The organism is Mobiluncus mulieris (genome assembly GCF_014204735.1).
Lineage (GTDB): Bacteria > Actinomycetota > Actinomycetes > Actinomycetales > Actinomycetaceae > Mobiluncus > Mobiluncus mulieris.
The window spans coordinates 2018501-2133843 of sequence record NZ_JACHMA010000001.1 but is presented as its reverse complement, the minus strand read 5'-3'; the positions used below and the strand labels follow the sequence as shown (position 1 = coordinate 2133843).

At 57.0% G+C, this 115343-nt stretch carries 99 protein-coding genes and 1 tRNA gene (1 of these 100 cut by a window edge); 69 read left to right on the top strand and 31 right to left on the bottom strand.

Going from position 1 to position 115343, the window contains the following annotated elements; all coding sequences use genetic code 11:
* Window positions 1-27: 27 nt before the first annotated feature.
* From F4555_RS09425 to F4555_RS09385, 9 genes are all read left to right on the top strand, one after another.
* The gene (locus F4555_RS09425) at window positions 28-630 is read left to right on the top strand and encodes a peroxiredoxin (protein ID WP_004013638.1); all 603 of its coding nucleotides are present in this window, start codon (window positions 28-30) and stop codon (window positions 628-630) included.
* A 75-nt stretch (window positions 631-705) separates the two neighbouring features.
* Complete coding sequence (gdhA, locus tag F4555_RS09420; RefSeq protein ID WP_004013639.1) at window positions 706-2043, top strand: NADP-specific glutamate dehydrogenase; 1338 nt, start codon at window positions 706-708, stop codon at window positions 2041-2043.
* 545 nt (window positions 2044-2588) lie between these two features.
* Window positions 2589-3638, top strand: coding sequence for an autoinducer 2 ABC transporter substrate-binding protein (locus F4555_RS09415; RefSeq protein WP_004013640.1), 1050 nt, complete (start codon window positions 2589-2591; stop codon window positions 3636-3638).
* 17 nt (window positions 3639-3655) lie between these two features.
* Window positions 3656-5164: a sugar ABC transporter ATP-binding protein gene (locus F4555_RS09410; RefSeq protein WP_004013641.1), complete on the top strand. Its 1509-nt coding sequence runs from the start codon at window positions 3656-3658 to the stop codon at window positions 5162-5164.
* Window positions 5161-6249, top strand: coding sequence for an ABC transporter permease (locus tag F4555_RS09405; protein ID WP_004013643.1), 1089 nt, complete (start codon window positions 5161-5163; stop codon window positions 6247-6249). The genes F4555_RS09410 and F4555_RS09405 overlap by 4 nt, the downstream gene beginning before the upstream one ends.
* Window positions 6250-6253: 4 nt before the next feature.
* On the top strand, window positions 6254-7285 hold the full coding sequence (locus F4555_RS09400) for an ABC transporter permease (RefSeq protein WP_004013644.1): 1032 nt from the start codon (window positions 6254-6256) through the stop codon (window positions 7283-7285).
* Window positions 7282-7848 carry an RpiB/LacA/LacB family sugar-phosphate isomerase gene (locus F4555_RS09395; protein ID WP_004013646.1) on the top strand — a complete coding sequence of 189 codons (567 nt, stop codon included), beginning with the start codon at window positions 7282-7284 and terminating at the stop codon, window positions 7846-7848. The genes F4555_RS09400 and F4555_RS09395 overlap by 4 nt, the downstream gene beginning before the upstream one ends.
* Window positions 7849-8019: 171 nt before the next feature.
* Window positions 8020-9018, top strand: coding sequence for a LacI family DNA-binding transcriptional regulator (locus F4555_RS09390; protein WP_115325707.1), 999 nt, complete (start codon window positions 8020-8022; stop codon window positions 9016-9018).
* A gap of 13 nt (window positions 9019-9031) precedes the next feature.
* A complete protein-coding gene (locus F4555_RS09385; RefSeq protein WP_004013648.1) occupies window positions 9032-10003 on the top strand; it encodes a ribokinase in 972 nt (323 codons plus the stop codon).
* On the opposite strand, the gene F4555_RS09380 is transcribed toward F4555_RS09385, so the two are convergent.
* From F4555_RS09380 to F4555_RS09365, 4 genes are all read right to left on the bottom strand, one after another.
* Complete coding sequence (locus F4555_RS09380; RefSeq protein ID WP_115325708.1) at window positions 9998-12289, bottom strand: N-acetylmuramoyl-L-alanine amidase; 2292 nt, start codon at window positions 12287-12289, stop codon at window positions 9998-10000. The two genes, F4555_RS09385 and F4555_RS09380, sit on opposite strands and share 6 nt — an antisense overlap.
* Before the next feature lie 93 nt (window positions 12290-12382).
* Window positions 12383-13873, bottom strand: coding sequence for a variant leucine-rich repeat-containing protein (locus F4555_RS09375; RefSeq protein WP_115325709.1), 1491 nt, complete (start codon window positions 13871-13873; stop codon window positions 12383-12385).
* Window positions 13874-14039: 166 nt separating this feature from the next.
* Window positions 14040-14876 carry an anaerobic ribonucleoside-triphosphate reductase activating protein gene (locus F4555_RS09370; RefSeq protein ID WP_115325710.1) on the bottom strand — a complete coding sequence of 279 codons (837 nt, stop codon included), beginning with the start codon at window positions 14874-14876 and terminating at the stop codon, window positions 14040-14042.
* 321 nt (window positions 14877-15197) lie between these two features.
* Entirely contained in the window at window positions 15198-17102 is a 1905-nt protein-coding gene (locus F4555_RS09365) for a ribonucleoside triphosphate reductase (protein WP_255312919.1), read from the bottom strand.
* A 601-nt stretch (window positions 17103-17703) separates the two neighbouring features.
* Here F4555_RS09365 and F4555_RS09360 point away from each other — a divergent pair.
* A complete protein-coding gene (locus F4555_RS09360; RefSeq protein ID WP_115325711.1) occupies window positions 17704-19062 on the top strand; it encodes a pyridoxal phosphate-dependent aminotransferase in 1359 nt (452 codons plus the stop codon).
* 115 nt (window positions 19063-19177) lie between these two features.
* Here the strand turns inward: F4555_RS09360 and F4555_RS09355 are convergent, their stop codons facing one another.
* Entirely contained in the window at window positions 19178-20140 is a 963-nt protein-coding gene (locus tag F4555_RS09355) for a phosphatase PAP2 family protein (RefSeq protein ID WP_004014075.1), read from the bottom strand.
* Between the two features lie 195 nt (window positions 20141-20335).
* On the opposite strand from F4555_RS09355, the gene F4555_RS09350 reads away from it, so the two are divergent.
* From F4555_RS09350 to F4555_RS09320, 7 genes are all read left to right on the top strand, one after another.
* Window positions 20336-22411, top strand: a complete 2076-nt coding sequence (locus F4555_RS09350) for an ABC transporter ATP-binding protein (RefSeq protein WP_115325712.1) — start codon at window positions 20336-20338, stop codon at window positions 22409-22411.
* A complete protein-coding gene (locus F4555_RS09345; protein ID WP_115325713.1) occupies window positions 22408-24429 on the top strand; it encodes an ABC transporter ATP-binding protein in 2022 nt (673 codons plus the stop codon). Before F4555_RS09350 ends, F4555_RS09345 begins: the two co-directional genes overlap by 4 nt.
* A 753-nt stretch (window positions 24430-25182) precedes the next feature.
* Window positions 25183-26271: a Fic family protein gene (locus F4555_RS09340; protein WP_115325714.1), complete on the top strand. Its 1089-nt coding sequence runs from the start codon at window positions 25183-25185 to the stop codon at window positions 26269-26271.
* A gap of 566 nt (window positions 26272-26837) precedes the next feature.
* Window positions 26838-27263 (top strand): AAA family ATPase, encoded by a 426-nt coding sequence (locus tag F4555_RS09335; RefSeq protein WP_260400001.1) that lies wholly within the window; start codon window positions 26838-26840, stop codon window positions 27261-27263.
* Between the two features lie 436 nt (window positions 27264-27699).
* Window positions 27700-28080: a PadR family transcriptional regulator gene (locus F4555_RS09330; RefSeq protein ID WP_115325716.1), complete on the top strand. Its 381-nt coding sequence runs from the start codon at window positions 27700-27702 to the stop codon at window positions 28078-28080.
* The gene (locus tag F4555_RS09325; RefSeq protein WP_115325717.1) at window positions 28077-28604 is read left to right on the top strand and encodes a hypothetical protein; all 528 of its coding nucleotides are present in this window, start codon (window positions 28077-28079) and stop codon (window positions 28602-28604) included. Before F4555_RS09330 ends, F4555_RS09325 begins: the two co-directional genes overlap by 4 nt.
* Window positions 28605-28973: 369 nt before the next feature.
* Window positions 28974-30113 carry a DUF4300 family protein gene (locus F4555_RS09320; RefSeq protein WP_115325718.1) on the top strand — a complete coding sequence of 380 codons (1140 nt, stop codon included), beginning with the start codon at window positions 28974-28976 and terminating at the stop codon, window positions 30111-30113.
* A gap of 71 nt (window positions 30114-30184) precedes the next feature.
* Here F4555_RS09320 and F4555_RS09315 read toward each other — a convergent pair whose 3' ends face one another.
* Window positions 30185-31519, bottom strand: a complete 1335-nt coding sequence (locus F4555_RS09315; RefSeq protein ID WP_115325719.1) for an MFS transporter — start codon at window positions 31517-31519, stop codon at window positions 30185-30187.
* Window positions 31520-31523: 4 nt separating this feature from the next.
* Window positions 31524-34532 (bottom strand): type I DNA topoisomerase, encoded by a 3009-nt coding sequence (topA, locus tag F4555_RS09310; RefSeq protein ID WP_115325720.1) that lies wholly within the window; start codon window positions 34530-34532, stop codon window positions 31524-31526.
* Window positions 34533-34776: 244 nt separating this feature from the next.
* On the opposite strand from topA, the gene F4555_RS09305 reads away from it, so the two are divergent.
* The 7 genes from F4555_RS09305 to F4555_RS09275 all read left to right on the top strand — a co-directional run bounded on the left by F4555_RS09305 (window position 34777) and on the right by F4555_RS09275 (window position 44457).
* Window positions 34777-36528: a DUF8696 domain-containing protein gene (locus tag F4555_RS09305; RefSeq protein WP_050773750.1), complete on the top strand. Its 1752-nt coding sequence runs from the start codon at window positions 34777-34779 to the stop codon at window positions 36526-36528.
* A 258-nt stretch (window positions 36529-36786) separates the two neighbouring features.
* Window positions 36787-37182 (top strand): hypothetical protein, encoded by a 396-nt coding sequence (locus F4555_RS09300; protein ID WP_004014095.1) that lies wholly within the window; start codon window positions 36787-36789, stop codon window positions 37180-37182.
* A gap of 253 nt (window positions 37183-37435) precedes the next feature.
* Window positions 37436-37762: a DUF2283 domain-containing protein gene (locus F4555_RS09295; RefSeq protein WP_244854213.1), complete on the top strand. Its 327-nt coding sequence runs from the start codon at window positions 37436-37438 to the stop codon at window positions 37760-37762.
* A gap of 209 nt (window positions 37763-37971) precedes the next feature.
* Window positions 37972-39348: an AAA family ATPase gene (locus F4555_RS09290; RefSeq protein WP_115325721.1), complete on the top strand. Its 1377-nt coding sequence runs from the start codon at window positions 37972-37974 to the stop codon at window positions 39346-39348.
* Window positions 39341-40015, top strand: a complete 675-nt coding sequence (locus tag F4555_RS09285; protein ID WP_115325722.1) for an RloB family protein — start codon at window positions 39341-39343, stop codon at window positions 40013-40015. The genes F4555_RS09290 and F4555_RS09285 overlap by 8 nt, the downstream gene beginning before the upstream one ends.
* A gap of 22 nt (window positions 40016-40037) precedes the next feature.
* Window positions 40038-40178: a hypothetical protein gene (locus tag F4555_RS09280; RefSeq protein ID WP_169762337.1), complete on the top strand. Its 141-nt coding sequence runs from the start codon at window positions 40038-40040 to the stop codon at window positions 40176-40178.
* Between the two features lie 205 nt (window positions 40179-40383).
* Entirely contained in the window at window positions 40384-44457 is a 4074-nt protein-coding gene (locus F4555_RS09275; RefSeq protein WP_115325723.1) for a cell wall-binding repeat-containing protein, read from the top strand.
* Between the two features lie 62 nt (window positions 44458-44519).
* Here F4555_RS09275 and F4555_RS09270 read toward each other — a convergent pair whose 3' ends face one another.
* The 4 genes from F4555_RS09270 to F4555_RS09255 form a co-directional block, all read right to left on the bottom strand.
* Window positions 44520-45005: a hypothetical protein gene (locus F4555_RS09270; protein ID WP_115325724.1), complete on the bottom strand. Its 486-nt coding sequence runs from the start codon at window positions 45003-45005 to the stop codon at window positions 44520-44522.
* Between the two features lie 126 nt (window positions 45006-45131).
* Window positions 45132-46820: an ABC-three component system protein gene (locus F4555_RS09265; protein WP_115325725.1), complete on the bottom strand. Its 1689-nt coding sequence runs from the start codon at window positions 46818-46820 to the stop codon at window positions 45132-45134.
* Window positions 46807-47061 carry an ABC-three component system middle component 6 gene (locus tag F4555_RS09260; protein ID WP_170315179.1) on the bottom strand — a complete coding sequence of 85 codons (255 nt, stop codon included), beginning with the start codon at window positions 47059-47061 and terminating at the stop codon, window positions 46807-46809. Before F4555_RS09260 ends, F4555_RS09265 begins: the two co-directional genes overlap by 14 nt.
* Window positions 47045-47899 carry an ABC-three component system protein gene (locus tag F4555_RS09255; RefSeq protein WP_248613783.1) on the bottom strand — a complete coding sequence of 285 codons (855 nt, stop codon included), beginning with the start codon at window positions 47897-47899 and terminating at the stop codon, window positions 47045-47047. Before F4555_RS09255 ends, F4555_RS09260 begins: the two co-directional genes overlap by 17 nt.
* A 988-nt stretch (window positions 47900-48887) precedes the next feature.
* On the opposite strand from F4555_RS09255, the gene F4555_RS09250 reads away from it, so the two are divergent.
* Together F4555_RS09250 and F4555_RS09245 are read left to right on the top strand one after the other, a co-directional pair.
* On the top strand, window positions 48888-50261 hold the full coding sequence (locus F4555_RS09250) for a PfkB family carbohydrate kinase (RefSeq protein WP_115325727.1): 1374 nt from the start codon (window positions 48888-48890) through the stop codon (window positions 50259-50261).
* Window positions 50262-50664: 403 nt separating this feature from the next.
* The gene (locus F4555_RS09245) at window positions 50665-51705 is read left to right on the top strand and encodes a sulfite exporter TauE/SafE family protein (protein ID WP_115325728.1); all 1041 of its coding nucleotides are present in this window, start codon (window positions 50665-50667) and stop codon (window positions 51703-51705) included.
* Window positions 51706-52037: 332 nt separating this feature from the next.
* Here the strand turns inward: F4555_RS09245 and F4555_RS09240 are convergent, their stop codons facing one another.
* The 3 genes from F4555_RS09240 to F4555_RS09230 form a co-directional block, all read right to left on the bottom strand.
* On the bottom strand, window positions 52038-53879 hold the full coding sequence (locus F4555_RS09240) for a phosphoenolpyruvate carboxykinase (GTP) (RefSeq protein ID WP_115325729.1): 1842 nt from the start codon (window positions 53877-53879) through the stop codon (window positions 52038-52040).
* Window positions 53880-53957: 78 nt separating this feature from the next.
* On the bottom strand, window positions 53958-54104 hold the full coding sequence (locus F4555_RS09235) for a hypothetical protein (protein ID WP_160151200.1): 147 nt from the start codon (window positions 54102-54104) through the stop codon (window positions 53958-53960).
* Window positions 54105-54236: 132 nt separating this feature from the next.
* Entirely contained in the window at window positions 54237-55523 is a 1287-nt protein-coding gene (locus F4555_RS09230) for an adenylosuccinate synthase (RefSeq protein ID WP_004013688.1), read from the bottom strand.
* Between the two features lie 221 nt (window positions 55524-55744).
* Between F4555_RS09230 and F4555_RS09225 the strand changes: the two genes are divergently transcribed.
* The gene (locus F4555_RS09225) at window positions 55745-55885 is read left to right on the top strand and encodes a cutinase (protein ID WP_244854218.1); all 141 of its coding nucleotides are present in this window, start codon (window positions 55745-55747) and stop codon (window positions 55883-55885) included.
* Window positions 55886-55923: 38 nt separating this feature from the next.
* Here F4555_RS09225 and F4555_RS09220 read toward each other — a convergent pair whose 3' ends face one another.
* The 9 genes from F4555_RS09220 to F4555_RS09180 form a co-directional block, all read right to left on the bottom strand.
* Window positions 55924-57315 carry a PhoH family protein gene (locus F4555_RS09220; RefSeq protein WP_115325730.1) on the bottom strand — a complete coding sequence of 464 codons (1392 nt, stop codon included), beginning with the start codon at window positions 57313-57315 and terminating at the stop codon, window positions 55924-55926.
* A 65-nt stretch (window positions 57316-57380) separates the two neighbouring features.
* Complete coding sequence (locus F4555_RS09215; protein WP_004013691.1) at window positions 57381-57869, bottom strand: hypothetical protein; 489 nt, start codon at window positions 57867-57869, stop codon at window positions 57381-57383.
* Window positions 57866-58225 carry a response regulator gene (locus F4555_RS09210; RefSeq protein WP_004013692.1) on the bottom strand — a complete coding sequence of 120 codons (360 nt, stop codon included), beginning with the start codon at window positions 58223-58225 and terminating at the stop codon, window positions 57866-57868. The genes F4555_RS09215 and F4555_RS09210 overlap by 4 nt, the downstream gene beginning before the upstream one ends.
* Window positions 58226-58237: 12 nt before the next feature.
* Window positions 58238-58699 (bottom strand): chemotaxis protein CheX, encoded by a 462-nt coding sequence (locus F4555_RS09205; protein WP_004013693.1) that lies wholly within the window; start codon window positions 58697-58699, stop codon window positions 58238-58240.
* A gap of 115 nt (window positions 58700-58814) precedes the next feature.
* The gene (locus tag F4555_RS09200) at window positions 58815-59189 is read right to left on the bottom strand and encodes a response regulator (RefSeq protein ID WP_004016053.1); all 375 of its coding nucleotides are present in this window, start codon (window positions 59187-59189) and stop codon (window positions 58815-58817) included.
* Window positions 59186-60010, bottom strand: a complete 825-nt coding sequence (locus F4555_RS09195; RefSeq protein WP_115325731.1) for a CheR family methyltransferase — start codon at window positions 60008-60010, stop codon at window positions 59186-59188. The genes F4555_RS09200 and F4555_RS09195 overlap by 4 nt, the downstream gene beginning before the upstream one ends.
* On the bottom strand, window positions 60007-61134 hold the full coding sequence (locus F4555_RS09190; RefSeq protein ID WP_004013696.1) for a protein-glutamate methylesterase/protein-glutamine glutaminase: 1128 nt from the start codon (window positions 61132-61134) through the stop codon (window positions 60007-60009). The genes F4555_RS09195 and F4555_RS09190 overlap by 4 nt, the downstream gene beginning before the upstream one ends.
* Window positions 61135-61269: 135 nt before the next feature.
* Entirely contained in the window at window positions 61270-61734 is a 465-nt protein-coding gene (locus tag F4555_RS09185) for a chemotaxis protein CheW (RefSeq protein ID WP_115325732.1), read from the bottom strand.
* A 6-nt stretch (window positions 61735-61740) separates the two neighbouring features.
* The gene (locus F4555_RS09180; RefSeq protein ID WP_103758724.1) at window positions 61741-64173 is read right to left on the bottom strand and encodes a chemotaxis protein CheW; all 2433 of its coding nucleotides are present in this window, start codon (window positions 64171-64173) and stop codon (window positions 61741-61743) included.
* 261 nt (window positions 64174-64434) lie between these two features.
* Between F4555_RS09180 and csrA the strand changes: the two genes are divergently transcribed.
* Entirely contained in the window at window positions 64435-64926 is a 492-nt protein-coding gene (gene csrA, locus F4555_RS09175; protein WP_255312845.1) for a carbon storage regulator CsrA, read from the top strand.
* Between the two features lie 264 nt (window positions 64927-65190).
* On the opposite strand, the gene fliW is transcribed toward csrA, so the two are convergent.
* The 4 genes from fliW to F4555_RS09155 all read right to left on the bottom strand — a co-directional run bounded on the left by fliW (window position 65191) and on the right by F4555_RS09155 (window position 70389).
* Window positions 65191-65637, bottom strand: a complete 447-nt coding sequence (gene fliW / locus F4555_RS09170) for a flagellar assembly protein FliW (RefSeq protein ID WP_004013701.1) — start codon at window positions 65635-65637, stop codon at window positions 65191-65193.
* A 28-nt stretch (window positions 65638-65665) separates the two neighbouring features.
* Window positions 65666-66676, bottom strand: coding sequence for a flagellin N-terminal helical domain-containing protein (locus F4555_RS09165; protein WP_004014113.1), 1011 nt, complete (start codon window positions 66674-66676; stop codon window positions 65666-65668).
* Between the two features lie 5 nt (window positions 66677-66681).
* A complete protein-coding gene (locus F4555_RS09160) occupies window positions 66682-69726 on the bottom strand; it encodes a FlgK family flagellar hook-associated protein (protein WP_114989775.1) in 3045 nt (1014 codons plus the stop codon).
* Between the two features lie 180 nt (window positions 69727-69906).
* Window positions 69907-70389, bottom strand: a complete 483-nt coding sequence (locus F4555_RS09155; protein WP_114989774.1) for a flagellar protein FlgN — start codon at window positions 70387-70389, stop codon at window positions 69907-69909.
* 169 nt (window positions 70390-70558) lie between these two features.
* On the opposite strand from F4555_RS09155, the gene F4555_RS09150 reads away from it, so the two are divergent.
* The 35 genes from F4555_RS09150 to F4555_RS08985 all read left to right on the top strand — a co-directional run bounded on the left by F4555_RS09150 (window position 70559) and on the right by F4555_RS08985 (window position 105661).
* Entirely contained in the window at window positions 70559-71920 is a 1362-nt protein-coding gene (locus tag F4555_RS09150; RefSeq protein ID WP_114989773.1) for a sigma-70 family RNA polymerase sigma factor, read from the top strand.
* A gap of 166 nt (window positions 71921-72086) precedes the next feature.
* A complete protein-coding gene (gene fliD / locus F4555_RS09145) occupies window positions 72087-73799 on the top strand; it encodes a flagellar filament capping protein FliD (protein ID WP_115325733.1) in 1713 nt (570 codons plus the stop codon).
* 97 nt (window positions 73800-73896) lie between these two features.
* Window positions 73897-74343, top strand: a complete 447-nt coding sequence (fliS, locus tag F4555_RS09140) for a flagellar export chaperone FliS (protein ID WP_004014114.1) — start codon at window positions 73897-73899, stop codon at window positions 74341-74343.
* Window positions 74333-74638 carry a hypothetical protein gene (locus tag F4555_RS09135; RefSeq protein ID WP_004572182.1) on the top strand — a complete coding sequence of 102 codons (306 nt, stop codon included), beginning with the start codon at window positions 74333-74335 and terminating at the stop codon, window positions 74636-74638. The genes fliS and F4555_RS09135 overlap by 11 nt, the downstream gene beginning before the upstream one ends.
* Window positions 74639-75213: 575 nt before the next feature.
* Window positions 75214-75534, top strand: coding sequence for a flagellar basal body rod protein FlgB (locus F4555_RS09130; RefSeq protein WP_004013709.1), 321 nt, complete (start codon window positions 75214-75216; stop codon window positions 75532-75534).
* Window positions 75531-75929: a flagellar basal body rod protein FlgC gene (gene flgC, locus F4555_RS09125; RefSeq protein ID WP_004013710.1), complete on the top strand. Its 399-nt coding sequence runs from the start codon at window positions 75531-75533 to the stop codon at window positions 75927-75929. The genes F4555_RS09130 and flgC overlap by 4 nt, the downstream gene beginning before the upstream one ends.
* A gap of 6 nt (window positions 75930-75935) precedes the next feature.
* Window positions 75936-76364, top strand: a complete 429-nt coding sequence (fliE, locus tag F4555_RS09120; RefSeq protein ID WP_004016062.1) for a flagellar hook-basal body complex protein FliE — start codon at window positions 75936-75938, stop codon at window positions 76362-76364.
* Entirely contained in the window at window positions 76364-77974 is a 1611-nt protein-coding gene (gene fliF, locus F4555_RS09115) for a flagellar basal-body MS-ring/collar protein FliF (protein ID WP_004572133.1), read from the top strand. The genes fliE and fliF overlap by 1 nt, the downstream gene beginning before the upstream one ends.
* 2 nt (window positions 77975-77976) lie before the next feature.
* Entirely contained in the window at window positions 77977-79005 is a 1029-nt protein-coding gene (fliG, locus tag F4555_RS09110) for a flagellar motor switch protein FliG (RefSeq protein WP_115325734.1), read from the top strand.
* Window positions 79002-79697 (top strand): FliH/SctL family protein, encoded by a 696-nt coding sequence (locus F4555_RS09105; protein WP_255312846.1) that lies wholly within the window; start codon window positions 79002-79004, stop codon window positions 79695-79697. The genes fliG and F4555_RS09105 overlap by 4 nt, the downstream gene beginning before the upstream one ends.
* 6 nt (window positions 79698-79703) lie before the next feature.
* A complete protein-coding gene (locus F4555_RS09100; RefSeq protein ID WP_004013715.1) occupies window positions 79704-81029 on the top strand; it encodes a FliI/YscN family ATPase in 1326 nt (441 codons plus the stop codon).
* A gap of 10 nt (window positions 81030-81039) precedes the next feature.
* Complete coding sequence (locus F4555_RS09095) at window positions 81040-81519, top strand: flagellar export protein FliJ (protein ID WP_115325735.1); 480 nt, start codon at window positions 81040-81042, stop codon at window positions 81517-81519.
* Window positions 81516-82541, top strand: coding sequence for a C40 family peptidase (locus F4555_RS09090; protein ID WP_115325736.1), 1026 nt, complete (start codon window positions 81516-81518; stop codon window positions 82539-82541). Before F4555_RS09095 ends, F4555_RS09090 begins: the two co-directional genes overlap by 4 nt.
* Window positions 82542-82544: 3 nt before the next feature.
* A complete protein-coding gene (locus F4555_RS09085) occupies window positions 82545-84266 on the top strand; it encodes a flagellar hook-length control protein FliK (protein WP_115325737.1) in 1722 nt (573 codons plus the stop codon).
* A gap of 110 nt (window positions 84267-84376) precedes the next feature.
* Window positions 84377-85357 (top strand): flagellar hook capping FlgD N-terminal domain-containing protein, encoded by a 981-nt coding sequence (locus tag F4555_RS11470; RefSeq protein WP_221413454.1) that lies wholly within the window; start codon window positions 84377-84379, stop codon window positions 85355-85357.
* Between the two features lie 35 nt (window positions 85358-85392).
* Complete coding sequence (locus F4555_RS09075; RefSeq protein ID WP_115325738.1) at window positions 85393-86811, top strand: flagellar hook protein FlgE; 1419 nt, start codon at window positions 85393-85395, stop codon at window positions 86809-86811.
* A gap of 141 nt (window positions 86812-86952) precedes the next feature.
* Window positions 86953-87225 (top strand): flagellar FlbD family protein, encoded by a 273-nt coding sequence (locus F4555_RS09070; protein ID WP_115325739.1) that lies wholly within the window; start codon window positions 86953-86955, stop codon window positions 87223-87225.
* 3 nt (window positions 87226-87228) lie between these two features.
* Complete coding sequence (locus F4555_RS09065; protein ID WP_115325740.1) at window positions 87229-88008, top strand: motility protein A; 780 nt, start codon at window positions 87229-87231, stop codon at window positions 88006-88008.
* 90 nt (window positions 88009-88098) lie between these two features.
* Entirely contained in the window at window positions 88099-89076 is a 978-nt protein-coding gene (locus F4555_RS09060) for an OmpA/MotB family protein (protein WP_115325741.1), read from the top strand.
* 79 nt (window positions 89077-89155) lie between these two features.
* A complete protein-coding gene (locus F4555_RS09055; protein ID WP_115325742.1) occupies window positions 89156-89740 on the top strand; it encodes a flagellar basal body-associated FliL family protein in 585 nt (194 codons plus the stop codon).
* An 89-nt stretch (window positions 89741-89829) separates the two neighbouring features.
* Window positions 89830-90753, top strand: coding sequence for a flagellar motor switch protein FliM (locus F4555_RS09050; RefSeq protein ID WP_115325743.1), 924 nt, complete (start codon window positions 89830-89832; stop codon window positions 90751-90753).
* On the top strand, window positions 90750-91496 hold the full coding sequence (gene fliN / locus F4555_RS09045) for a flagellar motor switch protein FliN (RefSeq protein WP_004572184.1): 747 nt from the start codon (window positions 90750-90752) through the stop codon (window positions 91494-91496). The genes F4555_RS09050 and fliN overlap by 4 nt, the downstream gene beginning before the upstream one ends.
* Window positions 91497-91505: 9 nt before the next feature.
* Window positions 91506-91640: a hypothetical protein gene (locus F4555_RS11360; protein ID WP_260399999.1), complete on the top strand. Its 135-nt coding sequence runs from the start codon at window positions 91506-91508 to the stop codon at window positions 91638-91640.
* A gap of 12 nt (window positions 91641-91652) precedes the next feature.
* On the top strand, window positions 91653-92336 hold the full coding sequence (locus F4555_RS09040) for a flagellar biosynthetic protein FliO (RefSeq protein WP_115325744.1): 684 nt from the start codon (window positions 91653-91655) through the stop codon (window positions 92334-92336).
* Window positions 92333-93931 carry a flagellar type III secretion system pore protein FliP gene (gene fliP / locus F4555_RS09035; RefSeq protein WP_115325745.1) on the top strand — a complete coding sequence of 533 codons (1599 nt, stop codon included), beginning with the start codon at window positions 92333-92335 and terminating at the stop codon, window positions 93929-93931. The genes F4555_RS09040 and fliP overlap by 4 nt, the downstream gene beginning before the upstream one ends.
* 11 nt (window positions 93932-93942) lie before the next feature.
* Entirely contained in the window at window positions 93943-94215 is a 273-nt protein-coding gene (locus F4555_RS09030) for a flagellar biosynthetic protein FliQ (RefSeq protein ID WP_004013731.1), read from the top strand.
* Window positions 94216-94225: 10 nt separating this feature from the next.
* On the top strand, window positions 94226-94975 hold the full coding sequence (locus F4555_RS09025) for a flagellar biosynthetic protein FliR (RefSeq protein WP_255312848.1): 750 nt from the start codon (window positions 94226-94228) through the stop codon (window positions 94973-94975).
* Window positions 94972-96093 carry an EscU/YscU/HrcU family type III secretion system export apparatus switch protein gene (locus F4555_RS09020; RefSeq protein WP_115325747.1) on the top strand — a complete coding sequence of 374 codons (1122 nt, stop codon included), beginning with the start codon at window positions 94972-94974 and terminating at the stop codon, window positions 96091-96093. Before F4555_RS09025 ends, F4555_RS09020 begins: the two co-directional genes overlap by 4 nt.
* A 137-nt stretch (window positions 96094-96230) precedes the next feature.
* The gene (flhA, locus tag F4555_RS09015; RefSeq protein WP_004013734.1) at window positions 96231-98318 is read left to right on the top strand and encodes a flagellar biosynthesis protein FlhA; all 2088 of its coding nucleotides are present in this window, start codon (window positions 96231-96233) and stop codon (window positions 98316-98318) included.
* A complete protein-coding gene (locus tag F4555_RS09010; protein WP_004014133.1) occupies window positions 98293-99642 on the top strand; it encodes a hypothetical protein in 1350 nt (449 codons plus the stop codon). The genes flhA and F4555_RS09010 overlap by 26 nt, the downstream gene beginning before the upstream one ends.
* A 201-nt stretch (window positions 99643-99843) precedes the next feature.
* Window positions 99844-101370 carry a phosphoribosylamine--glycine ligase gene (locus F4555_RS09005; RefSeq protein WP_115325748.1) on the top strand — a complete coding sequence of 509 codons (1527 nt, stop codon included), beginning with the start codon at window positions 99844-99846 and terminating at the stop codon, window positions 101368-101370.
* A 167-nt stretch (window positions 101371-101537) separates the two neighbouring features.
* Window positions 101538-102278, top strand: coding sequence for a dTMP kinase (tmk, locus tag F4555_RS09000; RefSeq protein ID WP_115325749.1), 741 nt, complete (start codon window positions 101538-101540; stop codon window positions 102276-102278).
* Entirely contained in the window at window positions 102275-103687 is a 1413-nt protein-coding gene (locus F4555_RS08995) for a DNA polymerase III subunit delta' (protein WP_255312849.1), read from the top strand. Before tmk ends, F4555_RS08995 begins: the two co-directional genes overlap by 4 nt.
* A 32-nt stretch (window positions 103688-103719) precedes the next feature.
* The gene (locus tag F4555_RS08990) at window positions 103720-105294 is read left to right on the top strand and encodes an alpha/beta hydrolase (RefSeq protein WP_115325751.1); all 1575 of its coding nucleotides are present in this window, start codon (window positions 103720-103722) and stop codon (window positions 105292-105294) included.
* A 291-nt stretch (window positions 105295-105585) separates the two neighbouring features.
* Window positions 105586-105661 (top strand) — tRNA-Thr (locus tag F4555_RS08985).
* Between the two features lie 258 nt (window positions 105662-105919).
* On the opposite strand, the gene F4555_RS08980 is transcribed toward F4555_RS08985, so the two are convergent.
* Together F4555_RS08980 and F4555_RS08975 are read right to left on the bottom strand one after the other, a co-directional pair.
* Window positions 105920-106816 carry a DUF4862 family protein gene (locus tag F4555_RS08980; protein WP_115325752.1) on the bottom strand — a complete coding sequence of 299 codons (897 nt, stop codon included), beginning with the start codon at window positions 106814-106816 and terminating at the stop codon, window positions 105920-105922.
* A 212-nt stretch (window positions 106817-107028) separates the two neighbouring features.
* Entirely contained in the window at window positions 107029-107769 is a 741-nt protein-coding gene (locus F4555_RS08975; protein ID WP_004014149.1) for a FadR/GntR family transcriptional regulator, read from the bottom strand.
* A 118-nt stretch (window positions 107770-107887) separates the two neighbouring features.
* On the opposite strand from F4555_RS08975, the gene F4555_RS08970 reads away from it, so the two are divergent.
* The 6 genes from F4555_RS08970 (at window position 107888) to F4555_RS08945 (ending at window position 113879) form a co-directional block, all read left to right on the top strand.
* Window positions 107888-109222, top strand: a complete 1335-nt coding sequence (locus F4555_RS08970) for an ABC transporter substrate-binding protein (RefSeq protein WP_115325753.1) — start codon at window positions 107888-107890, stop codon at window positions 109220-109222.
* A gap of 6 nt (window positions 109223-109228) precedes the next feature.
* Entirely contained in the window at window positions 109229-110179 is a 951-nt protein-coding gene (locus tag F4555_RS08965; protein WP_004014151.1) for a carbohydrate ABC transporter permease, read from the top strand.
* A 1-nt stretch (window position 110180) separates the two neighbouring features.
* On the top strand, window positions 110181-111053 hold the full coding sequence (locus F4555_RS08960; RefSeq protein ID WP_115325754.1) for a carbohydrate ABC transporter permease: 873 nt from the start codon (window positions 110181-110183) through the stop codon (window positions 111051-111053).
* Between the two features lie 138 nt (window positions 111054-111191).
* Window positions 111192-112298: a Gfo/Idh/MocA family protein gene (locus F4555_RS08955; protein WP_103758709.1), complete on the top strand. Its 1107-nt coding sequence runs from the start codon at window positions 111192-111194 to the stop codon at window positions 112296-112298.
* 245 nt (window positions 112299-112543) lie between these two features.
* A complete protein-coding gene (locus tag F4555_RS08950) occupies window positions 112544-113113 on the top strand; it encodes an NADPH-dependent FMN reductase (RefSeq protein ID WP_004016076.1) in 570 nt (189 codons plus the stop codon).
* A gap of 430 nt (window positions 113114-113543) precedes the next feature.
* A complete protein-coding gene (locus F4555_RS08945) occupies window positions 113544-113879 on the top strand; it encodes a histone-like nucleoid-structuring protein Lsr2 (RefSeq protein ID WP_004013749.1) in 336 nt (111 codons plus the stop codon).
* 142 nt (window positions 113880-114021) lie between these two features.
* On the opposite strand, the gene ispF is transcribed toward F4555_RS08945, so the two are convergent.
* Complete coding sequence (gene ispF / locus F4555_RS08940; protein WP_004014156.1) at window positions 114022-114606, bottom strand: 2-C-methyl-D-erythritol 2,4-cyclodiphosphate synthase; 585 nt, start codon at window positions 114604-114606, stop codon at window positions 114022-114024.
* 199 nt (window positions 114607-114805) lie between these two features.
* Window positions 114806-115343: the 3' portion of a hypothetical protein gene (locus tag F4555_RS08935; protein ID WP_115325756.1), read on the bottom strand. Its footprint extends 146 nt past the window's final position; the window shows 538 of its 684 coding nt (coding positions 147-684); its start codon lies off the right edge, out of view; its stop codon occupies window positions 114806-114808.

Sequence of the window (115343 nt, the reverse complement as noted above, 5' to 3'; positions counted from 1 at the left end):
CGTAGGTGTATTTAGGAGGAGCTAGATATGGCAGTGCTGACAGTCGGAGATGACTTTCCGCAGTATGATTTCCAGGCTGTTGTGGGCGGTGTGCTTGCAGATTTACCGGTGAACCGGGAAGAGGACTATTTCTGTCGAGTCAGCTCTGCCGATGTCAAGAAAGACCAGTGGCGCCTGGTGGTGATGTGGCCCAAGGATTTTACCTTTGTGTGTCCCACCGAACTGGCTGGAATCGCGGAAATCTATGACGAACTGAAGAAACGTAACTGTGAGGTAGTCGCGGTGAACACCGACTCGGAATACGTCCACCTGGCGTGGCGTTCCAAGGATGAATTGTTGCGCAGCATTCCCTTCCCCTTGGCTACCGATCCGAAACATGATTTCTTGAAGACTGTTGGGGTGCTGAACGTCGAGGGCGTGTGCGACCGGGCGTCATTCCTGGTCGATCCGAACAACAAGATTCAGTTCGTATGCGTCGACGCGGACTCGGTGGGGCGTAACGCCAAGGAACTGTTGCGTCAGCTTGATGCTTTGCAATCCGGGGGGTTGACTTCTTGCGGATGGCATCCTGGCGAACCAACCTTGGATGTGTTCAAGGCGGCTACGAATCTGGTTTCTTTGAATCTGTAGCGGGTATTTTTAGCCTTACCTGTGGGGATGGTAAATTAACGTTGTCCTAAAAGATTTAACTAAAGGAGCGTTAAAGTGCATCCTAAACTAGAGAAAGTATTGTCAGAAACCGCCGCTCGCAATCCGGGAGAACCTGAGTTTTTGCAGGCTTTGACCGAGGTTATGGAATCCCTCGATCCCATTATTGAGCGGCATCCCGAGTATGCCGATTACGGGTTACTGGAGCGCCTGACCGAACCAGAACGCCAGATTATTTTCCGCGTGCCCTGGGTTAATGACCGGGGCGAGGTCATGGTGAACCGAGGCTACCGGGTGGAGTTTAATTCCGCCTTGGGGCCGTACAAGGGCGGCTTGCGCTTCCACAAGTCGGTGAACCGTAACATTATCAAGTTCCTGGGATTTGAACAGATTTTCAAGAACGCCTTGACTAACCAGGGTATTGGCGGCGGCAAGGGCGGCTCGGATTTTGACCCGCACGGTAAATCCGACAATGAGGTGATGCTGTTTTGTCAGTCCTTTATGACCGAGTTGTATCGCCACATTGGGGAGCGCACTGACGTGCCGGCTGGGGATATCGGCGTGGGAGGGCGCGAAATCGGGTATCTTTTCGGCCAATACAAGCGCCTGACTGGGGTGCATGAAGCCGGGGTCTTGACTGGGAAAGGCCTGGGGTGGGGTGGTTCGCTGGTGCGAACTGAGGCCACCGGGTACGGCCAAGTCATGTTCGCTCAGTTTATGGCCGAGGATCGTGGCGAGTCGTTGGAGGGTCGCACGTGTGCGGTTTCCGGATCGGGCAATGTGGCGATTTACGCCATTGAGAAGGCACAGCAGATGGGTGCCAAGCCGGTGACCTGCTCTGATTCTAATGGGTGGGTTTATGATCCAGAGGGGATTGACCTGGATTTGCTTAAAGAGATTAAAGAGGTCAAACGTGGTCGCGTGCGCGATTACGCCGCCGCGCGTCCGTCCGCTGAATATCACGATTCGGGCAATGTCTGGGTGGTGCCGGTGGATGTGGCGCTGCCGGCTGCTACCCAAAATGAAGTCAGTGCCGATGATGCCCGCGAACTGTTGAAGAACGGTGTCAAGATTGTGGCCGAAGGCGCGAATATGCCCTGTGTGCCCGAGGCTATCGAATTGTTCCAGGAGGCCAAGTGCGCCTATGCGCCAGGTAAGGCCGCGAATGCCGGTGGTGTGGGGGTTTCCGCGCTGGAAATGCAGCAAAACGCGTCGCGCGACAAGTGGAGCTTCGAATACACCGAGGGTAAGTTGCGTGACATGATGAAGTCGATTCACGACGATTGCTTGGAGACCGCTGAAGAATACGGTAAACCTGGCGATTACGTGTATGGGGCGAATATCACCGGTTTCCGCCGGGTTGCCGATGCGATGCTGGCGCACGGGGTCGTCTGATTCTAGCTATCTAGCGCCGAATTGCTTTGGCTCGCGGTGTACACGTGCGAGGCAAAGGGAAAGTTTCCCCATAGCGATGTGCGATTTTATTTTCGCACATCGCTGTGGGCGGCAAATATGGAAAACCTGAATCTGTCTATGGAGGGAATGCGGCAGGCCATCAACGATTCCCAAACCACCATAGCCTCGGCAGTAGAACAGCGAATTGCCGCCACCAACGAAATGTCGGCAGTGGTAAGGTGTCGCAGGCGACACCCAGGGGATTGCGCAATCCATTGTCAGCGTCTCAGACAGTGCCCGCGAAAGTGCCACGGAGGCACGAGTCAGCCTGGATGTCGGTCAGGACGTAGCGCAATCCTCGCAGAGTCGCAGTGCGCTGAGAGTACCGTATCACCAGTAGTTTTTAGCCTTGTGTGGGCTTAGTGAACGAAAATTCTAGATTTATTTTTGAAATTCCTTGTACGCCGCGACTCGCTGTGGTAGCCTTGGTTGCACGCAAACGTTTGCGTAACTTTTAGTATCTGATTGACCAAAGGAGACAATCGATGAAGCGAAGTGGCTTTTTGAAGAGAATGATAGCTATCCCTGTTATGGCAGCCCTAGCCTGCGGCTCCGCGCTTCTAACGGGTTGTGAAAGCGGCAAGAGTACCAGTGCCGACGGCAAAAAAAGCGACAAGGTTCGGATTGCAATCGTACCCAAAGACGCAACGAATCCCTGGTTCGTTCGGATGGAAGAAGGCGTCAAGAAGTACGCCGCTGACAGCGGTCTTGACGTGTTCCAAAGGGGACCGGCTGCCACTGATGCCACGCAACAGGCTCAGGTTATCCGTGACCTAATTGCGCAAAAGGTTAGTGCCATTGGGGTAGTGCCAGTAGACCCGGGTGCCTTGGAGCCAGTCCTCAAAGAGGCTCGGGATGCCGGTATTGTGGTGATTACTCACGAAGGCGCTTCACAGAAGAACACCCAGTACGATATTGAAGCCTTTAGTAATGAAGCCTATGGCGGGTTTATTATGGACAACCTGGCTGATGGGATGGGACAGGAAGGTGTATACACCACCATGGTGGGTCACATTACGAACGCCTCGCATAACGAGTGGGCTGACAGTGGGGTTAAACACCAGAAAGAAAAGTACCCCAAGATGAAACTGCTAGAAGCGCAACCTCGGGTCGAATCCGGTGATACCGCCGAAGGTGCTTACCAGGCAGCCAAGGAAGTCCTCAAGGCTCACCCTGAGGTTCGCGGTATTTTCGGCACTTCCTCCTTTGATGCCCCCGGGGTGGCTCGCGCCATCGAAGAAATGGGTCTCAAAGGCAAGGTATTCACTTCCGGAACTGGGATGCCTCAAGCCAATAAGGAAATCCTCAAGAACGGTACCGTACACGCTTTGACCCTGTGGGATCCAGCAGATGCCGGCTACGCTATGGCCGCTCTGGCTAAGAAAGTCCTTGACGGTGAAAAAATCAGTGAAGGCTTGGATTTGGGTGTTAAAGGCTACGAAAATATGAAGTTCAACAAAGACAACGACAAGGTTCTTGAGGGTAAGGGCTGGATAGCTATCACCTCTGATAACGTTGACGACTTCAACTTCTAGATAGGTTGTGAGACGGAATGAGCGATGTAGTCCTGGCAGTGCGTGGGGTGACCAAAGAATTTTCGGGTGTGAAAGCGCTTGATGATGTGAATCTCGAGATTCGCGCCGGTGAAATTCATTGTCTAGCTGGCGAGAATGGTTGCGGTAAATCTACCTTAATTAAGGTTATATCCGGCGTACACAAGCCAGATAAAGGGGAAATTAGGATAGGTGACCAGACCTTTAAGGCACTGCAACCCGCCGAAGCCATCAAAGCTGGCATCCAGGTTATCTACCAGGATTTTTCGGTGTTTCCGAATCTGACCGTAATGGAAAACCTTGCGATATCAAGTGAGGTCGCTAATCGACGGAAACTAGTAAATTGGAAGAGGTTTAGAAAACTCGCCCAGGAAGCTATTCATAAAATCAACTTCGAAGTAGATTTGGATGCATATCTAGGCGATTTGTCAGTAGCTGATAAACAACTAGTCGCTATCTGCCGAGCGCTCCTGCAGGATGCCAAAGTCCTGATTATGGATGAACCTACAACTGCGTTGACCAACCGTGAGGTTGAAGCATTGTTCCAGGTGATTCGCACCCTGCAGGCGCGCGGCATAGCGATTCTTTTCGTCAGTCACAAGCTGGACGAGGTATTCGAAATCAGTGAACGGTTTACGATTTTACGTAACGGGAAGCTGATTGTAACCGCTAATCCCGCAGAGTTGACTCGAGCCAAGTTTGCCAACTATATGACCGGTCATGACGTAGATGAATCCCGCTTTGAACAGCCTGAAAAACTCGGTGAGGAATTGCTGAAGTTAGAAAACTTCGGCCTCGAGGGTGCTTTCAGTGAGGTGAATCTTTCTTTACATCGGGGCGAAGTGCTGGGGATTACCGGCCTATTAGGTTCAGGTCGAAGAGAATTGGCACTCTCTATGTTTGGAGTGTTTCCTGCGACTTCTGGGGAAAGTCGGATAGCGGGAAAGCCCGTCAAGATAGATTCCATTTCCCAGGCCATGAAATACAAGATTGCCTATGTTCCCGAAGATCGCCTCACAGAAGGACTGATGCTGCAGCAGTCCATTGCCGATAACATCGTCATTTCCACTATTGACGATTTAACCCACTGGGGTTGGCTCAATGGCTCGAGCATCAAAGACGCAGTTACAAGTTCGGTAGAATCACTTAAAATTGCCACTAACAACCCTTACAATCCGGTGAGTACACTCTCCGGGGGCAATCAACAGCGTGTGGTGCTCGCGAAGTGGCTGAGAACCAAGCCCGATATTCTGATTTTGAACGGTCCTACAGTTGGCGTGGACATTGGATCCAAACAAGAAATTCATTCCACCTTGCTAGCCCTGGCTCGCCAAGGCATGGGGGTAATCGTTATTTCTGACGATATCCCGGAGCTCATGCAAATCTCGCGACGAATCTTGTTGCTGCGCGAGGGCAAAATCGCGGGTGAAGTCGATCCCAGTACAACCACCGAGCAGGAAGTCTCCGCCATGGTTACCGGTAAAAACCTGACAGAGGTAGAAAAATGACAGAAAATCCTGATAAGACAACCTCAACACAGACACTAGCTGAGTCCAACATCGAGAAACCTAAAAATTCGACACCAACAATGCTGCGACGTGTTCTTCATGCCAATGAATTCTATCTATTCTTAGTGCTCTTAGGTGTCAGCCTGCTAATCCAGGCGCGCAGCGGACAGTTTTTCACCATCAATAACCTCTTAGACCTGGCCAACGCGATGATAGTACCGGGACTGTTTGCCATCGGAGCCCACATGGTGTTGGTCTCTGGGGGTATCGATGTCTCTTTCCCTGCTCTAGGTTCTCTGGCGGTTTATGCCGTGGCTCGCTTCATGGTAGACATAGATTTCCGCGGCCCCTTCCTGGTTGTCTTGCTGATTATCATGGCAGTCGGGGCTTTACTGGGGGCTTTCAATGGCCTGTTCACCTCGCAGCTAGCAGCCCCAACCTTAATTATTACTTTAGGGACGATGAACGTATTCGCCGGAATAATGCAAGGTGCCCTTGGCGCGGTGCAAATCAGTCGACTGCCTGAACCAATTGATAAATTCGGCAGAGCCGTCCTGCTTCGGGTTGAGAATGTTCACCAAGGCACTCAATCCATCCTGCCGGCAACCTTCATTTTCTTTGTTATCGTCCTGGTTTTGATTGGCTTCGTGATGAAATATACGATGTTTGGGCGAGCCCTGTACGCCATGGGCGGCGATGAACAGGCCGCTATCCGGGTGGGATTCCGCGTCAAATGGATTAAATTTTGGCTCTATGTCATCGTCGGAGTCATAGCGGCTATAGCCGGTCTCATGTCCGTCAGTGTTACCCACCAGATGAATCCCACCGACTTGTTGGGTATGGAAATGATGGTGATAGCTGCAGTGGTGCTTGGGGGCACTGCCATCACCGGGGGTAAAGGTTCCTTGCTGGGCGTGGTGATGGGAACCATGTTGATTGCCATTATTCAAACCAACATGATTATGGCCGGCATTCCAACTACCGGTAAACGCTTCGTCTTGGGTCTGATGATTATTATCGGCACTGGAATTTCAGCCGTGCAGTTAACCCGGAGCCGGAAGCGGCAACGTTTGACAGCAGAGTGAGGTAATGATGACTACTACGATTAGTAAAACCGCCCCGAAAGCCAAGTTACGCCGGGTTCCTATCGAGCCGCAGGTTTCGAGGCTCCTTTGGACCCTCATTGCACTGACGGTGGTACTCCTGATAGTAAGAACCGATGCTTTCACCAGCCTTAACACCTGGGTTTCAATCGGTGTGCAATTTCCTGAATTTGGCATCATGGCCTTGGGCGTGCTGGTAACCATGGTAACTGGCGGGATTGATTTGTCTATTGTCGGCATAGCCAACCTCAGCGGTATCGCGGCGGTGATTACGATGCGATCCTTAGAAGCTCAGGGACAAAACCCGGCGGTAACGATTCTTACTGCGATAGTTGTGGCTTTGGCGGTTGGATTCGCCACCGGTATATTAAATGGTCTGCTCGTTGCTTATGTGCGAATTCCCGCTATTCTGGTAACCTTGGGCACCTTGGAATTATTCAGCGGTATTGGCATTATGACTACCGGTGGCAAGGCACTGAGCGGCTTGCCGGAAGCCTACAGCGAGGTTATCGGAGCTCGGCTCGGTGGAATCATCCCCATGCAGTTAGTGATATTCGTCGTGGTGGCTGTTATTGTAGGGTTGCTTTTGCACCGCAACTCTTACGGTTTGAAACTGTTCACGATTGGCACCAATCCGACCGCCGCTAAATTCAGCGGTTTGCATTCCGTAAAACTGCTGGTGGTTTGCTATGCCATCTCGGGGTTATGTGGTGCGACTGCCGGGCTGGTCATGCTGGCCAACTATAACTCGGCCAAGCCAGATTACGGTTTGAGTTACACCCTGATGACGATTCTGATTGTGGTTCTTGGAGGTGTAGACCCCTATGGAGGCAGAGGCAATATCTGGGGGGTATTGCTAGCTATCGTAATCCTGCAAATCTTAGCTTCAGGATTAAATACTTTTCCCAATATCAGTAACTTCTATCGCCCCTTCATTTTCGGCGCGGTATTGCTATTCGTGATTTGGACCAGTGAAAAATCCCTATTTAGATTCAAGAAAAGAGGTATATCGAAATGATAAAGACTATAGCAAACAAGCAAGTTGTGGTTGGTGCCGATTTTGCCGGCTTTGAACTTAAGGAAGCCGTCAAAAAGCACCTGATCGCTCGCGGATGGGAAGTGACCGACCTTACCCCTGTCAAGGCTGAAAGTGGTATGTACCATCGGGTTGGCTTCGCCCTGGGCTCCAAAATCGCCGAAGGCGAATTTGAGCGGGCTCTGGCATTCTGTGGAACAGGTATGGGCATCCACGTGGCAGCCAGTAAGGTTCCCCACGTGCACGCAGCTGTAGCTGAATCGGTTCGAGCCGCGAGACGGGCAGCTGCGGCTAACGGCTGTAATCTGTTGGCTATGGGGGGATTCTGGATTGGTCACCGCTTAGGTATGGCCATGGCTGATGCCTTTCTAGAAAGCCATCTTGGTAGCGGCTACGAGGACTGGGAAGGATTTTTGGAATACCATCAAATCGGTTTCAATGAATGTGAACACTTTGACTACGAGGCCTATAAAGCAAATGGATTCCAAGTGGTAAATCCTGCTACGGCTGTTTTAGGATCTGAACCGGAGGGTCTGGCCTATTAATATAATAAATTCCAAATATATTAATATTCTGCACTTCCGTATGTAAACGAGCCCCATAAGTCTATTGCAACAAACTGGGGATTGTATCGACTCGGTTAGTGGTTACACCCGTGTCTAAACGTGTGTTACCATATAATTCAGTGTAGACTTTAGAAATGCGAGAGGATAGCGATGGCAACCACAATCCGCGAGATTGCCAAAGAACTAGGGGTTAATATCTCTACAGTGTCGCGCAGCCTCAACAACTCGCCCAGCGTCTCGGCGCAAACCCGCGACAAAGTACTCGAAGCCGCGCGGCGTTTGGGATACCGCCGTGATGCCCGTGCCACCGCGCTGCGCACCGGGAAAAGCGGGATTATCGGCGTGGTCGTCGGCGATATTGTCAACCCCTTTTTCGCTCAACTAGCCGACAGCATCGAGAAGAAAGCCCAAGACCTCGACTTGCGCCTCATGATTGGAAACGGCGGGGAAGACCCCCACCAACAAGAACAAGTCGTTGGCACCATGATGGAACATCAGATAGACGGACTGCTGCTGACCCCGGCAGGCACCCCGACAAACACCTTGCGGAACTATGTCAAAGAAATCCCTACCGTGGCCATCGACCGCAGCCTGGCGGGAGCGAACGTGGACACCGTCCTGTCCGAAGACTCCCCGGCGGTAGACGAACTAATGAAGCACGTCACCCGCCAAGGCTACCGTTCGGCGGTGGTGATATCCGGACCGGCAACCACCAGCACCGGCCTGAACCGGGAACGCCTGCTGAGCCAGAGCCTGCGCGATATCGGCGTGAAAACCCGCACTTACCGCACCACCTATCACGAAGAATCCGGTGCCGAGGCCATCGCACAAGCCCTGCGGGAAAACACCCCCGACATTGTGCTGTGCGCCTCGGCGGTGATTACCCTGGGTGTTATCGCGGGTCTGCACCGTCACGGCCTGCGAGTCGGCGAAGATGTTGCCATCGCGACCTTCGACAAGGTTCCTTGGCTGGTCACCACGATGCCCTCCATCGCCGTCATCGACACCAAGATTGACGAAATGGCGGATATCGCGATGCGGATTTTACGCCAGCGAATCGGTGGGAATCTCGACAGACCCCTCATGAAAACCGTTACCTCCCAACTGTTACTACCCGCCGAACCCGGCGCCCCCCACGGCACGCCCTAAACGGAGCAACCTAATGACAGACATCCAAAACCAAAAAACCACTGCCCGTGAAGTATTAGCCGCGCTGGGACACGGCGAACGGGTCGCGGTAGTCGGATCCATCAACGCCGACCTGACCGTGGAAACCGAACAGCTGCCCTGTCCCGGGGAAACCGTTGTCGGCGGGCCGTTGGAAACCCTGCCTGGCGGCAAATCCGCCAACCAGGCCGTGACCTGTGCCCTGCTGGGAACCGCCACCAGTTTCATCGGAGCCCTAGGTGACGATGCCCACGGCGACCTGCTCTATCAGTCCCTGCGCCGCGCCGGAGTGGACACCGCCGGGGTCAGCCGCGTCAACCAGCCCAGCGGATCCACCCTGATTACCGTCGACTCGCACGGGGAAAACACTATTGTCTATTCGGCGGGCGCCAATGCCACGCTCAATGCCGCCAGTGTCGCGGCGCAAACCGAGATTATCCGAGGGGCACAGGTATTGGGGCTGTGCCTGGAATCCCCCCTGGAGGCGGTGGCGGCCGCAGCCACTATCGCCCGCGAGGCCGGGGTGACGATGGCGCTGAATTTCTCGCCCATTACCAAGGTTCCCGATTCCCTGTTGCGCCTGGTGGACGTGTTGATAGTCAATGAACACGAGCTGGCGGTGTTGGCTGGCCGCCCGCTGGATTCCGGTGACGCGGCGGGGTTGCGGGCGGCTTTGAGCGATTTGGGTTTTGAGCGTGCCGTGTTGACCTTGGGGGCGGATGGTGCCCTGGTGCTGGAGGGTGGCGAGTTCGTGTCCGTCCCGCCTTTCGCGGTCGCGGCGGTGGACACCACCGGTTGCGGGGATGCGTTTATGGGGTCCCTGTTGGCGGCGGTCGCGGCGGGGGAACCGCTTTCACGAGGTGCTTGCCTGGCTAGCGCCGTAGCCGGGGTGGCGGCGCTGCGAAAAGGGGCGCAGGCCTCGTATCGGAATGCCCGCGAAGTGCGGGAATTCCTGGATTTTTCATGAACCCGGGGCGGCTGGGGTGGCTGGGGTTGTTGGAGCCGCCGGGTTTGCCGGGGTACTGCCGGCCGGAGTGCCGCTAGCCCCACCGCCGGACGAGGTGCTGCCAGTTCCCGTACTGCCGGCCGGGGTACTGCTGGTCGGAGTGCTGCCAGTTCCCGTGCTGCCGGCCGGGGTACTGCCGGCTGGGGTGCCGCCAGTTCCCGTGCTGCTGGCCGGAGTCCCGCCGGCCGCCCCACCGCCGGCGTTTGCCCCGGGGCGTGCTTCCCGCGCCCAGGCCGCCAGCCCGTTAAACATGGCGGTGGCGAATCTTTCCCGCCCGTTCTCGGTTTTCATCAAGGAGGCATCGGCCGGATTGCGCATCTCGCCCAACTCCAGCATCACGGCGGGAACCTCGGCAAAATTCAGGGTCGCCAAGTCGGAGCGTTTCCACAAGCCGCCCGCAATCGGCCCGGTGTTTTGCGGGGTGAAACCACTGTCCTTTAGCGCTCCCACCAGCGCTGCCGCCAGCTTCGACGAAGGTTCCTTTTGCGATTCATGCAAAGGCGGGTCGGAAATCATCGCGAAGAATCCGTGAACCGAGGTGTTCGCGGTGCCGTTGGCATGAATCGAAACCATCGCATCCGCCCCGACTTTTTGCGCGAAAGCTCCCCGCTCGTTCACGCAAGGCCCCACCCCCACATCCGAATCACGCGTCAACAACACCGTTGCCCCGGCCGCCTCCAGTTTCGTTTTCAACAAGCCCGCGACTTTCCAGTTGAACTCGTGTTCGGTAAAACCGTCGTCCGTGGCGGTTCCCGTCGTGTTGCATGCCCGCTGTCCGCCACGTCCGTCGTCGACGTTTTGTCCAATTTGTTGCCAGGCGGCGGCGTTGCCTCCGTTGTGTCCGGGGTCTAGCACGATTTTCATTCCGCTTAAGCCACTGGCGGTGTCTTTCGGGGAATCGTCGCCGGAGCCTTTGTCTTTGTTACTGACCGAATCGGGATTCTCGGTGCTGGGTTCCACAGTAGAACTGGGGGTGGCGGGGACGGTGACGGTTGGAGTCGGAGTGGGGTTGAGGTTCATGCCGACTCCCACGCCGATACCGACGCTGATCAGGGACAGTAATACTGCGGCGGCTATCATCGCGACGGGGGACAGCCCGTCGCCGCCAGAGCGCCGGTCGGGTGGTGGCGGGGTGGAGCCGTTGTCGTCGACGCGCCGAAAGCGCAGTTTCGTCGGTCCTTCCGGGGTGGCAGCGGAGATACTTTTCCACCCGGATGGTGCGGGGTTGGCGCCCGCACCCGGGGCGGTGGTGTTGTCGAAAAAGTCGCGGGAATTCGCGGCGGTGTCACCATCGTTGGTTTCGTTCGCGGCGCGGATGGTGGGTTTCGTGGGGTTTCGGGGTTCATGAGGTGCCATCGCATAACCGAGCGCGTCACTGGAATCCCCCCGGGCTGAATCTGGGGTGGGCTGGCTGGCACTGGCGAACCCACCGGCAGCGCCAGCCGCACCCGGCTGGGGCGCGAAAGCATCATTTCCAGGGAATGCCGAGCCTAGGCCTTGGGTCCAGTTGTGGTTTGGCTCCTGGTTATTCTTCATGTCTTCCCATCCCGAGACCAGTTTTTGCCACCCTTCGGAGTGGGTGTCTGGCGCCGGTGTGGCGCGGTTCGGGCGTCTCGCCTCGCCTCGCGTGCCTTCTTCCAGGCTGGCGCCGTAAGCCAGGCCGTTGCCCGAGTCGAAGCCGATGTCTAGAGGGCGGCGTTTGTTTCCGGTTTCATGAGGTGCCATCCCCGCCCCACCGTTTTTCCGCAAATCCCCGCTATTTGGTTTCAGGGAGCCCGCCGACCCGGCCGAACGCCACGCTTCAGGCTGGTTTTCGACTGGGATTCCAGAGAAATCGCCGGGGGAGGCGTTGGCACCTCGTGAAGTGGCGCCTAATGAACCCGAGGAATCCGCGCGCCGCGACACCCCCGCCGCGAAACCGTCCCCGAAACTGCCTGGCGCATCCGGACCGTCCGAGTTCAACATGTTTTGGGCATTGGCAATCAGCGCGGCGATACCGGGATTATCCCCGTATGGCAAGGTCGGAAGGCGTTCCGCCGTGGCTTGATCGGCCGCTTCGTTCGCGGCGTTGAACTCTTGGAAGAAACTAGCCGCGCGGGCACCGGTGGAAGAGGGCGGCAGGCCGTGGGGGCGCGGGTCGGCGGGGCGCGGCGTGACCTGTCCGAGCTGCGCGGACTTGGCGGGAGGCGCGGCGGGATAATCCTGGGTCGGTTCCCAGGTGTCGAAATCCTCTCCCCACTTCGGCATCTGTCCTATTTCCTTACTGCGGTATTCATGAGGCGCGAGCCGGGCTGGCGGCTGGGCATCACATCGAGGCGGTTTTTATCGGGTAACACGACCCTAGTGTTGTACCGATTGGTACATTTGACGGGCGAGTTGGAAACCTGCACCGGTGTAGATATTCCAACACTCGGTGTAGTCATATAGCGAGGTGCATACGAAATCACCCAGGTTCACGGACTGGTTGTAGTCCGGAACCACGCCGCCAGGGGAATACTGTTCCTTCATTTGGCAAGAGATTTCAGGATTCCCATCCTGTATGGTTACCACGGCGGAAGTCTGGGAGTCACAATTCCCGATTTGGGCTTCGTGATCCTTGACGGCGCAGGTCAGGGTATTCCCGGAAGCGGAACAGGTCGTGTTGCCGGTTTTCGTTGTGAAAGTGGTGGCTGACTGGGCGCCGGCGGGTGCGGGGAAGCGGACTTCGCGTTCCTTGGGTTTCTGGCTTTTATCGTCTTTATCTTTGTTCGCGTCCTTGTCTTTGTCCCCGTCCTTCGCCTTGGCGGGAGCTTCATCGGTGGTCTGGGTAGTGGTGGTTTCCTTGGGTGCGGCGGTCTCGGATGTGGTTCCCAGGAAGGTCATAAGCACCACTACCGCCAGTCCAACCACTGCCGCCAGCAACACGGCAAAGATTACCCACAAAACCGTGTTGGATTTAGATTTCTGGGCGGCCGCAGCGGGCATGGCCATCACTGGAACAGAACCGGCGGTGGGATAGGTGGGATACGCACCGGGAGCACCGGGAGCGTATCCGGCGGGAGCGGGGTACGCCGGTGGAGCCCCAGCCGGAGTGCCAGGGGCGACGTAGGTTCCGGGGACACCTGGAGTTCCCGGGGCATAGGAGCCAGTGGAATTAGCGACGTATCCGGCGGGAGTATTGGGGGAGGCGGGGCTTGCTGTGGGGGTGGGGACTTCGAGGTTCGTGGGATAGTAACCGGCGGTTTCGCCACCCGCTGTTGCGAGGGGCGCTGCGGTTGCGCTGGCATCGGGGTAATTTGGGGTGCCGGTTTCGGCCGTCGCGGCGGTACCCGCAGCGGCGGTGGATTCTGTATCACGGGGTGGATTTCCCGCGTGATCTGAATCTTGCGCCGGTAAAATGGTGGTAGCATCCGGGTGGTTGTCCGGTGTTGCGCCAGCCGTGTACCCGCCCAGAATCGAGGTTCTTTGCGGGGCGGACTGGGTGTTGGGTTCCTCGGGCATTGGGGAGCCTGAATCCGGGGTTTCAGAATCAGGGGATGGCGCAACGGGGTTGTGTGGCGTGTCCGGCGTTTCCCCTGAAACTAGTGGTGCATCATTGGAAAGAGTCGTCTCTGCGGATGGCACCTCATGAATGGGAAACACTGAAAGGGAGGGCGACATGGCTTCGCGTTCCTGCAGCGCGGCGGTGACGGCCGGCTCGTTCTTTGAAGCCAGCCATGCGAGCAGTTCGGGATAGGCAGCGGGGTTCTTGGCAATGAGCGGGCGCAAGTCAGGATCGGTGGCCAGTTGCTGCAACTCGGTGGCGGGGGTCGTGGGATCTGAAGCTCGTTTTTTCTGATTCATATCACTCATGGAAGTCCTTTCCGTTGCCCATTATTCCACATATCGGCGTGGCGGCGCGGATTTTCTGGTTATGGACACATAACCACCTTATTGAGAAACCTTGACATCGAGACAAGCCTGTGACCTGGGGATTTATCCGGGGCGCAATTATATCATATGGCTTATGTATTCGCAACTAAACTCCGCGATAGGTAAAGTGTTGGAATCCCAGGGATTTCACACGGCTCGCGGCGGCGGTCAAGTCAGCGGCAAAATCGCGCGCCCCAGGCAACTCGTAGCGACTGGCGAACTCTGGACGAGTCCCGTCGGGGCGCGCCTGTTGCACCGCCAGGGTCTGTACCCCGCGTTGCCGTAAAGCCTCCGCGAGTGGTACCAGAGTTTCAGGATTGGTATCATCAAGGTCGTGACCAGGGGAAACCGTGATACGCACCTCGTAATTAGCCAGCGTCCCCTCCTGGTATGCCCCCACCACCATGTCGAGGGACTCCCAGGCACTTTGCCCGGCTTTATTCAGGGGTGGTATCGACAGACGCAGCTTAGCGGTGGACGCGCTTGATTTGGTGGGGGTCGCGGTCGCTGGTTGCGTCTGTCCCAATCCCACCACTTGCGGGTAGTTTTGCGGCAGCGCCTTAATATCCAGGCCAATCCAATCCACCAGGTTTTGCGCCAGCAAAGCCGCCAGCCGACGCGGATACGCCCCACCGGTATGCAACCCCACCTGGAAACCGAGCTGTTTGGCGCGCCGCGCGGCCTCCAGCAAGGCGGGCTGGCGGGTGGGCTCCCCGCCGGAAAACACCACCCCATCCAACAGACCCGCGCGGCGTTCCAGCAGGCTCCACAACTCGGATTCGGGAACCTGGGCGGGGGCTTTCGGGTCAATAATCGCGAAATTCTGGCAGTAACCACAATTCCACGGGCAACCCTGGAGAAAAACGACAGCGGCGAGTTTCCCCGGCCAATCCACCGTGGAAAACGGGGTTAAACCCGCGATAACAAGGCCGGTATCTGACACGGTCGCTTCCTTACTGTTGTTGGAATTAGGGATTTAGCGGCGAGAGGGTGTGGCGTGGCCGGAGCCACGCCACACCCGGTGTGGGTTGGTTGGGTCGGCCTCGAGGCCGACCCAACCAACCCACAAAAAGGCTCTATCTCTAAGCTCAGGATTGCGCTGACAGAGTCAGCGCCAACCCTATTTGGGGTGGGTTTTCGACGCTAAGCCTGGTGGGGGGGTGCGGCGGTTACGTCGCGCCCCCCCACCAGAATGCCGAGAGGCAACTCATGAATCCAAAACCGAAACACCCGAAACGTGGCGCAGCGAACTAAACCAGGCGAACTAAACCAGCGCCGGCTCGCCCGAGGTCTTTTCCAACAGGTGCGAGTGTAACTCGCCGTGGGTCGCGGCCGCGGACTCGCTGAAACTGACGCGCTCGGCGTACTCGCCCTTCTTGCCAATGTTAAAGGACTGTACCGGGCGGAAATACCCCATCACCCGCGTCCACACCTCGCATTCCTGGTGTTCCCCGGCGGCCTCGCACTGCGGGCAAGTGAAGTGCTCGCCCGAGAGATACCCGTGGGACGGGCAAATCGAGAACGTTGGGGTAATCGTGATATAGGGCGTGCGCCAGGTAGTCAGGGAACGTTTCACGAGTTGCTTGCACGCCTGGGCGCTGGAAACCGCCTCGCCCATGTACAGGTGCAACACGGTGCCGCCGGTGTACTTGGTTTGCAGCTCCTCTTGCAGTTCCTCGGCCAAGAACGGGTCGTTGGTGAAACCGACCGGCAACTGGGAAGAATTCGTGTAATACGGGTTGTCCTTGGTGCCGGCCTGGATGATTTTATCGCCGAAGCGTTTACGGTCAGCCTTGGCCAAACGATAGGTCGTGCCCTCGGCCGGGGTGGCCTCCAGGTTGTACATGTGCCCGGTGGCTTCCTGGAGTTCCACCATCTGGTCGCGCACCCCGTCCAGAATCCGCATGGCCATTTCGTGTCCGCGCGGGTCGGTGATGTCATAAGCATCATCGGTGAAATTGCGAATCATCTCGTTCATACCGTTGACGCCGATGGTCGAAAAATGATTGTCCAAGGTTCCCAGATAGCGTTTAGTGTAGGGGAACAAGCCGTGATCCATATGGTATTGGATGATTTCACGTTTGGCCTCTAAGGTCTGCGAACCCAGGGCAACCAGCTCGCGCAGACGCTTAACCAAGCCGGCTTCGTCGCCCTTGTACAGGTATCCCAGCCGAGCCAGGTTAATGGTCACCACGCCGATGGAACCGGTTTGCTCGGCCGAACCGAACAGGCCATTGCCGCGCTTGACCAGCTCGCGCAGATCCAGCTGCAGGCGGCAGCACATAGAGCGAATCTGGCCGGGGTCGAGCTCCGAGTTAATGAAATTCTGGAAATACGGCAGGCCGTATTTCGCGGTCATCGTGAACAGCAAATCCGCGTTGGGGGAATCCCAGTCGAAATCCTTGGTCATGTTATAGGTCGGAATCGGGAAAGTGAACACGCGCCCATTCGCGTCCCCGGCGGTCATGACCTCCATGTAGGCGCGGTTGATAATGTCCATCTCCGCCTGGAGGTCGCCGTAAGCGAAATCGCACACGTCCCCGCCAATGAAAGGCACTTCGTCCTTGAGATCATCGGGGCAGGTCCAGTCGAAGGTCAGGTTCGTAAACGGGCACTGTGATCCCCACCGGCTGGGCACGTTCAGGTTGTAAATCAGTTCTTGCATCTGTTGTTTGACTTCCTCGTAGGTCATGTTGTCCAGGCGCACGAAGGGAGCCATGTAAGTGTCGAAGGAGCTAAATGCCTGGGCACCAGCCCATTCGTTTTGCAGCGTGCCCAGGAAGTTCACAATCTGGCCGCAGGCGGAGGAGAAATGTTTCGGCGGGTTTGAGGCGATTGCCCCGGTAACCCCGTTGAAGCCCTGTTGTAACAGTTGTTTCAGCGACCAGCCCGCGCAATACCCGCTAAACATGTCCAGGTCGTGGATGTGGAAGTCGCCGTCACGGTGTGCTTCGCCGGCCTCGGGGCTGTAAACATTGTCCAACCAGTAGTTGGCCACCATCTTGCCGGCCGCGTTCAGAATCAACCCGCCGACCGAATACCCCTGGTTGGCGTTGGCATTCACTCGCCAGTCCGCACGATCCAAGTATTCGTCCACGGTTTCAATCGGGTCAATCAGGTGACGTTCAGCGCCGTCCTTTGCTTGCTTCATAGGTTCTCTCTCCATAATTTTTTCTTTTCTCTGCGCTCTCTGACTTAGAGCATCGGGTTACTACTCTAGGCGAGTTTGACAGAAAATCAACTACATCTTGGGTGTGTTTTCAATTAGACCACAATATATAGTGGTTGGAAGGTGGTAGGGATGCGCGCTCATGAGGTGCCACCTGGGATTTGAAGCGGCATGTGAAAATTGTCACACGCGACCCCCTCGGCGTGTCTCGCGGCACCGCGCGTCGTGCCGCTGCGGTGGCTCGTGGATGCGCGCTAGCGGGACGGGAAGGGGGAGCACCCCCTCAACTTTTGCTTACGCAAAAGTTTCACCCCCCAGTCCCGCTGCGCTGCGCATTCCACTGCGCCACCTTCGCTTACTCTAGCGTCGGCGCAGGGAGTAAGACACGCCGGGGAGCCAAATGTTTGCTGGATAGCGGCGGGCCGGGATTTTGGGCGTATGTCCGGATGGTGAGCGGTGAAAACCGGGGTTACGGGATGCAGTCGGGGCTCGTAACTTTGGAGGATGGCAGAAATTAGTGAGAATTTTTGCGATTTGGGGCGATTTTTTTACGGCAAAATCAATCTTTTCACTAGTTTTTGCCAGGGTTTAGGATGAAGGGGTGAAGTTTTCGAAGCGGACGGAACTCGGGGCTCCCAATGCGGTGACCAAGGCTGAACGCGCAGCGGCGGCGCGCGGGCAACACCTGGTGCGCCTGGCCGATTCCAACCCGACCCGCCACGGGCTGGGGCGCCCGGATTTGCCGGTATATCAGGCCACGCCACGTGGCCCCCTGGCGACTCGTGAACTCCTAGCCGACTTCCTGACCCGCCGCGACAACCGCGAGGTCGACCCCGAGCGCCTGTACCTGTTAAGCTCCACGTCACAGGGGTATTCGTGGCTGATGAAACTGTTTTGCGACCCCGGCGACACGGTGTTGGCGCCAACCCCCGGATATCCCCTGGTGGCGGAAATCGCCCGCCTCGAGTCCGCGCGGGTCGCCCCCTATCCGCTGGAATGGGTGGGCCGCTGGGAGCTGAATCTCGCGGATTTCGCTGCGCCCGTTCACGAGGCGCCATCCGAAGTAAACGCGCCGACCCCAGATTCTCGGCTGGGTGCTGGTCAAGGTGTGGATGCGACTCGCGGTGCTCGTGCCACCGACTCAGACCAGCCTAGTCCGCAGTCTCGGCTCGCCGCGATTGTGGCGATAAACCCCAATAACCCCACCGGGTCATATGTCCATGATTTCGAGCGTGAAGCCCTCGTGGCCTACGCCGCCACCCAGGACATACCCCTGATTGCCGACGAGGTCTTTTTCGACTATTGGCTGGATGCCGGGCTGGCACCTCGTGAACCCGCCGCGAAACCGTTACCGGCGGGTGACGCGGCCCCACCGCGAATAGCACCTGATGAACCCCCGGCGACCTGCGCCAACCCGCGCCGCCTGGCCGGCGAAACCCGCGTGCTGACCTTCGCACTGGATGGGATGTCGAAAAACCTCGCGGCGCCCGGCGCGAAAGTCGCGTGGATTGAGGTTTCCGGGCCAGAGGATTTGGTGGCGGCGGCCCAGGCGCGCCTGGATTGGATTGCCGACGCCTACCTGCCGTTTTCCGACGTGTTGGCCGCGCGGCTGCCTCAGTGGCTCGCGGAGGTTTCGGCGCAAACCGCGCGGGTGCGGGGACGCTGCCAGGAAAACCTGGCGGCCTTGCGGGAACTGGTGGCGGGGGAACCTACGGGAACGGTGACGGTGCTCGCCCCGGAGGGCGGGTGGAATGCGCTGCTGCGGTTCCCGGCGGTGGTGGACGAGGATTCATTAGTCGCCAGCCTGATTTCCAGGCACGGCATCACGGTGCAACCCGGGTATTTCTTTGATATGCCTTTTCCGGGCGTGGTTTCGGTGTCGCTGCTGCTAGAACCCGAAGCCTTCGCCCCTGCCGTCGGCGTGCTCCTTTCTGAACTCGCAACAGCCGCTACCGCCTGACCTAGGGGGTAGCGGTGGTGGCGCGAACCTTAAACCTACCCTTAACCTACCTAACCAAGGTGTAAGGTTCGGTTTAGGGTTGGGTTTAGGGTTCGGTTTAGGGTTGGGTTAAGGTTCATGAGGCGCGAGCCTGGGTGTTGACAATCGCTAGAATCAAGCCGCTCAGCCCCACAATCAGCGCGGTGGATGCCCCGGTCGCGAGCCACCCGAAATCCCCCGCGGCCAATCCGCGCAACGCTGGCTCCCCCAGGGGAGTCGCGCCGACGCGAACCCAGGCCAACGCCAGCATCCCGATACCACCTAATGCAGCCACCGCCGAACCCACCAGCATAACCCGATGCAGATGCCCGAAACGCCGCCCGACCCGCTCGCGCGGCGCCAACAGCACCCCCCAAATCCCCGCTACCAAAAATGCCACCAGCACATCCGACAAGCGGTGCCACTCGTTCAACATTACCGAAACCCCGACAAAACTGGCGGTCGCCCAGCCTAAAAACGCGGCCATCGAGCGCGCCCGCAGCGGCGCGACCAGCATAATCCCCAGGGCGGCACTCATCGCCACGGTGGAATGCCCGCTGGGCAGCGAATTCGCGAGCCCGGCATAATCAACCCCCAGGTCAGGGCGGTGCAACACCCAGTGCTTCAACACCTGGGTGCTCAGATTCGCCCCCGCCACCAGCAGGGCGACTCGTGCCCCCAACTGCCAGCGACGGCGCAACAACGCCACCAGGAACACAGCGACGGTCAGCGCCACCAGGGCTTTCATAGAAATCGAGTCGAGTGCCATCGCATCCGCCCCGCGAAACAGGTGCTTGCCGCGCGACAGGGCAAAACGGGTCGCGCCGTCCAGGTTTTGGCCGCGCACGGTGGCGAGTGCCACGCGGGCGGTGGTGGTGGCGAGAGCAGCGAAGGCGAGTGCAAAAGCGACTCGCCAGACCCGGTTGCGGGTTTGGGTGGCGTAGCGGGTCAGGTTGGTGGGTCGCAATCGTCGGGTCACCCAGTTCATGAGGTGCTGGCCGGGGCGGCGCATGTCGCCGGGATTGCCGCCCGGTGTTGACCCCTGGTTTGCGTTGCTCACGTTTAAAGCTTAGCCTCCCTGCCGGCTGGGCGAGGTGCAGTGTAGTCCAGGTAAAGCATAGGGGCAGTTGCCCGGAGCTGAATCTCGGAGCTGAGCCACAGCCGGGGAATAAAGCTACCTGGTGGCTTAGGATATCCTAAATTTTGCGCTATGCTAAGAGGGTCTGAAATTAGAACGACGTTCTAGGAATGGATTATGACGACTGAAACTACTGAAACCGCTGAAACCGAATCTTCGGAACCAAACCTCCTGTTCGACGACGATGCGACCATAACGCCGGTCGATACGGATGCGGCCAAACATCACTCCGGGCAAGCCGCCTTGAAAAAAATCACTCGTCCCGTAGCCGGTACCATGCTGGCGGCGCGGGTTTTAGCGGCCATCTCCGGGGTGCTCGCGGTCGCGCCCTATGTGGCGTTGGTGCACCTGGGAGCTTTGCTGCTTACGGCCTTCCAGACCCACACTCCGGTCGATTCTGGGCAAGTCTGGTTTATCCTCGGGCTGCTGATTGACGCCTATCTGGCGCGAGTGGGCATCTATATGCTGGCACTCGCAATGACACACTTCGCGGATGTGCGTCTAAGCCGCCACATTCAAACACAACTGTTGGATCGCATCGCCCATGCGCCCCTGTCTTGGTTTACGGCCACGAACTCCGGGAAAGTCCGCAAAGCCGTCCAAGATGACACCAAACAGTTGCACATGCTGGTTGCCCACGCCCCGGTAGAGGTCACCTCGGCGGTGGTAATGCCGCTGAGCCTGCTGGTTTATGCCTTTATTATCGACTGGCGCCTGGGGCTGCTGTCCATCGCGACGCTGCCGGTTTTCGCCTTGTTGTATTGGGTTATGATGCGCGACATGGGGCCGAAAACCGCGGAAATGGACACCAAGCTGGGCAATGTGGGTGCCACCATGGTTGAATTCGTCACCGGCCTGGCGGTGGTCAAGGCTTTCGGGCGGGTCGGCCACGCCCACTCGCGCTACGCTAAGGCCGCCAAGGAATTCGCGGACTTTTATGTCGGGTGGTGTAAACCCCTGTTGACGGGTAACGCGGTGGCGCTTTCGGTGGTTTCGATTGCGGTGTTGCTGTTTGTGAACCTGTGTGGGGGGTGGCTGCTGGTGCAAGCCGGGTATGTCAGCGCCGTGGACGTGTTGGCCACGACCCTGATTGCCCTGTTGGTGCCCTATTCGCTGCAGGTACTCTCGATGGGTACTTGGGTTTATCAAATCGCGGGGGCGGCCGCGTTGCGTTTGCAAGACACGCTGGACACGCCGGTGTTGCCCGAGGTTGGTTCCCCGATTCATGAGGGGCTGGCCGGGGTGGCGGGCGAAACCACCATGGCGGGCACGTCCAAGTCCCAGAAATCTGTCAACCACGTCAATGATATATCGCTTGCTGGCCAGTCTAAACCCCGGTTTACGACCCCGCGAATCCCAAGGTCTTTCGAAGTCGCTTTTCGGGATGTATCCTTTAGCTACGGCGAGGTTTTGGCCGTGGACAACGTCAGCCTGGAACTGCAACCCGGCACGGTAACCGCGCTGGTAGGACCCTCGGGTTCCGGAAAATCCACCTTGGCGACCCTGCTGGCACGCTTCGCTGACCCGGATTCCGGGGCGGTCACTATCGGCGGGGTTGACCTGCGCGAAATCCCCAGCCGGGAGCTCTATCGGTTGGTGTCCTTCGTATTACAAGACCCGCAACTGTTGCGCGACACGATTGCCCACAATATCGCACTCGGATTTAGCGGTATCGGCGCAGATAATAAGCCTGTTTCCTTAAATGATATCCGCGCGGCAGCCCGGGCGGCGCAAATCGATGACTACATCCAGAGTCTGCCCAAGGGCTACGACACCGTCATCGGGGTGGACACGAACCTGTCGGGTGGCCAGGCACAACGCATCGCCATTGCCCGCGCCATCTTGGCCGATACCCCTATTTTGGTCATGGATGAGGCCACCGCCATGTCCGACCCGGATTGCGAAGCCGAAATCCAAGCCGCGCTGTCTAACCTGGCGCGCGGGCGCACCGTGTTGGCGGTGGCGCATCGCCCCGCCTCAATTCTCGGCGCGGCGCAAATCGCAGTTATGGATCACGGCCGATTGGTGGCCTGCGGGACGCACACACAGCTACTAGCGACTCATGAACCCCACTACCAGAAAATCCTGCAGTTGGCCGGCTACCACGAGGACGACGGGGTGTATGAGGCGCCAGCCGCCATCCCGACCGCAACCGAAAGACCCGCCACCCCGAGTGAAGGGAGCCACGCATGAACCCGCAAAACCCAAACACCCAGACCAACACGACCAGCGCGGCCGACCCGACCAGCGCGACCAGTGCCGCGAAACCGTCAACCACGTCTACCGCTAACCCCAAAGAAACCAAGAAAAATACGCTGTCTTCTGCCTATCAGTTTTACCGGCGCACCATATCCGAACGCGGCTTGCCCTACGTGAACCAGTCACGAAACCTGGCCATAGCCAAGGGTGTCTTTCAAGGTGTTGCCCTGGTGCTGCTGCTGCCGGCTGCGACCGCGCTGGCCAAAGCCCAGCCCGTCTGGGGCTTGGGAATCACCGGCTGGCTGGTAGTATTCGCAATCGTTGCCGTGGCGGGAGCCATCCTGGACTACGTCATGTCCATGAAAGTCTTTTACGCCGCCCTCGATTTCATCCAGTCGGTACACCGGATTATCGGCGATAAAATCGCGCGTATCCCGCTGGGGTGGTTCCGCCCGGGCACCGCCGGACGGTTTTCGCGGCTGGTGTCCAACGAACTGATGCAACTGGGCGAGATTATGGCGCATCAACTGTGGCAGATGGGCACCTCGGTGGCATCCCTGCTGACCATCCTGGTCGGCGCGTTCTTCTGGGATTGGCGCCTGGGGCTGACACTGCTGGTGGCGATTCCCGTGTATTGGGGACTGGCACGAGCCTCGCAGTATTGCAAGCAACGCGGGGACAGAGCGGCCAAACCCGCCGAAGTTGAACTGGCCAACCGGCTAGTCGAATTCGCCACCTGCCAAGGCACACTGCGAGCCGCCGGAGTCGGGGCTGACTTCGAGCTGTTGCAACTCGCGGTAGCGGAAAACGAGCGACAGGGGCGCAAAAACCTGTGGTGGTCGCTGTTGGCGAACCTGATTACCGGGGCTTTCGCCCAAATCGTGTTGGTAGCGATGATAGTAATCGCCGGGTCGCTGGCCATCGGCGGCGTGATGGAACCGGTAGAAACCGTGGCGTTCATCGGTATTTCCCTGCGATTCGTGACGTTTATCGAAGACATCGGCACTTCGATTATCGGCATCGAGGATCGCCGCCACCTCTTGACTGAAACCCAAGAGATTCTGGATGCTCCCGAACTGCCCGAACCCGGCGGGGAATCCGCCGGTTGTGCCGCCACCAATAAGCCTGAAATCCCTGGTAATAAGCCTGTTTCTGGTTCCGTCCGGGTTCATGAGGCGCCAGCTGGAAACCCCGCCGTTGTTTCCCCATCCCCCGAACCGAGCAGTGCCAGTGAAAGCGCCACAATAACCCCCGGCCAGGAAACCGGGGCTATCGAGCTGCAACATGTTACCTTCGGATACGATGCGGACAGCCCCGTATTGCAAGACGTATCGTTTAGTGTTCCCGCCGGGACTATGTGTGCGCTGGTGGGGCCTTCGGGTTCCGGGAAAACCACGATTTCCCGCTTGATTGCACGTTTCTGGGAGGTAAACCAAGGCTCGGTAAAGGTCGGTGGCCTGGATGTACGCGAACAATCCACCGAGCACCTCATGAAACAGCTATCCTTGGTATTCCAAGACGTTTACCTGTTCGACGACACGCTAGAAGCCAATATCCTGGTCGGGAATCCGGGGGCGACTCATGAAGAAGTCGAGCGTGCCGCGCGCCTGGCGGGCGTAACCGAAATCGTGGCGCGGCTGCCCGAAGGCTACACCACCCGCGTCGGTGAAGGCGGGCGGGCGCTCAGCGGTGGGGAACGCCAGCGGGTTTCGGTGGCCAGGGCGCTGCTGAAACAAGCCCCGATAGTGCTCTTGGACGAGGCGACCTCCGCCTTGGATGCAGAGAATGAAGCCAATATTGTTGCGGCCATGGAAGAGTTGCGCCGTCACGCCACGTTGTTGGTTATTGCACACAAGATGGAAACCATCGCTGGTGCCGACCAGGTCGTCGTGCTGGGCGAGGACGGGCGCGTCGAGGCCGTGGGGACGCATCAAGAGCTGCTGGCACGGCCCGGAACCTACCAGCGGTATTGGCGGCAACGCGAGCAGGCCTCCGGCTGGAGGTTAGCGTGAAAACCTGCTGCGCTGCGGCGTGTTTTTAACTATTTGTTGCGCTTGACTGCTTGGGGTGCGCGCACGAGAGGCGAAGGGGGAAGTATCCCCCACGTTCTGCACTTTCGTGCAGAACGTTCCCCCTCAGCCTCTCGTTTGCGTCGCACCCCTGGCGCAGTCTGTGCGCTGTGACTGCGGCGTTATGCAACTTCGTTGCACGCCGCAGCAGCGCGACGCGACGGTTAACACGTGGGGATGCGGGCTGGGGATTTTGCGCGTAAGTTTGGGATTTGGGCTGGGGAAACCGTGGTTTTTATGCTTTTTGTGTCGCACCCCTGGCGCGCTGTCGCAGCCTCGCGTTGGCGTGGCGTCCCCGCTGGCACTGCCTGGTAAGCGCCGCAGCGCGACGCGACGGTTTTCACGGGGGGATGCGGGCAGTGGGATTCTGGGCGTAAATTTCGATGGTGTCGGTTGAATTTGGGGATGCGGCTAGGGATTTGGGCAAGCACCTCATGAACCTAACACTTAACTTCACACCCGACATAACACCTAGGGAAGCTAAGTGTTATGTTCGGGGGAAGTTCCGCTGAAGCCCAAAAAGCTTAGACACTCCGACTTTTCCTTGGAATACCAGGCGAAAACCCGATTTTTAGACACGCTTTTATAGCTTTAACCTCTGTATTATGTGTAAAGCGGTTTTACACGTTGCCGGGATGTGTAAAAAAATCCTCGATTTCTTTACACATCCTCGGTTAATGACGGTAAACTAGGCGTATGTGTGTTGACCCTGGGAAGCCCTACCAAGATTTGCCGCCGCTCCCCCCGGCAATAAACCTGCTTAGTTCCAGGATTGTGCGCCAAACTATCGCGGCTTCGCGGGCGCTGGCCACCGCTAACGCCGCCGCTAAGCGTCTGCCGAATCCGAGTATCTTGATACATGCCATTCCCCTGCTGGAAGCCCGCGCGTCTAGCGAAATTGAAAACATCGTGACCACCAATGACGAGCTGTTCCGTGCCGCCAGCAACATCGCCAACCCCACCCCAGCAACGCGGGAAGCCCTGAACTATCGCGAGGCGCTCTATGCCGGGCTGCAATCGATTCAAAGCCGCCCCCTCTCCATAAACACCGCGAAACTCGTGTGCTCCAAGGTAACCGGGACTACCACTGATATCCGTGCGCACAGCGGAACTTATATCGGCAACCCCGTCACCCACGAGCGGATTTACACGCCACCGGAAGGCAAACAGACGCTGCTGAGTCACCTTTCGCGGTGGGAGGAGTTTTTGCATGAGGCGCAATCTGAAATAGACCCGTTGATAAAGATGGCATTGTTGCATTATCAGTTTGAAGCCATCCACCCTTTCCGCGACGGCAACGGGCGCACCGGCAGAATCCTGAATGTGCTATATCTGGTACACAGCGGCTTGCTGGAACACCCGATAACGTACCTATCTGGGTACATTGTGGAACACAAAGATGAATATTACCGGCGGCTTAATGGTGTCACCCAGGACGGGGATTGGGGGTCTTGGGTCAAGTTTATGCTCGAGGCAGTGGAACAGACTTCCCGGTGGACTGATGCCCGGGTTATCCGGATTTATGGGCTGATGGAACAAAGTGTGCAGTCTCTGGACGGAACTGGCTTTCCGGCACGAGACCTGGCGTATTTGCTGTTTACCCAGCCCTATCTGCGGTATGCGGATTTGATGGAAACCATGGGGATTTCCCGACCTACCGCCGCGAAATGGGCGACCGCCATGGTAGAGATGGGGCTGGTGGTGCGTGAAAAAGTGGGCAGACACGTCATTTTGATTAATCACAAATACTTAGAAGAGCTGTTCAACACTCCTTTGCCGCAGTGAAAGATTTTGCGGCTACCCGCGATGTGTAAAACGCTTTTACACGTTGTCGGGACGTGTAAAAAAATCCGTGATTTCTTTACACATGCTCGGTGTTGTGTTCTCGAACTTGTTTGGGGCAGTCGGCAGATAGCCCCGAGGCTCGGGATTTCCCGTCACCTCGCATGGGTTTGATAGAAGCGAGGACGTCGGAAGGATTCAAACCAGGCCACTTCAAGATGCAGGTAAGCGAATCATCGTTGGATTCCGCCAGTAGTGGCGGAATCCAACCATGTAGCCCGGAACCCGAGCCAGCACCTCATGAACCCAACACTTAACTTCACACCCGACATAACACCTGGGGAAGTTAAGTGTTATGTAAGTGTTATGTTCGGGGGGAAGTTCCTAATTCGACGAGAGTGCGGCGATGTTGGCACAGAAATATGACGCTATTTACCGGGGTGAAATCCTGCCAACTCCCGGGGTGAAACATTGTCATTTGCCGGGGCAAAACCTTGGTTACCTGTGGTTATATCTTGTAATCTAGGTATAAGGATATGCTGGTTTTCGACTTTGCGGGGGTGCTTTTTATGCAAGCCTACAGACCACGTCTGGTGGATGCGGAACTACAGTTTCGTCTGGAAGCTAAGGGTGCCGTTTTGGTGGAAGGCTCGAAGTGGTGTGGGAAAACCACCACGGCGTTGCAGCAGGCAGGCAGCGTTTTGCGGGTTGATGACTCCGCACAACTTGACCAGTATCGCAGCCTGGCACAGTTGAATCCCGCACGTCTGCTCCAGGGTCAAACCCCACGTTTGCTCGATGAATGGCAGGTGCTGCCACAGTTGTGGGATGCGGCGCGGCGGGAAGTGGATCAGCGCGGCGAAACCGGGCAATTTATTTTCACCGGGTCGGCAGTTCCGCCGGATACTTCCCAGATAGTGCATTCGGGAACGGGACGTTTTGCGTGGCTGCGGATGCCACCGTACGATCCGTCGATCTTGTCGCAGCAGCCGTGAGTTCTCTTCCGAGCCCTGCTGCTGTATTGCCACCAACCGTTACACCATCAAGATTTTCTGCCCTGTCAGTGTACAGAATGGGATTGGCCAGCAATTCCAGATACCTTTCCTTGTCTGAAGCACTTAGAGCTTCAAATTTAGGCAGCACATCTGGAGCCTCTTTGGCCAGATAAGTGGCATATGTCTGTATGGTTAGCAGGCTACGACCTTCTTCTTCTAGGGAAGTTGCACCTGCTGGAACAGCTGCTGCAAATGAGAGCGCCAGCATGCCGGCAATGAATCCGGCAAGCTTTCTAAATAGACTTCGTGTCATGGATTAACTCCCTTGTTTCGGGGGTAGAGGCACCAGCTGGTATCTTATACAGCATAGTACCTAACGCTACAACATAGGTCAAGGGGGAAGTTGACAGATGATTATAATGTTAGGTAGTGTTTAATGCAAGATAGTAGCGTGTCGGGAAGAAAGGACATTGTGGTGGCTGAAAACGCTGGTGGGATGCTTACCCAGCTTCGCAAAGGGGTTTTGGAGTACTGCGTGCTGCGACACCTTGACGACAAGCCAGCCTATGGCCTGGAGCTAGCCAATTTACTCAGTGACCAGGGGTTAATAGCGCATGGCGGGTCTCTGTATCCCTTGCTGACCAGGTTGCGAACACAGGGACTAGTGGAAACCTTTTGGGAAGAATCCGAGTCAGGACCGCCTCGGCGCTACTATCGACAGACTGCCGAGGGGCACGCCGCGTTGCGCAACTTTTGCTCTGAATGGCGTGACTTCACCAGCAAAGTAGACAAGCTAATGGAAGGGATTGCATCATGAGTAACGCCGCGAAAACCGATTATATGGAGCACCCGCTAGTGCATGCCTATCTTCGTGATCTTGATTGTGCTCTGCAGGGTGTCGCGAGCGACGAGGCGACCATGATACGCCAGTCTGTGAACGAGCATCTCGTCTCCGAATTTGCCGCTGATAAATCGGGGGGCACTCCAGAGACAGTAATCCGTAAAGCGCTGGACAAGTTGGGGCCAGTAGAGGCAATCACCGCTGGCCTCACGGGAAAAGACACCGGCGCTGTGGAGCCAGTAATGGGTAAATCACGTATTCTACTCATCTCGGCGCTGACTGCGGTATCTGCCCTGCTCGTTCCTTTTGGGGCAGGATTTTCTATGCTACTGTCGGTGCTCGCAATTGTCTTGACCGTAAAACTGAGTTCCAGTCGGGCGCGGGGAATCCTATTGACAGTCAATGCCGCCGTTTTGGCAATAGCGTTAGTGTACCTGATTGTGGCGTTCACAACCGCCGGAGCCTTGATGGAAACTGTGCATAGTTCAGGTGGTTTCTAGACTTACGATTGGATTCTGCTGTGAACCGTTGGCCTGCCAAGTCCCGTGATGTGTCTCACGCGGGGATGCGGGCAGTGGGATTCTGGGCGTAAATTTCGATGGTGTCGGTTGAATTTGGGGATGTGGCTAGGGATTTGGGCAAGCGCCTCATGAACCCAACACTTAACTTCCCACCCGACATAACACCTGGGGAAGTTAAGTGTTATGTAAGTGTTATGTTCGGGGGAAGTTCCGCTGACCGACTTTCCCTGGATGAAGGGTCGCCAAGCGAAACTGCCGGTGGCGGCGGCCATGCTGCTGGCCAGGAGGCTAAATTCTGCAGCACTATTGGTCTGACCGGGTTGACACGACTGCGGTATCCTGAATTGCATGAAAAACGCGGGGACACGGCGCTGGCAATCCGGATTCGCCCCCGGTTTCGCGCCAGCATTGGGAATGCCAGTGGCGGGGACACCGGGTCGAGTCCGGCTTGTTGGCGTGCGACTGGTGGTACTGGCACTAATCGGGGTGCTGGGTTTATCCGGGGTGGGACTCTCGGGGTGTACTTCCAGTATTCCCGCCGGGTCAGCTGCGCGGATTCACGAGGCGCCATCCGGGAAAAACGGCGTAAATCCGGGAATGGCACCTCATGAAAAGGGAGACCCAACCAACCGCAAAACCGACCAAAACCGCAAACCCGAGTCGAATCAAGCCAGCGAAAACGAAACCGATATGTCCGCAAGCCACGCGGACAAGCCCGGGGAACCCGGCTCCAAAGGCGCGCCGGTAAAGTACCAGGTCTCGAACCTGGCAGACGCAGCTAGTCGGGCTGAAACCGCTGCGGCGCTCAAAGCCGTGTTGCCTGAACCGGATGTGGATCAGTTTCTGGCAATGGTCAAAGACTACAATGATACAATTCAAAACACGTCTTTGACCAGCGGTTTTACCCCCATTGCTCCGCAGTATGACCTGGATAAAATCGATAAACTCTGGCAGGGAGCGAAAGGCAAATTCATTGGGGTGGATTGCCGAATCAGCACATTTGGGCTGGTGAAAAGCCAGCTGAAAACGCCTCCGGCCGGCAGCGCCGATGCCGCGTTGCTGTTCCAAGACCTCGAAGCTATCCAGACGGGGAAACTGTTCAACGCCGCCGACACCCAACATTTCAAACAACTGTTTTCCCGTGTGAAAATAACGAAAACCACCGACGTTAAAGCACACGCCGCTAAGATGGCCTCGCATCTCAAAGCTTTCACGTTCCCTGCCCGCGCCCGGGTGGTCACGGTGGTGATTAACGATAATTTGGATGGAAACTATCTGTTTGTGGGACATGCCGGGGTGCTGGTGTCAACAAGAGGCAAGTGGCTCTTTGTCGAGAAAGTCTCGTTTCAAGAACCCTACCAAGTCTTAAAGTTCGACAGTCCCCAGGATTGTTACCGTTACTTGACTGACAAGTATCGTGACTACGCCGATGATGGTGCAGCCAAGCCATTTGTTATGGAAAACGGCCGGTTGGTTTATCCGCAGTAATCCCGGGTCGGGGCTGGCCGTGGTTTCCGGTCGGATTCACGAGGCGCCATTCCCATTCCCGCGCCAAACCCCTAAGATCCACCGGTATACCCCGGGTCTTTCGGGTCGACTGCGGGAATATCGCCGTGACCCCGATGATAATAGCGTTCTCGCGGCCCATTAATCTCTAAAAACGGCCAGCGCCTCATGAACCCCAACCGCACCCGCCACGTGTGCATCGCCCAAGCGAAAACCACCAAGGCGACCCCGATACACGCCAGCGCCCCCACTCCCAGGCTCCAGCGCGCCCCGAAGTGATTACCCACCCAACCCACCAGCGGCGAGCCCAGCGGGGTGGAGCCCAGGTTGAACAGGAAATAAATCGAGAGCACCCTCCCGCGCAAGGTCTCCGGGGTGGACACCTGAATCAGCGCGTTTGCCCCGGTCAACAGGGTTATCATCGCGTACCCCGTTGGCACCGAGGCCAGCGCGAACACCCAGTAGTTCGGGCACACAGCCATCAGCCCCTCGAACACTCCGAACAGGAACACGAAGCCGACCACCAGGGCGAAGCGGGGGCGGGTGCGCCGCGCCGCCGCCAAGGCTCCGGTCAGTGACCCGACGGCCAGCATGGTGCCCAACAGGCCGTATTCCCCCGGCCCGCGCCCGTAAATCTCGGTGGCCATAAAGGCTTGGGTCATCTGCAGGTTGAACCCCAGGGCGTTGGTGATGCAAACCAACAGGAAAATTGCCTTTAAATCCGATCGGGAATGGGCATAGCGCAAGCCCTCGATAAACATGCCGCGCCGCCGCTCGCCGCGTTCCACCGGATAGAAATGCTCTTCGCGCATCACCGCCAGCGTCCCAATCGGCACCAGGAAAATCACGAAGTTCAACACGAAAACCCAGCCGACTCCTATGGCGGCAATCAGCACGCCGGCCAGTCCCGGTCCAATCAGCCGGGCGATGTTGAATGCCGTCGAGTTCAGCCCCACCGCATTGGGAATCGCATCTTTGGGCACCAGTTCAGACAGAAAGGTTTGCCTAAGCGGAACCGCCACCGCGTCGAACATGCCGGCGACAAAGGCAATCAGATACACGTGTCCCAGTTGCGCCCAGCCCCCCAGAATCAACATCCCGAGAACCAGCCCCAAGGTAGAGATGCACAGTTGGGTAATCTGGATGAATTTCCGGCGGTTGACCCAATCTGCCAGCGACCCACCGAACAGCCCTACCAGCAGTGACGGCATGAATTGCAGCGCCGTGGTAATCCCGACGGCGAAGGCATCACCCCTGGTCAACACCACCAGCACAACCCAGATTTGCGCCACGCGCTGCATCCACACGGCGGTGGCGCCGCACAGATTTGACACGAACCACAACCGAAAATTCGGATAGCTCAGCGAGCGAAATGTTTTGCTAGCCATCTGCCTAGGCCTTGGTCTTAGGGGTTGTTTTCTTGGCCGTGCTCGTCTTCTTCGCCGCAGTTTTCTTGTCCGCAGTTTTCTTGTCCGCAGTCTTCTTGGTCGCAGCCCGGCGTTTCACCGGCCCCTTGGCGCGCTTGGCGGCCAGCAACTCGAAGGCTTCTGATTCGCTCAACGTTGCCGGGTCGGTGCCGCGCGGCACGGTAGCATTGGTGGTGCCGTCGGTCACATACGGCCCGAAACGCCCGTTCTTCAACTTCACGGGCTTCCCAGTTTCCGGATCGTCGCCGAACTCGGCCATAACTGACTGGGAAGTCCCGCTTGCCCGCCGGGTCTTCGGCGCGGCCAACAGCGCCAAGGCTTCCGCTACCGTCAAAGTAAACAGCTGTGCTTCGGTTTCCAGCGACCGGGTGTCGGTGCCGCGCTTAATATACGGGCCGTAGCGGCCGTTGGCGGCCAGAATCTCGACCCCGTCGGCGTCAACCCCGACCACGCGCGGCAGGCTCAACAAATCCACGGCCTGCTCCAGGGTCAAACCCTCAATCGTCTGGGTTTTCAACAGGGAAGCGGTGCGCGGTTTGGTTTTTCGCTTCGATTTCGTCGTTTTAGTCGCGCCGATTTCGTTGGGTTCCGGCAAAGCCTCTTCGACATACGGCCCGAAACGCCCGTTCTTCACCACGATTTGTAAGCCGGTCTGGGGATGCCGCCCCAAAACTCGTTCGCCTTCCGCGCCGGCCGCCAGCAGTTCGGTGGCTTTCGTGACGGTCAGTTCGTCGGGGGCAATCGTTTCCGGCACCGAGGCGCGTTCTTCGCCGCGCTGCAAATACGGCCCGTAGCGTCCGACGCGCAGCGTAATTCCTTCCCCCAAATCCACCGAGTTCAACGCGGCCGCGTCGATATCACCCAGTTCCTCGACGGCGCGTTGCAGCCCGATTCCGTGCAACCCCGAGCCGTGCCCGGTGCCGTACCAGAAATCACGCAGCCATGCGCTGCGGTTGCCGTCCCCGGCGGCAATCTTGTCCAAATCGGTTTCCATATCGGCGGTGAAATCGAAATCCACCAGTCCCGGCAAATTTTCTTCCAGCAGCCGCACCACGGAAAACGCCAGCCACGACGGCACCAGGGCTTGTCCGCGCCGATAGACATAGCTCCGGTCGACAATCGTGGAAATCGTGGAAGCATAGGTTGAGGGTCGCCCAATCCCACGTTCCTCCATCGCTTTGACCAAGGTAGCGTCGGTAAACCGGGCCGGGGGGGTGGTGAAGTGTTGTCGTTCTTTGGAAAAGTCCAGGTGGATCAGGTTTAGGGGTTCACGAGGTGCCAGCCTCGGCAGGCGGACTTCCCGCTCCTTGGCGGGCTTCCCGGAATTCTTTGACCCGCCCGCTTTGGCGGCGGCGTCGTTTTCCGAAATGGCACCTAATGAATCCGCCGTACCCGAGGCGACCCTAACCGTACCCGCTCCACCGGCATCACCCGCCGTGGCAACTTCGCCGCTTAAGGCGCTACGGTTAAAACGCTCCACGGGAGCGTTTTCTATCGCTTCCGCACTGTCGATAACAGCGTAGTCTGGGTTTTGCCCGGGCGCCGTCGCATCCCGTCCTTCCTGGTAGGCCGCCAAAAATCCCGGCTCGCTGATAACCGTGCCAGAGGCGCCGAATTCGCCTACGTCGGGGTAATCCGGGTTGCGTGCCTCGACATGAACCGTAGAGGTAGTCCCGGTGGCGTCCACCATTTGACACGCCAAGGTCCGTTGGTAAATCAGGTGGTACAGCCGCCACTCGCCGGGGGTCAAGGTACCCTGCAAGGACGCGGGGTCTCGGAAATGTTCACCGGCCGGCCGAATCGCCTCGTGGGCTTCCTGGGCACCCTTGGCTTTAGTTTCGTACCTGCGAGGTTTCGCGGGAACCGAATCCGCCCCGAAACGCGCCACTGCCAAGGATCTTGCGGCGTGAATTGCCTGGTCGGACAGGTTTACCGAGTCGGTACGCATATAGGTGATGTACCCGTTTTCGTACAGGGTCTGCGCTACACGCATCGTGTCGCGCGAATTCATGCGCAGTTTGCGCGAGGCCTCTTGTTGCAGCGAAGACGTGGTGAAAGGCGCGGGGGGGCGGCGCCGATACGGCTTCGATTCGACTTCCGTCACGATCCAAGTCGCGCCCGGCGCCCCGAACACTTCGCCTAGGCGGGTCACGGCGGCTTGGCTCAACACAACCACTCCGGCTCGTTGGGCGGCGGGGGTCAGTTTGCCATCGTCGCCCAGGTCTTTGCCGGTGGCGACGCGTTTGCCGTCCAGGGTTTTCAGGGTCGCGTCGAAGGTTGGGTCGTTCGAACCACTCCCGGTAATTCCGTTCGCGCCCGTTTCATGAGGTGCTTGCAGAGTCGCGACTAGATCCCAATATTCCGCTGGTTTAAACGCGATACGTTCCCGTTCCCGGTCCACCACCAGGCGGGTGGCGACGGACTGAACCCGACCCGCAGACAGACCCGTGCGAATCTTGCGCCACAGCAGGGGTGAAACTTCGTATCCCACCAAACGATCCAGAATACGGCGGGCTTCTTGGGCATTAACCAGGTCTTGATCCAAGTCGCGCGGATGCGCCAAAGCCGCGTCTATCGCGTCCTTGGTAATTTCGTGGAACACCATGCGTTTGACCGGTACCTTGGGTTTGAGTACCTCAAGCAGGTGCCAGGCGATAGCCTCCCCTTCGCGATCCTCATCAGTAGCCAGGAACAGTTCACTCGCGTCTTTCAGTCGAGCCTTCAGGTCACTGACTTTCTTTTTCTTGTCGGCATCCACCACATAGTAGGGCTCGAAATCGTTATCCAGGTCGACCGCGAACTTCGCGTACCCGGTTTTCTTCAACTCGGCCGGCAAATCCGAAGGCTGCGCCAAATCACGAATATGCCCCACCGAGGCCTCTACATCGTAGTCGCTGCCCAGGAAACGGCTGATAGTTTTCGCTTTGGCCGGGGATTCGACAATAACAAGTTTACGATCTGTCACACCAGTCACTAAATCAGTACTCCTTTTAATTAACCTAGACGAAACATACAGCAAACTAGCACCGGCCGGAAATTGTACACACATTAACTCGCGTTTTGGTATCGAGAAACGTTGTCATACCTTGGGTTTTGCCCCGTGCCGGATTCGGGGCTTAGTAAAGTCTTTATATCGCTTGCTCCCAGCGGATACGATTATGACGGGACAGTATTGGAAAGCCGCGAGCCGGCGGGGAAACCCTACAGGACGTGAAAAAATGCGTGCATCAGCAACCGTAGCAACCAGTATCATAGCTGGTTTCGCTGTGCTGACCATTTTATCTTCCACCTTTGCCGCCTCCCAGCACTCCAGCGACATGAAAACCTTGCGAGCCGCCGGGTCAAACCCCGGATATTCCGGGGAACTCTTGGAGCCCGCCGCGCCGGGCAACAACGCCATCGATACCACCATCAAATCTGAAGTCCAACGCGAATTTCTTAAGCGCTACGAAAAAAACATGATTCGCCCCGTCACCTCGGTTGGGGTCAAACTCAATGACTGTGAAGCCGGGCAGGCTGTACGTGATGGGGTTGCTCCCATCGTCGAATCCTGGAACTTCCTGCGCGGCCTCAATGGACTTAACGCTGTGACCCTTGACGACACCCAAGCCATCAACCCCTACACCCAGGCTGCGGCGATGGTCAGCGCCCGCAACGGGGAACTTTCCCACTACCCGGCCGCTCAGGGCTTCGCTTGTGCCACCGAAAACGCGGTGCGTGGTGCCCGCCATTCCAACCTTGCCCAATCCGTGTCTCAAACCTCGGCGGAAACCGCCCTGTGGTACTATATGGATTATTCCTCGCCGAAAAACCCTGTCAATGACCAGCTCGGTCACCGTCTGTTCATGCAAGATCCGCAACTGGCCGTCACCTCTATCGGGGCGGCAGAGGGCTACACCGCCATCTCGGTTCGCACCGGCGAACCCTACCCGGCTCTTTCCGCCGATAAAATGCGCAACACGGAAGCCCCCACTCCCGCCTGGATAAGCTGGCCCTCCGCCGGGTTCTTCCCCAAACAGTTACTAACCTCGGTCGGCCTAACCAAAGACGGCCCCGACATGGAACGCTGGAGCTTTTCGGTTCTAAACGGCGACCTCTCTGAAGCCACCGCGAAAATCATCGACCCTGACGGTCGCGAAGTTCCCCTCACCGTTGTGAGCCCCGGCCAACCCGGCGTAGCCTTCACCCCCCGGGCTATTGCGGATTATTCCACGCTCCTCATGAAATTCCCCACCATTGAGCGTCTCCCGATGGGTCAAGAAAACCGCGTGTACAACGTCCACGTCGAAGGCGTGAAAGGCACCGCCAAATCCACCTACGACTATCAAGTCGCCCTGTTCGACCCGCTGACTCCCCTCGAGAAAACCGCCCCGAAAATCCACATCCTCGAACAGCCTTTGACCGGGGTTGGCTACAAGATGATTAACCCGATTCGCATGCAAATCGAAGCCTGGCCCATGGCCAAATACCAGTGGCAGCAACGTATCGACGGCGGCGAATGGACCAACATCCCCGGCGCCACCTCCGAGACCTTTATTCCCGACGGGATTTGGACGTGGAAACGTTCGAAAACCACCGAATACCGCCTGATAGCGACCTCTACCGAAGGCGAGGCTATCTCTGACCCGATTCGGGTCGCGGTGCAGGGTCTGAAGAATATGCCGGCCTCGGCTCGCACCACGATTGGGTCGCGTGCCGTTTTCGAGGCCGCCCCGATTCTTGACCCCGACGGGTCGCTGTTTGACACGACCTTCGAGTGGCAGGTGATGCGTTCCGGCCGGTGGGATCCGATTTATGACGATGGTCATTTCGAGGGCACCACTACGAATCGTCTGGTGATTAACCGGGTTACTCCCGCTGACAACGGTTTGCAGTTCCGCCTGGTGGTGCGATCCAAGATTTTCAAGCTTTCAGGCTACGACGTGGTGGTCTCGTGGAGCGATGGCTTGGCTAAGTTATCCGTCTTCTAGCCTTCACCCGCCCGCTTCGCCCGCGCGGCGCTGCACGTAAGACGTCTGTCCTCCATAATTGAATGGAGTCGACCCCGGGGAAACCCGGGGTCGGCGCATTTCCGGGAGAGCGCCGGAAATCCCGGATGGCACCTCGTGAAGCGGAGGACAAACGCAAGTGACAGAGCGGACGGAAGAAGCGAACGGAACTCCATACCTTACACCTGTTTTGAACACAGAGCCTGCCCTCGCTTTATCCTGTTGTGAGATAATCAATTCATGAGAAAGCCTGAACTTGACTACGCTTTTCTTGCAGGTTACGCAGCAATCCGTAATGGTTCACTTACAGCTTTAGATGCCAGCTTTACTGAAATGAGGGTTCCACAAACCCAGCAAAAAATTGAATTTTCTCTGGCGGGTCGCATTCGTGCAGACGCGCAAGCTCAGGCCGTGCCCCTGCGTATTGAAGTGGTTTTACCAGGCGATTACGCGGTGGCGGCTGTGGATGTTGCCCTGCCCACCAGCAACGCGGTTCGTTATGACGGCAAGGCTGGCGTCATATTTTCATTTCGTTTCAACCTTCCCGCTGTCAACCTGGGACTTCACGTTATTCGCGTTTCTGTTGATGGTGGAACACCTCGCGAACTCAAATTTGATTTGATTTGGGAGGCCTGACAGCATGGATGTGGAGCTTGTTTTTATTCCGCACTCGCGTGAACGCATGGAAATGCGGGGTGTCACCGAACTGCAGATTAGAGAGCTGCTGCGTAGATACTCGTTGTCTGCCCCCGGTAATAAACCCGGTAGAATGCGCTACACTGGAAATTTATCAAGCGGGGAGACCCTGAGCGTGGTCATTCAGCCACCGCTCGATGAGACGGGACCGTATACTGTTATCACGGCGTATTTCAAGGGAGAGGAGTGACTTGTGAATAGAGTGAGGCTCGAGATTGATATGACCCAAGGCGTTGCTTATATGCGCTTGTCTTCCCAGCCGGTGGCTCGCACCATTGAGCTGTCGGACACTATGATGCTGGATATGGACGCGATGGGTGTCGCTGTGGGGTTGGAATTGCTGGACTTTGACGAAAAAGTTCCCACCGACCTGTTACAGAAGCACCACGTACATTCCGAAGTGGCCGAAGAACTTGCAAAACTGCAACCCACCCTGAACCAATACTTGGCACACTATTCGGTCGGCACTGATGCGATTTTGATTGCGCCGCGCGATACCCGCGATTTAATCAGCGCCTAGGCCGTTCAGGGACAACTCTATGGCGATGACCCCGGGGAAACCCGGGGTCGGCGCATTTCCGGGAGAGCGCCGGAAATCCCGGATGGCACCTCGTGAAACCGTACGGAAAGACCCTTCGAAAGAAACGTAAGAAAAAGAGTCAAAATGGTTGAAAGTAATGGAATCTGCGTAATATTTACAGAAATCAGTCTATTTGGTAGAATTTAGGGGTGCGAATCCTGTTTTTTAGTGTCAAGAACTTTCGCAGTGTCGATGAAACGCAAACCATCGACTTTGTGAAGGGGAGAGTAGGCGGCTCCCCCCTGGTTAAAGGGGGGTGGGAACCTCACGTCAGGCCGGTGACAATCCTGATGGGACCCAATGCGGCGGGCAAGAGTAACGTAATCGATGCCATGGGGTATGTTGCGGCTGCGATGGCGATGCAGGTTCATGGCTTCATAGCGCCGCTGCCTTATATGCCTTTTATGCTGGTGGAGGCTCGGAGGCAAGAGCCCAGCGAATTCGAATTCGATTTCCTGCACGAAGGTGTGCGCTATCGGTACTATTTTGCTTACGGCGCGCAAGGGGTCGAGGCGGAATCATTGTACGAGGTAAACAATAGAACCGGGCATTGGAACAAAATATTTGAACGTGAGGTTGAAGATGGTCGCTCAAATATAACCTGGAGGCAAGGCATTCTCAACGCCGCAGACAAACGCGTGTTGCAAAGTGCCACCAGTAAAGAACTGGTATTCCCGTTTTCCTCGCGTCTTCCGGAAACACAGCTCGCGAGCCTGTCCGCAGCTGTTGCCTCCGATTTTGTGGATTTTATTCCTACGGGAGAGGTGCACCAGGACAGTCGCCGGAGAGCCTTGATGCGAATGATCAAAGATAAGGAATTCCGTCTAGAGGACGCTTCGAGACTGTTGAATTTGGCGGATACGGGGATTACCTCGGTGGCTCTGGACGAGAAGAAAATTCCCGCTGAGGTGCTAGCAAAATTTCGAGCTATCCGTGGGGTACTGGAAGGAGACGCGAAGGAAAGTAGCGGTGAGTCGGGGCAAGAATCAACAACCTCAATTACCGAGGAAGATGCCGAGAGTATTGCATACAACCTGGTGTTTACGCATCAAGGACGCGAAAAATCGCATTTCACCGCAGCGGAAGAATCCGACGGAACACTGTCTTGGCTAGCGTATGCACCAAGCATTCTGCGAGTGCTGCGTACTGGTGGGGTGCTGGTAGCAGACGAACTCGATGCGAGTCTGCACCAGAGACTGGTGGAAGTCATTGTACGTGCGTTCACCAACCCACAGGTCAATGTGCATCAAGCTCAGCTGGTTTTCAGCAGTCACAACACCAATTTCTTGGAGTATATGGAGGAATTAGGATTAGAACCGGAGTCTTTCTGGTTTGTGGAAAAAAGCCCGGAGGGAGCCTCGCAGCTATATCCTCTAGATAGTTTCGAGACACACAAAAACGCCAACTATGAGACACGCTACCGCGGAGAACGCTATGGCGCTATTCCCAATATTTCCGAAGAAGCCCTGGTGAATCTGGTGCAAGAAGGACAGCGCCCTCCGCTCGGGGGAGTCGTCCATGGCTAAAAAGCCCCCGCGAAACCCGCTGAGTAGGCAAAAACGTCCCCGCCGTCACGATATCGACACCAGAGTCTTGGTTGTTTGTGAAGGCAGTGTGACAGAGCCAGCATATTTCAGGAGACTGGTGACTTTGGCTCGGGAAAAGCACATTAGCTTCACCATACGTCCGAGTGAGAACTTGAAATTTCACCATTCGAATCCGCTGGATGTAATCAAAGAATGTGTCAAGTATCGAAATGTGGACAAGGCGAAATATGGTGGGAAAAGGGCAAAGGATTTAAAGCCGTTCTCACACTGTTTTGCGGTTGTTGACTATGACCGATGGAATGAAACGGGTAAGGACGGCAGCTCGGATTTGCAAAAGGCTGTAAAGTACGCCAAGTCCGAAGCCGTGAATCTGGTAGTCACCCGCCTAAAATTTGAAGTCTGGCTTTTGTGGCATCTTCAAGGGATTACCCCGGCTCAGGGCTCTAAGAATCTGGATAAACAATGTCAGATGAATAATGTACTTTCGGGTAAGGATTTGAATCCTGGATTCGATGTGAACGCAGAGACCTGCCGACTCGCCGTGTCTAACGCGTTGCGAGCAGGGGGTTTACAAGAAAACCAAATCCCGAAATCGAGTTTGGCTTCGGCAATGCCTAGATTCTTCGAGATTCTTTCTTTGCTCTAGGTTGACAGGAAGAAAACACCTCATGAAATACGCCGCGCGCTTGCGGCTTTGCCGCTTGGGGTGCTTCGGCGGCGACAGCAAATCGTTGCTGTCGCTGACCGCCTTCGCCAGTTACGGCGGCGTTATGCGGGCTTCGCCCGCGCGCCGCCGCGCGAAGCAGTAGAAGCGGCAAACCCGTGATAAGCATCATCCGACACGTAGGTATACGCCGAAACCCCAAATGGCACCTCGTGAAGCGGAGGACAAACGCAACCGGGTCGACGACGACCACCACCAATCAAACCGGGAATGATTCCCAAATATGCATTTAAGCGCAGGTCAAGATATATTTAGGTGAACCTAAATATTTACTGACAGTGAGGTGAAGTATGGGGAATTCCCCATTTTTTAGTTGCAACAGATTCAGTCGCATTCTGATATCGACACTCCTGGCTGGCGGGCTGGCAATATCGGCCGGTATCACAGCCGCCGCCGCCCCCCTTGAGACAGCACCGGAAAAGAAAGCCAGCGTGGCAGACTCCGACGCTCGTAAATGGTCAGGAATCGACCTGAGCCGCTACGGAGATGCCATCCGGAAAACATCACGTATTACGTACCCGGATGCGGGGCGGGTTCCGCAAGTTTCCTGTAATGTGGTGGGGGATATACACACCGACATGGTGTTCCTTGACCAGAAAAACCACCAGATTCACATCCTGGACTATATCCCTTATGGCTCCGATAAAGACGACGTGGAGCGTTCGATTACGGAACAACCCGGCGCGATACACGTGGGTCTTCCCGAGGGCGACGGGGATTGGCAGCTTAGCTGCGTGAAACGCAACCGGGGCGAAAACCCGGTACTGGCGGTGGCCAACGGAAACAAGATTTATGTCAGCGAAGCGGGTAAACTCGCTGATGGCAAGGCGTTTCCAACGGCGACCACCTATACTTTCGGCGGGTCGGTTTCGTCATTGAGTCCCTTGACCCCAGGGCTTGACACCCCGGGGATGCTGGTCGCCGCCGGGGGCAAGGCGTATCTTTTCGACAGTTTACCGGCCGGTGACAATGGTGTTGACAAAGCCGCGAAATCTTGGGACATTGGCCAGGGGGCGGCGCAGATTGTGCCGCTGGGTGATGCCCTGAACGGGGATACCACCATCGGGGTGGGGAAACCATCGCAAAACTTGGTGTATGCGATTCCCGCCGAGGCGGAACCTGGAAACGCCGCCGAGGTTGGAACCACCATCCAGGCTAGCGAAGGTGCCTTCGGTACGTCTTTGGTGGCAATAGGGGATGTTAACGGCGATGATTTAGACGACTTTGCTGTCGGCGCGCCGGAAGCCAATGGCAGCACCGGCGCAGTCGCGATTATTTTTGGCAGCAAACAGACAACCGGGACGGTGAGCGTTGACGTTTGTTCGGCATCGCAAATCCCGGTGGTTCGCAATGGCCATCCGGCGGGAACTTTGATTCGACAGGCCAACCGGGGACATATCGGCACCAGCCTGGCATATGTGCCGCAATATGACGTGGACAACCGTGGTGCCCTGGTGATTTCGCGACCCGGGGACGAAGAACACCCCGGCGCGGTGATTGTCAGCGAAAAAGCCTTGGGACAAAACTGGAACACCGGTCGCGGGTTGGACTCCATTCCTGGCAGCCAGGCGGCGATTTTGGCCAGTGAAGAAGGCGGCTCTGGCGATGGCGGGTATTATGTCGGCACCGTCCCGGCTGACAATTCAGATACCGACCTGGTTGGAATTTATACCGTTGACACCAAAGGCAAAGTTGATGTGTGGACCGTGGATATGCGTCGGCAAAACCAGACCACACCCCCGGCACAGCCAACGTCCCCCCAACCGCCCGCACCCAGTGCCGCCCCGGCTTATCAGCCGGTAGACGAGGCTGACCAAAAATCCTGGTTGGGCGAATTCACCTCCGGTTTTGGGGCAGTCTTAGCTAAAGGTAGCTGTGACGTGACGGGAGACGGCAAACCAGATTTGGTTGCCGGATCGGCGGTGCGCTCGGAATACAAATTCGATTCGTTCTACGAGGATTCCACTGACACGCACGGCTGGGTTTTCAACGTAACCGGGCAGGTACAGATAGTCCCCGGCGGCACCGCTGGGGGCAGCGTCGAAGGCAACAGCGGGGTTATCAGCATTCTGGGGCCGAAAAAAACCTCCGACCCGGGGGTTGACGCTGCCTTTGGATTTAGTGTCGACTGTCTGGGTGATGTGAACGGTGACGGAGTGGACGATGTTGCGGCCTCATCAGTATCTATGGGACGCGTGTGGGTAATCTATGGCGGGACAGCCCTGGCGCAAACAGATTTGAACAAACTCGATTCGACGCGCGGCTACATAGTGGATATGCCCCACGAAAACGGGGCGGCCGGTTTCCAGGTTACCCGGGTGGGCGACGTGGATGGCGACGGTTTGGCCGACCTGGGGTTCGTAGTGTCGAATGCGCCTCTGGCGATGGGGGACAATACCCAAACCTATGGCTCGGCGTTTATTGTCAAAGGCAACGCGACAGGCAGAACCATCAACTTACAGAATCTGAATGCCCCTAACCCGGATGTGATTTGGCGTGTCAACACCCCCAAGGACCACACGCTCAGTGCTTTCACGCCGGTCGGCGATGTGAACGCAGATAGCGTGGGTGACTATGTTTTAGCTGATTTCAACAGTTTCACTGAAAAGTTCACCGTGCCGGGCACCGCGTGGGTGGTTTACGGCAACCGGGAACACCGACCGGTGAACTTGCAGGATGATATGCCGGGTTCCGGCTATGAACTGGTCATGTCAGACGCGCTGTCCTATCGACTGGGGGCGGGTAACTCTATCGCTCCCTCTGGGGACGTGAACGGGGACGGCATTGGGGACTTTGTGATTGGCTTTGATGGTGGCGCGGTAATGAACCAAACTGAAGGTGGGGTGGCACTGGTTTTGGGAACCACCGAGTCCGTGAGTAAACGGATGATTGACCCCGCCGATGCGGGAAAGACAGACTCAAATATTCGACTAATTACCGGTGCCAGTCAAGAAAGCGGTTTCGGATGGGCGCTCGATGTTTTGCCGGTTTCTGGTAAAAACTCTTCGGGGCTGCTGGCTGTTGGCGCGAGCGGACAAGGGGAAAACGGCGCGGCTTATGTGCTGCGCTTGACGGATATTCCCGCCGGAATTACCCCGGTGACAGCGCTGGGGGATAAAGTCATCGTGTTGAATACCACCGGGGAACACGCCCGCTTCGGTCGCTCGGTGGCGTTTATTGGTAACTACCTGGGACAGCCTACTTTGGCTATAGGTGGTGACGGGGTTATAGATGAGGCCGCCACCGGCGCGGAAGGCTACGCGCATTCCGCGCATGTCCTGGCGGTTGCCGTCAACAAGCTAATCCCCGGATTCGCCCCGATTATTCCCGATACCCCTGCTGTGCCAGGGAATTTTGGTTCCAGCTGGTATGGTGGCTCGTTTGGTGGGTCTTTTAGCCCGTCCACCCCGGTCAAGAAGGCTGGGGACGGGAAGGAGAAGCTCGGCGACAAGAAGCCCGGCGACAAGAAGCCCGGTGTTAAGTCGTCGGTGGGAAACAAGTTTGATAAGCAGTTCACCAAGAAGCTGGATTTGTCGAAGAGTGTGGTGAAGCGTGCGGCTGGGGCTGACCGGGTGGCTACCTCGGTGGCGGCGTTGGGGCTGGCGAAGAACCATGAAGTAGTCGTGTTGGCTACCGGGTCTAGTTTCCCGGATGCCCTGGTTGGTGGTGCCTTGGCGGGTGCGTATAAGGGTGGGGTCGTGTTGAGTACCGGTAGCGTGTTGGAGCAGTCTATTTTGGATTCTTTGAAGGCGTATAAGACTAAGACGGTTCATATTGTTGGTGGATACCAGGCGGTGTCGGCTGCGAAGGAAGCCCAGCTAAAGAACGCTGGTTTGGAGGTAATCCGCCATGCTGGGGTTGACCGGTATGCCACTGCTGCTTCGGTGAAGGCTGCGACCCTCAAGGCTTTGGGTGGTAAATCCGCTATCACGTGTAATGCTACCGGCGGGGACTTCCCCGACGCGCTGGCCTGTGCGGCCGCCGCCGCCCGGATGGGGGGGATGGTTGACTTGGTTCGTCCGGGTTCACGAGTCGCCAGCGACAATGCGGCTAAAACCACGATTTGTGCTGGTGGAGCCGCCTGTGTCGGGGCGGGGACGGGTGTGAACCAGGTGGTTGGTTCCGACCGGTACGAAACCGCGTATCGCCTGGCCGAGATTATGCCGAACACTGGCACTGTCATGGTTGCCAACGGGAAATCCTATGCGGATTCGCTGGTCGCGGGGGCTTTGGCGCCGTCGCTGAATGCCTCGCTGGTGTTGAGTGACTCGCGCCGGGTCAATGTGCCGACCGGGACGCGCGCGGCGCACCTGTTCGGGGGTCGCGCGGCTCTGCCGGAGAACCTGCCGGTCTTCACGAAGTAGGACATATAGTCCTAAGATTTGCCCATAGCGTCAGACCCCGGAGTGTTGCTCCGGGGTCTGCGTTAACGTCCTTCGATTAAGACGCAAATCGTGCCGTAATCCGAGGGGTCTTGCCACGATTGGTTCTCGGTACTAACTATGTCAAGGTAAAGTTTCTGGCGGGTACCGGGATGTTCCATAACTGCCGAGTTTTCGTCGGGCGGATTCGCGTGGATGAATCCTTGGGCTTCGGCCAGTTTAATGAATTTGCGCAGGTACGTCGGGGTTTGCCCCTGTGGTGGCCGATACCAGGCGGTGACTTCGTTGCCGTTATACATTCCCAATCCGGCAGGTTCAGAGTGTTCGATTTTGAGGCGTTTGAGTCCGGCGACTTCGGGGGCAACCAGGGGGCTTTGTTCCATTTGCATAACGGTGCGGGTTTTCCCACCGATACCGACGCGGTCGTTTTGCCAATTATAGAACCAAAACGCGGCGGGTAGAAGGAACACAACCACGACCACGGCCACGACGGTGATGATGGCTGCTCTTAGCGGTTTCGGCGGCTTCATGAGGTGCCTTTCGGTTTTGGCGCGTTTTGCTGGGAACCTGAATTTACCTTTGAGCTTAACCTAAGTTTTAGGCGGAGGTTGGGGTACTTGCATCGCAAGGTGGTGTGGTTCGTGGGTATTTTGTGGTTATTCGAAGCGGAAGCCGAAAAGACCGCCATGCTCGCCTACATCGGTCAGGGTGGGTTTGATGGGATAACCTCGACGTTTGAAACCTTCCCTTTCTGCAGCGGCGAGTCGGTCGGAGTTCATGGTGACTATGTATTGGAAGCCAGTCTGATTAGCCAGGCGTGCACCAATATTCAGGCATGAGGCGACCTGACGGTCGTCCATAGAGTCAAATAGTTGACTGTCATGTACCAAGATACGTGGGGCACGCCCGAGGTAGATAGCAGAGGTGACGCAAATCATGTCCAACAGGAAAGTTTTCACTCCTTGAATCCCGGCAGATGCGTCACCATCGATTTTAGGCTCAACTTTCAACACGCCTTTGTTGGTGGCTTCTACCAGTAGTGACGCGTTCCTGTCTTGGTATATTTCCTCGCCTAACTGGTGGAATAAGCCGATAGATTCTTCTAAAGGTTTCTCTCGCTCACCGATTTCAGCACGCAGGGCGGCTTCGGCCTCGGATTTCCGGTTGTTTATATGTAGGCCTTCATCGTGTAAGGACTGTACTAACTCCAGTTTTTGTTCCGTGGCAGCGACTTGGGAATCCAATTCTGCGAGCTTACGTTCGGCCTCACGGAAGGTTTCCAAAGCCATAGAGGCCTCCAGGATTCGCATTACTTCGCTGCGCTGCTGGTCGAGACTAGCGCGTTCTTCCTTAATACGTGCCAGACGTTGGGCAACAGACTTGAGTTCCCCTTCCAGGAACAAGCTACGATTGTTCACCACCGAGGCGTAAAACTCCCTAACCTCATCGAAACGACGCGTCACCACATCGGGCAGCACCACACCGATTTCTTGGTATAAGTCGCTCAGCTGCTTGACTGTCTGCGTTGTGGTAGTTGACGGTTTTTCTAGTCTAATCGCGTCTTCCAGGTCGTGTTTGCGCCGTTCCAGCGCGACACCGTCATCGTTTAAATCCCTAATCTTGTGGCTTAAACGATCTGCCTCGTTTTGGTGCATTTCGTATTGCGCGTCGACCCGGAACTCGGAAATACTGGCCTGCAACTGGTCTCGCTGTTGACGGATTTGAGCCAAACGTGCGCGCAGCTCGGCTTCATTAGTTGTCATCCCCAAAGCACCCGCCGCTATCGCTTTCTTCAATGACTTCTGGTTTTTCTCTAAAGCCGATATTTCTCCAGCCTTAGACAAAATCTCGGGGGAAAACCCCAGAAAATACCCGATACGCAAACCAGATTCCCACGCTGGCTCCGCAGCATATGTCTTGAGGGGAATAAAAGAATCACGCGCCAACTGAGCGAAAAGTTGTCCTACCGTAGGCTTAGCGCAATCCAAGGGCATCCCGAAAAGTCTCGAGAGTTTCAAACGCCATTCCCTGATATCCTCGCTAATCCCCGCGACCTTTACCCTAGTTTGAGGTGATACTGGACGTTCTACCCTGGTGACCGCGCCCGTCAAATCCAAATCAGCCCAAAAAGAATGTCCTTTCAACGCTTCCAACTTCAAAGCATCGCTAGCACTCCCACCAAGAATGTAGCGCAGAATCCGAATAAAGCTTGTTTTCCCAGCACCATTACGGCTATCCTTCAAGGAAGACTCCATCGTCTTATCAGCCAAGAGAATATTCATCCCCTCATGAAACCGCAGCTGCTTAAAACGCCCGTCAGACGAACCAAGTTCATGCAGAAACATAATTCCTCACTAACTGACCCGATTCATTCCACGAGACTACACGAATCGCGAACAACATTGACAAGGCTAAGGCAAACCAGTCAAAAGTAACTTTATCGGCGTTCTCGTCTCCTCTATAGGAGTTAGAGAATCGTTCCCACAAACCCGATACCGTAGCTGGGGAGTCCAACAAAGACAGCAAGCTGCCACCCACCGTTAACAACGCGCGTTGCGGTGAAATCCCCTTAGTCGGCAATAGCATTATTCTCGCCCCCTTCCATATAGCCAGCCGGTGGTTCTTCGAAAATATCGCAGGTATCGAAAAAATACACGGTTACTGCGTACACCGCATTAGCCCGTTTAGTAGACATTCTGACATCCTGTCCCCCAAGAGCCGTGTAGACACGCTCGACTATTTCGCTGGGTTCATGAGTTGCTTGTTTGGTATTCCGGTAAATTTTCCGGAAAGAAGCTGCTTTCTCATCACGCAATCCCGGGTCGGCCTGGGCAGCGAACCATCGGTCAATCCGAGGAGACAAAACCCTACCTGCGTTAAACTCTATTCTGGTCAATTCGGAAAGCTTATTAAACTCCATCTTCGTAGCCGGGACTGGATTAATATGTTCCAACTGTTCGCCATCGTCCGGAACCTGCTCCAAAGACTCAATCAAATCCACCAAATCAGCCAGCTCCACATTCTGAGAGTGAGGTACGCCAGGCATAATCTCATCCAACTGTTCCTTTGAGAGTTCCTTAACAGCCTTGAACCACAAATCATCTGGGTTCCACACTTCAAGCGTAACCGGGCGAGCCGTACCCGGCGCATGCAGATTTCGCAAATCAATCAACGTTTTTGTGGAATCCTTACCAAATCCTGCATTAGTCACAAAACGCCATGTGGTAAACTCATCCCAATTCTCAAGCGCTTTAATGAAATCTGATTCCAACTTGTCCTTAGTCTTGCGGTCAATTTCGCTAGCCGCACGCTGCCCATAGCACGCATACAACACCGACCCGTTATCCGCGATACCATCACAACCACCGTCACCTCTACTCCCCATCGGGTCGGGGTTCAAATAATCCGTGTGGAAACGCTTCAAAACTGACTCTACATAAGCCTCGAAGGCCTCTCCAGAATAGCGGCAACGCGCGTCATGTTACGCCCGATACCAGTCCATCCACGCAGAATCTTCCATCACCTCATCTCACCTTCAATCCGCAGTAGAGCAACCCCCACAATCAACCCCAAAGTAACAGTCACGACCGTCACACTGTATTACTTTAACGTGATTCTAACATTGCTGCAGTCCTAAAGGGCATCGCACTTTCATTTTGAATACAGTGGATGTCTGAGCTAACGGGGATTGCGGGCAAGCGCCTCATGAACCCGAAAACTAGATAGCGGTCGACCGGATGCCCCGCGCCCCCGGGGTCGACGCATCGCTCCCGCCGGGAGGCTCTCAAGAACGAGGCCAGGGAGCCGGAAGGCGGGTCGCAGAGGTTGGGAAAGCCCCGGCGCCATAACGTAATTGGTGCGATTTTCGCCACCTGAGTTCCACAGCTTTAGTGCGTCTGGGTTGTGACAGAATCAGGAAATTTTGGGGGTGGCACGAAAGGGTTTGTAGCAAAATCAGGAAATTTTGGGGGTGGCACGAAAGGGTTTGTAGCAAAATCAGGAAAATTCAACACAGGGTGGCCGATTTATTTCATGGTCGGGGCGATTTTTCCTGAATTTGTCACGCCCGGGTACGAATATTGCCGCCAGGCTCAGAAATCGCCGCTATATCTTGACAATTTGAAATCGCGGTGTCGTCACAGCAACCTAAAATCCTCTAAATCCTGGATATCAGGGTGTCAAAAGCATTAACAAAAACTCGTCTACCAGCATAAACACCAAAACACGCCATATGCTACGTAATCGTGAAGCCCCAGGTCGCAGAGGCTGGGAAAACCCCGGCGCCATAACGTAAATGGTGCGATTTTAGTCACATCGGCGCAATATAAGACGATGTAGCCGAAATCGCACCGGTTACGATAAAGCCTGTCAGTACAACCCGGGTTATAGCGGTTTTTCGATAGGATTGGGGCATGGTAAGGATTCTGTGCGCCGGCGAAGCGCTGGTTGACGTGGTGGTCGGCTCGGATGGTGTGCTGCAGGGCGAACATGCTGGTGGTTCGGTGTTTAACGTGGCTTGTGGCCTGGCTCGGTTGGGGGCGCCGGTGACGTTGGCCTCGTGGTGGGGTTCGGATTCACGAGGTGCCATTTTGGAATCCACGGCTGCTCGCGCCGGGTTGCGGATCTTCCCTGGTTCTAACGGGGCGGGGCACACCACCACGGCGACTGCTTTCCTGGATGCCAGCGGTGCGGCTACCTACGAGTTTGACCTGGAATGGGATTTGCCCGCTGGTTTTGAACCCACAGTGTTCGCCAGTGGGGATGCGGCGCAACCCGGAATGGCGCCTCATGAAACCGGAACCACCGGCGTGACCGAGACAGGCGGGATGGCCGACGTGACCGATGTAATCGTCACCAACGCGACTGGAATCACCGGCGTGACCGGTGCCGGTGCGGCCAGTGTGACCGGCGTGGCTGGCGGGAGCGATATGGCCAGCGGTGCGGCCAGTGTGACCGGCGTGGCTGGCGGGAGCGATATGGCCAGCGGTGCGGCCAGTGTGACCGGCGTGGCTGGCGCGAGCGATATGGCCAGCGGTGCGGCCGAGGTAACCGGCGCGACCCAAGGGTTCCGGCATCTGCACCTTGGGTCGTATTCCGCGCTAATTCCCCCCGGGGCGGGGAAACTCGCGGCGCTGTTGGACGCTAAGGCCGCGACTCCGGGGTTGACTGTCAGTTATGACCCGAATATGCGTCCCGCCCTGGTCGACGATTTGGCGGCGGCGCGCGCGACCGTGGAAGCCATCGTGGCGCGCACGGATGTGGTGAAAGTCTCGGATGAAGACCTCGAGTTTCTCTATCCCGGGGTGGCGGCTGGCCAGATTGCCGCCCAGTGGCTGGCGGTCGGACCGCAGCTGCTGATTGTGACCCGGGGCGGTGCCGGTGCGCAATTGTACTTTGGGGCGGGGACGTCACCCGAGTCCGGTGTGAATCCCGGCACGGATTCGGGCGCCGCACCCGAGTCGCTGGGGGATGCGGGTAAATCCGGTTCAGTCGTGTCAACTAATCCCGGCGTGAGCCAAAACGCGGTGCCGGCGCTAACCGTCACGCCCCCGCCAGTCACCGTGGTGGATACGATTGGAGCGGGGGATTCGTTTATGGCCGGGCTGCTGGCCGCTTTGGCCGAACGACGTGCGTTGGGCGCGGGGCGGGCGGGGCTGGCGGCGTTGAATGCCAGTGACCTGCAGGCTTGCCTCGATTTCGCGGCGGACACCGCCGCAATCACCGTAGCACATGCCGGGCCGTACGCCCCAACCCGTGCTGAAATCCATCAGCGGCACGCCCGATAAAACACATAATTCGAGACTGTTGCGTGAGTGCCCGCTTTGGCGCTTTTCGAAGTTTTGAGGGTGAACCTGGCCCAAGTTAAAAGGCTCTGACCTGGTTAAATATGTTTCTATGTTGAGAGCTTCCGGTTGGTAATTTCGAGAAATCGGATTCATGCAACCGCCCCAATTCAGACATTAAACCGCTTTGCGGGGTGAACCAGGCGGATTCGCCGGATAGGGATAGTGGGAATGCGCGTGACGATTTCAGTAAAAAATGGGCTTCACGAGGGGAAAATCGACCATGGTGCCCCGAATTTTCCTGGTTTTGTCACGGGTGTCCCGCATTTATACTTAAAATAGGGTTCCTGACGGCACCTGGCAGCGCGATTCGCGCAACCGAAAGCCGGCAACCGAAAGGGGAAAGATGACATTGATTTTCGCGGCCTTAATAGGCGTTGGCGTGGGGATGGTAGCCGGCTCGTTGGGGATTGGCGGGGGGATGCTGGCGGTGCCGGTGCTGGTGTACCTGTTGGGGCAAGACCCGCATGCGGCCGTGGCCGAGTCCCTGGTGGTGGTGTTGGCGTCCTCGGCGGCGGCGTTGCCTTCGCGGTTTCGTCGCGGTCAGGTTCGGCTGGGGACGGGTCTTATTTTCGGGATGTGTTCGCTGGTGGGCGCAGGGATTGGTACCTGGTTGAACCGCGCCATCAGTGGCGAGGTGGTGATGTTGGCGTTTGCGGCGTTGCTGGCGGTGGTGTCGGCGCTGATGGGGCGCGCCGGGGTGCAAGAGCGGCGCAAAGAGGATGCGTCGGTTGCGGGGGCTTCGGCTTCACGAGGTGCCATTTCGACGGTGGATGCTCCCACAGGGGCGAGTCGAGTGGATTCCACTGATGCGGCCGGTTTTGAATCGCGGGGTTTCACCGAAAATTCGGGCAGTCCGGTTTTGGACGGTGTGCCGGTATCGGGGGTGGCGCCTCGTGAAAGCGGTGGTAAGGCTAACCTGGCCGACTCGGCTAACTCGGCGAGCGAAGAATACAGGTTTACGTGGCGGCGGCTGCCGATGTTTTTGGTGCTGGGGACGCTGACCGGGATTCTGGTCAGTTTCTTTGGGATTGGCGGCGGGTTCGCGGTGGTGCCGCTGCTGGTGTTGGTGATGCGCTATCCAATTCGGGTGGCGCAAGGCACGTCGTTTATCGTGATGTCGGTGGTGTCGGTGGCCTCGATTTTGACCCGAGTGTTGGAACCGGTGGTTATGGCCGCCCTGGCGGGGATGGCGGGTGGAATCGTGCCCACCGAGCCGTTGCGCGTGGACTGGCTGGTGGCGCTGGCGTTCGCGCTGTGTTCGGGGATTGGCGCGTCAATTGGGTCGCCGCTGTCGAACCGGGCGCGTGCCTCGACCCTGACTTTCGCCTTCGTGGGGCTGCTGGTGGCGATTGCGGTCTATACCGTGATTGCGACGCTGGCGTAGCCCGACTATGGACATATATTGTCAACAATCCTTGACAAGCCGTCCCCTCGTGAGCCCCTGACCTGGGGTTATCCCCACAGCGAAGGTCTGTAATGGCCTATATGTCCGCAGTTATGATTATGAACCCATAAGTGCTTTGCTATGATAACACTCTTGGTAAATCCCCAGGTCACAGGCTTATCTTGATGTCGAGCATTCTCAATAAGTGGCTTATGCGTCCATGACCGTAAAAAAAGGGGCGGGGTTCACGAGGTGCTTGCCGGAAACCCGGGCTATCGCCTCATGAACCCCACGCCGATTCAACTAATAAGGTGACCTATGCGGGGAAACCCTCACAGCGCGGCGTTAAGCCGGTCACGCAAGGCCTGCAGTTCGTCCTTCAAGGCCTGGGGCAACTTGTCGCCGAACTTCGCGAAGTAAGCCTCGGTATCCTTGGTTTCCTCCAACAGAGCCTTGGGGTCAATCGCGAACAACTTGTCCCAAGTAGCGCGATCCAAATCAATCCCCTCGGTGTTGAAGTCCTCGAACTTCGGGTACAGTCCGGTTGGTCCTTCAATCGCGTCGACCTGGCCGGAAACACGCTTTACAATCCAGTCCAGGACGCGGGAGTTCTCGCCGTAACCGGGCCACAGGAAGTTGCCGTCCTCGTCCTTGCGGAACCAGTTGACCTGGTAGACGCGCGGGAACTTGTCGCCCAACTTCTGTTGCATCTCCAGCCAGTGACCCCAGTAGTCGGCCATGTTGTAACCGCAGAACGGTAGCATCGCGAAGGGGTCGTGACGCAAGGAACCAGCCTTGACGTCGGTGGCGGCGGCGGTGACCTCAGAGGACACATTGGAACCGATGAACACGCCGTGAGCCGGGGTGTACTGTTCCGCAACCAGCGGGATGTTGGTGGCGCGGCGGCCGCCAAAGAGTACCGCGTCAATCGGCACGCCTTGCGGGGCTTCCCAGTCGGGGCAGATAATCGGGCACTGCTTGGCCGGGGCGGTGAAACGGCTGTTCGGGTGAGCGGCCTTTTCACCGGAGGCCGGAGTCCAATCCTGACCCTTCCAGTCAATCAGGTGTTCCGGAGCCTCGGTGTCGCAACCTTCCCACCACACGTCACCGTCATCGGTCAAAGCCACGTTGGTAAAGATGGTGTTTTCCTTCATGGCTTCCATAGCCATCGGGTTGGTCTTGTGGGAGGTTCCGGGAGCCACGCCAAAGAAGCCGGCTTCGGGGTTGATGGCATAGAGGCGACCATCCGGGCCGGGACGCATCCAGGCGATATCGTCGCCCACGGTCTCTACCTTGTAACCCTTGATGGTGGGCTGCAACATTGCCAGGTTGGTCTTGCCGCAGGCGCTGGGGAAAGCAGCGGTCACGTGGTACTGCTTGCCGGTTTTTTCGTCGGTCAGGCGCAGAATCAGCATGTGCTCGGCCATCCAGCCGTCGCGCCGACCCATGGTCGAAGCGATACGCAGCGCGTAGCACTTCTTGCCCAGCAGGGCGTTCCCGCCGTAACCGGAACCGTAGGACCAAATCTCGTTGGTCTCGGGGAAGTGAGTGATGTACTTTTCGTCATTGCAAGGCCACGCCACGTCTTTCTGGCCGGGCTCCAGCGGAGCGCCCACGGAGTGAACGGCCGGTACCCACGGCTTGCCTTCTTTAATCAAGTCGAGCGCGCCCGCGCCCATGCGGGTCATGATGCGCATATTGCACACCACGTAGGGGGAGTCAGTCAGCTCGATACCCAGCTGGGAAATCGGGCCGCCCAGCGGTCCCATCGAGAAGGGCACCACGTACATGGTGCGACCCTTCATTGCACCCTGGAATACGCCTTTGGGGCCAGTCAGGGTTTCCTTCATTTCGGCCGGTGCCACCCAGTGGTTGGTCGGACCGGCATCTTCTTCCTTTTCGCAGCAGATAAAGGTGCGGGATTCGACGCGCGCCACGTCGGACGGCAGCGAGCGCGCCAGGAAACAGTTTGGCCGCTTTTCGGGGTTCAACCGGGTTAGCATCCCGGTTTCCACCATCATGCTGGTCAGGCGATCCCACTCGGCCTGCGATCCGTCGGAAAATTCAACCTTTTCCGGCTTTGTCATTTCAGCTACTTTGGTGACCCACTTGATTACTTCCTCAGGTGCGTTGGCCGGGGCGGCATTGCGCACATCGGTTTCGGTTACAGCCATGAAATCCTCCTTATTGAGTATGGTTTTACACGCTGAATTATCCCCTGATATCACGGGAATTTTTGGGGGCCTTGGTCCCTAAAATTGCAGGTCGCGTGGGGTATAATTCTCATGACGGTCTTTCGGGTTTTCTTCCGTTTTTCGGTGGGGTTTTCCCCCAGGTTCATGAGGTGCCAGCTCGGGCGGCGAACACACTTTCAGGTATCCACCCCTTTCCAGGTTCATAATCCCAGTTCAACCCCAGTTCAGGGCGTTATCTTGATGTCGAGATACCCGAATCCTACAGACATTCGCCGAGAGCTCAAATGGCACCTCGTGAATCCGCCCGTGGAAACCCGAGGCGCGAACCGGCACAGATTAAACCAACTTGTGGCGCACAATCGCGTTTTCACGCGAAGCCCCAGTGCCGATTACGGAAATCCGGCAACCAACCTGTTCCTCTAGGTATTCCACGTAGCGCTGGGCGGCGGCCGGGAGTTTATGCCAGTCGCGTACGCCTTCGATATTGGCGCCTTTCCAACCTTCGATTTCCTCGTATATCGGGCGGGCGGCCGCGAAATCTTGCGAGTAATCGGGCATCTGGTCGGTTCGGCCGCTGGGAGTTTCATACCCGACACACACGGGAATCCGGTCAAAGTAGCTTAAAATATCCAGTTTCGTCATCACCAAATCGGTCAAACCGTTGACCCGCACTGCATAGCGCCCCACGACGGTGTCGAACCAGCCGGTGCGGCGCGCCCGTCCGGTGGTCGCCCCGAATTCCCCGCCGAGCTGGCGCAGTTTCTCGCCGACTTCCCCGGTCAACTCGGTAGGAAAGGGACCTTCGCCGACGCGCGTGGTATAGGCCTTCATCACGCCCACCACCCGGTCGATGCGGGTCGGTCCAACTCCACTTCCGGTACATGCCCCGCCGGCGGTGCAGTTCGAAGAAGTCACATACGGATACGTCCCGTGGTCGATATCCAGCATGGTGGCCTGCCCGCCTTCAAACAACACCACGCGCCCTTCATCCAAGGCATTATTCAATATCAGCGAGGTATTGACCACGTGGGGACGCAGGCGTTCACTGAACTGGAGCAATTCCTCGGTGACCTGAACCGGGTCGGGGGGATCGAGCCGATAGACATCCTTGATAATCGGGTTCTTCAGTCTGGCGATTTCGGTGACTTTCTCGCCCAGTGCCTCGGGGTCGAACAGGTCTTGCACCTGGAGCCCGGTGCGATACATTTTCTCGGCATAGGTAGGGCCAATCCCGCGCTTGGTGGTGCCAATCGCCTTGTCGCCACGCAGAATCTCGCTGCCTTCGTCGACACACAGCGAATACGGGGTCACCAGATGTGCCCGCGACGACACCAACAGTCGGTGGCAGGATACCCCGCGCATCTCGAGTTCTTCAATCTCACTGAACAGGACTTTCAGGTCTATAACCGTGCCGTTTCCGATAACCGGGTTGACGCGCGGGGATAATATTCCGGTGGGAATCAAATGCAGTGCGAATTTTTCCCCGTTGACCACCACAGTGTGTCCCGCATTATTTCCACCGTTGTATTTCACCGAGAAATCGACGTGTTGGGACAGTTGATCAGTGGCTTTACCTTTTCCTTCGTCGCCCCATTGGGCGCCTAAAACTACTACCGCGGGCATGACTTTCCTTGCTTTAAACTTAACGGTTTACCCCCCAAGTCTAGCAAAGTTGAACTGCGTATTTAGATCGAGTCGCCGAGTCTGTGGATTTTAATCACAAAGATATTGTTAATAGTTTTTTACTTATAGGGAATTTTTAGGAATTTCGAGTGTTGCAACCAGGTTTTCTTGGCATAGATGTTAACTTAAAATCCGTGCGAGACTTTGAATACCCCCAAAACATGCCTTTTTCTCCCGAGGCACAGTCCCTGTTAATGCGTGCGGCAATCGCTGCCGGTGCCGCCGCGAAGCGCCTGTCCGACGAACGCGGCGTATTTCACCTAACACCTTCTGAATGGGCTGAACTCGAGTCTGCCCGCTAGTTGGTTGCGTTTTCATGAGGTGCCATTTGAAATACGACCTAATAGTCCAGCAAACTCGTGACCAAATCCGCAATCGCGGATCGCTCCGACCGCACCAAAGTGGTATGCGAAAACAGGGCGGAGCCCTTTAAATCCTCTATCACCGCCGCGATTCCATCAAAGCGTCCTACCCGCAGGTTGTCCCGCTGGGACACGTCGTGGGTCAACACGATTTTAGCGTTTTGCCCCATGCGGGACAGCACCGTCAGCAATACGTTGCGCTCCAAGGATTGCGCTTCGTCGACTATCACAAAGGCATCATGCAGCGACCGGCCGCGGATGTGCGTCAAGGGCAAAACCTCCAGCAAGCCCCTCGTGATCACTTCCTCCATAACTTCGGGGGACACTATCGAGGATAGCGTGTCAAAAACGGCTTGGCTCCACGGATCCATCTTGTCTTCGCCGGAACCCGGCAGGTACCCCAGGGTTTGCCCGCCCACGGCGTAAATTGGGCGAAACACCAGTACTTTGCGGTGTTCGCGCCGTTCCACCACCGCATCCAGTCCGGCGGCCAGCGCCAAGGCTGACTTGCCGGTGCCGGCGCGACCCCCCAGCGACACGATGCCGATTTCCGGGTTAATCAGGTGGTCTATGGCGATGCGCTGTTCGGCGGATCGCCCTTTGACTCCGAACAATTCCCGGTCGGTGCGCACCACATGCAGCAGCCCATCCGAGCCCAGCGTGGCCAGGGCGGATCCGCGTTGGGATGTCAATATCACCCCGGTGTGAACGGGCTGTTCGCCCAGTTGGGGGGCGGCTTCCCCCGAGTATGCGTCTTGGTCGAGGGATTCGACGGGGGCGCTGTCGTCGCCAGCACCTTCGACCGGGGGGTGAATCAGCACGACGGATTCGGGGCTGGCCGTGCCGTCCCGATAGAGCTTGGCCATGTCTGTTTCGCTCATTTCCCCGTAAACCACGCCCTGGTATACGTCGGGGGCGGTGTGTGGCCTGCCGCGATAATCCTCGGTGTTTAAGCCAATGGAAGAGGCCTTGATGCGCATCGGCAGGTCTTTGGTCACCAGGGTTACCTGTACGTGGTTGGCGGCCAGATGCGCCGCGACAGCCAGGATTTTGGTGTCATTGTCCCCCAGCCGCATCCCACTGGGCAAGACGGTGTCTTCAGTCATCCCCAGTTCGACACGCAGGGTGCCGCCGCGTGAGCCCACGGGGATGCTTTGGTCGAGCCGCCCCGAGGTCACGCGCAGCTCGTCTAATACGTGCAGGGCTTTGCGCGCAAAATATCCCAGTTCAGGGTGGTGGCGTTTGCCTTCCAGCTCGGTGATAACCACGACGGGCAGCACGACTTGGTGTTCGTCGAAGCGCGTCATCGCGCGAGGGTCGGACAGCAGGACAGAGGTATCTAAAACATAGATTTTCGCATCATGAGCCATGCTATTAATCTATACCCTCGCTACATGTTATTGTGGGGAATTGCGCCTAAAACAACCCGGTGGAATTAGTTAAAGCACATTACCCCGAAGCGTCCCTTGCCGTAGCCCTCGATGTCCAGAATCGAATCGCGGCGTTCCACATAGGATGTCACCATCTTGTATTCATTGGCGGGCAGCTCTTCGCCGGGGGTGTACATCAGACCGATGGACACATGCGGGGCACCCTCCTTGTTGAACAGGGAAGAGAACACGTTCAATACTTCATACACGTTTTCGATGTAGTTGTCGTCCAAGCACCCATTGTTAATACAATCCTGGGCTCCGGCGGCGGGAATCAGCTGCAGTGCCGCCCCGGCGTAGGCGCACAAATCCAAGTCCATAATGCAGGCCGCACAAATCGCCCCCATGGCGTCGTTGAAGAAGGCTACGCAGCATCCGAATTCTTCGTCGGGTTTCAGAATCTCGTAGTCGGGCGAGACCTCTACGGTTCGTCCCAACAGCATTTCGTACAAGTCGCGGACTTCTTTCGCGGTGGGTAGTGGGGTGGCACTCATCGGTTAAACGCTCCTAATATTTGTTTGAAGGTGGCGGCATCGAAGGGTTTTTGAATCAGGAAGTTCGCGCCCGCCTGTTGCGCGATTTCCCGCATTTGCGGTGATCCTTCGGAAGTCACGAAGCCTACCGGGATTTTGGATCCAGAGGCTCGCAGCTGTTGAAGCATCTCGATGCCGAGCATATTCGGCATGTTCCAGTCGGAAAGCACCAGGTCGGGGGCTTCGTTCAGCGCCAGCTGCAAGGCCTGGGCGCCGTCTTCGGCCTCCATCACTTCCCAGTCGAAACCGGCTTGACGCAGCGTACGCACCACAATCTGGCGCATAACACGCGAATCATCTGCTACTACAATACGCATATTCCCCTCCCGTTAATCCTGCGGTTCCAAAGCAAGGTCACTTATCGAGACTACCAGGAATTTTCCTCTCCAGTTAAGAGTCAGCGACGCTAACGGAGATTCCGATACCCACGGTTTGTCCAACGAGACCTGCGGTATCGTCAAATTGCCGGTGTCTTCTATAACGGATTTTAGGTTACCACCAATCACATTGGCTATTTCTCCGAATGCGTCGTGGATGTCATCTTGAGTCACCGGATCTTCGGATCCAATGGTGTACATCGCGCGGGTCAGTTCCTCGGAAGTGGCCTTTTCCATTGATATCAAGGCGCGAATCCTTTGGTTGCCGTTCGAATCGACCCAGGAATAAATCGGGTGCTTGAATTCTTCAATATCCCCTTCCCACTCGAAGACGGTGTCGGGCATCTTGTCAATCAGAGCGTAAAACAGCTCGGTGGCAATCATAGAGACTGCCTGGCTTATCTGGTCTTGCATAGCGTTTCCTTCAAGTTCCGTTTCCTTTGGTCACTTTTTTGAGTTTAGGGAAGTCCGTTTTGGTTTTTCGTTCGGGTTCATGAGTGGCACCTCGTGAACCCGGCTAAAACGCACGTCAGGAACCCAATCCTAACAACAAGAGTTTCTCGCTGATGGCTTCCTGGGTGAAAGGCTTAATCAGGTACTCGTGGGCACCCGCCGCTAAGGCACGCACAATCTGGGAGTGCTCTGACTCGGTGGTCACCATCATCAGGGTAATGTTGCGCAGATTCTTTTCCGCCCGAATATTCACCACCAGTTCCAATCCGTTCATAACCGGCATATTCCAGTCGATAGTGGCCAAATCGACCTTGCCTGATTCCGGGTTCTTTAGCAGATTCAGCGCTTCCTCCCCGTCGGCGGCTTCGAGAATTTCGAAGCCTTCTTTACGCAGGATTCCCCCTATAATTTTGCGCATCGCGCGGGAATCATCCACCACTAGTGCCTTCATTTTGCGCCTCCTTTTAGGCGATAAACTGCGCCTTTCGTCAACGTGATACGCTCCCAAACCGGATCCATGCCCATAGTGGTTTCAGCCGCCCCCAGGAACAGGTAGCCACCGGGTGCCATGGTGTTCGCCACGCGACGCAGTACTGCTCTTTTGGTATCTAGGTCGAAATAAATCAAGACATTGCGAATAAACACGATGTGGAACGGTCCGCCTTTGGGCGGGGTGGACATCAGATTGTGCTCCATAAAGTTGATTTTTTGCCGCAGTTTCGGGCTGATAGTCCAGTTGGCGCCTTCGCGTTGGAAATAACGCACCAGCATCGGGGCGGGCAGACCCCGGTTGACCTCTAGTTGGGTGTAAAAGCCTTGTTTCGCTTTGGTTAAGACCGCCCGAGACAGGTCAGTGGCCACAATCGAGAACTGGGGCGGATTGGGCAAATCCAGTATCGACATGGCGATGGAATAGGGTTCCTGGCCGGTAGAGCAGGCCGCCGACCAAATCGAGATATTCGAGTGCCCGTTTTGTTGCAATTGTGGAATAACCGATTCGGTCAAGCCTTTGAAAGGGGTGACATCACGGAAAAACGAGGTTTCGTTAGTGGTCAGAGCTTCGGCGATGTCTTGTAGGTCGCCGGGTTTGCGTGTGGCGATAACGGTTTGAATCCACTTGTCCACAGCAGTGGCACCGTCGAAACCGGCTTGGCGTGCCAGTGGAATCAACCGGGATTCCACCAGGTATTCCTTGCCCGCAGGAAGCTGGATGGCGCTGCGTTGCTTCACCAGTCCTGCGACGTAATCGAAAGTTTGTCTGGTAAGACTCATCGTTTCTCCTGTGGAGAGTAGGTTTGCACGTGGCGCATGATTTCGCTGGAGATTTGGTCGAGCGGCAGGATTTGGTCGGCAAAACCCCCGGTGGCTACCGCCCCGGGCATACCCCATACTACCGAGGACTGTTCGTCTTGCACTAGGGTGCGTCCCCCGGCTTCTAAGATTTGTTTGCATCCGACTTTGCCGTCTTGTCCCATGCCGGTCAGCACGACGCCCAGCATTTCACCGCCATACATTTTAACGGCTGACTCGAACATGACATCCACACTGGGGCGACAGAAGTTCACCGGTGGGGTTTGAGTCAGTTTGATGCGGGGTGCCCCGGCGTTGCCCGCAAAAGTCATGTGATAATTGCCGGCTGCGAGGTAAATATGTCCGGGAGCCAGCATCATGCCTTCGCGTGCTTCCTGAACCACGGCGGAGGTCATCCGATCGAGGCGTACCGCCAACTGTGTGGTGAATACGGGGGGCATGTGTTGGGTAATCACCAGGGGTACCGGCAGAGGTTTGAGTGTGGAAATCACCTTGGACAGTGCCTCGGGGCCGCCGGTAGAGGATCCCAGCACGACAATCCGGATGGGCTTGTCGGGCATCCCGGTGCGGTCGTGGGTTTTCACGGGTCCGGCGAAAATCGCGGGAACTGAAGAGATTTTCGCCCGTGCTTCGGAGGACATAGTGCTAGAGCCGCCCAGACCGGTGGCGCGAGCCTTGCCGGGCAGCAGCCCGACGATAATCGGTACCAGTTCGTCGCGGATTGCCTGCATGGACTGTTGGACGGAACCTTGGTTGGCGGGCTTGGTCACATAGTCGGTGGCGCCGGCCGAGAGTGCCTCCAGGGTGGCGGTGGCACCGCGCTGGGTCAGGGTTGAGAACATGATAATGGGGTCTTTACACCCCATTTTGCGCAGTTCTCGAACCGCTTCAATCCCGTTCATCTGGGGCATCTCAATGTCCATGGTGATGGCATCGGGTCTGAGTTGCTTCCATTTTATGAGTGCTAGTTTGCCGTTGGGAGCGGTGCCCACTACATCGATGCTGGGATCAGCGTTTAGTGCGTCGGTGACGATTTTGCGCACCACCACTGAATCGTCTACCACCAGGACTTTGATGCCTGACATAATTTGTTCTCCTTGAACTGGGTTGCATATGCAAGCCTATCGATTTTTGCAACCGCCTGCGCGGCGAGTCACGGCCTAAAGCAAGTTTGGGGTGGCCTGTACCCACCCCAAACTTGCTTTAGGAATCACAGTGTATTATACCACAGTAGTTTCCTTGGCTTTTTCAAGGCCGCGCGCGTCTTGCCCGATGGCCACGACGCGCTCTACGTCCAGCACTAACAGCAGGTCGTCGGACAGCTTATAGGCACCCAGAATCAACTCGCGCATATCTTGGGACAGGGTATCCGGCGGAGCCTCGAAGTCGCCTTCGTCGACTTCACGCACATCCCCGATGGAGTCCACCATCAGAGACAGGGTTTCCCCATCCAGCACCACTACCACCATCATAGTGGTTTCCTCGTTGCCCCGCGGTGGCAGCATCAGTTGTTTGCGCAGGTCAATCAGGGTGGCTATCTGGCCGCGCAGATTCACCAGTCCGGTGATGGCCTCGGGGGATAGCGGCACATTCGTGATGTCTTCGCCGCGCAGAATCTCGGTGACTTTATTCACCTCGATTCCGTACAGAGCCCCATCAAGCCTAAAGGTTACATACTGTGTCATCAGCTATCACGCCCCTACCATATCGAGCCGGGAACCCAGTTCGAGTTCCGTGTTGAAATCATCGATTTCGTCAAAGAAGGTCGGGTCGGCGGCGCGCACCGCTTGCTCCACGTCCAGCAACTCGGTGACGCGGTCTTTCAACACCGCAGAACCCAATAGGCCGTGATCTTCCACGGTGGAGTGTTTGCGCTTGTCGTCCGAGACAATGTCCAGAATTTCGCGTACCACCATCGCCACGGAACGATCGCCACGGTTGTACACCACGACTTGCAAATCCTTGGGTTCTTCGTAGTCCATAACCCCGAGCAGCCGGTCGAGGCGCACAATCGGCAGAATCTGGCCGCGGTATTGGATAACCTCGCGGCCACCCACCCGCTCGACCTTTTCCGCGTTGACGTGTTCCAGACGGGTAACAGCAGCCAAGGGAATCGCCACGCGACGCCCATCGCCGATGCCCACCACCAGGGCTTGGCCGATAACATCCGAGGCTCGAGCCTGGGCGGCTTCGGCGGCAGCCTGGGCTTTCTGGGCAGCCTGGGTCGAGGCGCCGGTCAAGGAACGTCGTGCCACCGCCCCGATATCCAGAATCAAGGCCACGCGTCCGTCACCCAGCAGGGTCGCCCCGGCGTACAGCCCAATGGACTTTAGCTTGGAAGACAGCGGCTTGACCACGATTTCTTCGTTATTGATAACCTTGTCAACCACTAGGCCGAAGCGCTGGTCGTCGTTTTGCAGCACCGCGATAACTCCATTGGCTTCCTCGTCGCGCCGCTCGGTTTCCTCGGGGTGTAACACGTGGCTCAAGCGAATCAGAGGCAGCAACATGCCACGCAAACGATACACCGGGGAAGCATTGACGTATTCCATCGAGGTTTCTTTGCGCGAGGAATCCAAGGCCACCAGTTCCAGCAGTGAAACTTGCGGGATGGCATAGAGTTCCCCGTGGGATTCCACGGTCAGCGAGGGCTGAATCGCCAGGGTCAGGGGGATGCGCATCCGCCAGGTGGAGCCGTGCCCCAGTTCGGATTCCACATCCACCGTGCCGCCGATGGCTTCCACCGAGGTTTTCACTACGTCGGTGCCAACCCCGCGTCCGGAAATATTGGATACCTTCTTGGCGGTAGAGAACCCGGGCAGGAACAGCATATTAAAGATATCTTTATCACTCATGTCCTGCAGCTGTGCCGAGGTAACCAAGCCCTTGTCCAAGGCCTTGTTCGCGACCGCCACCGGGTCAATACCGGCACCGTCGTCGATAATGTCGACGACGACCTGGCCACCCGCGTGGTAGGCCTTCATGGTGACGATGCCTTCCGGATCCTTACCAGCGGCTTTGCGTTCCTCGGGGCTTTCTACCCCGTGATCCACCGCGTTGCGTACCATGTGGGTCAAGGGATCCTTGATGGCCTCCAACAGGGAGCGATCCAGTTCGGTGTCCCCACCAATCATGACCAGTTTGACCTTCTTGCCGGTTTGTTTCGCCAGGTCACGCACCACGCGCGGCATCTTGGACCACAGGTGTTCGATGGGCTGCATGCGGGTCTTCATAATGCCCTCTTGCAGTTCGGTGGCGACAATCGACAGTCGCTGGGAGGATTGCACCAGGTTCATATCCGACATATTGTCGGTTTGCCGCACGATTTGGTTGCGCACCAACACCAGTTCAGAGACTTCGCGCATCAGCACGTCGAGCAGGTCTACGTCGACGCGAATCGAGGATTCAGCTGCCGAGCGTCCGTGGTCGCTGGTGGGGTGGTCGGCGGATTTGGTGTCTTTCTTGGAGTTGGCCGCTGCGACTGCCGCGCCGGCGGATTGGGCTGGCTTGGCGGGGGCGGGTTCGGGTTTCGTTTCGGCTTGTGCTGCGGGGGCTTCGGCGCCCATCGAGGTTTCGCCTTTTTCGTCGGGTACGTTGGTCATGAACGGTACTTCGGCGGGTTCACCCATCGAGGTTTCGCCTTTTTCGTCGGGCACGTTGGTCATGAATGGTACTTCGGCGGGGGTTTCCTCGGTTTCATGAGGTGCTTGCTCGGCTGCGGGCTTCGCTGCGGATTCAGTCTTGCCTTGGATGGCTTCAATCTGGGCAATGACGGAATCGATGTCTACATCGCCTTCCTGGCCGGTTTCTTCCACGGATCCCATGATGGCACGAATGCGATCGACCATGGATAGCAGCACATCGGCGGTTTCTTGATCCATTTCGCGCACGCCGTCGCGCAGTTCGGAAAGCAGGTTTTCACCGCGGTGAGCCAGCTTTTCGAGTCGGTTGAACGCCAGGAAGCCTGACGTCCCTTTAATCGTGTGTATGGTTCGGAAAATCGAGGACAGTAGTTCTTTGGAACCTGGCTCGGATTCGAGTGAAACCATGTCTTGTTCGAGTTGGTCGAGGTTCTCGTATGACTCGACCAGGAACTCGCGGACAATTTCATCCATTTCGCCCATAAAGCGACCTCCTGTACTAAGTGGTACCGATGGCACCGTCTACCGTGAATTATAGGGCAAATTTGCAATAAAAATAATCAAATTCAGTAATTTTTCAGCAAGTTCCCCGTATCTTTCCGGCTTCCTCTGTCTCCTGCCCATTCCGCTTCCTGGATTCGGTTCTTCCGCGTGAGGCTAGAGTCCTGGGGAAACTCGCAGCGGTTTTCTCTCGGGGGTGGTCTAAGCATCACGTTTGACCGGTTTTCCGGTAAAGTGATAGGCGTGCTTGTTTTGAGTCGACGTATTGGGGAAAAGATTGTCATTGGTGACGGGATTGTTGTCACCGTCGTGGAGGTGCATCGTGATTCGGTTCGCCTGGGGGTCGATGCTCCACGTTCAGTACCGGTGAATCGCGCCGAATTGGTTAAGGCTGTTTCCGAGGAAAACGTGGCGGCGATGAGTATCGATGCGGCGGCTTTGACTTCGTTGCGAGGTATCAGACCTACTGCTGCCTCGCCGCTCGACTTGCGTAAACTCATCCAGAAATCAGCCCTGGCTCAGGGTGCCGCTGTCAGCGCGGATAGCCCCGGAAATCCTGGTTCTGCCGTGTCCCTCGGAAATCTTAGTTCCGCCGCGTCCGGTATCGCCGCTGGCGCGCCGACCCCGTCCGCTGCTCCTGGCTTACCGCCCGCGAAACCCGCCGCTGGCGCGCCGGGTTTCGCTATTCCGAAGCCGCGACCTATTCCTAAACCCCGCGACCCTCGCAAGCAATAGGGGACTCCTGCGGCTTCGCCGTTTAGGGGGTACTCCATTACGCGACACCAACCCGGTTATATTTGGCAAGAATTTTTCCACGGTCGGAATCTTTTCGCCGGTGAAACAACTCGCATCAAGCAAGGAAATTCGTTCGTCTTCGAGAGCTTGAGCGATGGTTCCTGTACAGTCGGCTTCCAGATGACTGAGCCTAACACCAATCGAAGCCAAAATTAGGGGGCTAGGGATTTTCGAAAAACTAACGGACGGCAAGCGAGAGCTGGACTATTTCGGGTCGCCGATAGGGGCTTGCAGCGGCCAATCTTGGTCTTCGAGCACGACCTGCAGCGCGCTCATGGTGTCGGGGTTGATTACCAGCGGCGCCAACAGATTCGCGGTATGCGGGTATGACCCGGTGGCGGGATGTACTATCACCAGGATGAACGGGTCGGCTCCCTCGGCTAGACCGATGCGCAGCCGTGCGGAGGAAGGAATAATCGGGCTGTATCCGTCAAAAAAAGCGATGGGCGGCACCGCAAAGAGTCGCACATTCGGATCCATTGTGGATCGTAAGGTCCACAGCACCCCGGTTTCATCCACGGCGCTGAGGCTGAAATCTAGGTGGGCTTCGAGCCCGGGCATGGGGGATACCATGCGGATTTTCAGGGTCGGGAAGTCTTCGTTGTCACCGGTTTCGGTGGGGGATTTGGGGTTCGGGTCGTTGTTGCTCATCGCTTCCTAGTCTAGCAAATTTGGGAATCTAGCGGAGGTAATCCAGCAGGCTGGGCTGGACTACGCGGCTGGTGGATCCCAGGGCGGCCTGGTAGGCCATGTGTGCCAGGGACATTTCGATGGTAGCGGCCTGGATATCCACGTCCTCGACACCAGAGATTTGGGTTTTCACGGCCTGGATGTCGCTCACGACATTATCCTGAGCTTCGAGCACCTGCTTGTGGCGCGCCCCCAGGTCAGACTGGTTGGTGTGCAACAGTTTTTCCCGGCGGGACAGTTCGCGCTGAATGGCCAGGATTTTTTCGCCCTTCTCTCCGCCCAAATCCCCGGTTTCCATGAGGCGCGCGGCTTCCACCAGCAGGTTCATCACCGAGGGATTGTTACCGTCGTCCACCTCGAAGGATGTGGGCAAGCCGGTTTCATCATCTATCGGGCCGGGAACATACTTGATGGTGCCGGTGCCGAAGAGCTTATTGCCATCCACATTGGCCGGCAAGGTGGTGTAGGCGTTAATACGGCGGTCTACCGGCATGGCGGTGACATTGTCAGCCTCGGTTTGCATGAACTGCAAGTCCCCGTTGGCATCCTTGCCGGTTTTGAACACCACGCCCTTGTCGGAGTTACCGGCGAAGACGGTGCGTCCCAGATAGGTTTTATTGGCCTGGGTCATGATGGCCTGGGCGTTTTGCCGCAGGTCGGCCGCCAGGGCATGGAGGGATTCCTTGCCCATGGCACCGCTGACCGAGTTGATCAGCTTGGTTTTAGAGTGAAGATAGAGTTTCGAGACCGTGTCCATCGCGGAGTCGGCGGTTTGCATCCAGGACTGGGCATCGTCAATATTGCGCTTGTATTGCTCGGTGGCGGCCAGTTCCTTGCGCAGCCGCATCGAGGACACCGAGGAGGCCGGGTCGTCGGAGGCGAACTTCATGCGCTTGCCGGAAGCCATTTTTTCATTGGCATCCGCCAGGCGCTGGAAGTTATTTTGCACATTGGCCAAGGTGTCATTGGCCATCATCGAAGTGGTTACACGGGTTATCATCGCTATCACCGACCTAGGTTAATCAGGGTTTCCAGCATCGAGTTCACAGTGCTGGTGATACGCGCCGCACCCGCATAGGCGTGCTGGCCACGAATCAGGTTCATTACTTCTTCATTCATATCCACGCTGGACTGGCTCTTTTGCTGCTGGTCGGCAATCCGGCGGGTTTGCTCCGCCAGGTTGTAGGAATCGCGCGCCCCAGAGGCGTGCACGCCCACATCCACCACGGATTTACCCCATTCGTTCAAAGTTGAGGTTGCGGAGTCCTGTTGGTTGCCAATCCGCAGCGCCACCGAGCCGTCATAAACCCCGTTCTTGTACACTCCGGCCGCAATCTTCATCGGGTCGTCAATCGCCACCCCGAGACGCAACGCCGGGGGCAGCTTATTGTCAGCCGCCGCAAAGGTAAAGAAATCCCCGCCGTCTTCTTTCTCATTGGTGAAAGTTACGGAACTACCCGGATAGAGCTTTTCTAGTTCACGCACCCTCTTTTGCACCGCGACATCGTATTCCGCATCCGAGCCGAAAATCTTACGTTCCAGCTTCATGTCTTTCAGCGAGAAGTCCTCGGTTGCGCCGCCGGGTTTCTTTTTTTCGACCGTAAGGCCGACCTCGTTACGCCACTCGATTTTATTGTTAGGTGCTGAGGGATTGCCGGGTGCAGGAGCAGCGGCCGTGCTTTTTGTCTCAAATTTATCCTTGAGAATGGTGCCATTGAGATTATTCTTAAGAGTTTCTTCCAGTTGGTCAGCGACACCCTTAACTGGGGGATTCGCAGTAGCGTCACCTCCGATTCGCTTTTTAAACGCCTCTCCTGTTTCGCCTTTTTTAATGCTGACAGAAGCTTTCAAAGCGGGCTGCGAGGCTTTCGGGTCGAACTCCAACTGAACCACGGCTTTACCCAGCGGGTACTTCACGGATTTGACTTTCCAACCGGTGCCTTCCAGGGCTTTGTCGAGTTTAACCCGTTCCTGTTCCACGCGTTCTTTGTATTTGTCAACGGTTTCGTTCGCGTCAGTGGCAATCTCTATCGAGGTTTCTTTGAGTTTCAACCCAACCTCGACAGTGGCACCTACCGGGGTGCCGCCATTATTCAGGGTTCCCTCTCCCGATTTCACTTCATACCCAGCACCGATGAGTGGGGAATTAGACAAATCCTTCCGCAAGGATTCCACCCGCAACTTGAAAGCATCATCAGACTCGCCTTCCTTCTGGGTGAGAGTGGCCAAATACTTAGGAGCAAGCTTTGGATTCGGAATCGTTTTTGGGTTGTTTTCTGAAACTGGTTGCGTCTTGTCAAACTTCGGGTTTTTCACCATCTCCGGTTCGTTACTAGTGTTCACGACCCTGAACGTGGTCGACTTCGTCACCAGGGACTTGGTGTTATTCGGCACCTCGCCCTCGGGCACAGTGACGAAGTTGCCTTTCGCGTCCTTAACCGGGTTTCCATCCTTGTCCAACTTCAGGTTGTTCGCGTGAATCAGGTTGACTTCTTTGGCGATGTTCGCCGCAGCATCGTTGTAGAGTTTACCGGTTTCCGCCCAGCAGCCGCCGCGACCGATAGTGCCGGAGACTCCGGGAACCTCGGCTGGCTTCAGGTTTTGTACCAGCCCGCCGATGCGACCGTCCTCTATCGCCACATTGTGTCCGCCGACCGTCCAGGTCAAACGCACCGGGCCTTCATCGGAAATAAAGTCCCTATCCGAGAAATCCTTGCGGGTCTTCGCAAGTACCTCGTCTTCTGGTTTTTTTGGCACCAATTTGTCGTTGGGAGCTGTGCCTTCCTTTTTCTTCGTGGTCATGACTTTCTCTACGTCATAGAAAGCCACATATTTTTTCCCAATGAGTTTATCCCCGGCAGCGACAGTTTTTTTCGTGGTACCTTCGTAATATTCATCGCCCGCTTTATAAACGCCCACGAAAGCCTGGTATTTCTGAATCTTATGCCCGTGAAATTCAAACTTGGCATTGGGCATGGCTTCTTTGATGGCAGCTTCTTGCTTGGTTGTATCAGTGATTTGACTAAGGATTTTAGCCTGTTCATTGCTAAAATATTTCCGTAGCTCCGCTTCCTGCTTCTGTTGCTTTACCGTTGCATCAGCATCATTGATGGCGGCAACTTTGCCCGCAATGGTAGCGCCCTCGGCATCCAGAACCTTGTCCTGAAGCTCCTTCTCGGCCTTTTGGTACACTTCGCGCGGCGCGGCGTCAATCCCGGGCATGTCCCGCGAGCCGTCGACCTTAAAATGGTTCACGTAGTTTTTGCCGACCATCGAGTTCCCGGCCAGCATAATCTCAATCGAGCCGTCCTCGTAGCCCTTGCCAATCATGGAGGCGTTCGGGGCGTTTTCCGGCGTGTACACGCTGTATCCTTTGCGCACGGTGGCACCGGTCAACTCCGAGATATGCAAAGCGAGTTTGTCGCGCTCGTCAATCAGGTGGTTCACATTGGCGTGCATAGCGGTGCCTTTGCGAATCCGCTCGTTCAAAGCCAGCACGGAATCCATGGTGGTATTCAGGTCGGCTACCAGAGCATCCAACTCCGCGCGCCCGTTCTTCCACAGGTCGTTGATGTGGGTGTAACCGGTTTTGATTTGGTCGACCAAGGCGCGGGCGTTGCCAATCGCGGTGGCGCGCGCCCCCAGGTTATCCGAGGAATTATTCACGTCCCCCCAAGACTTGTAAAACTCGCGCATCGCGTTCGACAGGGATTTCTTGCCCAGTTCGTCCATAGAGGATTCGACGTTCTTCCATCCGCTGGTGATTTCCTTGGTAGAAGCCGCCCGTCCGGTTTCCATCCGCAGTTTCGCGTCTAAGAAAAAATCCCCCAGCCGGCGTTCCCCGGTAATCTCGACCCCGCCGCCTTGCGGCACGGAGCCAGAAAAAATCGACGGTTCGGAACCAATCCCCAGGGCTTTTTGTTCCACGCGTTGGCGGGTATAGCCGGGGGTGTTTTGGTTGATGATGTTCTGCCCGGAGACTTCAATCAGGCGTTGGGCAGCGTACAGGCCGGTCAATCCAGCGTTCAGCGAAGAAAACGTCGAACCCATCGGAGTGTCCTTTCTCTTAGCCCGTGATATTCCTTCGAATCACAATGTTTCCTTGGTCACTCCGAACTATCGGCTCGTAGCCTGCAGATATGAGTTTTATTTCCGAATTGGCCTGACATTTCTGCCCGCCGCCCCGCGCGTCCAGCTGTCCCGCGCGTCCAGCTGTCCCGCCGTCAGCCTTCACAGCGCCTGGTCGATAAAGCTCGCCTGGCCTTCGGCATTTTTGACCGTCCCGTCGGCTCCATAGGTTTCGCCCAGGCCTGGCACGCCCAGCAGGGTTTCTTGCACGGCACGTTGCAGGCTGTTGAGGGTTTCCTGGTTGGCTTGCGTGGTTTGCGCAATCTCGCTGGTCAGCTGCACCAGGGCTTCGCGGTGTTGGGTCAGCAGGGTCTGCCAGGGTTCTTCGGCGGCGGCGGCGATTTCTTTCAGGGAGGCATGAGGTGCCAGCCCCAGTTCCACGGCTACGGCTTCGGCTTCCACGGCTCGCTCTAGTTCCAGGCCTTGGGCTTTGGCTACGGCGGCCTCTAGTTCTTTGGTGGCGCGTGGCAGGAATCGGGATGACCCCGTGGCGACAATCAGGCGCTCTTCTTCGAGTTTAAACAGCATCGATTCCAATATCTCGCGCTGTTTCCACAGTTGGCGCGATAAAGCGTCCAGTGACACGGCCTCTCCTTTCTGGCTGCTGCTACCGGTTTATCTGACCCGGCTTACTCTAAAGTCTAACGCGTCGCCCCGCTGTCGCGCCCCAGCTGTATTCAAAAAACGTCGCTCCAAGCCCAGTTAAAGGGTAAAATGGGGAAGAGTTTACTGTGAAGTTCCGAGGGGAGGCCTGGTGGGAGCCGAATCCGTAGAGCTGGATCGGGATGCTTTAATCGAGAAAAATCTCCCCTTGGTGGGCTACCAGGTCGCGGAGTTGCTGCGACGTGTGCCTTCTTTCGTCCAGCGCGAAGACCTGGCTTCGGCGGGGTCGCTGGCGCTGGTTCAGGCCGCTAAAAGTTATAACCCGGAAACCGGGGTGCCGTTTCACCGTTACGCGGTTTTTCGGATTCGCGGCGCGATGCTTGATGAACTGCGTGCCATGGATTGGGCGACGCGTGGGTCTCGTTCCCGCACCAAGCAGCTAGAGGAAATGACGGCCGCCCTCACGGCCGCTGCGGGTCGCGCGCCGACTCGCGAGGAACTGGCCGTCGCTTTGGGAATCGAGGTGGGACAGGTCGAGGCCGCCCAGCTGGATGCTTCGCGTCGGATGGTTTCGATTGATGTGTCTTATAGCGAGGATGATTCGCGTTCGATAGAGATTGTCGATGATGGCTTGAATCCCGAGGACACAGTGCTAACTGATGAGCGCCTGGTTTACTTGAAGGCGGCGGTAAAGGCGCTGCCGTCACGCCTGCGTTACGTGGTGGAACAGGTGTTTTTTGAAGAGAAATCGGTTAACGAGGTGGCCGCGTCCCTGGGGGTGACCCAATCTAGGGTTTCCCAGTTGCGCACCGAGGCCTTGTCCATGATTCGAGATGGAATGGTGCACCATTTGGAGCCTGACGATGCGGCGGAGGCACCTCATGAACCGCAACAAAAGGTGGGCATCGTCGAGAAGCGCCGCCAGAGCTACCTGAAAAAAGTCGCCGACACCGCCGAGGCTTTGCGCGAGGCGTCCGTCGAGGATTTCGCCGCCGGCGGGGGGACGGGCGCGTTGGGGGGTGCCGTGTCGGGTGGCCAGGTTGCGCCTGTTCATGAGGTGTCATCCGGGGTGGAACCGAAGGCGGAAACGCCGGCCGCCGTGGAATCGGCGGGGTCGCTTGGTTCGGGAGGGGGCAGTAAGGGCGCTTCCGTTCATGAGGTGATGGCACCTCATGAACCCGCGCCCGAAACGAGCCGAGCGAAAACCGGGGCGACACCCCGGAAAACCCCGGCGGTACAGGCGAAACTCGACCCCTTGCGACCCGCGTCCTCGACCACGTCTTTCTTGGCCAGCCGCTCCAAGGGCAGCGCCCAGGCTCGAGCCCAGTTACGCGCCGAAGCCGAGGCGCGCGCCGCCGAGGAAGAAAAACGTAAAAGTAAAGACAAAGTCCGGGCGCGACGAACCCGGAAAACCCCGGCGGCTGAGCCCCCACCCGAACCCTCACCGCAGCCGCCAATGGCCTCTTACCTGGGGGGACTCTCGCTGCGAGCGCATGGAGCCGGCGGCAAGTAGCGGGAGAGACGAAAATCTTGACGAGATTTTCCGGATGTTTTCCTAAATAATTTTAGGGGTTTACCGAAGATAGTTGTTGAGGTAGTGTCTTTGGTGACATGATACTTACGACCCAGGCGTTATCTCAAGGATAAAGCCACGAAAATCCATGGAAGGAGAATAAATCATGGGTATCGCAATAGATGGCATTGGCGGTTTCCCCACCGATGGAATTGTCGACAAGCTGATTGCGCTCGAGAAGCGTCCGGGCTACTTGTTGGCGCAGAAGAAAAAGGACATTGACGACGGCACCAAGGTATTCCAGAATCTCAACGCGCAGTTGGCTTCCTTGACCTCTAATGCGTGGGGAGTCTTTGGGAAGAAGGACAAGTTCGACAAGACCTCCGACCCGATGGATATCTGGGGGGCAGTTAAAGGCTCTTCGAACAACAAGGGCGTGACGGTTGAAGCCAAGACCGGTGCCAAGGTGGGTTCGGTAGAGTTCGATGTGGTGTCCAAGGCCAGTGCCGAGAGGGAAGTGTATGACGCCAAGACGCTGGCGGTTCTGACCGACGAGATGGCTAAGGGTGACGGGTCTTTCTCCATCCATATTGGCAATAAGGTGACCAATATTAAACCCGCCTCGACTTCTATGGAGGACATGGCCAAGGCGATTAACGCGGTTAAGGATGCCGGGGTGTCCGCCACGGTGGTGAAGCTGCGTGGCCAAGACGGCAAAGAAGAAAAGATGCTCCAGATTGTCGGGAGAGACACCGGAAAGAACGAAGGTGACTTCCGAATTTTTGCCGGGGATATCGCCAAAAGTGCGGGTTTGGACAAGGATAAGATTAAGCATGATGCTGCGTCCAAGTCCATCACCTATACTTTTGCCGATTACGGAAAAGCCAAGGCGGCGCTGCGCGACGGAGAAGGGGTTCAGGGTATAAGGGATCTGCATAAGGATGCTACGGATGCGCATATCCGGATGTATGGCAAGGATTACTTTTATGCCTCCAATAAGCTCGAGCTGATGGACAAGGTGACCATCGATATTTCCGGCGTGGAACAGCAGAAGAATGCCGATGGAAAGAACGTTACCGGCAAGGCTCTGCAGTGGGAGACTAAGAGAACCTCGACTGTATCCACTCAGGGTGGAGCGGCTGGTGCTGGAAAACCGAGCAGCACAGATCCTAAACTTGTGGAAAAGGACGGCGTGGAATTTGTCGCGAAGGGGATTAAGGTCAACCTCACCGAGGACGGGGATGTGGCCACTAAGAAGGTTGAATCCATGGTGGGTGCCTTGAACAAGGTCTTGGGCACCCTGCACCAGGGTATGAAGTCGGTGGAAAAGATTCGCCGTGAAGATGACGGCACCGAGAGCAAGTGGAAGGCTCCCGGGGCTTTGTCCAATTCTATCGGGCGCATGGTACAAAGCCAGATTGGCTCCATTATGTCCGACGGCATCACCATTAAGGATGCCAAGGGCAATGACCAGACCTACGCCTTGAAGGATTTGGGTATCGAACTGAATCTGGACAAGGACACCAAGGAAATGTCGATTAAGTTCGATTCCGCTAAGTTCAAGGAACTGATGGAAAAGAGCCCGGAGACTGCCCAGAAGTTGGCTACGGCTTTGGGTGATCGGATTGGCTCGATGGGGTCGCGGCTCTCTGACTCTAAAGAGGGGATTTTGACCAAGTCTATCGAGAGTCGCAAGACTGAAAGCGACTACTACGACCGGCGGATTGACGACTTCCAGCGGCGCATTAACGCCAAGCAAGAGAACATGAAGAAGCAGTACGCCCGGTTGCAAACCGCGCTGGCGGCTTTCGGCCAGAAACAAGCCTGGTTGCAAGGCCAGCTGGCACAGCTTAACGGCGGAATGATGGGTGGCAAGTAAACGCCACAGGTGAAAACTTCATAGACTTCGGCTGGGTGTGGCACATTCCGCGCCCAGCCGAAGTAAGCTTAGGGCTAAGGACTTACACGGAGGAGATATGCAGACTGCGATAAACCGTTTCCAACAGGATTCGATTGTAACCGCCTCGCCCGCTCGGCTGTTGACAATGCTCTATGACCGGCTGTTGCTGGATTTGGGGCGAGCTGAAAATGCCTTGGCGGGCAAGAACCGGGTCGAGGCACACAAGAACCTGACTCATGCCCAAGATATTATCGCGGAGCTAATGTCCTCGCTGCGCATGGATGTGTGGGACGGTGCCGAGGGGCTGATGGCGCTCTATGTCTATGCCATGAAGGAATTGGTTAACGCCAATGTGAACCAGGATGCCACCAAAGCACGCGAGATTCACGAACTGTTCAAACCCTTGGCTGATGCCTGGAAGCAGGCCGCCGCCCAGTTGGAAGCCGAGGAAGCCCGATCCAAGGCTTCGGGTAAGCCGGGGGAAGTTAAGCGCACCGCGAGTGGTGATCTTGGTGTCGGCTGATAATCTCGCGGCGTGGCGTCGCGAATTGGATCGATTGTGGGCGGATATTGCGGCCGCTAAGGATGCGTTGGCGGCGGGAGAGATTCCGGAAACTGACCGGTGGATGGAACCAAAGTTGGGGTCTTTGCCCGCCGAGCTGCGGCTCGAGGCCGAACAGATTCGAGTGGAGCTGGATAATATCAACGTGTTGATTCAAGCTCAAATGGAACAAAACCTTGCTGACCGTGACCGGTTGCGTATGACTGTGAAGCGGCCGCGTGAATCCAAGCCAGTTTACTTGGATACCGAGAGCTGAGCTTGCGTTAGCGCCACATAGTACCAGGTCACCTTTATTTCTGGGAGTTTCCTGGGAATTATCTTTGCTGAGTGATTCCTGAATGATTATAAGCAATGCATTAGTTAATGTAATAAATATCACACCCATCCCTTAAGTCCCGATAATGTTCATGTCTTGAATAGAATAGCGGTGTAGGTAAGGTTTACCGTACGGGTTTGGGGTGGAATCTAATGTCGTAGAGGGAAATACCGCAATAAAGTAAACTCTGGTTAAAGCCGAGTGTGGGAGGTGGTCTGAACCAGAATTCCACCTGGGTAACTTTTCAGAATCCGCGTGAACAGTAGTGATGCACGGGTTTTCTCGACTAAGGAATCGAGATTGCGGTAAAAGTACTGTAAAATTACGGTAGTAATTTTTGAACCTGAAGGAAAGTTGCTATTAGGGTTCGACAAAACGGTCATTTCGGCCGATAATGATAATGTCAGGGCAAGAAGCGTTGAACCACAGCAGGAGATTGTGGGTAATCGGATTTCAGGATGATCCAGTGAAAACTATGTGAGGTTTTCGTGTTTGATTCAATCAACTACATAGCCATGAGGACTGCGCTGGATGGTTTATCGATGCGTCAGCGGGTTATCGCTGACAATATCGCGAATATCCAGACCCCCGGCTTTCTAGCCGGCAAGGTTCGCTTTGAAGATGAACTGGCGCGTGCCACTCGCTTCGGCAACCCGCAAAGTGCTCATATTGCTACTGCGCGTTCCTTGGAACCCACCCGGATTGATGGCAACAATGTCAACCTTGACACGGAAACCATCAGCTCCGTGGATACGGTGCTGCGCTTCCAACTGGCAACCCAAGCAATGAGCGCACACTATAACGGTATCCGCACAGCGATGAGGACAACATCATGACAACCTTTGGAGCTATTGGAATTGCAGGTACGGGCATGACAGTCAACCGTAAGTGGTTGGACTGCATCTCGGATAACATTGCCAATATCAACACCACCAAGCCCATGAACGAAGAGGCTTTCCGAGCCCGCTACGTCGTGGCGCAGGCAGTTGATTACGGCCGTCCCGCCGGAACCATGGTTGCGGGTATCGCCCTGGGTGGCACCGACGGACGTATCGTCTATGACCCCAAAGACCCTAACGCCAACGCCGAAGGCTATGTGCGCCACCCCGATATTGACTTGGGCTCCCAAATGTCACAGCTGATTATGGCGCAAAGGGCATATCAGGCAAACGCGGCGGTGGTGGATCGAGCCAAAGCCACCTACGAGTCAGCCCTGCAAATCGGGAGGTAACGCCTGATGCCTTATCCAGTGGATGGAATCGGTTCTAACCTCTCTGGGCGCCTGCAAGGCTCCCAGCAGATGTCCAATGAAATGGCGCAATCTCTGGGGTTTTCCCGCTCGTACGCCACCCAAGCAGGAGCGGCACGCCTGGGCGCGAATCCTGCTACCTTGCAGCCCACTCGACTTGGGGTGGCTCAAGGTGGGGACATCCGCGATGTGCGGGAAACCTCTTTTGGCAATATCTTTGCTGATGTGGTGGCTAATATGCAGATGCGCGAACGTACCGCCCACCGCTTGGGAGTACAAGCCGTTACCGGTCAACTAAATGATGTTCACGACTACACCATTGCAGCCGCAGAATCCCAGTTGACCATTGAACTGTCTTCCACTATCCGGAACAAGGCAGTTGACATGTTCAACGAAATTATGAGGATGCAAGCCTAATGCCACCGGTTATAGTCAATACTTTAGACAGAGTCAAAGACACGGTTAAGGAATTCACTCTGGCGCAAAAAACCCTGGTTATTATCGGGGTCGCGGTGCTGGTGCTGGGCGGCGTGGTGCTGTACTCGTGGGTTGGACGCCCCAGCTATACTGTCCTGTTTTCCGGTCTGACAGAAAAGGACCAAGCTGCGGTCACCCAACAGCTCGATGCCACCGGGATTAAATACCAGGTTGCCGATAACGGTATCGTGAAAGTGCCCAGCAATGACATCCAGCGGGCACGCATGGATTTGGCGGCTAATAACCTGCCGGCTGAGCCCACCACGGGATACGCCGTTTTGGATAACCTGGGCGTGGCCGCCTCGGATTTCCAACAGCAAATGGCCAAGAAACGCGCTCTAGAAGGCGAGCTAGCCAAAACCATTAATTCGATGGATGTAATCGAAAAATCCTCGGTAGCTTTGGCTATTCCAGCAGAAACAGTGTTTGCCGATCCCAAGAAACCCGTAGCCACCACCGCTTCGGTGACGGTGGAACCCAAAAAAGGGCGCGAGGTTGACAATAACACGGTGCAAGCCATTGTGAATATGGTTTCCGCCTCGATTCCAAACCTCGCTAAAGGCGGGGTGTCCGTGGTGGACACCGCTGGTAACACGCTGTCGGACAAGGTCAGCGCCGGATCGGCTGCCGCCACAGAGACAGAAAAGAGTCTGGTTGCCAAAGCGTTGGCGATGGTGGAACCCCTGGTGGGGGTGGGTAATGCCAAGGTTTCGGCGCATGTCGAGCTAGCCCAGGAAACCGAACAGAAAACCACTCGAGTCTATACCGACCCAGAGGGTGGCGTGAAACAACTGTCGTCTTCCAAGGCCTCCGAGAATTACTCGGGCAGTGGCGCGGTGGTTGCCGGCGTGTTGGGACCGGATAATATCGGCAACCCCTACGAACTGCGTAACGGCAATGGCGGAAAGTACGAAAACAACCAAACCGTCAATAACAATGCCGTCAACGAAGAACTGACCAATACCACCCGTAGCCCCGGGGCAGCGATGAGCAAGACCATCTCGGTGGTGCTGAACCAGGAAACTGCCCGACGTTTGGACATGACCCAGGTACGGGACTCGGTGGCGGCCGCCACGGGGATTAATGCCGCGCGCGGGGATGTCATCAATGTTTCGCGCGCGCCCTTCGACGACACCGCCCAGAAGGCACGGGAGAAGGCCGCCGAGGAAGCCGCAGCGGCGGCAGAGCGCGCCAAGACCACGACTTTGATTCGTCAAGCCGTGATAGCCGGGTTGATTATCCTGTTGCTGATTATTATCGCGGCGGTAGCCAAGAAACGCGCCAAGGCGCGCGAACGTGAAGCGCTGGATCTAGGCGAGCTGGATCAACTGCCAGATCCCTACACCCTTACCCCGCCCGAGGAAGAAGCCCTGGCGATTGAAGCCGCCGAGGTGCCCGAACCGGAACCTGAACCGGAAGAAGAACCAGAACCAGAGCTCGATCCGATTATGCTCAAGCTCGAAGCGAAACGTGAAGAAATCGCGGAGCTGGCTTTGGATAAGCCGCAGCTGGTCGCTGAACAGTTGCGTGCCTGGATGGGAGGTCACTAAACATGGCAGTCGGAGCGCAAGCCTTGGCTCTTAGCGGTTTACAGAAAGCCGCCTTGCTGTTAATCCAAATCGGCAAGGATCGTGCCGCGCGGGTTATGAGCGAAATGAACGACGACGAGGTAGAAGCGCTCTCGGCCGAGATTATGCGCATGTCCAATGTGCCACGCGAGATTTCCGCCGAAGTTATCGATGAATTCTACGAGAATTCGGTGGTGGCAGCCTCGCTGCAACTGGGGCACGGTGGCCTAGACTATGCCCAGAAAGTCTTGGAACAAACCTTTGGCCGGGAAAAAGCCGAGGAAATCATGGAGCGCCTCATGCAAGGCATGCAAGGCCAACCCTTTGACTTCCTGAAATCCGCCGACCCCCGCGAAATCGTGACCTTGGTATCTTCGGAGCATCCCCAGACCATTGCCCTGGTTTTGGCGCATCTGCGCCCCGACCACGCCGCGCGGGTTATGGCCGGGTTGAATCCGAAGCTCCAAGGCGAAGTCGCCTTGCGTATCGCCCAGATGGAACGTGCTAACCCAGAAATGGTGGCCTTGGTAGCGGAATCCCTGCAAAAGAAAGCTGAACAGGTTATCAACTCCGAGGAAATGCAGGCCGTGGGTGGGGTGGAACCCCTGGTGGATATTATCAACCGCGCTGACCCCGGCACTGAAAAAATGATTCTGACGGGACTCGAAGAACATGACGAGGAACTGGCCGACGAAGTACGGTCACGCATGTTCGTTTTCGAAGATATTGTGATGCTCGAAGACCGGGGCATTCAGCTGGTGTTGCGGCAAGTGGACGGGGCGCAACTGGCCTTGGCGCTCAAAGGCACCAACGAAGATTTGCGCTCGCGCATTATGAAGAACCTCTCGGAGCGCGCGCGGCAAAACGTGATGGAAGAAATCGACATGCTTGGCGCGGTGCGCATGAGTCAAGTCCAGGAAGCGCGCGCGGGAATCGTGCAGCTGATTCGCAAGATGGAAGAATCCGGCCAGATAGTAATCCGCCGCGAAGAGGAGGACGAATATGTGGCTTGATCAAGACCTGTTGGAAGTCAAGGAAAACCAGCGACGTGGGGGGGGTGGCGGCCAAGACCGTGCTGCCGGCCGTCAACAATTCCCCGGCCGCAAACTTCCAATTGGCCTCGGCCAGCAACCAAAACAAATCCAACGACAAGTCCTCCCAGGCCTTTGGGTATGCCAAGGGGTTCTCTTCCGGCTGGGCTGCGGGACAAAAACGTGCCACTCGTGAAGCCGAAGCGGAACGCGCGGTTATCTCCGAAGATGCCCGCCTCGCGGAAGAAGCTCGCACCGAAGCCTATGTGGATGCCATGGACGAAATCCAGGCCATGGCCGATGCAATAGAATCGCGCGACGCCCTGGTTGTAGACGAGATGAAATCTGCCCTGATGGAAGCCGCCTTGACCTTGGCGGAAGCCCTGTTGGGAGCGGAGCTATCTGACCGGGAAACCGGGGCGAAATCCGCCTTGAAACGCGCTTTGTCGATGAATGATCCGAAAGAAATCGTCAAAGTAAACATGAACCCACAGGATGTGGAGACGCTGAACAGCCTGGGTGTGGAATGCCCGGTAAAGCTGGTTCCCGATGCTGAACTCGATCCGGGGGATGCGGTCGCGTATATGCCGGAGGGATTGCTGGATGCCAGATTATCCTCGGCCGTGGAACGTGCCCGCGAAGCTCTGGCCACAGTTCAGGCTGCCGAGGAGTGACGCCCTGTGGATTTGCTGACCTCACCAGCATTTACCTCTCTGTTGAATGCGACCAAACCGCAGCGAGTAGGCGAAGTAGAGTCCGTGGTCGGACTCTCGGTACAGGTGCGCGGCCTGGACTGTCGGGTGGGGGAAGTTGTTTTGGTGGGGGATGGCACGGGAACCCCGGCCGAGGTCGTAGCCTTGGATGCCGGGCTGGCTTCGTGTATGCCATTGGATAATTTGGATGGTCTGCGTGTCGGGTCCCCGGTCAGGGGGACGGGGCTGCCGGCCACCGTGCCGGTAGGCCCGGCGCTGCTCGGGCGCGTCATCGACGCGGCCGGGCGGCCGATTGACGGCAAAGGGCCGATATATGTCGCTGACCACGTTCCGATTCACGGCAGTGCGCCCAATGCCTTGGAGCGCGCCCGCATCGACACGCCAGTGGCGATGGGGGTGCGCGTGTTGGATACGCTGGTCACGCTGGGGCGCGGCCAGCGTATTGGCCTGTTTGCCGGTTCTGGGGTGGGTAAATCCACCTTGATGTCCATGATTGCGCGCGGCACTAACGCCGAGGTCTGTGTTATCGCTCTGGTGGGCGAACGCGGCCGCGAGGTGCGCGAATTCCTGGAAGACGACCTGGGCGAGGAAGGCCTGTCGCGTTCCGTGGTGGTGGTCGCAACCTCGGATGAATCCCCCATGTTGCGCAAACGCGCCGCTTTCACCGCGACCCGGGTCGCGGAATATTATCGCGACGCGGGACGCCATGTGCTGCTGATGATGGACTCCCTGACCCGTACCTGTATGGCACAACGCGAGATTGGGCTGTCGGTGGGTGAACCCCCCGCCACGCGCGGATATCCGCCCTCGACGTTTTCCATGATGGCGCAACTGTTGGAGCGTGCCGGCTCGGGCGCGGTCGGCTCGGTCACCGGCATCTATACCGTGCTGGTGGACGGGGATGACCACAATGAGCCCATCGCCGACCAGGCTCGGTCAATCTTGGATGGCCACGTCGTGCTGGATCGAAAACTGGCGGTGGCCGGGCACTATCCCGCCGTCGATGCCCTGGCTTCGATTTCCCGCGTGGCCTCGAAAGTGTGCACCCGGGAACAAAAGGAAGCCGCCACCGCTTTGCGCCAGGTTATGGGGGCGAAACGCGGGGTACAAGATCTGCTGGATGTGGGTGCCTACCAGCAGGGCACCAACCCGGAAGTGGACTTGGCCTTGCAATATGACGAGGAAATCGAGGCCTTTTTGACCCAGAAAACGGACGAAAAGATTACCTTCGATGAAGCCTGGCAACAACTGTTCGATTTGTACCAGTCATTCCAAAAAGAGCAGGCAGCGTAAGGGGGCGTGAATGGTAGAAAGAGCATTTAGATTGCAAGGCTTGCTGAACCTGCGCCACCTGCAAGAAGAACAAGCCAAGGGAAACCTCGCCACCGCGAACGCGGATTTGAACCAGGCCGACCAGAAACTCAAAGCGGCTCGCGGCCGGCTGGGCAATATGACTGCGACCAGCGGTTCCAACCTGGCGGTGGCGGCGGCGATGCGCAACGCTGCCCGGATGCAGATCCAAGAGGGAATCGCCCGCAAGGAATACGCCGAGGCAGTGGTGGAACAACGTCAGCAAGAATGGAAGGGCGCGAAACGATTGGCTGCCACCTTGGAAAAGCTTGAAAATCGTCATAACGAGGCCGTGTTGGCCGATGATTTACACAAGGAACAGATTGTCCTCGACGAGATAGCATCTCAACGGGGCAGCGCCCCGAACGCCACGGATGGCGCTAAAACCAAATTACGCCATGAAGAAATCGAGACCGTGAGAGGACACCAGTGAGCCTGGATGGAGTAGCCAGCGTGCAATCCCGCATTGCCGCTATCCAAGAAAAGATTGCCGCCCTGTCGAACCAGGGGCGGCCGCCGGTAGCTGTTACGGAACTGGGGGGCAAGAACCCCGCGTCTGCCGGTGCCGCCGGGGTTGCCAGTGCCGCCGCCAAGTCCACCAGTCCTTTTGCCAGTGAATACGCCAAACAAATCACTTCGACCGAAGTCGGCAAATCGAGCCTCTTTCATGGGCGCGGCGTTATCCAAGGCCAACCCGGCACCGCCGAAGCCTTTGTCCAGCGTGTGAAATCCTATATTGGGGTGCCCTATGTGTGGGGCGGCACGAATCCGGCCAAAGGCCTGGATTGTTCCGGCCTGGTACAGACCGCTGCTCGCGAGGTCGGGGTGAAACTGCCGCGCGTGACCTATGACCAACAACACGCCGGCGAGGAGGTCGACGGCATCGAGAATGCCCGCCCCGGCGACTTGATTATTTGCCACAAATCGGGGCATGTCGCGGTATATATCGGTGACAACCGGGTGATTCACGCCCCGCGTCCCGGCGAGAATGTGACCGAGGCCAGCGTCAAGGATATGGGGCCGATTGACACGATTCGCCGCGTGATGCGCTCCGAGAACGACCCCGCCCCCACGGTCACGGCGGAGCCCACTGCTGCTGCGACGCGCCGGATGGCTTCTGTGGCGGCTTTGGCGCCGCTAGAGGCGAATGTGGGATTCAACCCGTCGGGGGATTTGGCGTCGACCCTGGTAAACCAGCTTTCGGGGCAAAACCGGGTGTCGGGCGCCTACGGAGGAACCCGGCAGGGCGGGATTGGTACGACTTCGGCCAATGCCGCTTTGCTCAGTCAACTGGTGGGCGCGGGAACAGTCGCGAATCCCGCCCTGAATCCTTTGGCCGGGGCGACCTCGGACGCGATGCCGCCGTTGGGCAGCACTGCTTCGACTGCCGCCTTGAATACTACCGCCCGTTCGCTGGGTGCCATGTCCGCGCTACGTTCCGCCTTGGGGGTGTAAATCATGATTCAAAACCAGGTTCACAATCCGCCAGCTAAGCCGAATCCCGTGGGGGCGGCGGTGTCCGGTCACAATTCGAGGTCAGGGGATACGACGGCTTTCGAGTCCTTGATGAGCGCTTTGGCAAGCGAGGCTCGTTCAAGTGGCGTGATATTTAATTCTGCCCCGGCTTCACGAGGTGCCATCGCGGGTCGCGAGCCGTTTGCTCCACCGACATCCAGCCGGGATTCCGGGGTACCCAGCCCGGCTGAGCTAGCGGCGCGCGCGGCGGATCGGGCCGCCACGAAACCCAGGGTTAAACCGGTAAGAACCACCCCCAAGCCCGCCGCCCGCCCGGAGGCTACCCGGGTGGAGTCCCGCGAGAATCCGCCGACCCTGACCGCGAAATCCAGCCCGGAACCCCGCAAACCCCAGCGGAGAGATAACGCTAAAACCCCGAAATCCGAGGGGGACACCGCCCCGAATTCCATGGATAATACGGGCAATCCGGCGGTGAGCGGTACAGGTGGGGAAACCGGGTCGAAGCCCGGGGTGAATCCCAGCGCTGTTGACCCGCAGGCAACCGCCACCCCGGTTACCGAGGCAGAGGTTCAGGCGCTGGAACAGAGCCTCGCGGCGGAACTTTCCGGAAACCCGGGCGTGGCCAGCCAAACTCAGGGGGAGAGCCCGGTTGCCCAGATGGCACCTCGTGCCGAGGAAACCGTAGCGACGCCAACGGAAGCCCCCGTTGCGGCTCAACCCGCCCCAAGCATGCCTGTCGCGAGCGAATTCCCTGCCAACACCGCCGCCTTGGCCGCCTTGAGCGGCGAAGCCCCGGCCGAAGCGAAAACCCCCGCGATGGACGGACAGGCCTTGATGCGCGACATCCTGGCGAGCATCGCGAACCCCTCTACCAGCGAGCTGCCGGTTGAGGGCTTGGCCGAGGCGGTTTCCCCCGGGGAAAAAGCCGGGGTTCCCGGTGCCACCGGTGAGGTCGGAGCTCATGAGGCGCCAACCCCATGGCCGGATGCAGTCAATAATTTCGGCGGGGTTTTGGCCGGGCAATCCACCGGCAGTACGGCGGCGGGTTTTGCCCCGATGAACTTGGCTAGCCTAGAGTCAGAGGTCAGCGCGGCGGGAACCAGCCAGACGGCGGGGGCGAATGTGTCGGGGGTTTCCGGGAATGCGATGGCGGGAACGCCTGTGGCCGCGCCCGCCCCGCTGGCTGGCTCGGCGGCACCCGCAGCCGTGAATCCCAGTGCGCCGACCTATGCCCCGAATTTGCCGGGGCAGGTTTTCGACCAGTTGCAGCATCATTTGGGGCGTCTGCGCGCCCTGGGCGAGGGGATACACCAGTTAAAGCTGGCGATTAAACCCGAGGCTTTCGGGCCGGTGCGTGTGGCCGTGAACTTCCAGGCTGATGGCTCGGTGCAGTTGCAGCTGTTGGGAGCCAACGAGGCCGCCAGGGATCAATTACGCCAGGCTTTGGGGGAAATCCGGCGGGATTTGGCCTCTACGGGCTTGAACGCGCAGCTTGACCTCGCGCAGTCAGACCAGCATTTCGCCCAGTTCACCCAAGCGGGTCAGGACGGACAATCCGGGGCGCGCGGCGAGGGCGGCGCGTCGGGTTCACGCGGTGGGGGCGCGGGCGATCCGGAGGGGGGCTCCGAGATTGGCGAGAGCGCACCCCGAGTGGGGGATATTTTGAAGGACGGCTCGGATGGATCGGTGGATATGTATACCTAAGTTTTAGGATGGGCGGATTGCCCGGCGGAGCCGGGGAATCCCGGATAGAATCGCAGGAAGCGGATTAGGAACCAGGACGATATCAGGAAACCATAGCTAGAGGAGGAAAGATGCCAGTAGATGCAGTGGGAAGCGGAGCGGGTGGAGCTACGGCTGCCGCCGCGCAGGCCTTTAATAAAGCCCCCAGCGTGGATAATTACTCTATCGGCGCGAATGCCAAGAAAAAGGCCGAAGCCGAGACCTTGGCGACGAATAAAAAACTCACGGACAGGGAAAAAGCAGCCTTGTTCCTTAAGAAAATGAACGAGGGTCAGCGCACCGACAAGGCGCAGACCAAGAAGGAAGACCCCACGAAGCTGGGTAAGGATGACTTCATGAAGCTGCTGTTGGCAACCTTGAAGTATCAAGATCCCACCCAGCCGATGGATACCGCGCAGTTGCTGGAGCAGACCTCTACCATGACTAACATGGAACAGATGATCCAGATGACCGAGGCCTCCAAGCGAGCCTATGAGGCGCAGCAGCGGGTCCAGGGCGCTTCGATGGTGGGGCGTACTGCCGTCTATGACCTGATTGACGACGAGGGTAACGCCAAAACTACCGCCGGGAAGGTCGACGCGGTCGAGTTCCTGGCCGAGGGCAAGGTGCTGGCGCATATTGGCGACAAGAAAGTCAAGATGGAAGACATTCTGGGTATCGCCGACCCGACCGAGGGCGAGACGGATTTGGCTAAGGCCATTGCGAAAGCCCTGCGGGAACAAAACCAGGATAAAAAGACCGGGAAGGCCGGGAAAACCGGTGAAGTCGGGAAAACTGGCGAAACCGGCAAACCCGGGGAAACTGGCGAAACCGGCAAGTCCGGCGAAACCGGCAAGAGTGCTGCGGCGGGGACGCCGGGTAGCTCTACGGGGGCTGCGGGGACACCAGGTGCCGTTGGTTCCGCCGGGGGTTCTGGGGTTCATGAGGCGCCAGCCGCCACGGCGGGCACCACCCTGGGTTCCACCCCCACGGCGGCCGCGAGTGCGGCCGCGGGAACTAGCAATCGGAAACCAAGCGCCACCGGAGTTGGCGTAAGTAACACTCAGGCATGAGGCCTGGCAACACATAACCAGAGAGGAAAAGAAAAATGTTACGTTCACTGTTTACCGGAATCTCGGGTCTGAGTGTGCACCAGACCATGCTCGACGTGACCTCGAACAATATCGCCAATGTGAATACCACCGGGTTCAAGAGTGCCTCCACCCGGTTCGAGGACACCTTTAGCCAGTTGGTGAGATCCGGGGCGGCGCCGCGACTCAACGAGCGCGGCGGCATGAACCCCGCCCAGGTGGGACTGGGGGTGAAACTGCAGTCCATTACCAATAACTTTACCGGGGGCGCGGCGCAAAACACGGGGCGCAACCTGGACACCATGATTAATGGCGACGGCTTCTTTGTGCTAAAGAAAACCAATGGCACCCAGGTGTACACCCGCAACGGGTCATTCGGCTTGGATGCCCAAGGCCAGGTCGTCGCCGCCGACGGTTCCTTTGTCCAAGGCTGGATGGCAGATAAGAAAGGAAAAATTAGTGCGTCGGGACAGACTCAAAATCTTGTCCTGCCACTGACTCAAACTTTTGAAGCCAATCCTACAAAGAAGATTACCTATGGAGGGAATCTACCCGCTGACAAAGTTTGGATTGATCCTTCCCCTAATAAGAGAGCCGATGAGGACAACGCCTTCATGGTAACCCAAACCCTGACCGTTTATGACGACAAAGGTGACCCGCATAATGTTTTGCTTAAATTTGAGCGCTCGGATTCCAAAGCGCCAGGCGTGAAACCTAAATGGAAAGTTATGGCTTACGATGCTGAGGCATATAAACATCTCACTAAAAAAGCGGAACGTGATACAGAGATTACAGCAGGTGACGACCAGAAGGGTGCGGCCTATAAGTTGAAGTACAACGGAAAAGAAGCGACCTCTTTCGAGATTGAATTCGAAACGGATGGAACACTCAAAGAGGATACCAAGAAGCTACTCAAGAATGTAGAGTTCAAGGTGATGCAGGCAAAAGTGACTGCTGATAAAAAACTCGCTGTAAAAGATGGCGTTGCAGCAAATCCAATAACAATGGATTTATCCGCGTTGACCGGTTATGCGGGCGTGAATAGTGCCCAGTATGAAACTATTGACGGTAACTCCGCTGGTACCTTGACTGGGTTTGGGGTGGAAGCCGATGGGACGATTCGCGGGACTTTCTCCAATGGGGATACCCGAGCCTTGGCAAAGATTGCCACCGCCTCGTTTTCGAACCCGCTGGGGCTCGAGAAGGCCGGAGCCTCATATTTTGTGGAGTCCGGGAACTCGGGGCAACCGCAAATCGGGGAGCCTGGCAGCGGTACTCGTGGGGCCATGACCGGCGGAGCCATCGAAATGTCGAATGTCGACCTCGCGGCCGAGTTCACGAACCTGATTTTGTCCCAACGCGGATTCCAGGCCAATACCCGGGTGATTACCACCTCGGACGAAATCCTGCAGGAATTAGTCAGTATGAAGCGTTAAGCCTAAAGGCTGTTAGAGCCCGCCGGGCTTTAACAGCCGCCGGGTTTTGGGGTTTCCGGAATTCCGGAAACCCCAAAACCCACCCGCAACTCATGAACCCGTAACACAATAAACCCAGCACCAACCGAAAGGAGGCCGATAATGATAGCCCTCAAAAGACTAGGCGGCTCCGAGTTTGTTTTGAACGCGGACCTAATCGAGCGCGTCGAATCAGCCCCCGATACCATAATTGTTATGGTCGATGCCACCAGGTATATCGTGGAACAATCAGTGACCGAAGTTATAGAGTTAATTCGCGAAGACCGCGCACGCCTGCTGGCACGCGTCGAAGAACTCATTCAAGAAGACAACCAAAAAACCACTGCCCCAGTGCAACTCTCGGTGGCGTACTCATCACCAGGGAAGGAAGAGTAAACAATGGATCCCGCATCAATCATCGGCATGGTCGGCGCTATGGTCGCCGTGGTCGCCATGCTCTATATGGAAGGCTCGCATTTGACCTCCATCCTGTTGCCGCCCCCCATGATTCTGGTGTTCGGCGGTACCATCCTGGCAACCATGGCCACCTTTACCATGAAAGACTTCGTCTATGCGTTCTCGCGATTCCCCAAAGGACTGACCGCGAAACTGCCCGACCCCACCGAAGCCATCGACACCATCGTGTCCCTGTCCGAAAAAGCCCGGCGCGAAGGCCTGCTGGCCTTGGAAGACGCCGCCAAAGGCATCGACGACACCTTTATGCGTGAAGGCCTGATGAGCGCCATCGACGGGATGGATCCCGAAGAACTGCGCGAAATGCTGGGCGACAAAACCGAAGCCAAAAAAGAATCCGACAAAGGCGCCTACGAATGGTTCAAACAAGCCGGCGGGTATTCCCCGACCATTGGCATCATCGGTACCGTGGTATCCCTGGTACACGTATTGACCAACCTGTCCAACCCCGAAACCCTCGGCCCCATGATTGCCTCTGCCTTCGTCGCGACCCTGTGGGGGCTGCTTTCCGCTAACATGATTTGGCTGCCGATGAGCGGACGCCTGCAGCGTATCAGCCAACTCGAAATCGCGCGAATGGAAATCATTACCGAAGGCCTGATTAGTCTGCAATCCGGGGCGAACCCGCGCCAGGTAGGCGAACGCCTGCGGTCCTTGATACCACCCAGCCAGCTCAAGGCCGGGAAAGAAGGAAAGGCCGCCTAAGCGGGATAACGCCCCTGGTTTTGGCTAGCGCCTCATGAACCCGAAAATAAACCCAAACCACACCCCAAAGTAACCGAGAGGAGGAACCCAATGGCGAAGAAAAAACACGAGTGTCCCGAACCGGAAAACACCGAACGCTGGGCGGTGTCCTATCTGGACATGATTACCGTCATGATGTGCCTCTTCCTGGTGCTCTATGCCATCTCGCAAGTCGATTCCGGGAAACTGGCGAAACTGAGTAAATCGCTGGCAGCCGGGTTCAACCAGAGCCTGCAAGTCGTCAGTCCCCTGCACACCACCAGCGGGCTGGGGTTGCTGTCCGGGTCGACCTCTGCGGTGAACCTGGGATCCATGATGGGAAACGACACCACCACGGCCGCCGGACAGCCCGAACGCATCCAGGCCATGGCGGAAGCCAGCCACCTTAACCAAATCAAGCAACAGGTGGAACAAGCCCTGGCCTCTGCCGGACAAACCGGAGCGCTGCAGATGCGCATCACCGAAAAAGGCCTGGTGCTGGGGATGGTGGCCAGTGATACGTACTTTAAACCGGGGGACGCCGAGGTGCAACCTACCGCCCAAGCCGTGTTGGCGGCACTCGCCCCCGTATTGGCCGGCACTCCCGAAGATGTGGCTATTGAAGGCTACGCCGACCCCAATCCACAGTATTCCGCGAAATACCCTTCTAACTATCACCTGGCTGCCGGGCGTGCTATCGAAGTGTTAATTCACCTTAGAAGCGGTGGGGTTCCAGGCTCGAAACTGCGTACCATTTCCTATGGCGCGGATCACCAAACCCAGGTAGAGGCCGGACAGGATGCCTGGTCACTGAACCGGCGTGTCGACATCGTGATTATGTCGCGAGCCAAGGACTCGGTACGCGCTATGCTGCCCGAGGCAGCCAAACAGCTGTCGCAAGGCCTGCCCCAGGCACCCACTGGTCCCCAGGCACCCCAGATAGGATCGAAAGCGGGTGGCGGCGGGAATGCCCCCGAAACCAGCGGAACCAGCAACCAGACCGGCAAGAACGGGGGCACTTTGCGTTCGGAAGTTCGCACAGTGAACTAAGGTCAATGGTAGTCTTTATAGTATTAAGTTGGCGTTTCGCCAACAATCCAAAGCCGCACGTCGGGGAGGGAGATTAAATATGCCAGTTGGAGTTGGAGCTAAACCAGCCGGTGGGGCAGCCAAGTCGGCCGCCCCCGCCAAACCAGCCGCGCCACCCAGCGCGCCTCCCGCCGGATCGGAAGGCAAAAAAGGTGGACCAATTAAACTAATCATCGTTATCGTCGTGGTGGTGGTGCTGCTGGTATCCCTGGCAGTGGGAACCCTGTTCCTGTTGAAAGCCCTGGGAATCCTGGGTGGCGGCGGCGGTGGGGAAGGCCAAGCCGAACCCACCCCCATCAAAACCGAATTGAAGATGGGAACCGTCACCGTATCCACCGGTGAACCGCTGAACGTGAACCTGGCTGATGGCTTCCTGTCCTTCCAGGCCACACTGTATTTCGACGAGTCCATCACCGCCGAAGGCCACAGTGGGGATTTGGATGCCTCGCCGGCGCGGGCGGTTGCCTTGAACCTGTTCAAGGGCATGAAGAAGGAAGAACTGGACAAACCCGGGGCGATACAGGAACTGGAAAAGAAGTACCTGGATTCAATCAATAAGGAAATGATTCCGCCCTATGATGGCCACGTGGTTCAGGTGCGGTTCACTACCTTTGCCTATCAATAGGAAGCGATTCGTTTTGGGTAATGTGGAGTTCTGATTTCGTTTGCATTTATGCCAACGGATTGAACATTCATAGATAAGCTGGAAGACATATGGCAAAGCAAAGTAAGGCTGACCGCGCTGCGGAGGCGAAGGTTTACGATTTTAGTAAACCTATGAAGCTGCCGCGCGAGTATGCGCGGATTATGGAGCTGGCTCTGGAAGCCTTTACGCGCTCTTGGATAAACCAGTTGGTGGGGCGACTCCACGTGGTTATCACCGGAAGCGCGGGTGATTTGGTGATGCGTTCCTATGACGACTACATCGCGAAAATGCCTTCTACCACCTGTATGGTGATTATGGATTTCCAAAGCGGGCGCAACAAGGGAATCTTGCAGTTCCCGCGACAAACCGCCCTGGCTTGGGTCGATCACCTTTTGGGGGGTCAAGGCGATATCGAATCCACCCCCGACCGGCAGCTAACCGAAGTCGAGGTTTCGATTCTGTCCGACTTCCTTAAACGTGTCATGACGGATTTGGATATGGCCTTTGCGGGGATGCTGCCGCTGGAAACAAAATTGTTGAACCTGGAATATGCTCCCCAGTTCGTCCAGGCCTATGACGGATCCACCCCGATACTGTTTGCTCCCATCACTTTAACCACCGGCGAACACGTCGACGATTGTTCGATTATGATGCCGGTAGCCATGATTACCGATGCCATCCACAAGGGTGACGCGAATGCGGATACCCGCTCGGAGGAACAAAAACGCGAGGCCGCGATTATGCGTCAACGCCTGGTGGATAATCTCGAAGAAATTCCCGTCGAGGTGGCGGTGCGTTTTTCGCGGCGCAAGATTAACCCTCGTGAACTCGATGGTTTGGCGGTGGGCGACACGTTGCCCTTGATTCACCCCACTTCGCGTCCCCTGGATTTGATGGTCGATGATTTGATTTTGGCCGAAGCGGCGGCGGGAACCTCGGGATCCCGACTGGCCGCCATGGTGGTTTCCGTTAACAAAGGAGAAAAGAAATGACTCTGACGCCCTTACAGGTATTGGATGCGGCTCGCGCCGCAATTCCTCTGTTACCCTCGACCACCGAGCTTAGTGCTTCGTCCTGGGAAACCGGCGATCCCCTGCCCGCTGCGGGTGCTCCCGCTGTTATCGCCACGCTTTCGGCTGAAACCTCGATGCAGGTTATGCTGGCGGTCTCGGATCCGATAGCCGAAGCCCTGGAGGGTGCCGAGGGCATGACCCCGGTGCAGGCGCTGGTTCCCGCGCTTGAAGCTGCGGCCGCCACCCTGGCTACGGGGGTGCTAGAAAACACCAGCCAAGCCAATGCGGCCGAACAATTAGCCGCCGGGGATTGGACGAGTGCCACCCTGGAAGCCGAAAACTCGGTGGAAGGCTGGCTGTCAGTGCGGGAAATCGCCGCTGGTGCCGCTGGTGCTCCGAAAAAAGAAGGGGAATCTGCGACCACGCCGCCGGCTTCCCAAGCCACTGCCACCGCAGAGCAGCGCGCGGAATCCATGAAGCTGCTCTATGACGTCGAGATGACCCTGACCGCCGAGATTGGCCGCACCAAGCTGGCAGTGCATGATGTGTTGGATCTTTCGCCCGGCTCGGTGATAGAGCTTGACCGTTCCGCCGGTTCCGCCGCCGACGTGATGGTCAACGGGCGCTTGATTGCGCACGGCGAGATTGTGGTTGTCGATGAAGAATACGGGATTCGTATTACAGAAATCGTGTCCCTGGCGGAACAACAGAATCGGCAATAGTCACGCCGGGTGGGGTTTCGGGCGGCTTCACGAGGTGCCATCCCGGATATCCGGCTTTCCCCCGGGTTGCGCCCCGGTTTAGGATTCCGGGGGCGACCAAGACTGGGCGGGGCGGGGGTGGAGCCACCCCCTAAGGAAGCATGAAAGGAGGGGCAGATGGAAACAGCGTTGCTGCTGGTCGCGAGCGAGTCTAAACGCCTCGATTCCGGCCCTGACCCTTTGACCGTGATGGTGCGTTTCCTGGTGGGCATCGCGGTCGTGTTTCTGGCCATGTGGCTGTTGTACCGGTGGGCGAAACATTCGAGCCTGGGGGAATACGAAGGCCCGGGTTTGCGACTGGTTTCACGCTTGGCCTTGAGTCGATCCGCGCAAGTCGCGGTGGTGGAAATCGGGGGGCGCATGTTCCTGGTGGGAGCCGGGGATTCAACGGTGACCCCCATTGCGGAACTCTATGACACCGAGGAAATGGCTGCGGAACTGGAATCCCAAGCGGCAACAGCGGCTGCCCGCGCCGAGGCACAAGGCCGGGAAGCTGTGAAACGCCCCTTTGGCCAGGTTTTAGCCAAATTCAGTCGGAAAGCCGCCGCGAGTGAAACAATGGTGGCCGGTAAACCCAGCGGTAAACCCGGTGGAAAACCCGGTGGCACGACGGTTGGCAAGCTGCGAACCCCGCCGGGCGCTACGCCGAGCCAAGAAATCGTGTCCCGGTCGAAACCGGTGACTCGTCCCCGCCCCGAACCAGTTGAACCTGCTAGTATTAGCGAGGCACAGATGGATGCGCTGGCCGCTCAAATCGCCGCCGAATTCGGGGGACGACCGAGATCCGGGGGTGCGTCATGAGTGATTTCAGTTGCCACCCTCGTTCGCGCGAGGCTTCCTTGCGGGAATTCCAGGAATGGCAGACGCGACGGGAGGCACGTCGCGTCCAAACAACACAGCGACGGGAGGCACGTCGCGTCCAAACAACCCAGCGACGGGAGGCACGTCGCGTCCAAACAACCCAGCGACGGGAGGCACGTCGCGTCCAAACAACCCAGCGACGGGAGGCACGTCGCGTCCAAATAGCACAGCGACGGGAACGCCGCCAGGCCATAACCCAGGAACTGTGCCGCCAACAATTCGCCACCACCGCCCGACGCTTACAACGCCTGGGATTCCGGGTGGATATGCCCCTCGATTTCACCCGCGACACCCTGGCTCCGGCGGGGGATTATAGTTCCATCACGCCGCAATTTAGTGCGGAAAGTCGAGGATACGAGCCGGCACCTCATGCGGTCGGCCAAACCCCCACCGCCAACAACCCGGCCGACAGCTCTCGTTTCGGTTTCGGCTTGGCGCGCCGCGAGTGGTCGCCCGTCCAGTGGCGCAACCGCTTGAAACTGGCGGTGGCGTGGTTCCTGGCGGTTATTGCGCTGTTCGCGGGCTATTTGACGCTGCCGGGAGCGGTGGCCACGGGGGTGCCTCCCGTGGCGTCGCCAGCCGTTCATGAGGCGCCATCCGGAATCCCGGCGGGGGTTGATTCCCGCCCCGCTGGAATGCAAATGGCACCTCGTGAAGCCGTGGCCACCACCCCGAACACCAGCCTTGCGAACGTGGCCAACGTGACCAGCCAGACCGGTATCACCGCCGCCAGCGCCAACGCCGCCACAGGCATCGCCCCCGGTGCTGCCGACCCCAATCGCAACCCCAATCGGGGCACCAACCAACAACAACAACGCAACCCCAATCGGGGCGGACCCGAATCACCCACCCCCCCGGCCAACCCCCCAGACCCCGGAATCGGGGTACAACTGATTGGTTTCGACAAGAAACCCACCACCACCGTCTTGGTGTTCCTGCTGATAACCGTGCTGTCGGTCGCGCCGAGTCTGTTGTTGATGATGACCTCTTTCACCAAGATTTTTATTGTTTTGGCGATGGCACGCAACGCTTTGGGCTTGAACCAGATTCCCCCCACCCAAGTCCTGTCGGGACTCGCGATTTTCCTGTCACTGTTCATTATGGCACCCACCGTTAACACCCTGTGGACCGACGTGGTGCAACCCCTGACGGACGGAAAAATCGAGGTGCAAGAAGTATTCAAGCTGGGCGAAAAACCCTTCCGGGACTTTATGGGGCCGCTGACCCGCGAAGAAGACATCGCCTTGATGACCCGCGCCGCGAACCGCCCCAACCCGGAAAGCCTGGATAAAACCCCATTTACGACCCTGGTGCCGGCGTTTATGATTTCGGAAGTACGCTCCGCCTTCATTATCGGCTTTGTTGTGTTCATTCCGTTCCTGGTGATTGACCTGGTGGTGGGCGCGGCCTTGATGAGTATGGGCATGATGATGCTGCCGCCTGTCATGGTGTCCCTGCCGTTTAAAGTGTTGCTGTTCGTGATGGTCGACGGGTGGGGCATGCTGACCCAGACCCTGATTGGGACATACCGGTAAGGGAGTGGGCTGTGAATTCCGCTGCGGTTTTGGATTTGGCGTTGACCGCCATGATTATGGGCGCGAAACTGGCCGCACCCGTGCTGATAACCTCGCTGGTGGTCGGCTTTGTGATTTCCCTGTTCCAGTCGATTACCCAAATCCAGGAAGTCACCCTGACCTTTGTGCCGAAAACCATCGCGGTGGGGATCGCCCTGTATATTTGCGGGTACTGGATGTTGCAAACGATGGTGAACACGACCCTGGACATGATGGCGCGCATTCCGCATTTGTTGAATTCATGAGGTGCCAATCGTGATAACGATACACCTCGGATTCCTTACCGCTTTCATGTTGGCCTCAATCCGGGCCACCGTGTTTCTGGTTTTTTGTCCGCCGTTTTCCAACCGGGCATTTTCCGGGCGAATCAAGGCGATGCTCGGAGCTGGGTTGGGGTTGGCCTGCACGCAACGCATCGGACCGGTAGCACAAACAGATTTCTTTGTGGTGGAATGCGTAATCCAGGCGTTTATCGGATTTTCCATGGCGCTGATGGTGCGGATTATCCTCGCCGCCATCCAGATGGCCGGTTCTTTGCTGGACCTCGAAGGCGGTTTCGCGATGGCGCAAGCCTTTGACCCCTTGACAATGACAAACCAAGCCACTTTCGGGCGGGTCTATGAACTGACCGCTATGGCACTACTGTTCACCACCAACGGGTATCAACTGTTGATTATGGGCTTGGCACGGTCTTTTACCGCGATGCCACCGGGGATGATGTTCGACATGTCGAACTATGCCGAACGCTTGGTCTATCGCTTCGCGGAACTAACCATGTCCGCCCTGGAGATTGCCGGGCCGCTGCTGTTGGTGTTGTTCCTGACCGATATGGGCATGGGGCTGTTGACCAAGGTGGCGCCGGCCATGAACGCCTTTACCCTCGGTTTCCCCTTGAAAATCATGGTCACCGCGTTCTTCGCACCGGCTATTATGGTGGTGTTGCCCCAGCTGGTGGTGAAACTGGTTGACGTGGCGGTCAAATCCTGGACGGGGGTGATTCTGTGAGCGATTCCGGGGAAAAGACCGAAAAGGCCACCCCGCATCACCTTAAGAAGGTTCGCGAGGACGGTGGCCTGCAAAAATCCCAAGACCTGACCGGGTGGATATCGCTCGCGGCCGGGGCAGCTTTACTGCCCAGCCTGATGGATACGGCCGGACACAATGGGCGCGAACAAATTGCGGCGGTTCGGGAACTGGCCAACGGGGTATCTATGACCGAGATTCTGGGTTTCCTGGGGCAATCCCTGCAGGGGGTATTGTGGACGTTGCTGCCGTTCATGCTGGCCATCATGCTGGTGGCGGTGTTGGTGAACATCATTCAAGGTAAAGGCGTATTTCCTTCGGCCAAACACCTTAAACCGAAACTGCAAAATCTCAATTTAGTCAAGGGTGTCAAGAAAATCGCTGGGGTGCAAGCCCTGTGGAACGGGTTGAAAGCGCTGCTGAAAACCGTAGCGGTGGGGGTGGTGTTGTACCTGATTATTTCCGGGGTGATGGAGATAATGGGAGCCGCTGGGCACATGTCGGGTCGAGACCTGGTTAACTATGGCACGGATAAAATGTGGCTGCTGATTTGGGCCTCGGTTATCGCCGGGATAGTGGTTTCCATTCTGGATGCGTTGTTTATATTCAAGAAAAACCAGAAGCAAACCAAGATGTCTAAACAAGAAGTCAAAGAAGAATACAAACAGCAAGAGGGCGACCCGCAAATCAAGTCCCAACGGCGTTCGCGTGCCCTGCAGATGAGTCGCAACCGGATGATGAACGACGCGGCTGAGGCCGATGTGGTGGTGGTTAACCCCACCCACTACGCAGTGGCCTTGAAATACGAACCCGGACAAGGCGCCCCGAAAGTCGTCGCGAAAGGAGTCGACCATCTGGCATCACGAATCCGCGAGATAGCCCTGGACAACCGGGTGCCCATGGTTGAAGACGTGGCCTTGGCTCGAACCCTGTATTCCACAGCTGAGATTGGCGTGGAAATCCCCGAGGAACTCTATACGGCCGTAGCCCAAGTCCTGGCCTTTTGTTTACTGCTTAAAAAACGCGGTGCCCGGGGAGGAATACATAAGATGCCGCAGGACTTGTTTGCCCAAATGGCACCTCGTGACCCCGAAAACTAAGACAAAACGTAACCCCAAAGACCCTGGTGACCCACGATATACTAAGAAACACAAAAAGATAGACGATAATAGAAATGTCCGACCCGGATATGGGATGGCGCAATCGCGGGCGGACATTTCCGTAAAGGGAGACTGGTTTGAAGTTCGATTTCAAGATGCTCTCGAGGCTGGCGATGCCAATAGGCGTGGTCGGCATCGTTATGCTGCTGGTTTTCCCCCTGAAACCCTGGCTGATAGACATCCTGTTCGTCTTGTCGATTATGCTGTCCATGATTGCCCTGTTGACCACCATGTTCGTGGAAAAACCGCTGAATTTCTCGGTGTTTCCGACCCTGGTGCTGGTGGCGACCCTGTTCCGGCTGGGGTTGAATATCGCTTCGACCCGGCTGATTCTGACCCCGGGATCGGGGGGTGGTTCGGGCAAAGCCGGGCAAGTTATCGAAGCCTTCGGTACCTTCGTAGTCGGCGGAAACTTCGTGGTCGGCATGGTTGTGTTCATCATCCTGGTGATTATTAACTTCGTGGTAATCACCAACGGTGCCGGGCGGGTCGCCGAAGTCGGGGCGCGTTTCACCCTGGACGCGATGCCCGGTAAACAGATGGCGATTGACGCGGATTTGAACTCTGGGCTGATAGACGAGGAAACCGCCCGGGCGCGCCGAGCCGAGATTGCTTCCGAGGCCGACTTTTACGGAGCCATGGATGGTGGTTCCAAATTCGTCAAAGGCGATGCGATAGCCGGTATCGTCATCACGATTGTGAACCTGATAGCTGGGTTCATTATCGGGATGGCAATCGAAGGCATGAACGCCACCGATTCCATTGCGACCTATTCCCAGTTGACCGTCGGCGACGGGCTGGTCTCGCAAATTCCGTCCCTGTTGATGAGCCTTGCGACCGGTGTGATTGTCACCCGCTCCAAGGACTCCCCCGAAGGCGGCATCGGCGGGGACTTTACCAAACAACTGTCCCAATCGTTTTCCGCCCTGATGATTGCGGGTATCGCCGCGATTCTGATGGGACTGGTGCCGGCCATGCCGAAACTGCCGTTCCTGGTAGTCGGTGCCCTGCTGGTATTCGGGGGATGGAAACAACTGAGCGCCTTGAAACGAGCTGAAACCGAAGAAGAGGTGATGGTCGAGGAAGACGAAACCAAACCAGCCGGGGAAACCCCCGAACAGCTAATCGAACAAATGCGGGTGCCGGCTCTCGAAATTTTGCTGTCCCCCGACTTGATTGACTTGGTGGGCGCAAATACGGATACGGATTTGCTGGCGCGGGTGCGCGGCTTGCGCCGTAAAGTCGCCCTGGAATCCGGCTTCGTGTTGCCCCCCGTGCGCACCCGCGACTCGGTGGATTTGCCGGTTTCCACCTATGTGATTCGCATGTCCGGGGTGGAAGTCGGGCGGGGCATCGCCCCACCCGGCAAGGTTTTAGCGCTGGGCGACGCGCTGGATGATTTGCCCGGGGATTTGACCCAGGAACCCGTGTTTGGGCTGGCTGGAAAGTGGATTCCCGTCGAACTGCGCTATAACGCGGAGCTAAGCGGCGCCACCGTCGTCGACCGGGTGTCGGTGTTGATTACCCACTTGAGCGCTTTGGTGTCCGAAAACGCCGCTAGGTTGCTGTCACGCGAAGACGTGCGAATCCTGGTAGACGGAGTGCGCCAAACCAACCCTTCGGCCGTCGAGGAGCTGATTCCCGCGATGCTGTCCCTGGGTGAAGTGCAAGTCGTGTTGCAAGGACTGCTCGAAGAACAGGTGCCCATCCTGGATTTGCCCCGTATCTTCGAGGCACTGTCGGTGCGCGCCAAACAAACCACCGACCCCGAACAGCTGATTGAGGCCGCCCGGGCGGAACTGGGACCATCCATCGTGTCGAAGTACGTGATGGAAGGCGTATTGCGGGTTATCACCCTGGATCCCATGTTTGAACAATCCCTGTTGGAAACCGTGCGACCGGGGGACGAAGGCTCGCAGCTGGCCTTGGATCCCGACCGGATGGAGGACTTTTTGAACCAAACCCGCGAAGTTACCGAGCAAGCCGAGCAATCCGGTTTCTCGGTTGTTTTGGTTTGTGCGCCTGTCTTACGCCCGGCGCTTAGAAAACTTGTTAACCTGGGTATAGCGCGCCTGCCGGTGCTGTCCTACACCGAGGTTTCAGGAGCGAAAGTAATGATCGAGACGATGGGAACAATAAGTGGCAGCCACGCGATATCTGGTTGAAGGCGACCGCCTGGACGTCCTCATTGGCCAGGTGAAACGAATGGGGCGTCGCGTTACCGTGCTTAAAGCGGAAAAGGTCCGCAAAGGCGGTCTGGCCGGCGTGTTCTCGAAAGAACACTACGAGGTACTGGTCGAAGTCGAAGGGGTCGGCGAGCCCCCCGAACAGTTCTCTAATGCCACCGCCACCGCCACCGCTGCGCCCGCGCGTCCCCGACACCGCACTTTGTCCGAACAAGCCCAGGATGCCGGGTTTTTTCGCAAAAAACACGTCGCGAAAAGTACCCGTTCAGATGGGGACGGCTCCGGTGGGTTAGAGGTGGGGGACACGGCCGCATTAGGTGCCAGCCCGGATGCCAGCGACTCTGGGTCGGGAACTGACCAAAAAGACGAAGGCCTGCGGAATTTATTGAACGAAGCCCGATCCCAGCTAGATTCGGGCACCGAAGCGGCGGCCGCCGATTTGGAAGCCCAACTGGCCGCGATGGGAATCAGCCAAACACCCCCGGTGGCACCTCATGAATCCGCCCCCAACCCCGCGACCAACCCCAGCGGCCTGCGGTCTGGCGCCACGATGATGGACGCGCGGCTGCAAGGCGTGGCCGCCCCCGGACGCAGCGGATTAGCCACCCCGCGCCCGGTCATCAATCATTCGCCCGCCGCCCAGCGTATCGCGACGGAACAAGCCACGAAACTGGGATTCCCCTCGGAATTGTTGGCCGAAATGCCCGTGGACGGCTCGACGGAAATCGATATTGATGATTTTGTGGCCGCCCTGCCGCAACCCGTGGAATTGCTGGAAAAACCCGGATCCACGATTGTGGTTATTGGGGCGGCGCCAATCGCCCTGTCCGTGGTGGAAACCGCGCAACGCCTGGCTGGGAGGTTGGGCGACGAAGGGTATTGCGTGCTGGGCGGGCCGAAAACCACCCTGCCGGGCAAAGCCTTGCGGGCACGTTCCGCCGAGGAACTGCGCCGGATAATGGACGAGCGACCCGGGCAAACCTGTGTGCTGGCGCTGGCGGATTCCCTGATAGAGGCGCATCGGCGCACCATGAGCAAACTGATTTCCATGATTTATGTCGACCAAACCTGGGCGGTGGTCGACGGGCGGTCGCCACTGGAAAAGATTCAATCCTGGTTGAAAGGCTTGCCCGATGCCCTGCACCCCGACACGCTGGCAGTGCAACGGATTTGGGAGGCCGAGCGCCCCGGGGAGCTGTTCGAGATTGGCGTACCGATTGGGATGCTAGATGGGGTACCAGCACGCGGCGAGGCCTGGAAGATGCTGTTGGAAGATATTCTGGGGTCGGGCGAAAAAGAATAGCCTATGCTATCTTAAACGAAGTTTCGCCCCGGGGTTTTCAAGTGGCGATATTGGAAGCTTCGTGGTTATCCGCATTAACCCGATGCGGTTTTTGGTCGCCGATCTGGTCAAAGGATGCGCGGGCGGTGCCGAGACTTACGACGACCCCGGGCTGGGATGGTAATTTTTCGACCCCTGTATTTCCAAGGCTAAACTAAAGGGGTGAAGGTTTTACTCTTGGGATCTGGGGGGCGCGAACACGCCCTGGCGCGCGCTATTGCCGCCTCGAAGCAACTGTCTGAACTGGTGATAGCTCCGGGGAATCCCGGCACGGCTGCCCTGGGTCGCAATGTGGCCTTGAACCCGAGCGACCCCGAGGCCGTGCTCGCGCTGAGCCAGGAAATCGCCGCTGACCTGGTGGTTATCGGCCCGGAGGCGCCCCTGGTCGCGGGGGTGGCAGACACCCTGCGTGCCGCTGGTTTCGCGGTGTTCGGTCCATCTCGCGCCGCCGCCCAGTTAGAAGGCTCCAAGGCTTTTGCCAAAGAGGTCATGACGGCAGCCGGAGTTCCCACCGCTGCGGGCGTGGCTTGTAGCACGTTGGCGGAAGCTCGCGCGGCGCTGCAACGTTTCGGGGCACCCTACGTGGTGAAACAAGATGGTTTGGCCGCCGGCAAAGGCGTGGTCGTGACCGAGGATTTCGCGACCGCGCTGCAACATGCCGCCGCCTGTATTGACGCGGCTTCATTAGGTGCCAGCCGAGAATCCGGCGCCACGTCCACACCCGAGGTGGCGCCTCATGAAACGGGGTCGACCAGCGGCACCGCGCCCGCCGCGTCGCCGGCGGTAGTGATAGAAGAATACTTGGACGGGCCGGAGGCCTCGGTGTTTTGCCTGTGCGACGGGGAAAACGTCGTGGCGTTGCCGCCCGCCCAGGACTACAAACGCGCCCGCGACGGGGGCGAGGGGCCGAATACCGGCGGGATGGGGGCGTACTCCCCACTGCCGTGGGCGCCGCCTGACCTGGAACAACGCACTGTCGAGGGGATAGCGCGCCCGGTTTTGGCCGAGATGGCGCGGCGTGGCACGCCATTTGTGGGGCTGCTGTATGTTGGGCTGGCGTTGACTTCGCGCGGACTGCGGGTTGTGGAGTTCAATGTGCGCTTTGGAGACCCGGAAACTCAGTCGGTTTTAGAACGGGTCGAGTCGGACTTGCTGGCTTATCTGTGGGCGGCGGCCACGGGTTCATTAGGGGCCATGCCCGAGTTACAGATCAGTGCCGAAGCGGTGGTCAACGTAGTGCTGGCGGCTCCCGGCTATCCGGGAACCCCGCAGGTCGGCGGGGTTATCACCGGCTTGGACGCGGGGTGCGGGATGCCGGGGGTGCATGTGATTCACGCGGGAACCCGGCTGGCACCTCGTGAACCCGGGGCGAGTGGGGCAAACGGCGTGAACGGGGCGGACGGGACGATCGAGGCCAGCGGGGTCGTAGCTTCTGCGGCTGGCCAGATGGAACCCAGCAAGGCAAGCGGCACAAACCAAACGGTAGCCCGTAAACCTGCCGCTGCGGTTCCCGGTGCCGACAGGCGCCCTTTGACCAGCGGCGATGCCCTGGTTTCGAGCGGCGGACGGGTGCTCTCGGTGGTAGCGCGCGGGAGCGACTTGGAGGCAGCTCGCGAGCGCGCGTACGCGTTGATGGCGAAAATCCACCTGGAAGGCGGGCATTTCCGCCACGATATTGCTGCTTTATAGGGTCGTGGACACATAAGCGTCTTTAGGATATCTTGATATCGAGATAAGCCCCTGACCTGGGGTTTTGTCGGCGCATTACCGTATCAAAAGGGCTTGTGTGTCCATGACAGGCGTTGCGGGCATTCCCAGATGCTCAGTTATAGAGAGCCCCTTGTTAGACTGGATTCATGTCATTTAGTGAAGCGCTGGGAATGGGGGAATTCCGCCCCAATACCAAGGTCGATTTCGGGAAAATCGTCGAGGTGCGCTCGACTCGCGGTGCCTTTGTCGCCTTCGAAGGCACCGACGGCGTGGGCAAATCCACCCAAATTAAACTCGCCGCTGACTGGGTCAAAACCCGGGGCTGGGAAGTGGTTACTACCCGCGAACCGGGCGGTACAAATCTGGGGCGACAGCTACGGGAACTCCTGTTGGAGGCCGGGGAAACCACCGTTTGCGAGGGACAGGTCGCACCGCGCGCCGAAGCCCTGCTGTTCGCCGCTGATCGCGCCCAGCATGTGGCGGAACTGATAGTCCCGGCGCTCAATGCCGGCAAAGTCGTTATCAGCGACCGATTCATGGCCTCGTCCGTGGCCTACCAAGGACAAGGCCGGGATCTAGGGCCAAAAGAAATCCGGGATTTATCCCTGTGGGCTACGGGAGGTTTGACCCCAAACCTGACGGTACTGTTGGATCTGGATCCCGAAATCGCCTGGGAGCGTCAACAAAACGACGAAACCCGGGTTTCCCCCGACCGGATGGAAGGCGAAGGCCTGGAATTTCAACGCAAAGTCCGAGCCCGGTTCCGGCGCCTGGCCGAAGAAAACGAGACCTGGATGGTGGTGGACGCGAGTCTGGCGCCAGAGGAAATCGCCGCTCAAGTGCGGCTCCGCCTGGCGAGCGTTCTGCCGATTATGAAATCGTGGTGAAACTTGTGAACGAACAATACGCGGTTAGTCCCGGCGGGGGGGTTTGGGCCGAGGTGGTCGCCCAACCCCGGGTCGTCGCGCAACTTTCCCGAGCCGCAAAGGCCGCGCGCGCCTTGATTGCCTCGGGTGGCTTAAATGACTCTGGTGACGCGGTTTCACGAGGTGCCATTAACTCGCTGGCACCTCATGAAACCACGACCCCCCTAAACCCCGAAACCGCCGCCGCCGGGGTCAAACCGACACCAGGAAGCGACGCGACCCCAAACCCGGGTGCGGACGCCAGCCAAGTAGCGCCCCCCGGAGTCAACCTGGCGGCAATGACCCACGCCTGGCTGTTCGTGGGACCACCCGGTTCAGGACGATCCGTGGCCGCCAAAGCCTTTGCCGCCGCGCTGGTCTGCGAACACCCGCGCGAAGCCGGCTGCGGGACATGCCGACAATGCGAGGCGGTGCGCAAAGGCATCCACCCCGATGTCACCGTGATGACCACCGAACTGGTCCAGGTCACCGTCGCGGAAGTGAAGGATTTAATCCGCGTCGCCTACCAGCGACCTGTGCGCGGGGCGTGGCGCGTCGTCATTGTCGAGGACTATGATCGGGTGACCGAGGCGAGCTCAAACGTGTTGTTGAAAGCCATCGAAGAACCCCCCGAACGCACCGTGTGGCTGCTGTGCGCCCCCAGTGCCTCGGCAGTGCTGCCCACGATTCGATCCCGGTGTCGCCTGGTGCAACTGGCCGTGCCCACCGCCTCGGCCGTGGCAGATTTGCTGGTGCGACGCGACGAAGTGGAAGACCCCGAACTAGCGGCGGCGGTGGCCGGGGAATCCGGGGCGCATATCGGGCGGGCACGCGCCCTGGCGAAAAACCCGGAATTGCGGGCGCGGCGGCTGCGGATGCTTGAAACAGTGGCGGGGATGCGCAGCGCCAGTGATGCGTGTTGGACGGCGGCAGCGCTGGTCAAATACGTCAGCCTCGAAGCCGGGGCACGGCAGGCCACCGACGATGAAGCCGAAAAGTCCGCGCTGTTGCGTTCCCTGGGGGTGAACCCCGACGACCCGGATTTTCACCCCACCCGCGAAGTGAAAGCTCAGCTGAAACGCCTGGAGGAAAGCCAGAAACGCCGGCACAAACGCCTGGAACTGGACACGTGGGATCGGCTGCTTGAAGACCTGGGCGGATTTTACCGCGACGCGATGGTGCTGGATTTGGGCGCCAAGACTGCCTTGCAAAACCAGGTATTGGAGCCTTTGATTCGCCGTTTCATAGCCCAAGGTAACGATGCCGAAACCAATATCGCCCGCCTGGAGGCGATTCGCCAGGCCAGATGGCACCTCATGCACAACGGACAACCCACCCTGACCATGGAAGCACTATGCCTCGACCTTACCGCGCACAAAAACGACGTATAGTGCAAAATAAGAGGGAAGACAGAAGGGAAACCATGAAACGAATCACCAAGACCTGGGTCGTCGCGACGGCCGCAGTTACCGCGCTGGGACTGGCCGGATGCGTGGCGCCACAACCGAAAGTAACCCCCACCAAGATGGCGATTCCCACCCAAACTGCCAGTTTGGAACCGAGCCTGGACGAGTTCTACAGCCAGAAACTCGATTGGAAGCCCTGCGAGGACGACGGGAAATTTGACTGCGTATTTTTGAAGGTTCCCCTTGACTATGACCATCCCACCGGGGAAAAAGCCGAAATTGCGATGAAACGCCTGGCAACCAAGAACCCCAATAAGCTTGGTTCTATTGTGATGAACCCCGGGGGACCTGGCGGATCCGGGATTGATACGATGAAACCGGATGCGGTGGCGTATTTCTTTACCCAGAGGGTACGGGATAACTACGATGTGCTGTCTTTCGATCCGCGCGGGGTTAACCACTCGAAGCCGCAGATTAAATGCCGCACCCCCAAGCAGCTAGACGAAGATAACGCCCGCTATATCGACACTTCCACCCCCGAGGGACGTGCTGAAAGTGTGGCTGACAGCAAGCTGTTGGGACAGCGGTGTCTCCAGAATTCCCCGGGGATTACCAAGTTTGCTTCCACCGCGAATGCGGCGCGGGATTTGGATATTATGCGCGCCGCCCTGGGCGATGAACGCCTGAATTACTTGGGGTATTCCTACGGGACGTACCTGGGCACGATTTACGCCGACTTGTTCCCCGAACGGGTAGGGCGTTTTATCCTGGACGGGGTGTTGGATGTCTCGGCGGATATCAACCAGGTAGCCACCGCCCAGGCCGCCGGATTCGAGAATTCGCTGCGCGAGTTTTCCCGGCAATGCCAGGAAAACCACCGCAAAGACTGTCCTTTGCGCGGGGGAACCGAGGCCGGATTGTCGCAAATCAAAACCCTGTTGGAGTCCCTGAAAACTTCGCCGCTGCCCACCAAAGGCGGGCGGGATTTGACCTTGCCGCTGGCTTTCACCGGGATTATTGGCAATATGTACAACCAGGCCTCTTGGTGGCAGTCTTTGATGCCGGCTTTGCACGCGGCGATACTGGATGGGGATGGCAGTGGTTTGCTGAATGCGGCGGATATGTACAATTCCCGGGAATCCGACGGCAGCTATAAGGATAATGGCGCGGATGCTTTTATGGTGATTAATTCCCTGGATTATGTGGCGGTGGGAACCGAAGCCCAGTGGGAAGAGGATGCCAAGAAGCTTGAAGCGGATAATCCCACGATTGGCAAGTTGTTTAGCTACCCGTCGCTGGGTTTGCAACAGTGGCCGGTGCCGGGGGACAAGACGGCGAAACGTCGGGTAAACCCGAAACTGGATGGGGATATTCTGTTGATTGGTACCACGGGGGATCCGGCCACGCCGCTTTCTATGGCGCAAAACGTGCGGGGGATGATGAGTCACTCAAAGTTGTTGACCGTGCAGGGTTGGAATCACACGGCTTATAACTCGGTGGCGCCCACCTGTGTGCGCAATATCGGGGATACATACCTGTTGACTGGCCAGGTTCCCACGGATCAGGACGGGACTTTCTGTAAGGTTTCTTAGGGTTGCGTTGGTTTTCGGGGTCGTTTGGTTTCGGCTTCATGAGGTGCCATCCGGATTTGCTGGCTGATTGTCTGCGGCTGGTTTATTGGGGATGAAATCAGGAAAATTTGGGATAGGACGGTTGATTTTAGGGCTGGTGTGCCGGTTTTTTCCTGAATTTGTCGCCATGGCGCGTTATGGCCGGTTTTCCCTGGGGACGAGCCGGTAAAAACTATATTTGAGCCGCGCGGGTTTTCCCGCTAAACTTAAACTTGTCCTTTTTGCGGTTCGCTTGCGGGCGTGCCCAGGTAGGCCGCCTTAGCTCAGTCGGCAGAGCGATTCACTCGTAATGAATAGGTCGAGAGTTCGATTCTCTCAGGCGGCTCCACGATTTCCGCCCGTAAATTCGGCCTGCGTGGTACTCGGCGCCGATAGTTTCGCCTTGCGCCGAGATTTAGAAACACTCGGTTTCATTTTCGAATCAGCGGTTGGGCACAGTAACGCGCAGCTGTCACGTCCAGACGGCTCGCGCCGCTGGCTGGTTTGTCGCCGTGTAAACTTACGCTTGCGCGGCGATGGCACCTCATGAAGCCGCCGTAAACCTGCCGGTCGCACTCAGCTCCCGGACACGACCCCACTTGCCGGGCTATCCGAGAGCGGCGCGGTAAATGTTTTCCAACATCGCCACGCGCTGGGGCAAGGTGGCGGTCGGCGGCACACAAATCTTGGCACCAAGGTATTTGGTGCCCCCGGTTTGGGCGGCGGCCGCGCAGCGGGCGATTTCATGAGGTGTCAGCAACGAGGCGGGCTCATCGCTTGAGGCGGGCAGATGCCCGTCAATCCAAGCGTAGCCGTACTGGGTTTCCGCCGGTCCCGCCCCAGAGAACATCAGCCCGGCCAACACCCCGGCTTCGGCACAGGCTTTGATATGGTCAAAGGCGGTTTGGGCGTTCCGCCCTTCCACGACGCTCCGCCCCCAGTTAAGGTGAACCCCTAGCCCGAGTTCCCGACAGATAGCGATTTCCGCCTCTAGCGCCAGGAAGCCCTTTTCGGGTGCCTGGGTGGGAAGATAACGGTCACAGTGTTCCACGACTGGCTGAGCGCCGTTCCAATCCCACTCGCGCAACTGATCCAAGGAACGCCGGAAGGCCGCAGCATCGGCTTCGCGCGTGGGGGCAGAGTGCAGTTGCACCTTGGTGATGACGGCGCGCCCGGTGAGTTCCGCGAGCCTGGCCACGGCATCGCGAATTTCACGGGTGAAGTTCACGGCGGCTTGGCGGCCTGCTTCGTTTGGGGAGGCCAGGCCGAAATGCGGGTTTTTCCCGACATTTTGCATGGTTCCGGGAATAGCCGTGATGGTGTTGGTGTGCCAATGCGGTGCGATAACGGCAGCAATATCGCCAGGGTTGCTGGCTAATACTCCGGGATAAGGAATCTCGATACCGGAAACCCAAGGGGTTTCAGCGAGGAGCCGATAGTAATCCGCTTGCATTTCCGGGGCGGGCAGTGAGGCATATGCTCCGACCACAAAAGGCAGTTCCATGTGTTTTCCTTCCTAAATATTTCATTGTCTTGGGCTTTGAGACCTACGGTATTGGGCTTCACGTGCTTCTTTGAACAGCGTCAAGGCCTAGAGCTAGTACGAATAATCATAACAGCCGCAGCTATGCTAGTCAGACTTGATTGCATCGATGCGCTTTCAGTCTACCGACAACGAGAAACCTGTCAAACAACCTCGGATTCAAGTTTGGATTGCTAATCCTGGGTGGCTTCGGAGACGAAGTAATTCGGGTGCGGTAAGGATTCGAGGAGCGGCCTGTAGTGGTCGCGCAGCAAGTGGCGGTACTGAGCGGTATCGCCACTTTCTGCGGCTTCGAGGATGAGGCGGTGCTGAGTGGCGGTTTGCATCAGCTCTTTGCTGGTGCGCGGAGGAAGTTTGGGATAGACCACGTCTTCGATGTCCCAGAATGCGTCTATCAGCTGTACCAGTAACAGGTTGTTCGCAACTTTGGCAATTGTAAGGTGAAACTCGCGGTCGGCCTGCAGGAAAGGACGGCCTGTTCGAGCGGATTCCTCCATTTCGGCAACGATACGATGCAGGGGGACGGAGTAATTACCAGCGAGCTTTTTAACCACCTCACCAGCGTATCCGGCATCAATTTTGGCTCGCAGCTCAACGATGTCCCCAAAAGCCATTAACCCTCCGTTAGGCGTGAGGGCACCGCGAAAAATCAGAGACTGCACCATAGGCTGTAGACTCATATTGCTGACAAAAGTTCCTAGACCTTGACGAACCTCGACAATGTCCAAGGTGGAGAGAACTTTGATGGCTTCCCGGACGGAGGCACGGGATACATCCAAGATTTCGGTGAGTTCTGCCTCCGAGGGCAGCAAATCTCCGCTTTGTAATCCTCGTTCTAAAATCAAGTCCTTTATGGCTCGAACCACCGGGTTATCGGTGGCGCGAAAAGAACGGTTGCGCCTACGAGTACTCACGAGCCTCCAAAAATCTTATAGTTTTGATGCTTGACGTCGCACTAAAAGATGATATCATACCCGTATAACGTCAGACATCGGACGTCTGGTGTTTCAATTCCAACGAAGGAGTTCAAATATGTTCAAGAGCAAGAAAATCTTTGCTGGTTTGGCTGCCCTCGCGCTGACCCTGACTGGGTGCACCTCAGCAACGGAGCAGAAACCAGCGGCTGATGGAGAGCTGTCCGGGGAAATCACTTTCTGGTCGAGCTACACACAAGGCCCGCGTGCCGAATATATGCAAGAAATGGCAGATCGTTTCACCAAGAAACATCCGAAGGTCAAAATCAAAATCGAACTGTTCTCTTGGGGAGAGTTCTACACCAAGTGGACAACCGGGCTATCCACGGGCAATGTCCCCGACATCTCTAGTGCTCTGCCCAACCACGTTACTGAAATGATTGACGCAGACGCGATTACTCCCCTCGATGACGTAATCAATGACATTGGCAAGGATCGCTTCTACGAAGCAGCTCTCGCCGAGGGTGCTAAGGATGGTAAGCACTACTCAGTACCTCTCTATACGCACGCCCAGCTGATGTGGTATCGCAAGGATTTGCTGGAAAAAGCAGGTCTGAAAATTCCTCAAACATGGGAGGAACTCAGTCAAGCTGCGCGTAAACTCACCGATGGTAATATCTACGGCTTGTCGGTACCGATGGGAACCAATGACATGATGGCTACCAGGTTCCTCAATTTTTATGTCAAATCAGCCGGGAAGCGTTTGATAGGGAAAGACGGGAAGGCGGATCTCACCAACCAAACCGTCTATGATGCCATCAAATACTGGGCGGATATGTACAAGAATACTTCCCCCGATGGCTCGGTGAACTACAACGTGCTCGACCAGGCTACCTTGTACTACCAAGGGAAAACCGCTTTTGATTTCAATTCGGCATTCCATATTTCGGGGGTGGAGGCCGCTACTCCTGATTTGATGGATAAAATCGGTGCTGTTCCCTTGCCGCGCATGAAGGCCTCAGACCCGGTATACGGCGGGGAGACCACGAACCAGCCCATGGTGGTGTGGAAGAATTCCAAGCACCCCGAGGTAGCTAAGGCATTCCTGAAGACCCTTTACCAAGATGATGACTACATTCGCTTTCTGCACTCTGTCCCGGTAGGGATGATGCCGGCCTTGAAGGACATTGCTAAAAACAAGAAATTCTTGGCCAATCCCTACATTGAAAAGTACCGCTCTATCGTTGATGCCCTCAACGAAGTCATACCCATGGGTACCTCCATCGGCATGGAAGACGGCCCCACTTTGCAATCCGGCCTTATCACCAGTCAAGGGGTTATTGAACAAATGATGCAAAATGTTGTGCTCAAAGGGCAGGATGCCGAAACAGCGGCGAAAGATGCCGAAAAGAAGCTCAACGACATGTTCAAGGCTGCTGGTGCCATTAAGTGAGGCCTGATGAACGTGAAAACTCGTGATGCGGGGCTTGTCCAAGATGCGGGAAGCCGTGAGAAAAAGCTAAGTCAGGGAATAAAAAATATCAACTGGACGGGGATTGCCTTCGTTGCACCCTCGGTAATAGTGGTGGTGGCACTCCTGTTTTACCCATTGGGATCTTCCGTACACTATTCGATGACCAACAAGAACCTGATTAAAGCTCATTACGAGCTGGTCGGGTTGGACAATTTTACCCAGCTCCTCACGGATCCCACATTTTGGCAAGCCTTCGTCACTTCCATCAAATGGACGGCACTTTCGATTGTGGGACAGCTAGCGCTTGGGTTCATCCTGGCGATGGCTTTGAACAGAATTAGAAGGTTCTCCGCCTTGTTCCGCACCCTTTTGATAATCCCCTGGGCATTCCCCGCTGTAATCATTGGTTTTGGCTGGAAATGGATTCTCAATGACGTGTACGGTGTGGTACCGAACGCGCTGGCAGACATGGGTTTGACAGATGGTCTGGTGGCTCTACTTGCCGACCCAAAGGCCGCCTTTTGGATGGTACTGTACATAAACGTATGGTTTGGAACCCCACTGTTTATGGTCAATATCCTCTCGGCGTTGAAAACTGTTCCTGGGGATCAAATAGAGGCTGCGACCGTAGACGGGGCCAGTGCCTGGAAGCGCTTCTACTACATTACGCTGCCACACATCCGCGCCGTTATCGGGCTCCTCGTGGTTTTGCGCACAATCTGGGTGTTTAACAATTTTGACCTGCTGTTCTTAATTACTGGAGGGGGACCCGGGGATGCTACCACGACGCTGCCGATATTCGCCTACCGGACTGGGTGGGGTCTGAAACAGTTGGGTATGGCTAGTGCGGTGACTATCCTCCTGCTGGTGTTCCTAATTTTGGTGGCCAGCATCCTGTTCCGCTTCATAACTCGTTGGGAAAAGGAGACTAGCTAAAATGAGCCTTGCGACCAAACCGGCGAAGAAGTTCAAGCTCAGCCACAATGCCAGTCGCACGCTTGTTAGCGGATGCGCCTACGCGCTGCTGTGCTTTGTGTCTTGCGTATTTGTGTTTCCTCTGCTGTGGATAGTTATGTCCAGTTTCAAAAACAGTGTGGACTTGTCCAGCGACCCCACAGCATTGCTGCCGCAACACTTTACCTTGGAAAACTACCGACACGTACTCTTTGACATGGGATTCATCACCAATTTGAAGAACAGTTTCATTGTGTCGATTGTCACGACCATCTTGGCAGTGGTAATTTCTTGTTTCGGTGCCTACGGCATCGTACGGTATTTCCCTAGAGTCGGCAGACAGATAACTCGCCTACTGGTAACCGCCTATATGTTTCCCCCGGTATTGTTGGCCGTGCCCTATTCGATGGTGCTGGCAAAAATCGGATTGGTAAACACCTACACTGGGCTGGTGCTGGTGTATTTGTCCTTCTCAATCCCTTACGCACTGTGGATGTTGGTAGGTTTTTATCAAACCGTGCCGCGTGAGATTGAAGAGGCCGCAGCTGTAGATGGAGCCTCAAAACTCCATATTTTTGCCCGGATTGCAACCCCTATCGTGGCTCCCGGGATTGTGGCCACCACTATATACACTTTCATCAACGCATTCAACGAGTTCTTGTACGCCTTGCTGTTTATGGGGACGTCGGACAAGATGCCAGTAGCGGTGGGTTTGTACTCTCTTACGGGAACGGAAGTGCTCGACTGGGGGGCGCTCATGGCAGCATCCACATGCGTAGTAGTGCCTTCGGTCATCGTGTTTTTGGCCATTCAAAAATACGTGGCTGCGGGGCTTACAGAAGGGTCGGTGAAATAGAGTTAACCGACGTTTAACAACAGTTTCAAGCGGATTAACCGCCTCAATGCATCAGGTGAAATTTTTGGGTATTCAGAATACTCACGGCTGGTGTGTGCAAAATTCAACCATCTCACAATTTGAAACAGAGGAAATCAAATGACAATCAACTATGGTGTTGTTGGTTCCGGTTATTTTGGAACCGCAGAAGCACTCGCTCTCCAGGCTCTAGATGGAGCCAATGTTTGGGGAATTTACGACCCAGAAAATGCTGCCGAACCGGCGGCAAAGGTTGGTGCCCAAGTCTATAAAACCATGGCGGAATTGGTTCGAGACCCGGATGTTCAGGCAATTGTTGTGGCATCACCAAACGGGAAACATGTGGAACCAGTCTTGGTTGCGGCTGAAGCTAAAAAGGCCATATTTTGTGAAAAACCTATTGCTCTAAACTATGCCGATTGCAAGCGTATGGTCGATGCGGCCAAACAAAATGGTGTGTTCTTTATGGCTGGACATGTGATGAATTTTATGAATGGGGTACGCCTGGCCAAAAAGATTATTAGGGAAGGAAAGCTCGGCAAAGTGCTGTTTGTTCGCGCGGTCAGAAACGGCTGGGAAGGCCAGCAACCCAGCGTGTCATGGAAAAAAATCCGTGAACTCTCTGGGGGGCACCTTTACCATCACATCCATGAACTTGACTGTGTCCAATCCATCTTAGGACCGGCCCAAAGCGCCACTATGATTGGCGGCAACGTGGCACATAGAGGGGAAGGCTTCGGGGATGAAGACGATATGTTGCTAATCCAGTTGCGCTTTCCAAATGGAGCCTTCGCTACTCTCGAATACGGGTCAGCTTTCCGCTGGCCTGAACACTATGTGCTCATCCAAGGGGAAAAGGGAGCTATCAAAATTGATATGCAAAACACTGGGGTAAGCGTGCGTATTGACGGCAAGATAGAGCACTACTTGCTGCACAGAAACGAAGAAGAGGATGCCCAGCGCACCGCAATCTACGCCAACTCTGAGACCGATGGAGCGGTTCAATACGGAAATCCGCACAAGGTGCCGCCTCTTTGGCTAGCTGGCATCGTTGAAGAAGAAATGCGCTACTTCCACGGCCTCATGCAAGGAGCCAAAGTGGATCCGGAATTTGCCAAACTTACTGACGGCACTGCAGCCATGGAAGCAATTGCTACGGCCGATGCCGCCACTCGTTCCCTAAAAGAAGGTCGAACCGTCAAAGTGAGCGAAATCACCGGCGAATAGGCTGTCTCAAAGGGCTATGTATACAAATGTGTCAGGAAACGCAAGGGGGTGATATCGGGTTGGAGTGACAGCGGAACCCGTCAAAATCGGGAATTAAATAGTTTGGGGCTGCGTCTTTTTATCTCCTCGTGGACGCAGCCCCAACTTGTTTGCACTCCCATTTCGAATCCGGGGTCGGGATGCGCCGAAGGTAGGCCTTGATATAATAGATGAGCTGTATAGGACTGACAGAAAGGTGTATAAATATGTCCAAGAAAGTTGCGGTTTTGGTTGGTAGCTTGCGTAAAGGTTCCATTGCGCGGAAAATCGCGCTCAACGCTATCGAAATGTTCCCCGCGGGATTCGAGGCGCAAATCGTGGAAATCCGCGATTTGCCACTCTATGATTTTGACTATGACGACCCGGCGGTAGAGGATAAGCCTTTGCCCGCCGTGTACACCGAATTCCGGGAAACCATCAAGTCTTGCGATGCGGTATTGTTTGTCACCCCGGAAAATAACCGTTGTATCCCAGCGTGCCTTAAGAACGCGGTGGATATCGGATCGAAACCGAATGCGGATGTAGCGTGGAAGAATCTGCCGGCCGGGATTATCAGCCATTCCGTTGGGAAAATGGGGGGATACAGCGCCCAGAAAAACCTGCGCCTGGCGCTTAGCTATTTCGATATGACGCTGCCTGGCCAGCCCGAGGTGTTCCTGGGGCAATCCCCGACGCTTTTGGACGAGGCTGGCAAGTTTAATAATGAAAAGACCCGCGACTTTGTTCAAGGTTACATCAACCGGTTAGTAGCGCTGGTTGAAAAGGGCTGCTGCTAGGGTGCGGGGGCGCCGTAATTGGTCGGATTACTTTTGACTGGTGAGGACGGGTTCATGAGGTGCCATTTAAATGGCACCTCATGAAAAGCAACGAACATACCTGAAACCAATAAAGCAACCCGGCACATCCCCGGCTCGGTCTTGGTCGGCCACCGACCAAGACCGCTTTTAACCCCCAAATAACCCGAAATCAACCCCATATAATCCCTGACAGGCTTCATCCGCCGCCGAGAGTCCAACAGATATTAAGGCAATATCGGGTTGTTTACACGTAAGACAACGGTGAGGTGCTGTAAAACCTAAGAACTTTCCAGATAAAAATGAATATGGGGTACCTATTCAACGGGTCGCGCTTGATAATCTATACTTAACCGGGTTATCATCGTTATGTTATTCCACTTTCTATTACTTTCAAGGATTGGAGACCTTTATGGCAAAGAAAGTTACTACCGTTCTGATTGACGATATCGATAAGGGGCCAGCCAGCGAAACCGTCGCGTTTGCTTTGGACGGAATCAATTACGAGATTGATTTGAGCGTTACTCACGCCAACGAGTTGCGTGAAGATTTCCGTCGTTGGACGGAAGCGGGTCGTCGGGTACAGGGACGTCGTCGTCGTGGTACCGGTGCTCAGATTGATTACGCGGCACGCGAATACAACCGTAAGGTGCGCAAGTGGGCGCTAGAACGCGGTATAGATGTCAGTGATCGTGGTCGCGTGCCGAGCTCGATTATGGAACAATACAAGCGCGAAAATGGCGAGTAATCCCGGTTTCTGTTGCTAGGGGGACTTGGTCTGAATACGGGATTTGTGGCTTGGTGATATCTTCTTGGCTTACTGCCGAACTCATATTACCGAACCCTTATTGTCTACCTTTGTGGGGCGAGTGCGACTGGTGATTATCGGTTTAATCTCTCCGGTTAATTGTTCGCGATGTTCGCAATGCGGTTCGCATTATGGTTCGCGGTCGATAGCATTGGCGCAATAAACAAATCCCTAAGGCCGCCAGTCCTTCTTTATTCCCCGTGAAACCCATCCGATCCGTGGTGGTCGCGGTGAAACTCACGGGGGCTTGCAGAATCTGAGAAAGAGCCGCGCGAGCGGCATGGTAATACGGCGCGAGACGCGGAACCTGGCCGATGACCTGAACCGAGGCATTGACCACTTCCCAGTGCTCGCGCCGCAGCTTTTCCATGGCAGCTTCCAGAAACACTCGGCCGGCCGCCCCGGCGTATTCGGGGCGGTCAACCCCGAAGTTAGACCCTAAATCCCCTAAATCTGCCGCCGACAGCAGCGCGTCGGCCAGGGCGTGCGCGGCTACGTCCCCGTCGGAGTGCCCCTCGAGCCGGGGCGCGTCAGGAATCGCCAGGGTCGCTATCATGAGGGGCTGACCGGGATCCGCCGCCGCCAACGACCCGTCGGACTGCCGCGCGAAACGGTGGGCATCGAAACCTTGGCCAACTCTCAAATCCATGGTTTCATCATAGCCCACGGATATTTAGCCGCGATGACCTCCCCGACTTTAGGACGGCTAATTTGGACAAACCCAGGGGACGCGCGTGATGAATCCGGGAAATTTTGGCCTGGGACAACCGATTTAACATCCAGGCCGTTTTTTCCTGAATTTGCCACAAAACACGAGACTCAGGCGCCCCCAGGTTTATTTTGGGCTAAAAGCCCAAAATAAACCTTTATTTAAGGTAAATCCGCCCCAGCTGCACAAAGAAATCCTCGGCATAGGCGGCCAGGGTTTCATCCATCCCATGCTGTGCCCGGTCGGCCACCGCCACAGCCAGCAAAGCGTTGCGCTTGCCCGTGAAACACACATCCAGGGACTGGGTTTTCCCGCTGCGCGTCACGGTTTGGGTAAACCCGGCCGGACAGGCCGAGCCGGCAAACGGCTTCACCGAAACCTTCGTGACGTGACTCCCAAAGGTAACAGTGGCGTTGCGGCAGGTCGCGGCTTGTTTCCGGATTGTACCCAGCAGCGTAGCAACGTCCTTGTCGCTGGGCGCCAGGAATACTTGCGCACTTGATTTGCCGGTGGTGCTGGTGGCTGCCAGCGACGGCCAATGCAAGTTCGCCAACGCAAACGAGCCTGGCAGTACGTCTTGACAGCCCTCGCCTTGCACCTGGGCGGAGTTCGCCTCGCTGGCCAAAAGCTCAAATTGTTGGCGCAGCTGAACCGACTTGTCTTTGTTGTACGGCACCAGCGCTTCGCCCGCCAGC

Excerpts from the sequence above, each read along its gene's own strand:
- F4555_RS09425 (WP_004013638.1), top strand. The coding sequence starts at position 28 with ATGGCAGTGCTGACAGTCGGAGATGACTTTCCGCAGTATGATTTCCAG.
- F4555_RS09415 (WP_004013640.1), top strand. The coding sequence starts at position 2,589 with ATGAAGCGAAGTGGCTTTTTGAAGAGAATGATAGCTATCCCTGTTATG.
- F4555_RS09410 (WP_004013641.1), top strand. The coding sequence starts at position 3,656 with ATGAGCGATGTAGTCCTGGCAGTGCGTGGGGTGACCAAAGAATTTTCG.
- F4555_RS09405 (WP_004013643.1), top strand. The coding sequence starts at position 5,161 with ATGACAGAAAATCCTGATAAGACAACCTCAACACAGACACTAGCTGAG.
- F4555_RS09400 (WP_004013644.1), top strand. The coding sequence starts at position 6,254 with ATGATGACTACTACGATTAGTAAAACCGCCCCGAAAGCCAAGTTACGC.
- F4555_RS09395 (WP_004013646.1), top strand. The coding sequence starts at position 7,282 with ATGATAAAGACTATAGCAAACAAGCAAGTTGTGGTTGGTGCCGATTTT.
- F4555_RS09390 (WP_115325707.1), top strand. The coding sequence starts at position 8,020 with ATGGCAACCACAATCCGCGAGATTGCCAAAGAACTAGGGGTTAATATC.
- F4555_RS09385 (WP_004013648.1), top strand. The coding sequence starts at position 9,032 with ATGACAGACATCCAAAACCAAAAAACCACTGCCCGTGAAGTATTAGCC.
- F4555_RS09380 (WP_115325708.1), bottom strand. The coding sequence starts at position 12,289 with ATGCCGAAGTGGGGAGAGGATTTCGACACCTGGGAACCGACCCAGGAT.
- F4555_RS09375 (WP_115325709.1), bottom strand. The coding sequence starts at position 13,873 with ATGAGTGATATGAATCAGAAAAAACGAGCTTCAGATCCCACGACCCCC.
- F4555_RS09350 (WP_115325712.1), top strand. The coding sequence starts at position 20,336 with ATGACGACTGAAACTACTGAAACCGCTGAAACCGAATCTTCGGAACCA.
- F4555_RS09345 (WP_115325713.1), top strand. The coding sequence starts at position 22,408 with ATGAACCCGCAAAACCCAAACACCCAGACCAACACGACCAGCGCGGCC.
- F4555_RS09340 (WP_115325714.1), top strand. The coding sequence starts at position 25,183 with ATGTGTGTTGACCCTGGGAAGCCCTACCAAGATTTGCCGCCGCTCCCC.
- F4555_RS09335 (WP_260400001.1), top strand. The coding sequence starts at position 26,838 with ATGCAAGCCTACAGACCACGTCTGGTGGATGCGGAACTACAGTTTCGT.
- F4555_RS09330 (WP_115325716.1), top strand. The coding sequence starts at position 27,700 with ATGCAAGATAGTAGCGTGTCGGGAAGAAAGGACATTGTGGTGGCTGAA.
- F4555_RS09325 (WP_115325717.1), top strand. The coding sequence starts at position 28,077 with ATGAGTAACGCCGCGAAAACCGATTATATGGAGCACCCGCTAGTGCAT.
- F4555_RS09320 (WP_115325718.1), top strand. The coding sequence starts at position 28,974 with ATGAAAAACGCGGGGACACGGCGCTGGCAATCCGGATTCGCCCCCGGT.
- F4555_RS09315 (WP_115325719.1), bottom strand. The coding sequence starts at position 31,519 with ATGGCTAGCAAAACATTTCGCTCGCTGAGCTATCCGAATTTTCGGTTG.
- F4555_RS09305 (WP_050773750.1), top strand. The coding sequence starts at position 34,777 with ATGCGTGCATCAGCAACCGTAGCAACCAGTATCATAGCTGGTTTCGCT.
- F4555_RS09300 (WP_004014095.1), top strand. The coding sequence starts at position 36,787 with ATGAGAAAGCCTGAACTTGACTACGCTTTTCTTGCAGGTTACGCAGCA.
- F4555_RS09285 (WP_115325722.1), top strand. The coding sequence starts at position 39,341 with ATGGCTAAAAAGCCCCCGCGAAACCCGCTGAGTAGGCAAAAACGTCCC.
- F4555_RS09280 (WP_169762337.1), top strand. The coding sequence starts at position 40,038 with ATGAAATACGCCGCGCGCTTGCGGCTTTGCCGCTTGGGGTGCTTCGGC.
- F4555_RS09275 (WP_115325723.1), top strand. The coding sequence starts at position 40,384 with ATGGGGAATTCCCCATTTTTTAGTTGCAACAGATTCAGTCGCATTCTG.
- F4555_RS09270 (WP_115325724.1), bottom strand. The coding sequence starts at position 45,005 with ATGAAGCCGCCGAAACCGCTAAGAGCAGCCATCATCACCGTCGTGGCC.
- F4555_RS09265 (WP_115325725.1), bottom strand. The coding sequence starts at position 46,820 with ATGTTTCTGCATGAACTTGGTTCGTCTGACGGGCGTTTTAAGCAGCTG.
- F4555_RS09260 (WP_170315179.1), bottom strand. The coding sequence starts at position 47,061 with ATGCTATTGCCGACTAAGGGGATTTCACCGCAACGCGCGTTGTTAACG.
- F4555_RS09250 (WP_115325727.1), top strand. The coding sequence starts at position 48,888 with ATGGTAAGGATTCTGTGCGCCGGCGAAGCGCTGGTTGACGTGGTGGTC.
- F4555_RS09245 (WP_115325728.1), top strand. The coding sequence starts at position 50,665 with ATGACATTGATTTTCGCGGCCTTAATAGGCGTTGGCGTGGGGATGGTA.
- F4555_RS09240 (WP_115325729.1), bottom strand. The coding sequence starts at position 53,879 with ATGGCTGTAACCGAAACCGATGTGCGCAATGCCGCCCCGGCCAACGCA.
- F4555_RS09235 (WP_160151200.1), bottom strand. The coding sequence starts at position 54,104 with ATGAACCTGGAAAGGGGTGGATACCTGAAAGTGTGTTCGCCGCCCGAG.
- F4555_RS09230 (WP_004013688.1), bottom strand. The coding sequence starts at position 55,523 with ATGCCCGCGGTAGTAGTTTTAGGCGCCCAATGGGGCGACGAAGGAAAA.
- F4555_RS09225 (WP_244854218.1), top strand. The coding sequence starts at position 55,745 with ATGCCTTTTTCTCCCGAGGCACAGTCCCTGTTAATGCGTGCGGCAATC.
- F4555_RS09220 (WP_115325730.1), bottom strand. The coding sequence starts at position 57,315 with ATGGCTCATGATGCGAAAATCTATGTTTTAGATACCTCTGTCCTGCTG.
- F4555_RS09215 (WP_004013691.1), bottom strand. The coding sequence starts at position 57,869 with ATGAGTGCCACCCCACTACCCACCGCGAAAGAAGTCCGCGACTTGTAC.
- F4555_RS09210 (WP_004013692.1), bottom strand. The coding sequence starts at position 58,225 with ATGCGTATTGTAGTAGCAGATGATTCGCGTGTTATGCGCCAGATTGTG.
- F4555_RS09205 (WP_004013693.1), bottom strand. The coding sequence starts at position 58,699 with ATGCAAGACCAGATAAGCCAGGCAGTCTCTATGATTGCCACCGAGCTG.
- F4555_RS09200 (WP_004016053.1), bottom strand. The coding sequence starts at position 59,189 with ATGAAGGCACTAGTGGTGGATGATTCCCGCGCGATGCGCAAAATTATA.
- F4555_RS09195 (WP_115325731.1), bottom strand. The coding sequence starts at position 60,010 with ATGAGTCTTACCAGACAAACTTTCGATTACGTCGCAGGACTGGTGAAG.
- F4555_RS09190 (WP_004013696.1), bottom strand. The coding sequence starts at position 61,134 with ATGTCAGGCATCAAAGTCCTGGTGGTAGACGATTCAGTGGTGGTGCGC.
- F4555_RS09185 (WP_115325732.1), bottom strand. The coding sequence starts at position 61,734 with ATGACACAGTATGTAACCTTTAGGCTTGATGGGGCTCTGTACGGAATC.
- F4555_RS09180 (WP_103758724.1), bottom strand. The coding sequence starts at position 64,173 with ATGGGCGAAATGGATGAAATTGTCCGCGAGTTCCTGGTCGAGTCATAC.
- fliW (WP_004013701.1), bottom strand. The coding sequence starts at position 65,637 with ATGAGCAACAACGACCCGAACCCCAAATCCCCCACCGAAACCGGTGAC.
- F4555_RS09165 (WP_004014113.1), bottom strand. The coding sequence starts at position 66,676 with ATGATAACCCGTGTAACCACTTCGATGATGGCCAATGACACCTTGGCC.
- F4555_RS09160 (WP_114989775.1), bottom strand. The coding sequence starts at position 69,726 with ATGGGTTCGACGTTTTCTTCGCTGAACGCTGGATTGACCGGCCTGTAC.
- fliD (WP_115325733.1), top strand. The coding sequence starts at position 72,087 with ATGGGTATCGCAATAGATGGCATTGGCGGTTTCCCCACCGATGGAATT.
- fliS (WP_004014114.1), top strand. The coding sequence starts at position 73,897 with ATGCAGACTGCGATAAACCGTTTCCAACAGGATTCGATTGTAACCGCC.
- F4555_RS09130 (WP_004013709.1), top strand. The coding sequence starts at position 75,214 with ATGAGGACTGCGCTGGATGGTTTATCGATGCGTCAGCGGGTTATCGCT.
- flgC (WP_004013710.1), top strand. The coding sequence starts at position 75,531 with ATGACAACCTTTGGAGCTATTGGAATTGCAGGTACGGGCATGACAGTC.
- fliE (WP_004016062.1), top strand. The coding sequence starts at position 75,936 with ATGCCTTATCCAGTGGATGGAATCGGTTCTAACCTCTCTGGGCGCCTG.
- fliF (WP_004572133.1), top strand. The coding sequence starts at position 76,364 with ATGCCACCGGTTATAGTCAATACTTTAGACAGAGTCAAAGACACGGTT.
- fliG (WP_115325734.1), top strand. The coding sequence starts at position 77,977 with ATGGCAGTCGGAGCGCAAGCCTTGGCTCTTAGCGGTTTACAGAAAGCC.
- F4555_RS09095 (WP_115325735.1), top strand. The coding sequence starts at position 81,040 with ATGGTAGAAAGAGCATTTAGATTGCAAGGCTTGCTGAACCTGCGCCAC.
- F4555_RS09085 (WP_115325737.1), top strand. The coding sequence starts at position 82,545 with ATGATTCAAAACCAGGTTCACAATCCGCCAGCTAAGCCGAATCCCGTG.
- F4555_RS11470 (WP_221413454.1), top strand. The coding sequence starts at position 84,377 with ATGCCAGTAGATGCAGTGGGAAGCGGAGCGGGTGGAGCTACGGCTGCC.
- F4555_RS09075 (WP_115325738.1), top strand. The coding sequence starts at position 85,393 with ATGTTACGTTCACTGTTTACCGGAATCTCGGGTCTGAGTGTGCACCAG.
- F4555_RS09070 (WP_115325739.1), top strand. The coding sequence starts at position 86,953 with ATGATAGCCCTCAAAAGACTAGGCGGCTCCGAGTTTGTTTTGAACGCG.
- F4555_RS09065 (WP_115325740.1), top strand. The coding sequence starts at position 87,229 with ATGGATCCCGCATCAATCATCGGCATGGTCGGCGCTATGGTCGCCGTG.
- F4555_RS09060 (WP_115325741.1), top strand. The coding sequence starts at position 88,099 with ATGGCGAAGAAAAAACACGAGTGTCCCGAACCGGAAAACACCGAACGC.
- F4555_RS09055 (WP_115325742.1), top strand. The coding sequence starts at position 89,156 with ATGCCAGTTGGAGTTGGAGCTAAACCAGCCGGTGGGGCAGCCAAGTCG.
- F4555_RS09050 (WP_115325743.1), top strand. The coding sequence starts at position 89,830 with ATGGCAAAGCAAAGTAAGGCTGACCGCGCTGCGGAGGCGAAGGTTTAC.
- fliN (WP_004572184.1), top strand. The coding sequence starts at position 90,750 with ATGACTCTGACGCCCTTACAGGTATTGGATGCGGCTCGCGCCGCAATT.
- F4555_RS09040 (WP_115325744.1), top strand. The coding sequence starts at position 91,653 with ATGGAAACAGCGTTGCTGCTGGTCGCGAGCGAGTCTAAACGCCTCGAT.
- fliP (WP_115325745.1), top strand. The coding sequence starts at position 92,333 with ATGAGTGATTTCAGTTGCCACCCTCGTTCGCGCGAGGCTTCCTTGCGG.
- tmk (WP_115325749.1), top strand. The coding sequence starts at position 101,538 with ATGTCATTTAGTGAAGCGCTGGGAATGGGGGAATTCCGCCCCAATACC.
- F4555_RS08990 (WP_115325751.1), top strand. The coding sequence starts at position 103,720 with ATGAAACGAATCACCAAGACCTGGGTCGTCGCGACGGCCGCAGTTACC.
- F4555_RS08980 (WP_115325752.1), bottom strand. The coding sequence starts at position 106,816 with ATGGAACTGCCTTTTGTGGTCGGAGCATATGCCTCACTGCCCGCCCCG.
- F4555_RS08970 (WP_115325753.1), top strand. The coding sequence starts at position 107,888 with ATGTTCAAGAGCAAGAAAATCTTTGCTGGTTTGGCTGCCCTCGCGCTG.
- F4555_RS08965 (WP_004014151.1), top strand. The coding sequence starts at position 109,229 with ATGAACGTGAAAACTCGTGATGCGGGGCTTGTCCAAGATGCGGGAAGC.
- F4555_RS08960 (WP_115325754.1), top strand. The coding sequence starts at position 110,181 with ATGAGCCTTGCGACCAAACCGGCGAAGAAGTTCAAGCTCAGCCACAAT.
- F4555_RS08955 (WP_103758709.1), top strand. The coding sequence starts at position 111,192 with ATGACAATCAACTATGGTGTTGTTGGTTCCGGTTATTTTGGAACCGCA.
- F4555_RS08950 (WP_004016076.1), top strand. The coding sequence starts at position 112,544 with ATGTCCAAGAAAGTTGCGGTTTTGGTTGGTAGCTTGCGTAAAGGTTCC.
- F4555_RS08945 (WP_004013749.1), top strand. The coding sequence starts at position 113,544 with ATGGCAAAGAAAGTTACTACCGTTCTGATTGACGATATCGATAAGGGG.